The organism is Priestia aryabhattai B8W22, from assembly GCF_000956595.1.
In the GTDB taxonomy this organism is placed as follows: domain Bacteria; phylum Bacillota; class Bacilli; order Bacillales; family Bacillaceae_H; genus Priestia; species Priestia aryabhattai.
The window spans coordinates 1-111,793 of record NZ_JYOO01000018.1 but is presented as its reverse complement, the minus strand read 5'-3'; the positions used below and the strand labels follow the sequence as shown (position 1 = coordinate 111,793).

Annotated in this window: 113 protein-coding genes, 3 pseudogenes and 3 riboswitches; of the genes and pseudogenes, 92 read left to right on the top strand and 24 right to left on the bottom strand. The window is 37.7% G+C overall.

Annotated features, from left to right (window positions below; translation table 11 throughout):
* The 6 genes from N178_RS15390 to N178_RS15365 all read left to right on the top strand — a co-directional run.
* On the top strand, nucleotides 1–711 hold a 711-nt coding region (locus tag N178_RS15390; RefSeq protein WP_045293267.1), incomplete at its 5' end, for a 3D domain-containing protein.
* A 155-nt stretch (nucleotides 712–866) separates the two neighbouring features.
* Nucleotides 867–1,478 (top strand): flavin reductase family protein, encoded by a 612-nt coding sequence (locus N178_RS15385; RefSeq protein WP_045293266.1) that lies wholly within the window; start codon nucleotides 867–869, stop codon nucleotides 1,476–1,478.
* Nucleotides 1,479–1,829: 351 nt separating this feature from the next.
* Nucleotides 1,830–3,107, top strand: a complete 1,278-nt coding sequence (locus N178_RS15380) for an ABC transporter substrate-binding protein (RefSeq protein WP_028412189.1) — start codon at nucleotides 1,830–1,832, stop codon at nucleotides 3,105–3,107.
* A gap of 72 nt (nucleotides 3,108–3,179) precedes the next feature.
* Nucleotides 3,180–4,034, top strand: a complete 855-nt coding sequence (locus tag N178_RS15375; protein ID WP_014461372.1) for a carbohydrate ABC transporter permease — start codon at nucleotides 3,180–3,182, stop codon at nucleotides 4,032–4,034.
* A gap of 68 nt (nucleotides 4,035–4,102) precedes the next feature.
* Nucleotides 4,103–4,909 carry a carbohydrate ABC transporter permease gene (locus N178_RS15370; RefSeq protein ID WP_013055640.1) on the top strand — a complete coding sequence of 269 codons (807 nt, stop codon included), beginning with the start codon at nucleotides 4,103–4,105 and terminating at the stop codon, nucleotides 4,907–4,909.
* A gap of 193 nt (nucleotides 4,910–5,102) precedes the next feature.
* Nucleotides 5,103–5,837 carry a sugar phosphate isomerase/epimerase family protein gene (locus N178_RS15365; RefSeq protein ID WP_045293265.1) on the top strand — a complete coding sequence of 245 codons (735 nt, stop codon included), beginning with the start codon at nucleotides 5,103–5,105 and terminating at the stop codon, nucleotides 5,835–5,837.
* Nucleotides 5,838–5,867: 30 nt separating this feature from the next.
* Here the strand turns inward: N178_RS15365 and N178_RS15360 are convergent, their stop codons facing one another.
* Complete coding sequence (locus tag N178_RS15360; protein ID WP_045293264.1) at nucleotides 5,868–6,383, bottom strand: N-acetyltransferase; 516 nt, start codon at nucleotides 6,381–6,383, stop codon at nucleotides 5,868–5,870.
* Between the two features lie 485 nt (nucleotides 6,384–6,868).
* Here N178_RS15360 and N178_RS15355 point away from each other — a divergent pair, with 485 nt between their 5' ends.
* From N178_RS15355 to N178_RS15310, 10 genes are all read left to right on the top strand, one after another.
* Nucleotides 6,869–8,476 (top strand): GGDEF domain-containing response regulator, encoded by a 1,608-nt coding sequence (locus N178_RS15355; RefSeq protein WP_045293263.1) that lies wholly within the window; start codon nucleotides 6,869–6,871, stop codon nucleotides 8,474–8,476.
* Nucleotides 8,477–9,526: a HEAT repeat domain-containing protein gene (locus N178_RS15350; RefSeq protein ID WP_045293262.1), complete on the top strand. Its 1,050-nt coding sequence runs from the start codon at nucleotides 8,477–8,479 to the stop codon at nucleotides 9,524–9,526.
* Complete coding sequence (locus N178_RS15345) at nucleotides 9,516–10,925, top strand: glycosyltransferase family 2 protein (protein ID WP_043980132.1); 1,410 nt, start codon at nucleotides 9,516–9,518, stop codon at nucleotides 10,923–10,925. Before N178_RS15350 ends, N178_RS15345 begins: the two co-directional genes overlap by 11 nt.
* Nucleotides 10,922–14,170 (top strand): hypothetical protein, encoded by a 3,249-nt coding sequence (locus N178_RS15340; protein ID WP_045293260.1) that lies wholly within the window; start codon nucleotides 10,922–10,924, stop codon nucleotides 14,168–14,170. The genes N178_RS15345 and N178_RS15340 overlap by 4 nt, the downstream gene beginning before the upstream one ends.
* 7 nt (nucleotides 14,171–14,177) lie before the next feature.
* On the top strand, nucleotides 14,178–14,546 hold the full coding sequence (locus N178_RS15335) for a response regulator transcription factor (protein WP_045293258.1): 369 nt from the start codon (nucleotides 14,178–14,180) through the stop codon (nucleotides 14,544–14,546).
* A complete protein-coding gene (locus N178_RS15330; protein ID WP_045293256.1) occupies nucleotides 14,536–17,412 on the top strand; it encodes an ATP-binding protein in 2,877 nt (958 codons plus the stop codon). Before N178_RS15335 ends, N178_RS15330 begins: the two co-directional genes overlap by 11 nt.
* 454 nt (nucleotides 17,413–17,866) lie before the next feature.
* The gene (locus tag N178_RS15325) at nucleotides 17,867–18,241 is read left to right on the top strand and encodes a DnaJ family domain-containing protein (protein ID WP_045293254.1); all 375 of its coding nucleotides are present in this window, start codon (nucleotides 17,867–17,869) and stop codon (nucleotides 18,239–18,241) included.
* Between the two features lie 36 nt (nucleotides 18,242–18,277).
* Nucleotides 18,278–19,084: an alpha/beta fold hydrolase gene (locus N178_RS15320; protein ID WP_045293252.1), complete on the top strand. Its 807-nt coding sequence runs from the start codon at nucleotides 18,278–18,280 to the stop codon at nucleotides 19,082–19,084.
* Between the two features lie 12 nt (nucleotides 19,085–19,096).
* On the top strand, nucleotides 19,097–19,684 hold the full coding sequence (locus tag N178_RS15315) for a histidine phosphatase family protein (protein ID WP_045293250.1): 588 nt from the start codon (nucleotides 19,097–19,099) through the stop codon (nucleotides 19,682–19,684).
* A 360-nt stretch (nucleotides 19,685–20,044) separates the two neighbouring features.
* On the top strand, nucleotides 20,045–21,364 hold the full coding sequence (locus N178_RS15310; protein ID WP_028412199.1) for an aspartate aminotransferase family protein: 1,320 nt from the start codon (nucleotides 20,045–20,047) through the stop codon (nucleotides 21,362–21,364).
* A 169-nt stretch (nucleotides 21,365–21,533) separates the two neighbouring features.
* Nucleotides 21,534–21,633, top strand: a riboswitch (SAM riboswitch).
* 243 nt (nucleotides 21,634–21,876) lie between these two features.
* On the opposite strand, the gene N178_RS15305 is transcribed toward N178_RS15310, so the two are convergent.
* Together N178_RS15305 and N178_RS15300 are read right to left on the bottom strand one after the other, a co-directional pair.
* Nucleotides 21,877–22,506, bottom strand: coding sequence for a hypothetical protein (locus N178_RS15305; protein ID WP_045293248.1), 630 nt, complete (start codon nucleotides 22,504–22,506; stop codon nucleotides 21,877–21,879).
* Nucleotides 22,507–22,559: 53 nt separating this feature from the next.
* Entirely contained in the window at nucleotides 22,560–23,138 is a 579-nt protein-coding gene (locus tag N178_RS15300; protein WP_237758485.1) for a YkoF family thiamine/hydroxymethylpyrimidine-binding protein, read from the bottom strand.
* A gap of 513 nt (nucleotides 23,139–23,651) precedes the next feature.
* Here N178_RS15300 and N178_RS15295 point away from each other — a divergent pair.
* The 3 genes from N178_RS15295 to N178_RS15290 all read left to right on the top strand — a co-directional run bounded on the left by N178_RS15295 (nucleotide 23,652) and on the right by N178_RS15290 (nucleotide 26,930).
* Nucleotides 23,652–24,995, top strand: coding sequence for a 5'-deoxyadenosine deaminase (locus N178_RS15295; protein WP_045293243.1), 1,344 nt, complete (start codon nucleotides 23,652–23,654; stop codon nucleotides 24,993–24,995).
* 143 nt (nucleotides 24,996–25,138) lie between these two features.
* Nucleotides 25,139–25,273 carry a hypothetical protein gene (locus N178_RS27840; protein ID WP_272946335.1) on the top strand — a complete coding sequence of 45 codons (135 nt, stop codon included), beginning with the start codon at nucleotides 25,139–25,141 and terminating at the stop codon, nucleotides 25,271–25,273.
* Between the two features lie 331 nt (nucleotides 25,274–25,604).
* Nucleotides 25,605–26,930 carry an NCS2 family permease gene (locus N178_RS15290; RefSeq protein ID WP_013055656.1) on the top strand — a complete coding sequence of 442 codons (1,326 nt, stop codon included), beginning with the start codon at nucleotides 25,605–25,607 and terminating at the stop codon, nucleotides 26,928–26,930.
* Nucleotides 26,931–27,003: 73 nt separating this feature from the next.
* Here N178_RS15290 and N178_RS15285 read toward each other — a convergent pair whose 3' ends face one another.
* Nucleotides 27,004–27,555 carry a shikimate kinase gene (locus N178_RS15285; RefSeq protein ID WP_033578182.1) on the bottom strand — a complete coding sequence of 184 codons (552 nt, stop codon included), beginning with the start codon at nucleotides 27,553–27,555 and terminating at the stop codon, nucleotides 27,004–27,006.
* A gap of 117 nt (nucleotides 27,556–27,672) precedes the next feature.
* Entirely contained in the window at nucleotides 27,673–27,846 is a 174-nt protein-coding gene (locus tag N178_RS26045; RefSeq protein WP_080781634.1) for a YvzF family protein, read from the bottom strand.
* Between the two features lie 199 nt (nucleotides 27,847–28,045).
* Between N178_RS26045 and treP the strand changes: the two genes are divergently transcribed.
* The 7 genes and pseudogenes from treP to N178_RS15245 all read left to right on the top strand — a co-directional run bounded on the left by treP (nucleotide 28,046) and on the right by N178_RS15245 (nucleotide 36,046).
* Nucleotides 28,046–29,509: a PTS system trehalose-specific EIIBC component gene (gene treP / locus N178_RS15280; RefSeq protein ID WP_045293242.1), complete on the top strand. Its 1,464-nt coding sequence runs from the start codon at nucleotides 28,046–28,048 to the stop codon at nucleotides 29,507–29,509.
* A gap of 15 nt (nucleotides 29,510–29,524) precedes the next feature.
* Nucleotides 29,525–31,210: an alpha,alpha-phosphotrehalase gene (gene treC / locus N178_RS15275; RefSeq protein ID WP_045293241.1), complete on the top strand. Its 1,686-nt coding sequence runs from the start codon at nucleotides 29,525–29,527 to the stop codon at nucleotides 31,208–31,210.
* Nucleotides 31,211–31,298: 88 nt separating this feature from the next.
* Nucleotides 31,299–32,015, top strand: coding sequence for a trehalose operon repressor (treR, locus tag N178_RS15270; protein ID WP_045293239.1), 717 nt, complete (start codon nucleotides 31,299–31,301; stop codon nucleotides 32,013–32,015).
* A gap of 356 nt (nucleotides 32,016–32,371) precedes the next feature.
* The gene (gene pxpB, locus N178_RS15260; RefSeq protein ID WP_045293235.1) at nucleotides 32,372–33,094 is read left to right on the top strand and encodes a 5-oxoprolinase subunit PxpB; all 723 of its coding nucleotides are present in this window, start codon (nucleotides 32,372–32,374) and stop codon (nucleotides 33,092–33,094) included.
* Nucleotides 33,084–34,082: a 5-oxoprolinase subunit C family protein gene (locus N178_RS15255; RefSeq protein WP_045293233.1), complete on the top strand. Its 999-nt coding sequence runs from the start codon at nucleotides 33,084–33,086 to the stop codon at nucleotides 34,080–34,082. The genes pxpB and N178_RS15255 overlap by 11 nt, the downstream gene beginning before the upstream one ends.
* A gap of 12 nt (nucleotides 34,083–34,094) precedes the next feature.
* Nucleotides 34,095–34,756, top strand: a pseudogene (locus tag N178_RS15250) (5-oxoprolinase subunit PxpA); the annotation flags it as partial.
* Between the two features lie 102 nt (nucleotides 34,757–34,858).
* Nucleotides 34,859–36,046, top strand: a complete 1,188-nt coding sequence (locus tag N178_RS15245) for an NRAMP family divalent metal transporter (RefSeq protein WP_045293230.1) — start codon at nucleotides 34,859–34,861, stop codon at nucleotides 36,044–36,046.
* A gap of 42 nt (nucleotides 36,047–36,088) precedes the next feature.
* Here the strand turns inward: N178_RS15245 and trhA are convergent, their stop codons facing one another.
* On the bottom strand, nucleotides 36,089–36,739 hold the full coding sequence (gene trhA / locus N178_RS15240) for a PAQR family membrane homeostasis protein TrhA (RefSeq protein ID WP_013055671.1): 651 nt from the start codon (nucleotides 36,737–36,739) through the stop codon (nucleotides 36,089–36,091).
* Between the two features lie 382 nt (nucleotides 36,740–37,121).
* On the opposite strand from trhA, the gene N178_RS15235 reads away from it, so the two are divergent.
* From N178_RS15235 to N178_RS26040, 5 genes are all read left to right on the top strand, one after another.
* Nucleotides 37,122–37,760: a DUF1643 domain-containing protein gene (locus N178_RS15235; protein WP_217916040.1), complete on the top strand. Its 639-nt coding sequence runs from the start codon at nucleotides 37,122–37,124 to the stop codon at nucleotides 37,758–37,760.
* 101 nt (nucleotides 37,761–37,861) lie between these two features.
* Complete coding sequence (locus tag N178_RS15230) at nucleotides 37,862–38,281, top strand: hypothetical protein (protein WP_016763238.1); 420 nt, start codon at nucleotides 37,862–37,864, stop codon at nucleotides 38,279–38,281.
* A gap of 464 nt (nucleotides 38,282–38,745) precedes the next feature.
* On the top strand, nucleotides 38,746–39,399 hold the full coding sequence (gene bluB / locus N178_RS15225; RefSeq protein WP_013055676.1) for a 5,6-dimethylbenzimidazole synthase: 654 nt from the start codon (nucleotides 38,746–38,748) through the stop codon (nucleotides 39,397–39,399).
* A 168-nt stretch (nucleotides 39,400–39,567) separates the two neighbouring features.
* Entirely contained in the window at nucleotides 39,568–40,602 is a 1,035-nt protein-coding gene (locus N178_RS15220; RefSeq protein ID WP_045293228.1) for an AI-2E family transporter, read from the top strand.
* Between the two features lie 110 nt (nucleotides 40,603–40,712).
* Complete coding sequence (locus N178_RS26040) at nucleotides 40,713–40,952, top strand: hypothetical protein (RefSeq protein WP_237758484.1); 240 nt, start codon at nucleotides 40,713–40,715, stop codon at nucleotides 40,950–40,952.
* On the opposite strand, the gene N178_RS15215 is transcribed toward N178_RS26040, so the two are convergent.
* The gene (locus N178_RS15215) at nucleotides 40,885–41,781 is read right to left on the bottom strand and encodes a LysR family transcriptional regulator (RefSeq protein ID WP_045293226.1); all 897 of its coding nucleotides are present in this window, start codon (nucleotides 41,779–41,781) and stop codon (nucleotides 40,885–40,887) included. The two genes, N178_RS26040 and N178_RS15215, sit on opposite strands and share 68 nt — an antisense overlap.
* A 160-nt stretch (nucleotides 41,782–41,941) precedes the next feature.
* On the opposite strand from N178_RS15215, the gene N178_RS15210 reads away from it, so the two are divergent.
* The 3 genes from N178_RS15210 to N178_RS15200 all read left to right on the top strand — a co-directional run bounded on the left by N178_RS15210 (nucleotide 41,942) and on the right by N178_RS15200 (nucleotide 46,031).
* Nucleotides 41,942–42,922: a zinc-binding dehydrogenase gene (locus tag N178_RS15210; RefSeq protein WP_045293224.1), complete on the top strand. Its 981-nt coding sequence runs from the start codon at nucleotides 41,942–41,944 to the stop codon at nucleotides 42,920–42,922.
* Between the two features lie 235 nt (nucleotides 42,923–43,157).
* Nucleotides 43,158–43,724 carry a DedA family protein gene (locus N178_RS15205; protein ID WP_237758482.1) on the top strand — a complete coding sequence of 189 codons (567 nt, stop codon included), beginning with the start codon at nucleotides 43,158–43,160 and terminating at the stop codon, nucleotides 43,722–43,724.
* A 59-nt stretch (nucleotides 43,725–43,783) separates the two neighbouring features.
* A riboswitch (guanidine-I (ykkC/yxkD leader) is annotated at nucleotides 43,784–43,885 on the bottom strand.
* A gap of 211 nt (nucleotides 43,886–44,096) precedes the next feature.
* A riboswitch (purine riboswitch) is annotated at nucleotides 44,097–44,198 on the top strand.
* Nucleotides 44,199–44,702: 504 nt separating this feature from the next.
* Entirely contained in the window at nucleotides 44,703–46,031 is a 1,329-nt protein-coding gene (locus tag N178_RS15200) for an amidohydrolase family protein (RefSeq protein WP_045293221.1), read from the top strand.
* Between the two features lie 47 nt (nucleotides 46,032–46,078).
* Here the strand turns inward: N178_RS15200 and N178_RS15195 are convergent, their stop codons facing one another.
* Nucleotides 46,079–46,276, bottom strand: a complete 198-nt coding sequence (locus N178_RS15195; protein ID WP_013055689.1) for a cold-shock protein — start codon at nucleotides 46,274–46,276, stop codon at nucleotides 46,079–46,081.
* A 422-nt stretch (nucleotides 46,277–46,698) separates the two neighbouring features.
* Between N178_RS15195 and N178_RS15190 the strand changes: the two genes are divergently transcribed.
* From N178_RS15190 to N178_RS15155, 10 genes and pseudogenes are all read left to right on the top strand, one after another.
* Entirely contained in the window at nucleotides 46,699–47,331 is a 633-nt protein-coding gene (locus N178_RS15190) for an NAD(P)-dependent oxidoreductase (protein WP_045293219.1), read from the top strand.
* A gap of 177 nt (nucleotides 47,332–47,508) precedes the next feature.
* A complete protein-coding gene (locus N178_RS15185) occupies nucleotides 47,509–48,495 on the top strand; it encodes a Gfo/Idh/MocA family protein (RefSeq protein WP_045293217.1) in 987 nt (328 codons plus the stop codon).
* Between the two features lie 486 nt (nucleotides 48,496–48,981).
* Nucleotides 48,982–49,524: a peroxiredoxin gene (locus tag N178_RS15180; RefSeq protein WP_014461319.1), complete on the top strand. Its 543-nt coding sequence runs from the start codon at nucleotides 48,982–48,984 to the stop codon at nucleotides 49,522–49,524.
* 119 nt (nucleotides 49,525–49,643) lie between these two features.
* Nucleotides 49,644–50,087: a TlpA family protein disulfide reductase gene (locus tag N178_RS15175; protein ID WP_013055693.1), complete on the top strand. Its 444-nt coding sequence runs from the start codon at nucleotides 49,644–49,646 to the stop codon at nucleotides 50,085–50,087.
* 143 nt (nucleotides 50,088–50,230) lie between these two features.
* A complete protein-coding gene (locus N178_RS27835; RefSeq protein WP_269201666.1) occupies nucleotides 50,231–50,365 on the top strand; it encodes a hypothetical protein in 135 nt (44 codons plus the stop codon).
* 243 nt (nucleotides 50,366–50,608) lie between these two features.
* Nucleotides 50,609–51,208 (top strand): sigma-70 family RNA polymerase sigma factor, encoded by a 600-nt coding sequence (locus N178_RS15170; protein ID WP_237758481.1) that lies wholly within the window; start codon nucleotides 50,609–50,611, stop codon nucleotides 51,206–51,208.
* A gap of 5 nt (nucleotides 51,209–51,213) precedes the next feature.
* On the top strand, nucleotides 51,214–51,360 hold the full coding sequence (locus N178_RS26035; protein ID WP_013055696.1) for a YvrJ family protein: 147 nt from the start codon (nucleotides 51,214–51,216) through the stop codon (nucleotides 51,358–51,360).
* Nucleotides 51,361–51,364: 4 nt separating this feature from the next.
* Nucleotides 51,365–51,592, top strand: coding sequence for a helix-turn-helix domain-containing protein (locus tag N178_RS15165; RefSeq protein ID WP_013055697.1), 228 nt, complete (start codon nucleotides 51,365–51,367; stop codon nucleotides 51,590–51,592).
* A 376-nt stretch (nucleotides 51,593–51,968) separates the two neighbouring features.
* Complete coding sequence (locus N178_RS15160) at nucleotides 51,969–52,364, top strand: LytS/YhcK type 5TM receptor domain-containing protein (protein ID WP_045293215.1); 396 nt, start codon at nucleotides 51,969–51,971, stop codon at nucleotides 52,362–52,364.
* A 3-nt stretch (nucleotides 52,365–52,367) separates the two neighbouring features.
* Nucleotides 52,368–53,488: pseudogene (locus N178_RS15155) on the top strand (sensor domain-containing diguanylate cyclase).
* 28 nt (nucleotides 53,489–53,516) lie between these two features.
* Here N178_RS15155 and N178_RS15150 read toward each other — a convergent pair.
* From N178_RS15150 to N178_RS15130, 5 genes are all read right to left on the bottom strand, one after another.
* Entirely contained in the window at nucleotides 53,517–53,690 is a 174-nt protein-coding gene (locus N178_RS15150; protein WP_013055701.1) for a twin-arginine translocase TatA/TatE family subunit, read from the bottom strand.
* 73 nt (nucleotides 53,691–53,763) lie between these two features.
* The gene (locus N178_RS15145) at nucleotides 53,764–54,078 is read right to left on the bottom strand and encodes a DMT family transporter (protein ID WP_013055702.1); all 315 of its coding nucleotides are present in this window, start codon (nucleotides 54,076–54,078) and stop codon (nucleotides 53,764–53,766) included.
* Between the two features lies 1 nt (nucleotide 54,079).
* Nucleotides 54,080–54,421 carry a quaternary ammonium compound efflux SMR transporter SugE gene (sugE, locus tag N178_RS15140; protein ID WP_045293214.1) on the bottom strand — a complete coding sequence of 114 codons (342 nt, stop codon included), beginning with the start codon at nucleotides 54,419–54,421 and terminating at the stop codon, nucleotides 54,080–54,082.
* A gap of 42 nt (nucleotides 54,422–54,463) precedes the next feature.
* Nucleotides 54,464–55,054, bottom strand: a complete 591-nt coding sequence (locus N178_RS15135) for a TetR/AcrR family transcriptional regulator (RefSeq protein ID WP_045293212.1) — start codon at nucleotides 55,052–55,054, stop codon at nucleotides 54,464–54,466.
* 84 nt (nucleotides 55,055–55,138) lie between these two features.
* Nucleotides 55,139–55,792, bottom strand: a complete 654-nt coding sequence (locus N178_RS15130) for a hypothetical protein (RefSeq protein ID WP_045293210.1) — start codon at nucleotides 55,790–55,792, stop codon at nucleotides 55,139–55,141.
* A gap of 908 nt (nucleotides 55,793–56,700) precedes the next feature.
* Here N178_RS15130 and pgsB point away from each other — a divergent pair.
* The 6 genes and pseudogenes from pgsB (at nucleotide 56,701) to N178_RS28035 (ending at nucleotide 63,089) form a co-directional block, all read left to right on the top strand.
* A complete protein-coding gene (gene pgsB, locus N178_RS15125) occupies nucleotides 56,701–57,882 on the top strand; it encodes a poly-gamma-glutamate synthase PgsB (RefSeq protein ID WP_014461310.1) in 1,182 nt (393 codons plus the stop codon).
* A gap of 16 nt (nucleotides 57,883–57,898) precedes the next feature.
* Entirely contained in the window at nucleotides 57,899–58,348 is a 450-nt protein-coding gene (gene pgsC, locus N178_RS15120; RefSeq protein ID WP_013055707.1) for a poly-gamma-glutamate biosynthesis protein PgsC, read from the top strand.
* A gap of 40 nt (nucleotides 58,349–58,388) precedes the next feature.
* On the top strand, nucleotides 58,389–59,585 hold the full coding sequence (locus tag N178_RS15115) for a CapA family protein (protein WP_045293209.1): 1,197 nt from the start codon (nucleotides 58,389–58,391) through the stop codon (nucleotides 59,583–59,585).
* A gap of 29 nt (nucleotides 59,586–59,614) precedes the next feature.
* Nucleotides 59,615–61,177: a gamma-glutamyltransferase family protein gene (locus N178_RS15110; protein ID WP_045293208.1), complete on the top strand. Its 1,563-nt coding sequence runs from the start codon at nucleotides 59,615–59,617 to the stop codon at nucleotides 61,175–61,177.
* A 20-nt stretch (nucleotides 61,178–61,197) separates the two neighbouring features.
* Nucleotides 61,198–61,401, top strand: coding sequence for a CapE family protein (locus N178_RS15105; RefSeq protein WP_013082014.1), 204 nt, complete (start codon nucleotides 61,198–61,200; stop codon nucleotides 61,399–61,401).
* Nucleotides 61,402–61,525: 124 nt separating this feature from the next.
* Nucleotides 61,526–63,089: pseudogene (locus N178_RS28035) on the top strand (gamma-glutamyltransferase family protein).
* A gap of 26 nt (nucleotides 63,090–63,115) precedes the next feature.
* Here the strand turns inward: N178_RS28035 and N178_RS15095 are convergent.
* A complete protein-coding gene (locus N178_RS15095; RefSeq protein WP_045293206.1) occupies nucleotides 63,116–63,565 on the bottom strand; it encodes a staygreen family protein in 450 nt (149 codons plus the stop codon).
* Between the two features lie 148 nt (nucleotides 63,566–63,713).
* Here N178_RS15095 and N178_RS27065 point away from each other — a divergent pair, with 148 nt between their 5' ends.
* From N178_RS27065 to N178_RS15085, 3 genes are all read left to right on the top strand, one after another.
* Entirely contained in the window at nucleotides 63,714–63,881 is a 168-nt protein-coding gene (locus N178_RS27065; RefSeq protein ID WP_013055713.1) for a hypothetical protein, read from the top strand.
* Nucleotides 63,882–64,104: 223 nt separating this feature from the next.
* Complete coding sequence (locus tag N178_RS15090; protein ID WP_013055714.1) at nucleotides 64,105–64,578, top strand: hypothetical protein; 474 nt, start codon at nucleotides 64,105–64,107, stop codon at nucleotides 64,576–64,578.
* 129 nt (nucleotides 64,579–64,707) lie between these two features.
* On the top strand, nucleotides 64,708–65,367 hold the full coding sequence (locus N178_RS15085) for a haloacid dehalogenase type II (RefSeq protein ID WP_045293204.1): 660 nt from the start codon (nucleotides 64,708–64,710) through the stop codon (nucleotides 65,365–65,367).
* A 30-nt stretch (nucleotides 65,368–65,397) separates the two neighbouring features.
* On the opposite strand, the gene N178_RS15080 is transcribed toward N178_RS15085, so the two are convergent.
* The 3 genes from N178_RS15080 to N178_RS15070 form a co-directional block, all read right to left on the bottom strand.
* Nucleotides 65,398–65,580 carry a CsbD family protein gene (locus N178_RS15080; protein ID WP_013082019.1) on the bottom strand — a complete coding sequence of 61 codons (183 nt, stop codon included), beginning with the start codon at nucleotides 65,578–65,580 and terminating at the stop codon, nucleotides 65,398–65,400.
* A gap of 143 nt (nucleotides 65,581–65,723) precedes the next feature.
* Nucleotides 65,724–66,218 (bottom strand): NUDIX hydrolase, encoded by a 495-nt coding sequence (locus N178_RS15075; RefSeq protein ID WP_045293202.1) that lies wholly within the window; start codon nucleotides 66,216–66,218, stop codon nucleotides 65,724–65,726.
* Nucleotides 66,219–66,308: 90 nt separating this feature from the next.
* On the bottom strand, nucleotides 66,309–67,859 hold the full coding sequence (locus N178_RS15070; protein WP_045293201.1) for a glycoside hydrolase family 10-like protein: 1,551 nt from the start codon (nucleotides 67,857–67,859) through the stop codon (nucleotides 66,309–66,311).
* A gap of 215 nt (nucleotides 67,860–68,074) precedes the next feature.
* Between N178_RS15070 and N178_RS15065 the strand changes: the two genes are divergently transcribed.
* From N178_RS15065 to rpiA, 16 genes are all read left to right on the top strand, one after another.
* The gene (locus N178_RS15065) at nucleotides 68,075–68,929 is read left to right on the top strand and encodes a MurR/RpiR family transcriptional regulator (RefSeq protein WP_045293199.1); all 855 of its coding nucleotides are present in this window, start codon (nucleotides 68,075–68,077) and stop codon (nucleotides 68,927–68,929) included.
* Nucleotides 68,930–68,943: 14 nt separating this feature from the next.
* On the top strand, nucleotides 68,944–69,249 hold the full coding sequence (locus tag N178_RS15060; RefSeq protein WP_028412249.1) for a PTS sugar transporter subunit IIB: 306 nt from the start codon (nucleotides 68,944–68,946) through the stop codon (nucleotides 69,247–69,249).
* A gap of 80 nt (nucleotides 69,250–69,329) precedes the next feature.
* The gene (locus tag N178_RS15055; RefSeq protein ID WP_013082024.1) at nucleotides 69,330–70,631 is read left to right on the top strand and encodes a PTS sugar transporter subunit IIC; all 1,302 of its coding nucleotides are present in this window, start codon (nucleotides 69,330–69,332) and stop codon (nucleotides 70,629–70,631) included.
* Nucleotides 70,632–70,685: 54 nt separating this feature from the next.
* A complete protein-coding gene (locus N178_RS15050; protein WP_045293197.1) occupies nucleotides 70,686–70,952 on the top strand; it encodes a hypothetical protein in 267 nt (88 codons plus the stop codon).
* 16 nt (nucleotides 70,953–70,968) lie between these two features.
* Entirely contained in the window at nucleotides 70,969–72,285 is a 1,317-nt protein-coding gene (locus tag N178_RS15045; protein WP_045293196.1) for a 6-phospho-beta-glucosidase, read from the top strand.
* 1 nt (nucleotide 72,286) lies between these two features.
* Entirely contained in the window at nucleotides 72,287–73,432 is a 1,146-nt protein-coding gene (gene anmK, locus N178_RS15040) for an anhydro-N-acetylmuramic acid kinase AnmK (protein WP_045293194.1), read from the top strand.
* Nucleotides 73,433–73,449: 17 nt separating this feature from the next.
* Entirely contained in the window at nucleotides 73,450–73,785 is a 336-nt protein-coding gene (locus tag N178_RS15035; RefSeq protein ID WP_045293192.1) for a PTS lactose/cellobiose transporter subunit IIA, read from the top strand.
* Complete coding sequence (locus N178_RS15030; RefSeq protein WP_045293190.1) at nucleotides 73,782–74,870, top strand: DUF871 domain-containing protein; 1,089 nt, start codon at nucleotides 73,782–73,784, stop codon at nucleotides 74,868–74,870. The genes N178_RS15035 and N178_RS15030 overlap by 4 nt, the downstream gene beginning before the upstream one ends.
* The gene (locus tag N178_RS15025) at nucleotides 74,860–75,768 is read left to right on the top strand and encodes a BadF/BadG/BcrA/BcrD ATPase family protein (RefSeq protein WP_237758480.1); all 909 of its coding nucleotides are present in this window, start codon (nucleotides 74,860–74,862) and stop codon (nucleotides 75,766–75,768) included. Before N178_RS15030 ends, N178_RS15025 begins: the two co-directional genes overlap by 11 nt.
* Nucleotides 75,769–75,803: 35 nt before the next feature.
* Nucleotides 75,804–76,718 carry an N-acetylmuramic acid 6-phosphate etherase gene (murQ, locus tag N178_RS15020; protein WP_045293187.1) on the top strand — a complete coding sequence of 305 codons (915 nt, stop codon included), beginning with the start codon at nucleotides 75,804–75,806 and terminating at the stop codon, nucleotides 76,716–76,718.
* A gap of 168 nt (nucleotides 76,719–76,886) precedes the next feature.
* Nucleotides 76,887–78,905 (top strand): BglG family transcription antiterminator, encoded by a 2,019-nt coding sequence (locus N178_RS15015; protein WP_045293185.1) that lies wholly within the window; start codon nucleotides 76,887–76,889, stop codon nucleotides 78,903–78,905.
* A gap of 15 nt (nucleotides 78,906–78,920) precedes the next feature.
* A complete protein-coding gene (locus tag N178_RS15010; protein ID WP_013055730.1) occupies nucleotides 78,921–79,196 on the top strand; it encodes a PTS sugar transporter subunit IIB in 276 nt (91 codons plus the stop codon).
* 3 nt (nucleotides 79,197–79,199) lie between these two features.
* Complete coding sequence (locus N178_RS15005) at nucleotides 79,200–80,462, top strand: PTS ascorbate transporter subunit IIC (protein ID WP_045293183.1); 1,263 nt, start codon at nucleotides 79,200–79,202, stop codon at nucleotides 80,460–80,462.
* Between the two features lie 67 nt (nucleotides 80,463–80,529).
* Complete coding sequence (locus N178_RS15000) at nucleotides 80,530–81,288, top strand: carbon-nitrogen hydrolase family protein (protein ID WP_045293181.1); 759 nt, start codon at nucleotides 80,530–80,532, stop codon at nucleotides 81,286–81,288.
* A 131-nt stretch (nucleotides 81,289–81,419) separates the two neighbouring features.
* Nucleotides 81,420–82,010 (top strand): hypothetical protein, encoded by a 591-nt coding sequence (locus tag N178_RS14995; protein WP_045293178.1) that lies wholly within the window; start codon nucleotides 81,420–81,422, stop codon nucleotides 82,008–82,010.
* A gap of 82 nt (nucleotides 82,011–82,092) precedes the next feature.
* A complete protein-coding gene (rpiA, locus tag N178_RS14990; protein ID WP_045293176.1) occupies nucleotides 82,093–82,761 on the top strand; it encodes a ribose-5-phosphate isomerase RpiA in 669 nt (222 codons plus the stop codon).
* A 32-nt stretch (nucleotides 82,762–82,793) separates the two neighbouring features.
* Here the strand turns inward: rpiA and N178_RS14985 are convergent, their stop codons facing one another.
* Nucleotides 82,794–83,387: a YdbC family protein gene (locus N178_RS14985; RefSeq protein ID WP_045293173.1), complete on the bottom strand. Its 594-nt coding sequence runs from the start codon at nucleotides 83,385–83,387 to the stop codon at nucleotides 82,794–82,796.
* A gap of 136 nt (nucleotides 83,388–83,523) precedes the next feature.
* Here N178_RS14985 and N178_RS14980 point away from each other — a divergent pair, with 136 nt between their 5' ends.
* The gene (locus N178_RS14980) at nucleotides 83,524–85,455 is read left to right on the top strand and encodes a hypothetical protein (RefSeq protein ID WP_045293171.1); all 1,932 of its coding nucleotides are present in this window, start codon (nucleotides 83,524–83,526) and stop codon (nucleotides 85,453–85,455) included.
* 57 nt (nucleotides 85,456–85,512) lie between these two features.
* On the opposite strand, the gene N178_RS14975 is transcribed toward N178_RS14980, so the two are convergent.
* Together N178_RS14975 and N178_RS14970 are read right to left on the bottom strand one after the other, a co-directional pair.
* Nucleotides 85,513–86,604, bottom strand: coding sequence for a L,D-transpeptidase family protein (locus N178_RS14975; RefSeq protein ID WP_052942407.1), 1,092 nt, complete (start codon nucleotides 86,602–86,604; stop codon nucleotides 85,513–85,515).
* 565 nt (nucleotides 86,605–87,169) lie between these two features.
* Entirely contained in the window at nucleotides 87,170–87,844 is a 675-nt protein-coding gene (locus N178_RS14970) for a class I SAM-dependent methyltransferase (RefSeq protein WP_045293169.1), read from the bottom strand.
* Nucleotides 87,845–87,975: 131 nt separating this feature from the next.
* Between N178_RS14970 and N178_RS14965 the strand changes: the two genes are divergently transcribed.
* Together N178_RS14965 and N178_RS14960 are read left to right on the top strand one after the other, a co-directional pair.
* Complete coding sequence (locus N178_RS14965) at nucleotides 87,976–88,845, top strand: LysR family transcriptional regulator (protein WP_045293167.1); 870 nt, start codon at nucleotides 87,976–87,978, stop codon at nucleotides 88,843–88,845.
* Nucleotides 88,846–88,877: 32 nt separating this feature from the next.
* A complete protein-coding gene (locus tag N178_RS14960; RefSeq protein ID WP_045293166.1) occupies nucleotides 88,878–89,231 on the top strand; it encodes a DUF4181 domain-containing protein in 354 nt (117 codons plus the stop codon).
* Nucleotides 89,232–89,394: 163 nt separating this feature from the next.
* Here N178_RS14960 and N178_RS14955 read toward each other — a convergent pair whose 3' ends face one another.
* Nucleotides 89,395–90,327 carry an aldo/keto reductase gene (locus N178_RS14955; protein WP_045293165.1) on the bottom strand — a complete coding sequence of 311 codons (933 nt, stop codon included), beginning with the start codon at nucleotides 90,325–90,327 and terminating at the stop codon, nucleotides 89,395–89,397.
* 184 nt (nucleotides 90,328–90,511) lie between these two features.
* Nucleotides 90,512–91,234 (bottom strand): suppressor of fused domain protein, encoded by a 723-nt coding sequence (locus tag N178_RS14950; protein WP_237758479.1) that lies wholly within the window; start codon nucleotides 91,232–91,234, stop codon nucleotides 90,512–90,514.
* 813 nt (nucleotides 91,235–92,047) lie between these two features.
* Between N178_RS14950 and N178_RS26760 the strand changes: the two genes are divergently transcribed.
* From N178_RS26760 to N178_RS14925, 6 genes are all read left to right on the top strand, one after another.
* Entirely contained in the window at nucleotides 92,048–92,218 is a 171-nt protein-coding gene (locus N178_RS26760; RefSeq protein ID WP_160297360.1) for a hypothetical protein, read from the top strand.
* Nucleotides 92,219–92,371: 153 nt separating this feature from the next.
* Complete coding sequence (locus tag N178_RS14945; protein ID WP_052942406.1) at nucleotides 92,372–93,154, top strand: hypothetical protein; 783 nt, start codon at nucleotides 92,372–92,374, stop codon at nucleotides 93,152–93,154.
* Nucleotides 93,154–93,420, top strand: coding sequence for a PqqD family protein (locus N178_RS14940; protein WP_045293163.1), 267 nt, complete (start codon nucleotides 93,154–93,156; stop codon nucleotides 93,418–93,420). The genes N178_RS14945 and N178_RS14940 overlap by 1 nt, the downstream gene beginning before the upstream one ends.
* Nucleotides 93,410–93,856 (top strand): S24/S26 family peptidase, encoded by a 447-nt coding sequence (locus tag N178_RS14935; protein WP_016763296.1) that lies wholly within the window; start codon nucleotides 93,410–93,412, stop codon nucleotides 93,854–93,856. The genes N178_RS14940 and N178_RS14935 overlap by 11 nt, the downstream gene beginning before the upstream one ends.
* Before the next feature lie 28 nt (nucleotides 93,857–93,884).
* Nucleotides 93,885–95,687, top strand: a complete 1,803-nt coding sequence (locus tag N178_RS14930; RefSeq protein ID WP_045293162.1) for an ABC transporter ATP-binding protein — start codon at nucleotides 93,885–93,887, stop codon at nucleotides 95,685–95,687.
* A gap of 28 nt (nucleotides 95,688–95,715) precedes the next feature.
* Nucleotides 95,716–96,843, top strand: a complete 1,128-nt coding sequence (locus N178_RS14925; protein WP_052942405.1) for a nucleotidyltransferase family protein — start codon at nucleotides 95,716–95,718, stop codon at nucleotides 96,841–96,843.
* A gap of 306 nt (nucleotides 96,844–97,149) precedes the next feature.
* On the opposite strand, the gene N178_RS14920 is transcribed toward N178_RS14925, so the two are convergent.
* A complete protein-coding gene (locus N178_RS14920) occupies nucleotides 97,150–97,860 on the bottom strand; it encodes a M50 family metallopeptidase (protein ID WP_045293161.1) in 711 nt (236 codons plus the stop codon).
* Nucleotides 97,861–98,063: 203 nt separating this feature from the next.
* Here N178_RS14920 and N178_RS14915 point away from each other — a divergent pair, with 203 nt between their 5' ends.
* The 12 genes from N178_RS14915 (at nucleotide 98,064) to N178_RS14865 (ending at nucleotide 109,463) form a co-directional block, all read left to right on the top strand.
* Entirely contained in the window at nucleotides 98,064–99,263 is a 1,200-nt protein-coding gene (locus N178_RS14915) for an amidase (RefSeq protein ID WP_045293160.1), read from the top strand.
* Nucleotides 99,260–100,144, top strand: coding sequence for a fumarylacetoacetate hydrolase family protein (locus tag N178_RS14910; RefSeq protein WP_045293159.1), 885 nt, complete (start codon nucleotides 99,260–99,262; stop codon nucleotides 100,142–100,144). The genes N178_RS14915 and N178_RS14910 overlap by 4 nt, the downstream gene beginning before the upstream one ends.
* Nucleotides 100,145–100,469: 325 nt before the next feature.
* Complete coding sequence (gene galE / locus N178_RS14905; RefSeq protein WP_045293158.1) at nucleotides 100,470–101,450, top strand: UDP-glucose 4-epimerase GalE; 981 nt, start codon at nucleotides 100,470–100,472, stop codon at nucleotides 101,448–101,450.
* A gap of 230 nt (nucleotides 101,451–101,680) precedes the next feature.
* Entirely contained in the window at nucleotides 101,681–101,863 is a 183-nt protein-coding gene (locus N178_RS14900) for a DUF3973 domain-containing protein (RefSeq protein WP_013055747.1), read from the top strand.
* A gap of 205 nt (nucleotides 101,864–102,068) precedes the next feature.
* Entirely contained in the window at nucleotides 102,069–102,458 is a 390-nt protein-coding gene (locus N178_RS14895; protein WP_045293157.1) for a PepSY domain-containing protein, read from the top strand.
* Nucleotides 102,459–102,716: 258 nt separating this feature from the next.
* Entirely contained in the window at nucleotides 102,717–103,397 is a 681-nt protein-coding gene (locus tag N178_RS14890) for a hypothetical protein (protein ID WP_045293156.1), read from the top strand.
* 2 nt (nucleotides 103,398–103,399) lie between these two features.
* Nucleotides 103,400–105,016: a DUF6792 domain-containing protein gene (locus N178_RS14885; RefSeq protein ID WP_045293155.1), complete on the top strand. Its 1,617-nt coding sequence runs from the start codon at nucleotides 103,400–103,402 to the stop codon at nucleotides 105,014–105,016.
* The gene (locus tag N178_RS14880; protein WP_045293154.1) at nucleotides 105,017–105,373 is read left to right on the top strand and encodes a hypothetical protein; all 357 of its coding nucleotides are present in this window, start codon (nucleotides 105,017–105,019) and stop codon (nucleotides 105,371–105,373) included.
* 106 nt (nucleotides 105,374–105,479) lie between these two features.
* Nucleotides 105,480–105,845 carry a hypothetical protein gene (locus N178_RS28030; RefSeq protein WP_420329702.1) on the top strand — a complete coding sequence of 122 codons (366 nt, stop codon included), beginning with the start codon at nucleotides 105,480–105,482 and terminating at the stop codon, nucleotides 105,843–105,845.
* A 581-nt stretch (nucleotides 105,846–106,426) separates the two neighbouring features.
* On the top strand, nucleotides 106,427–106,591 hold the full coding sequence (locus N178_RS27060) for a hypothetical protein (protein ID WP_169746673.1): 165 nt from the start codon (nucleotides 106,427–106,429) through the stop codon (nucleotides 106,589–106,591).
* A 266-nt stretch (nucleotides 106,592–106,857) separates the two neighbouring features.
* Nucleotides 106,858–107,631: an EAL domain-containing protein gene (locus N178_RS14870; protein ID WP_045293153.1), complete on the top strand. Its 774-nt coding sequence runs from the start codon at nucleotides 106,858–106,860 to the stop codon at nucleotides 107,629–107,631.
* Nucleotides 107,632–107,855: 224 nt separating this feature from the next.
* Nucleotides 107,856–109,463 carry a diguanylate cyclase domain-containing protein gene (locus tag N178_RS14865; protein WP_045293152.1) on the top strand — a complete coding sequence of 536 codons (1,608 nt, stop codon included), beginning with the start codon at nucleotides 107,856–107,858 and terminating at the stop codon, nucleotides 109,461–109,463.
* Between the two features lie 23 nt (nucleotides 109,464–109,486).
* On the opposite strand, the gene N178_RS14860 is transcribed toward N178_RS14865, so the two are convergent.
* Complete coding sequence (locus tag N178_RS14860; RefSeq protein WP_014461264.1) at nucleotides 109,487–109,801, bottom strand: winged helix-turn-helix transcriptional regulator; 315 nt, start codon at nucleotides 109,799–109,801, stop codon at nucleotides 109,487–109,489.
* 289 nt (nucleotides 109,802–110,090) lie between these two features.
* Between N178_RS14860 and N178_RS14855 the strand changes: the two genes are divergently transcribed.
* On the top strand, nucleotides 110,091–110,942 hold the full coding sequence (locus N178_RS14855) for a RhaT/GlcU family sugar-proton symporter (RefSeq protein ID WP_025749619.1): 852 nt from the start codon (nucleotides 110,091–110,093) through the stop codon (nucleotides 110,940–110,942).
* A gap of 62 nt (nucleotides 110,943–111,004) precedes the next feature.
* Nucleotides 111,005–111,790 (top strand): glucose 1-dehydrogenase, encoded by a 786-nt coding sequence (gene gdh, locus N178_RS14850; RefSeq protein ID WP_025749618.1) that lies wholly within the window; start codon nucleotides 111,005–111,007, stop codon nucleotides 111,788–111,790.
* Nucleotides 111,791–111,793 lie beyond the last annotated feature (3 nt).

Genomic DNA, 111,793 nt, shown 5'->3' with positions numbered 1-111,793 from the left:
GTATTAGAAGCAGCAAAAAGTAGCTTAGCGGCTAAACAAGCTGAATTAGATAAAAACGTTAGCGAAACAAACAGCAACGTTAACAACTATGCAGAAAAATACAGTACGGTCGTAAATGAAATTGATGCAGCTTCTTCAGAAAAAGCAAATCTTCAGTCTGAACTAACAGGCATTCAAGATAAGATTGCAAAAGAAAAAGAAGCAGCTCAAAAGCAAGCTGAGCAAGTGGCAAAACAGCAGGCGGCTGAAAAGGCTGAGGCTGATGCAGAAGCAAAGCGTCAAGCTGAATTAGCAACAGCTAAGAAAGAAGTAAAAACAGAGCCGAAACAAGAAGTGAAAACAGCTGCGGCTACAGAGAAGAAAGCAGCCGTTTCTTCAGAAGCAAAAGAAACGAAAAAAGAAGAAAGCACACAAAAGCATTCTGGAAAAGAAATGTATGTAGAAGCAACAGCTTATACAGCTAATTGTGCAGGCTGCAGCGGCGTAACAGCGACTGGACAAAATGTAAGTTCAGGCACTCATAAAATTATTGCGGTAGACCCATCCGTTATTCCATTAGGTTCGAAAGTATATGTAGAAGGATACGGAGTGGCAACAGCAGGTGATACGGGCGGTGCGATTAAAGGATATCGAATTGACGTATTAGTACCTTCTGAGTCAGCTGCAAAAGCATTCGGACGTCGTACAGTGAAAATTACGGTGTTAAATTAACGAAATAGGCTGAGACAAAAGCAGTTTAGTTGAAGAAAGATCCGAACGAGCAATCGTTCGGATCTTTTTATTGTGTTGGTGAGCAAGTTGCTAGCTAATCTATGTTCTTTTCGTTACCATACAATAAAGTAAATGGAAGAAAAGGAGTGGGTAAAATGAAGATAGTTAATCCAGTGGTACAAAGTGCAAAAGACAATTATCATTTGCTAACAGGTGTTGTCATTCCTCGGCCAATTGCGTTTATAACAAGTCAAAATGATGACGGTGTAGTGAATGCCGCGCCGTTTAGTTTTTTTAATGTAGTTGCGGCAGAGCCTCCGCTGATTGCCGTTTCGGTTTCGAGAAGTGAAGGTCAAATGACGAAAGATACGGCCAAAAATATTAGTGTATCTAAAGAATTTGTAGTTCATCTTGTAGACGAAAACTTAGTGGAACAGGTGAATCAAGCGGCATCTTCTTACCCTTCTTCCGTGAGTGAAGTCGAGGAAACAGGGTTAACACTAGCACCGAGCAAAAAAGTGCAGGTTCCTGGAATTCAAGAAGCCAGCATTCGAATGGAATGTAAGCTTCACCAAATTGTTCCATTAGGAACGGATGAGGCATACAGCTCAGATTTGTTTATCGGTGAAGTTGTGATGTTTCATATTAGTGAAGAAGTGATAGAAAACGATCGCGTTTCTGCAGAACGTGTGAAGCCAGTGAGCCGGCTTGCGGGTTCTAACTATAGTAAATTGGGGCAATTATTTTCCTTAGAACGTCCCAAATAAGCAAGAAAGTGTTACTTATGTAGCAAAAAAATAGTATACATTGGATTTTTTTTAAGAAGCGATTGTGTTCTGTTTCAACAACGACAGTACATTCGCTTTTTTTCATGAACGAAAAAGTTAATAGAAACCATAATAACAAAATCAATTTAGAAAAAGGCAAAAATGTAAGGTTTTTGCCTTTTATATTTACCATTGAGGAAAAAGGTATTCATTCATATAATTTAGATTAAGTAAATTGTATACGCTTTCAATATACAGAATTATTTTTCAATAATTTTCTTGAGAAAGAGTCATGAGCGTCTACAAAAAAACTTGCCACACTAGGAGAAGAGATTATAGGAGGGGTATTCATTGAAACGTTGGTTTAGTTTAATCAGTTTTGCACTCATTTTAACCCTAGTACTTGCAGGATGCGGAGGAAAGTCTGCTAATGAAACAAGTGGTAGCGGTGGAAAAGAAGTTGTTGCATGGGCTTGGAATATTAACGTACCAGTATTAAAGAAAGCAGCAGCAGAATACCAAAAAGAGAATCCAGGGTTTAAATTAAAAGTAGTGGATATGGGACGTGAAGACGTTTATTCAAAACTAACAACAGGATTGCAAGCTGGCGGAAAAGGTCTTCCTGATATTGTATTAGTAGAAGACGATCGTTTCCAAGGATATTTGGATGCATTTCCAAAAGCATTTTTAAACCTATCTAAAAAAGGATTTGATAAGCAAGAAGATAAATTTCCAGAGTTTAAGAAAGCTCTTTTATCAAAGGATGGGGACATGTACGGCTTCCCGTTTGATGCAGGTCCAACAGGCGTTTTCTACCGCACAGATTACTTTGAAAAAGCAGGCGTAGATCCAAACAGTATCAAAACATGGGATGATTACATTGCGGCTGGTAAGAAAATTAAAGAAAAAGTTGGCGTTGATTTACTAGGTTTAGATTTTAATAATGACGATGGCTTATTCCGAATGGCGCTGACGCAGCAAGGTACGTTCTATTTTAATAACAAAGGTAAGCTCAATTTAACTTCTAAAGAAGCGAAAAAAGCGATGGAGTTAAATAAGAAGTTAAAAGAAGCAGGCATTGTTAAAAATACAGTGGGCTGGGATGCTTCAATCAGTGCTTTAGCAGAAGGTAAAGTAGCAAGTTCACCATCTGGTGCTTGGCTATCTGGTTCTATTACACAGCAGGCTCCAGATTTAAAAGGAAAATGGGGAGTATTTTTATTACCTTCGTTTGAAGAAGGAGGCAACCGTGCTTCTAACTTAGGCGGAAGCAACTATGTGATTTCAGCAAATAGCCAAAAAGCAGATGAAGCGTACAAATTTATGGAATATTTCTCAACAACGGATAAAGTTCAAGAAGAAGCGATGAAGGGCGGATTATTCCCATCATTAAATACCGTATATTCTTCAAAATTATTCACTGCACAAGATGAGTACTTTAACAATCAAACGATTTGGAAAACATTCGCAGATGAAATGAAAGATATTAAGCCGGTTAATTTTACAGGCAATTACTCAGTTGCAAACAGTGAAGCAGTCAAAGCTGTGTCAGAGGTAACAAATGGTAAGGGCGTTACAGACTCGCTTGAAGCAGCTCAAAAACGCTTAGAAAACCGAATTCAAAAATAATCAAGAAGCATAGAAGGTGATTTCTAGAAAATTGCCTTCTATCTCTTCTTCTTGCGGTACTAGGAGGTCATCATGAAGACAAATAAATCATTGCCTTACTTATTTATTGCTCCAGCACTTTTGCTGTTCGCGCTGTTTACCATCTATCCTATTTTTTCATCGTTTATTCTAAGCTTTCAGAGTATGGAAGGCGGAAAGTATGTATTTACCGGGTTATCAAACTATACACGTTTGCTCGGAGATGATATTTTCTGGAAAGCGCTTGGAAATACGGGGATTATTTTAATCGTTCAAGTACCCGTCATGATTTTATTAGCGCTTGTACTAGCTAACGCGTTAAACAGTCAGCTTTTAAGACTAAAAGGTTTTTTCCGAGTTTCATTTTTCTTGCCTGCAGTAACGTCGCTAGTTGCCTATTCTATTTTGTTTTCAATCATTCTTCAAGATGAAGGAATTATGAATACTATTTTAGGGTTTTTCGGTATCGATGCCATTCAGTGGCTGGGAGATCCTTTCTGGGCTAAAGTCTCAATCATCGTTGCGATGACTTGGAGATGGACAGGTTATAATATGGTTATTTTTCTAGCAGCTCTTCAAAGCTTATCTCATGAAGTTTACGAAGCAGCTGATTTAGACGGGGCAAATCGTATTCAAAAGTTTTTCCACGTAACGGTTCCACAATTAAAACCCGTTATCTTGTTTGCTACTATTTTATCAACAATTGGCACGCTTCAATTGTTTGACGAACCTTTTAACTTAACAAAAGGCGGCCCTGCTGATTCCACGATGACGCTAGGCTTATATATTTATCAAAATGGCTTTAAATATTTTGATTTTGGATATGCTTCAGCCATTGCGTACGTTGTTGTATTATTAGTCGGTATTTTAACGTTCTTCCAATTTAAATTTACGGGTGATAAATCATGAGTGTATTAGAGAGAGTAGAAGCAACCGCAGTAGCTACCATGCCTAAGGTTAAAAAGAAAAGCAACATCATGCGTAAAATAGGATTATACAGCATGCTTGGGCTGTTCACGATTATCTCTATTTTTCCGTTTTACTGGATGATTATCGGCGCTACGAATGAATCAGGAAAAATGTTTACAAACCCTCCAACGCTGAAGCCTGGCGATCAATTTATGACAAATCTACAAAATTTAAATGCTTCAATTGATTTAGGGCGCGTCTTTTTTAACTCAGTATTTGTTTCAGTCGTGTATGTGATTGTAGCTTTAATGGTTTGTTCTACAGCTGCATATGCGCTATCTAAATTTGAATTTAAAGGACGAAACGCAATTTTTACAACGCTTTTATTGTCCATGATGATTCCATATCAAGCAACGCTCATTCCGCTTTTTCAGCTGATGTCGAATTTTAATTTGCTTGATACGTATTTTGCTCTTATTGTTCCGCAGCTTTGCTTTCCGTTCGCTATCTTTTTATTACGTCAGAACTTTTTAGCTTTTCCAACGGAACTGATTGAAGCAGCACGTTTGGACGGTGCTGGAGAGATGAGAATCTTTTTAACCATTGTGCTTCCTTCTATGAAGCCTGCGATGGCTGCAGCAGCTATTTTCTTATTTATGACACAGTGGAATAACTTTATGTGGCCTTTAGTTGCGACTACATCAAACGAAATGGCTACATTGCCGGTTGCTCTTTCAAGCTTAATTGGATTATCGATCATTGATTACGGTCAAGTAATGATGGGGGTAACGATTGCCACCATTCCAATTATTGTCTTCTTCCTAGCACTTCAGCGTCATTTTATTTCCGGAATGCTTGGAAGTGCAGTAAAATAAAAAGCAGCAGATGTTGAGAAAAAAGTATGTTAGTTAAAGGAGGATCCGAACGAATCTTATTATTGATCGAGAATCAAATTCGTTCGGATTTTTTCCTTTCTAGGATGAACGTAGATTTGATTGTAGTTAATTGCTTCTAGCTGTTGATTTAGCCATAGTTCAATCACTTTCTTAATGAACAGGGGGAGAGAAGATGGGAGAAATACCTATAGGAGTTCAGCTTTATACGCTACGTGAAGAAACGAAAAAAGACTTTAAAGGAACTCTTCAAAAAGTAGCGGCTTTAGGGTATCAAGGGGTAGAGTTTGCGGGGTACGAAGGATATACAGCGCAAGAAGTAAGAGCATGGTTAACGGATTTACAGCTGAAGGCAGCTTCTAGTCACGTGCCGCTTGAACAATTAGAATCAAATTTAGAGCAAGTGATTCACTTTGAGCAGCAAGTTGGAAATTCACATATTGTTTGTCCTTATTTAATGCCTGAACGACAAACTGAAAAAGGATATTTCGAACTTATTGATTCTTTAAATTACATTGATGCTTATTGTAAAAAAGAAGGCCTGTCGTTTAGCTATCATCATCATGATTTTGAGCTGGAAAAATTGTCAACTGGAAAGTCAGCTCTCCAAACGATTCTAGAAGAAACTGGGGTAAACGTCGAGCTGGACATTTATTGGCTCACTAAAGCAGGCGAAGATCCAGTTGAGTGGATGAAGCACTATCGAAATCGTACGCCTTTTATCCATTTAAAAGATATGACAGCAGACAGTGAGCAATTTTTTGCTCCTCTTGGTACCGGAGGCGTAGATGTAAAGGCTGTCATGCAAGAAGGACATAGAGCAGGAGTAAAATGGTGGATTGTTGAACAAGATCAGTGCAAAGAAAATCCTCTTAGCAGCATAAAAAAAAGCTTAGCATATATCAAATAAAAAAACGAACAGACGCTGTCTGTTCGTTTTTTATTGATAAGCTGGAGTCCATTCAATCTCTCCGCACTTATTTGTATAATCAATATTTACCTCAAAGTTATGTTTTTCATAAAAATGAATCAATCTTTCGAGATGATCCCAGTCGCGCTCAGCAATATCGCCTTTAATAACATGAACATTTTGATCAACCGCTACTTCTTTTAAATAATTCATACATACAGAGCCATATCCCCTATTAGCGGGACCTTTAATGTCACCGATAAAAATCGTGTGATTATCTTCATATACGCCATCGATGGCAAAATCCCAAGCCCCTCTATAGGCTTTTGTACATTCATTTAGCATAATTTTACATGCGCTTCCGTCATTTTGTGCCGATACAATAACTAACTGATTATCTTCAGGCTGATCGACACCAATAACTTCGTACTTTTTAGCAATTTCTTTTAAATTATCCTGCATGCGAAATAGCTGAAACTCTAAATCATCAAGTGTTTCTTTTAGTTCTTCTGCATTCTGGTTTTTTTCTGTAAGCTGAGTAAACATTTTATACTCCTTTCCGTCTGTTTTCGGTCTAAGTGCGCCTATGACAAAGAGGACACGGTGTATAAAGCGAAACTTTATTTAGCAAAGTATCTGCCTTAGTAAAAATATAAAAAGGAAAGAACCTGATTTGATTGATTATTCATCAAAACGGCTGCTTTCCTTAACATTCACTTTTAAATTTTTCACAACGTGTATAAGGGTAACAAAGACTCATTAATTTTGTCAATAAGGTTGTAGATCTATTTATAAAGAAGATAACAGGGCATTTTACTTATTAGAAAGGGAAAATAATGAGTGAAAAAAGAATCATTTTAAAGTAAAATCATTAGAGGAAAAGTATGGTTAAAAAGGAATTGCTTTTCATTTAGAAAAAACATACTTAAAATAAAAGTAAGAAAATATTTCATTTACTTACAAAATATTATAAAAAATGGATGGATTAATATGGGGTAAGTGTTAACTATATCGAACAAAGGGTGTATAAGATGGATAAATATCAAATTGCATTATTAGCTAATGTGCGTAAGCAGCTGCAAGAGTGGACTGATCAAAATGAAGAAATACTTCATGAAGAGGTGTACCGCTTTTTGCATTCAATTTCTGGAACGTCTGCGACTATTGGACTGCATTATTTAGGAGATCGTTCCCGCGAATTAATGGAAGCTGTTGAAAAAAAACAGAAAAAAACCTGGGATTACGCGGAGTTGAATACTTTTTTATTAGATATTATTAAAATTTGTTATCAAGATGAAATTCAATCCGCAGAAGATATAAATAAACTGATAGAAATCAGTGAACAAACAGCTAATATTTTACTTGTTGACGACGACCTTTCAATGCTGATGTATTTAAAAGAACAGTTTGAAAAACAAGGGTGGTACGTATTAGCAACTGCGTCTAAAGAAAAAGCCATTACGGCTTTTTACGAATTAAAGCCGGATTGTTTTGTTGTTGATGTACATATGAAAGACTGTACAGGCTTTGACATTCTTTCATTTTTACGTGATAAAACAAAGCAACTGTTCGTTCCGATTGTCATGATGAGCGTTGATAATCATAGAGAGACGCGTTTGAAGGCTTTTAAATTAGGGGCCGATGACTTCCTTGTTAAACCTCTCGATATGGAAGAAAGTCTGCTTCGAATTGGTCACCATATTGAACGAAAGCAGATGTTTAACTCCTATTTAATGTTTGATGAATTAACAGGAGCCTATAACCGAACGTATTTAAAAGAAATCTACAGTCAGCAGCTATCCAGCTACGACCGCTTAAAAGATCCTTTTTGTTTAGCGATTTTAGATTTAGATTTCTTTAAGAAAATAAATGATCAATATGGACATCTTATGGGAGACCGCGTGCTGCAAGCATTTGTAGAGTATATGAAGCATGAAATTCGTCCAACAGATCACATTTTTAGATATGGAGGCGAAGAATTTATTCTTTTACTGCCAAAAACCAATATAAAAGAGGCAGAAACAGTATTAAATAGATTATTGGAGTTCTTTGTGAAAAAAGTGTTCACACATCAAAGCGATTCGTTTTATTGCAGCTTTTCCGGCGGAGTTGTAGAAGTTCATAACACTGAATGGCCGTTAGAAAAAGCGCTTCATCAAGCTGATGAAGCATTATATATAGCGAAGGAATCAGGACGTCAAAGAATTGTAGCTTCTTCTCAAAGCAAGCTGGTTAAAAAGCGAACGCTTCGTATGGCTATTATTGATGATGATTCTATCATTCGAACGATGCTGAAAGAGCTTTTAAGTAAGATTGATGTAGGAGATCGCTATGAAGTGAAAATAGAAGTGTTTAAAGATGGCATCGAATTTTTTGAGTCTCAATGGATTAACTCTAGCGATCACTACTTTGTTATTTTAGACGGAATGATGCCTAAAATGGATGGCTTAGAGGTGCTGCAAAAATTAAGGCAGCAGAAACGTCACGATCAGTACACGGTTATTATGCTTACATCACGAAACAGCGAACAAGATATTCAAAGAGCATTAGAACTTGGGGCAGACGATTACATGACAAAGCCATTTAAGTTAATGGAGCTTGAAGCGCGCGTACGTCATTTAATGAAGAAGGTGAAATAAATGGCGATGTCTATTCAAGTGGTATATGTCTTATTTGGGGGATTGCTATTGCTTTTAGTCAGTTTTCTAAGTTATTTACTTATTCAAAAGGCACGTTTAAACGCTTTTCGGGCAAAAGTAGAATCCTATAAAGACAGTATGAAAGAATCTCTTTTTATTTATTTATACAGAAAAGATGAAGAACATCGGATAGAACCTAAAAATAAAATAGAGCTGGCGGGTGTAGAGGAACTATTGAGCGGTTTTTCTGCAGCTGTGCAAGGCGATGACATTCTAAATAACATCACGCTCTATGCGGAGAAGGTTTTTACACCCAAATATAAAAAAGAGCTGCATCATTCTAGGTGGAGTGTCAGAATGAATGCCCTTTATGCTATTGAAGACTTTGGTCTCACTACGCTAACAGACCAATTACTAGAAATGTATGAGAAGAAAAATAGTACAGCGGCTGAAAAAAATCAAATCTTAAAGATTTTAGTTAAGCTAAACCGTCCTGAGTTTGTTATGTACATGACGAATACTTCTAAACCGCTGTCTGAATTTATGTACCGCTCTTTGTTTGGAACAATGAACAGTGAGCAGTTTCAGCAATTTATTAATAAATTTGAAGACCTGCAAGAAGAAATTCAGCTGCCACTCATTGATATGATCGGTATCAATCGTAAATTAGAGTATATAGATTTCTTAAAAGTGCACATGAAAAGTTCATCAGAAGAACTGCGAATTCGTTCGTTGAAATCACTTAACGCTTTATCTTTTCCATTAAAAATAGAGGAGCTCACGAAACACCTTCAATCAGATATGTGGCAAGAGAGAATGATGGCTACAAAACTAGTAGGCAAAACGAGAGATGAGAAGGGATTGTCACTTCTCGAGCAGTCGCTAAAAGATTCTCATTTTCTTGTGCGTTCGAATGCTGCTCAGTCAATGATGAAAATCCCAACAGGTACAGAATACTTAGTTCATGTATACGAAACGACTGATGACAAGTTTTCGAAAGATATGGCAGCAGAATGGCTTGAAAAAGGAGGAATTACGGTTGTGGAATAGTGTTTGGCATCTTTTATTGTCCATTTGTGGATGGGCTGTATTTGCTTATATGATTTTTGTGCTTTGTTTTTATTTTATGATGTTTATCATCTCTGCTTTTCAACTGCGAAAGCAATATCAATTAAATGATGAAGAACCTTATGAAGATTTGCTTGCGGTCAGCTATACAACGCCGTTATCTATATTAGTTCCCGCTTATAACGAATCTGTCGGGATTATTGGAAGCGTGCGTTCGCTGCTTGGAATTGAATATCCAGAATATGAAGTAATTGTAGTAAATGACGGATCTTCAGATGATACGCTAGAAAAGCTCATCGAAGAGTTTTCTCTTGTAAAAATGAATCGAGTTGTGAGAAAGCAAGTGGAGACGAAAGAAGTAAAAGCTGTATATCGTTCTAAATTATACGATTATTTATATGTAGTCGATAAACAAAATGGGGGAAAGTCAGATGCATTAAATGCAGGAATTAATTTATCCAACTACCCTTATTTTTGTTCGATCGATGGCGATTCAGTATTAGAAAGAGACGCTTTTTTAAAAGTTATGAAGCCAATTATTGATTCAGACGGAGAAGTAATTGCTTCAGGGGGAAGTATTCGAATTGCAAACGGATGTAAAATCGAAAACGGTGCGGTCGTATCAATTGGACTTGATACGCAGCCGCTTGTTGTGATGCAGATTATTGAATATTTACGTGCCTTTCTTATGGGGCGCATTGGTCTCAGTCGCCATAATTTATTACTTATTGTGTCAGGAGCATTTGGCGTATTTTCTAAACGCTGGGTGATTGAAGCTGGGGGGTATTCTCATACAGTCGGTGAAGACATGGAGCTTGTTGTTCGCCTGCACCGACTGATTAAACAGAAAAAAACCAACAATCAAATTGTTTATATTCCAGATCCAGTATGCTGGACAGAGGCTCCTGATGAAATCAAATATTTGCGAAGACAGCGGAACCGCTGGCACCGGGGTTTATTTGATAGTCTCTGGAAGCATAAAGAGATGCTGTTTAATCCGAAATACGGAAGTATCGGAATGATTTCCATGCCTTATTTTGTGTTTATTGAACTAATCGGGCCGGTCATGGAAATGTTAGGCTATTTGTTTATTGTCATTTCCCTAGTTGTAGGCGGGATTTATGTAGAGTTTGCTTATTTGCTTTTTCTCTTAATGGTTGTATATGGTTCTCTTTATTCGATGGCGGCCGTTTTGCTAGAAGAGTGGAGCCTTCGCAAATATCCAAAAGTATCTGATATCGCTAAGCTGTTTGTCTTTTCCCTGACTGAATCTTTTTGGTATCGCCCTCTAACTGTTATATGGCGCTGTCATGGATTGTTGGATGTTATTCGCAATAAAAAAGGCTGGGGAGACATGCAGCGAAAAGGAGTTTCACAATGAAAAAATGGTTATTAATCGGCGGCATTATTTTGGTTATGGTAGTAACAGCTTCGCCATTTCTTATTTGGCAGCTAAAGAAACCAACTGATTTGAATCTGCTTGTCATTGATAAAACAGTGCCAGATCAAACGTTTCGGGAGCATCAGGGCTTAATGTGGATGCTGAATCAAGCGAAAGTACGCAAAGACGGGAAGCCTTATGAAATCTCAAAAGATTATGCAGGGTTTTATCCGAAGGGAAATAAAACATACAGCATCAAATCTCTGCCAAAAACAAACTCTGCAGATATGATTTATATCACGGACACGTACGGTGTATACAAAGAAGATTTAGGCGTAAAAGCTAAAAGGGGAGATCGCTCTCAGTTGGTGTATGGCGGCATGACTTCTGAAGACGTAAGCTACGTTAAGAAAGCGCTGAATGGACGTACAAAAACGCTGATTGGAGAGTTTAATACATTTGGAAGCCCTACTTCTTTAGACGTTCGTAAAGAACTGTATGAATTGTACAATGTGACGTGGTCCGGCTGGATTGGTCGCTATTTTGAGGAATTCGGCAGTGAAGAAGTTCCTGCTTGGGTGAAAAGTGCTTACAAAAAGCAGTACAACAAAGAGTGGAACCTTACAGGCAAAGGCTTACTGTTTGTTAATGAATCCAATAAGCTCGTTATTATAACGGAAAAAGAATTAAAAGAAAACCCAGTATGGTTTCAATATACAAAACAAGGAAAGAAAACATTGAATTTACAGAATGAATCGGCTTATCAATATTGGTTTGACGTAATTACGCCGCAGCAAAAAAGTGATGTGCAGGCTCAGTTTGTCTTTCACTTGGATTCGGAAGGGAAAAACAAGCTAAAGGAAAATGGTATTCCCTTGTCCATACCAGCAGTCGTTCACCATAATAAAGAGCGATATGATACTTATTACTTTGCAGGAGATTTTGCAGATCAAGGAGAAGTACCTTCCATTTATCAAACCTCTTTTTACCCGGTGTGGAAGAAATGGACAGAGAAAATCGGAAAAGAAGATGAGTCTTCTTTTTACTGGACTGTTTACCTGCCTCTTATGAATAAGATCATAGATCAACAGCAAAATGAATCACAGCCTGCTTCTGTTACTTTTAATAAAAATATGGAAATCTATGAAGATGCTGACCGTAAAGTAGCAGGGAAAGTAGGAAAAGATTATTTGCAAGTTTATCAAAACGGCAAGTGGCAAGATGTGCTGATTAAAGGAGTAAATATGGGCATTAGTAAGCCAGGTCATTTTCCTGGTGAGACTGCTATTTCGAAAGAAGAATATTTGCGCTGGTTTAAAGAAATTGGAAAGATGAATGCAAACTCAATCCGCGTATACACTATTCACCCTCCCGCCTTTTATGAAGCGCTTGCTGAGTATAACCAAAAAGCCAAGAAACCCATTTATCTTTTTCATGGGGTATGGGTGAATGAAGAAGTTTTCTATGATTCACAAGATGCTTTTGCAAAGAAAAATACAAAAGAATTCGAAGCTGAAATGAAAAGGATTGTAAACGTTATTCACGGAAATGCAACGCTGCCAAAGCGTACGGGACATGCTAGCGGAACGTATACAGCAGACGTGTCTCCTTATGTTTTGGGCTGGATTATAGGAGTTGAATGGGATCCAACGGTAGCCCTTTCGACAAATGAAAAACATAAAGGAATGAAAGATTTTAAAGGGGAGTACATCTATACCGAAAAAGGCAACCCTTTTGAAATATGGCTTGCGCAGCTCATGGAAAAGACAATTTCCTATGAGCAGGATAAATATGATTGGCAGCGGCCTATGAGCTTTACGAACTGGGTGACGACGGATTTATTGACGCATCCATATGAGCCTTCTGAAGACGAAGATAAAGTGTCTGTTAATCCTAATTTAATTCACACAACTAAAAAATTTGAGCCGGGCTTATTTGCCTCTTATCATATTTATCCGTACTATCCTGATTTCTTAAATTATGAACCTCGTTATCTCGCTTATAGAGACCATCGAGGAGAGAAAAATAACTACGCAGGCTATTTGCAAAATATGAAAGAAGTTCATCATATGCCCGTTCTTGTTGCTGAATTTGGCATTCCGGCTTCGCGAGGACTTACCCATAGAAACGTATACGGTTGGGATCAAGGCTTTCATACGGAACAAGAACAAGGAAAAATTCTGTCGCGCTTATGCGAAGATATTGTGGAAGAGAAAATGGCTGGCGGTATGGTCTTTACATGGCAAGATGAATGGTTCAAGCGAACGTGGAATACGATGGAGTACGACAATCCGAACCGCAGGCCATTTTGGACGAATTTGCAAACGGGAGAGCAGCATTTTGGCCTGTTGAGTTTTGATCCAGGAACAAAGCTAAAAGTCAAAGTAGACGGCAAATCAGATGATTGGAAAAAGCTGAACAGCAAGTCGGTATATAAGCCCTCTAAGAAGTTAAAAGCATTGAACATTACAAGTGATGAAGGTTATCTATATCTACACGTGAGTGCAAAAGATTTGGAAAACCAAAAGCTTTATTTCTTGTTTAACACGATTAACAATCAGGGACAATCAAAGATTCCTCAAATTCCTTCTTTAAAAACAAAAGGAATTGATTTTGTAGCAGAATTAAACGGGAAAGAAGACAGTCACTTGCGGATAGACAGCTATTACGATACGTATTATTTTTCGTATGCTCATCAGCTTCAAATGATTCCATTGGTAAAAGGAACCGATACAAAAGATAACGGCATGTTTAATCCAATTAGGCTCGCCCTTAACAAAGAATTAGCGATTGGAGAGGGGGAAAATAAGAGAAACATTCCTTTTGAGGCCTATGAAACAGGGGAGCTCCAAGAAGGAAACAGCGACCCTAACTCTTCTTCGTTTGATTCGTTAGCAGATTTTAAAGTGAATGAATCAAATGGAATTGCTGAACTTCGCATCCCTTGGGCGCTTTTAAATGTAAAAGACCCGAGTCAAAAAGAAATAATGGGAGATATTTGGTCTAAAAAAGGATTAGAATCCAGCGAAAAAATAAAAGGAATTCAAGTGGGAGTCGTAGCTGTTAATAGGAAGAACAATGACGTGGTAGATACGTTTCCAACTCAGAAAAAAGGAGAACTTTTATTAAAAGATTTTTACTTATACAAGTGGAAAAATTGGGAGTATCCAACTTTTCACGAACGAATAAAGCCGTCCTACTTCATATTGCAAAAAACGTATGGACGACTACAAGCGGAGGAATAACAAAACAATGGCAAAAATTTTATTAGCGGAAGATGAAGAAGTGCTTCGTATGTTAGTGGTAGATACGCTTGAAGATGAAGGACATGATGTGACGGAAGCAGAAAATGGTGAAGAAGCTTTGAAATTTATTAAAGAACGTGATTTTGACTTAATTATTTTGGATTATATGATGCCCGTGTTCACCGGGCTTGAAGTCATTCAGCAGCTGAAAGAAATGAAAGACAAGCGCCATACAAAAGTATTGATGCTTTCAGCTAAGAATCAAGCTGCTGATCAAAGCAGAGTGTTAGAAGCGGGGGCTGCGTATTTTATGTCTAAGCCGTTTAGTCCCCTATTACTGGCCGAACGTGTCGAGGAAATTTTAGATGAACAATAAACTAAAACGAAAAAGTATCTCAACCCAGTTCATCCTCTTAGCAAGTATCCTTTTACTTGCTTTTGCAGCGGGTTCAACTGTACTTGTCGTACGGCAAAAAGAAATTACAGCTGATTATGCCCAGTACAGGGCACAAGTACGGGAAAAGGCACAGCTGCTATCTACAATTGATAAATCAATGAACAGAGCTTTTTTACAGGCTCGCGGTTTTATTGCGTTTGATTCAGAGGATATGTATAACCAGGCTGCAAGTCAGCAAAAAATTATCGAAGAAAATCTCGATCGACTTTCAGGTCTAGCCGCAGATAGACGTGAGCGTACGTTTGTAAATGAAGCGACGGTGATGCTAAACACGTATTTTAATCAAACGCTTCCTTATTTTAAAAATATTTACGACAAAAAAGGTATTGAAGGAGTCCGCTCTAGTCCTGAGCGGAAGACTGCTTCTAAATCAATAGAACAAATGCAAAAAGAACTTGATGACTACCAAAGTGAATTAACTAAAGACTTAAATACACAGTACGATGCTACGTCGAGTGACATGCAGAAAAGTCAGACGCTCTTTATTTTATTTTTAGCGTTTACAGTGGTCATTTTATTGTTGCTTACAAGGGTACTACTAAATAAGTTTGTAAAGCCGCTGAGTCAGCTAGCATATACGGCAAGCGAAATTGCTGCTGGAAAAGAAATGCCTATAGCTTTTGATGAACAAAGAAAAGATGAAATCGGCATGCTATCTCAGGCTTTTTACAAAATGGTATCGACTTTGCAAAATAATGAACAGGAGTTAACGGCTCAAAACGAGGAGCTGATTGCACAGCAAGATGAGTTGCACAGTCAGCAAGATGAACTTCAGCACGCATTAGAATTGACAAAGGAACGGGAAGGAGAGTTAGAATTGCGCAATTTATTTGTGCATGGACTAACCAATTCTCTTCACAAGCAAGAAGTTCTCACGAGTGCTGTCACAAACATGAGCCGAGTGATGAAAGCTGATCACGGTTTTATTATGCTAACTGATGAAAAGACACATGCTTCATTTGGTCTATCTTCATCAAGTGTTCAACAGATGGTGGCAAATCTTCATAATAATTATGTTGATCATGTGCAAAAGACGAAAAAATGCATGGTAGTAAAAAGAGAGTGTATAGAACATGAGCGCCTATATCATCAGCAAACGTTTTATTTGTATGATGTTATCGTACCGGTGCTGTCTTCAAAAGGAGATATGCTAGCCTATATGTTTTACAGCCGCTACGCGGATGAATACACAGAACATGAATTACAGACATTTGAAATACTGGCCAAACAAATCACGATTGCTCTTGAAAAAATTTATATTTACGAAGAGTCTGAGCATGACCGATTGCTATCTCAAGATATTTTAAATTCGATTCAAGAAGGAATGCAGCTTGTAGATACAAGCGGTACGATTCTACAAGTGAATACGAAGATTAGCGAATTGTTTCAATATGAGCATCAAAGCGGGCTTCTTCAGCTCTCTCGCGATCAATGGCTAGATGCCCTCTCTCAAAGAGTTGAAAATATAGGGGAGCTAAGACAATACGTTGAAGCCATTTGCAAGAGAGAGCAAGTAGAAAAGTCTTTTGTTTATTACCTGCACACGGAAGGTAAGCGAAAGGTTATAAAAGTTTATAGCGAATACGTATATCGAAACCGTCAGATGTTTGGCGTATTGTTCGTTCATCGTGATATTACGAAAGAATTTGAAGTTGATCAGATGAAGTCGGAATTTGTAAGCACTGTGAGTCACGAGCTGCGAACGCCTTTAGCGAGTGTATTAGGGTTCACTGAGATTATGCTAAACAAAACATTAAAAGAAGAAAGACAGAAGAAGTATTTAACTACTATTTATCAGGAAGCACAGCGGTTAACGTCTTTAATCAACGATTTTCTGGACGTCCAAAGAATGGAAGCGGGGAAACAAACCTACGATAAAAAGTATCAAGACATTCTTCCGCTTATTAAGCAGGTGATTGAAGTCCAGAAAATCCAAACAAGTAAGCATGAATTTGATATGATTTCCGATCAAGAGCATTTTACAGTAATGGGAGATAAAGATAAGCTTCTGCAATTGTTTAATAATGTAATTAGCAATGCAGTGAAATATTCGCCGGATGGAGGGAACGTTACAGTTAAAGTGTATCAAAAGGAACACGCTGTTTATATTGATATTCAAGATGAAGGAATTGGTATACCGAGTGAAGCGCTAGGTCAATTGTTTACCAAATTCTACAGGGCAGATAACTCCGATATGCGCAAAATTGGCGGAACGGGTTTAGGGTTAGCAATTGTAAAAGAAATTGTAAAAGTTCATGGTGGAGACATTACTGTACAATCGGAATGGAAAAAAGGAACAACGTTCACGATTGTTCTCCCGCTTCTACATGAAGTTCAGTACGATGAAGAAATGACGATAAGTGCGAATGATAATCGTAAAAGCGTAGTGATTGTAGAAGATGATAAAAGTTTAGCGACGCTTTTACAGGTAGAATTAAAAGAAAGCGGTTTTCACGTTCGGTATTTTAACAACGGAGAAGACGCATTAAACTCTATTCATCAGCAAAAGCCTGAAGTGATTGTTCTAGATATCATGCTAGGAGAAAATAAGTTAGACGGCTGGGATGTTTTAAGACATCTCAAAGAAAATACAGAGACAGAAAAAATTCCTATCTTAATCTCATCTGCTTTAGACGAAAGAAGCAAAGGATTAGAGCTTGGGGTGTGTGAGTTTCTGATTAAACCCTATCAGCCTAGTAAATTATCCAAAACGATTCTCCAGCTGCTTTTGAAAAAACAAGAGCATGAAGGAGAAATTATGATTCCATCAGATAAAGAAGAGTAGAAATTTGGTGAGGCTTCGTTATACGTACGGAGTCTTATTAAACGAAAAGAAAATTAGTAAAGTAATAAAAAAATATTGAAAACGCTATCAAAATGTGGTTCTATAGAAAGTAGGCATAACATGATGACCTTAGAATTACCTTTTTCCACCTCCTTACATGCGTAAGGAGGCTTTTTTGTATAAATATAGTAAGATAAGATAACAAAGCCTGATGCAGAATCGGTTATTGAATTTCAGCTCGTTAAGAAACTGCTCAAGAAAGTTTGATAGTGAAAGGAGTGAAGCTCTGAAAATTATTTCACAAAGGGAGGATAGTCTATCCAAGAAGTGAAGGTAGTTCAATTTTTATAATCATAGTATAATAAAAAATACGGTTATAAAAGCTGTGTTTTTTATACATCTTTTATATAGAAGGTAAGATTGAATTTTATATTTTCTTAAAGGAGGTCTTTCCTTGGATATTGCGTATATAATTGCTGAAGAAAGAATTAGACAAGCAATAAAAGACGGTGACTTTGATAAGCTGCCTGGGGAAGGAAAACCATTAAAGTTAGAAGATTTATCACATATACCTAAAGAACTGCGCCAAGCGTATAGGATGTTAAAAAATGCAAATATGATAAGTGATGAACAAGAGCTAAAACGAGATATGGCTACAATCGAAGAATTGATTTCTATATGCACGGATGCTAATGAAGAACAAAGGCTAACAGAGATGCTTACGGAAAAGCGTTTGCGCTTTGAACAGCTCGTTGACAAGAAAAAGATGACAAGTTCTGCAGCTTACAGGAAGTATCAGAATAAAATTTACTCCAAATTTTTTTATTAATGAGTGTAATGGACGAGACGATCGGAGGGTGAGAACTTGCGGCTGTTAATTTTATTGATTAGTATCATATTATTTATTTCGCTTTGTTTTTATATTTTTGCTCCACAAATAAAACGAGGTGCCCAATCGAAAAATGTGCCGGTTTTATTTATTCATGGCTATTTAGGCAGTCAAAAAAGCTTAGGGAAAATGATTAAACGATTTGAACAAAACGGATGGGGAACTAAAGTAGCTTACTGCGTCGTTCAAAAAGATGGAGCTATTCAGTGGAAGCACATTATGAAAGCAAAAGAGGGAAAACTTCCGCTTATTCATATCGTCTTTAAAAAGCCGGATGCCAGTGTTGCACAGCAGCAAAAATGGATTGAAGCTATTATGCAAGATGTACGTGATACATATAAAGCATCTTCTGTTGATTTAGTTGGACATAGTATGGGAGGAGTAACAGCAGCAGCTGTTAGTTTGGCTAACCCTCAATATATTCAAAAGTTAGTTACGTTAGGCTCGCCAATTCAAGGATTAGATTATCAGGAATTAATGGAGATGTATCCTCATGCACGCAATCATATTGAATCTATGGGTGCTCGTGATTTAGCTTTTCACTCTATAGCGTTAAACAAGCTGTACGAAAGTCGTCAAGATTTCTCAAAAGAAATCGACGTTTTTTCAGGAGCAGGAGATGTAGGAGATAAGACAGATGGAGTGGTAACAGTAGAAAGTGCATACGGACTGCAAGAGTTTACCGAACACATTCATCTCCAAACGTTTCATGAAGCACATTCGGATTTGCATGAAAGCTCAGAGGTTGATAAAGCTGTTTATCAATTCTTAAAACGGGATTAAAGGGGGATTACGATGCTTTACTTAATTAGACACGGCCAAACAGATTGGAATAAAAACAAACTTATTCAAGGGCATGCTGATATTTTGCTCAATGAAACAGGAAGGCAACAAGCCAAACGCGTAGCGGAACGTTTTCGAGATATCCATATTGACGTAGTCTACACAAGCGATTTGCTTCGTGCGCAGGAGACGGCTAGGGAAATTGCCGCAGCGGCTAAAGTAGAGAAAGTCGAGGTTTGTGAGCAGCTGCGTGAGCGCTCTTTTGGAGAACTAGAATCAAAGAACGTAGAAGTGCTTCATGAGCTTGTGCCAAACTATGCGACAAATTGGGGAGAAGAACCTTTATATAGTATTGAAACGCTTGAAGCCGCTCAAGAACGGATGGTTCGGCGGTTAACGGAAATTATGAAGGAGTCTATTGGAAAGAAAGTAGCAGTTGTTAGTCACGGGGCGGCAATTAATACATTCATTCATCATGTAACAAGCGGAGAACAAGGAACAGGGACTACTATTTTACAAAATACATCCATTACAACTTTTGCTTATGAAAGTGGAAAATGGCGTCTTGAAACAATCAATGATGCCAAACATCTTGAATAAATATACTTAAAGAGGCTGTGACAGTAGTATTTTAGTTGAGGGAAGATCCGAACGATTAATCGTTCGGATTTTTTTATGGTGATGGTGATCGTAGGTTTCATATATGTAAGTAATTCTAGCTGTGGATTGAAGGGCAAGGCGAAGACTCCTGCGGGAAAAATGGAAGGGATGAGACCCCGCATATTAATTTTATATATAAATATTTATACAATTGATTTTAATAAAAATGCATAGTAAAATAAGTTTTATTACTATTCTATTAAAGCGTTTAGTATAACTGAATTTCCTAATATTGTTTAATAAGTAACTATATTTCGGAATAAGATTAATTGATTTGTATAATTTCAAGGAGGATGTAGCATGTCAAAAGATTGGAGTCACTTATTTGAAAGAATGCCTGAATTGCTAGCACCGACGATGGCTAAAGACCATCCGAATTTGCCCGTTGTGAAAGAAGAAGGTTGCTATTATTATGGATTGGATGGTAAAGAATATCTCGATTTTACTTCCGGAATCGCTACGACAAATGTAGGACACAGACATCCGAAAGTAGTAAAAGCAATCAAAGACGGAGCAGATCAATTATTGCACGGTCCTTCAGGTGTCATTATGTACGAATCGATATTAAAGTTAGCCGATGAGTTAGGAAAAGTAACGCCGGGCAATTTAGACTGCTTTTTCTTTGGAAATAGTGGCACCGAAGCAATTGAAGGAGCCTTGAAATTAGCGAGACATGTCACAAAGCGTCCATATGTTATTTCTTTTTTAGGGTGTTTTCATGGCCGCTCGATGGGAGCTTTAAGTGTTACAACATCGAAAAGCAAATATAGACAATTTCAGCAGCCTTCGGGACTGACGTATCAAATTCCATATGCCAATCCAAAAGAGTGCCCTGCGGAGCTAGACAGCGATGTATACTTTACTGAAAAGCTTGAAAAAGATTTTGAAATACTCTTTAAGCACCAAGTCACGCCTGAAGAAGTGGCTGCTGTTATTTTGGAACCAGTATTAGGAGAAGGCGGCTATATTATCCCTCCGAAAAGTTGGATGAAGAAGTTAAGAGAGATTTGTGATCGTCACGGAATATTACTTATTTTCGATGAAGTGCAAACAGGGTTTGGCCGTACAGGTGAATGGTTTGCTGGACAAACGTTTGATGTCGTACCAGATATTATGGCTATAGCAAAAGGAATTGCTTCTGGAATTCCCCTTAGTGCAACGGTAGCTTCTCAAGAATTAATGAAGCAGTGGCCTCTTGGCACACATAGTACAACATTTGGAGGAAATCCTATTGGATGTTCAGCAGCTCTTGCAACTCTTGAAGTGATGAAAGAAGAACAGCTGCTGGATAATACGAAAAAAATGGGCGCTTATGCGTTAGAGAAGCTGCATCTTTTAAAGGAAAAACATTCAGTTATTGGGGATATCCGTGGTTTAGGACTTATGATTGGAATTGAAATTGTTAATCCGCATACGGGAGAAGGAGATGGAGATGCCTTATTCGAGATTTTGGACTTAGCTTTAGAAAAAGGCGTGTTATTTTATTTTTGCGGAAATGCAAGTGAAGTTATTCGCATGGTACCTCCGCTTACTGTAACAAAAGAACAGATAGATGACGGCATTCGTATGCTAGATGAGGCTATTACTTCTTTTGAGAAAAAGTCAGCTGTAAAAGCGTAATAAAAAAATATAAAAAAATTATATATTTGTAACCTAGTTGTCATAGTAATGGTAGCGATATCATAGTTTTAGAGGGAAAACAATTTTCTGAAAAGTAGTTGACATCTGTTTGTGCAGCATGTAACATAATATTTATCTTATCAACAATTATCAACAAAATTCGACAAACTTCTTATCAAGAGAGGTGGAGGGATAGGCCCTTTGAAACCTCGGCAACGGACTATATAGAACCGTGCCAACTCCCACAAGCAGTGCTTGAAAGATGAGAAGAGACCAGGTTTACTAACAATTGTGATCCCAACCTCTTCTTACAGGCACTTAGACACTGTAAGTGGAGGTTTTAATTTTATGACAAGAAGATGACATTTAGATAAAAAACAGCAGGCGGAATTACCTGCTGTTTTTATATGCTGTAAAATGATAAATAACCTACCAGAATTCCTAGTAAAAGTACCCCGGCTGTAATACCAACAATCCACCACATCATTTTTTTCATCGTTTATTCCTCATTATCAATTGACTGTAGCTATAGATCCGCCAGAAGCGCCAGAAGCCGTGCCATAAGCGGTTTGTCTTTTGATTCCGGCATTTTTAGCTGCAACTTTCCACTGCCAGTCAATTCGCCCGTAGGCTCGATTATTTTGTACCCAAGATTTTGAGCTCTTTTTTGAAATAGACACAAGGGGGTTTACGTTTTTTGTGACTACACCTCGTACACTTTTGACTGAAGTTACCGAGGAGCTTTTTGTGTAATAATCTACATACACCGTTAGTTTTGTTGTTGTAAATCCAGCCGCTTTATAAGAAGCCGTATAAGCTGCTGTTTTGAATAAAGGTGAAGCCGTTCTTGCTCCGTATGTTGCTGTACTTGCAGCTTCGACCGTGCCGCTGCTCTCTTCAATATCCATTTTTAACAGAGATGGATCTCTTAGTGATTGTACAACTTTTTGTTTTTGTTGACGCGACAGTTTCGAAAATTCATACAGTGAACTTTTATCACTTTGCGCTTTCAAGAACTGCGTGTAAGAAGCAACCGTTAAATGAGCAGGTTTTTCACTAGCCTGAACAGAGTTTGGTACGACTAATAGACATAATAATGCACCTATCAGGGAAAAAGAAAAAAACGTTCTTTTTGTAGCCATATTTATATAAATCCTTTCTAGTACTCTATCTTTATAAATAGATAAGAAGTAATTTATCGTTTTGAAGAAGGGCTGTGTGCTGACATATTAACTGTCATCACGACACGAGCTTGCTGTACAGATTTCATAAAACATTCGTATAAAGAAGCGAATACTTTGTTCACATCTCCTTCTAAAGCTGTTGCAAAAGGCACGGTTTCGGCAAATACTCCCTGTTGTTTAACTGCGCCAATTCCGCTTTTGATGATGTCTACATAATGCGGCGTATCTAATGGATACAAAGAAAATTGAGTGGATACAGGGAACGAAGCACAAAGCTGTTGGTTTGAAGGCACGTTTTCTTTTGGTTTTATTTTTCTTTCTTCGAAATATTCTTCGTGACGCCCTGCTGAAAACGTGGCATTCAGCACAATATGCTTTTCTGATTTTCCAGCACTTTTATAAACGGCTTGAACAACTTCAAATACGTCTTTGGCAGTTCCTTCAATAAACGTACTAACACGGTCCGTTTTTCGCTGTACTTTAGACATATCCACTTCGTTTATTGCGCTTAAAATAATATCGATGAAGTTATCGCTCATAACAGAAAGCGTAAAACGACAGCCAACATTTATTTTTTCCAAGTTAATCACCCCTAAAATATAGATTTATAGTTTTTAATCATACAAATCATAAAATAACTTTTCTGTTTTGTATAGAAACAGAAGATAGATTCTTTATTTTTAGGAAATATTACATAGAAGAAACGAAAATAAATTGCATAACATGAAAATTAAGGGTGTTAAGAAAAGTCACATAATGAAAAAGAATAAAAAAACAATGTTAGAACTTCTGACAAAAAACTGGTATGTAGATTGAAAACACCATATTATATATACAAGATCACATTATTCTCCTGCGATTTCGTATAACCTCTTGAAAAAGGGACTTGGGATTTTATCATAAATCCAACCTCCTAGCTGTATAATCAGCTAGGAATTTTTTTTACCCAAACTCTCTATCGCCCATGAGGTTACCTACACTTATTCAACTCAGAGCATACACCATATTATATATAAGGCTAGTGTAAGAAAGATTGCTTGAAGACGTTAGTGTTCGGCTTGAGCTAGAAAAAGATAGATGTTATGAAAGAGGGGAAAGAAGGTATGACGCACACATTAATTAAAAATGCAGAGATTATTACGATGAATGAGAAGAATGATATTATTTACGGTGACCTTTATATTGTTGGAAATCGTATTGCAGCTATCGGGAAAAACCTGCATCCGGAAAAGGTAGATAAAGTCATTGACGCAGTAAATAAAACGATTGTGCCGGGCTTTATACATACTCATATTCATTTATGTCAAACGCTTTTTAGAGGGCAAGCAGATGATCTAGAGCTGCTAGACTGGCTAAAGAAGAAAATATGGCCGCTTGAAGCTTCGCATGATGAAGAATCTATCTATTATTCAGCACTGTTAGGGATCGGCGAACTCATTCAAAGCGGAACTACAACAATTGTAGATATGGAAACTGTTCATCATACGGACTCTGCTTTTCAAGCTATATCTCAAAGTGGAATCCGGGCTCTTGCAGGAAAAGTAATGATGGATAAAAAAGGCGATGATCTACCAAAAGCTCTGCAGGAGACAACGGCTGACTCGATTAAAGAAAGTGTAGAGCTGCTTGAAAAATGGCATAATTCAAATAATGGTCGTATTCGATACGCATTCTCCCCAAGATTTGTGCTGTCGTGTACGGAAGATTTGCTGCGTGAAGTGAGCCATTTATCAGCTGCCTATAATGTCCATGTACATACTCATGCTTCTGAGAATCAAGAAGAAATTCGCATTGTAGAAGCTGAAACGGGTATGAGAAATATCATGTACTTAGATCATTTAGGATTAGCCAATGAGCGCCTTATTTTAGCGCACTGTGTGTGGCTAAATGATCAAGAAAAGCAAATTATTAAAAATCAAGGAGTAAAAGTTAGTCATTGCCCAGGCTCCAACTTAAAGCTTGCCTCGGGAATCGCAGATGTGCCTAGTTTATTAGAGCAAGGCGTATTTTTAAGTCTTGGCGCTGACGGTGCTCCTTGTAATAATAATTTGGATATGTTCAACGAAATGAGGCTGGCCGCTACGATTCATAAACCCTCGTACGGACCAACGGCGATGAATGCAAAGCACGTGCTAGAAATGGCTACAATCGGCGGAGCTAAAGCAGTTGGGCTTGAAAAAGAAATTGGAAGTTTAGAGGTTGGGAAAAAAGCGGATCTTGCTATTTTAAATTTAAATCAGCTTCATACCTTTCCATCTTACGGCGTAGACCCTATTTCCAGAGTTGTGTATTCAGCAACGCGAGGAGATGTAGAACTAACGATGGTTGATGGAGAAATTGTGATGGAAAATCGCGTGCTAAAAACAATTGACCAGGGAATCGTGCTAAAAGAGGCAAATCGTTCGATTGATCGTCTTTTAAAAAGAATTCCACTTTTGATTTCATAAGATGTAAAACAAAGAAGAGGCTGGAATAAAAGTATTTTAACAAGAGTAAAACTCGAATTATTAATCGGAGTTATTGATTAATAATTCGAGTTTTTTGTTGTCAAGGTGAACGTAGGTTTCATCTGTTTAGTTGCTTCTAGCTGTTGATTGGAGGACAAGGCGTAGACTCCTGCGCGAAAAGCGGAACAGATGAGACCCCGCAGGAGCGCAAGCAACGAGGAGGCTCATCGGCCGCCCGCGGAAAGCGAAGCCTTGTGCGGAAATTAACAGCGGTGTAATAGTAGCCTAGATTGTTTATTCGATTTATTTGTCTTTAGAATGGATTTATTTAATTATGTCTCAATCTCTTTTTTGGATAAATGAGTAAAAAGAGTACTGTCGCACAGACTAAAGGGATAGAAGAAATAAATTTTCAAAATTCCAAACTAACGGAAGATAAAAATTTTTATAATGATAGCGTTTTCCACCTTTGCATATCTACAAATTAAGACTATAATAGGACAAAAGATTTTACTTTGAAACGTAAAATCCTCCTAAATCGTGTCCTTTTTAGGACATTTGAATAGGTAGGATTTTTTATTTTTTTTTAGAAGTAGGGAGGCGCGCGTGTTGGAGCGTAACGGAATATTAGAGCGCTTGTTTAAACTATCAGAGCGCAACACAACACCAAAACAAGAAATACTAGCAGGACTTACAACTTTTATGACGGTCAGTTATATGGTAATCGTCAATCCCATTATCATGTCTGACGCGGGTATTCCCCGAGAAGCGGCTCTTGCAGCTACCATTTACGCCATTGTATTTAGTACGTTACTGATGGCCCTGTGGGCAAATTTTCCGATTGTAACCGGTCCAGGGATGGGTTTAAATGCGTTTTTTACGTATTCAGTAGTATTAGGGCAAGGGTTGTCATGGCAAACGGCACTTGGAGCAGTTTTTATATCCGGGGTCTTATTTTTTGTTTTAACAGTAACAGGAATACGGGGAAAGATTATTGATGCCATTCCGAACGTATTAAAGTCTTCCATAGCAGTTGGAATTGGTCTTTTTGTTGCGTTTATCGGTTTGAAAAACGCTGGATTAGTTGTGGCAAACGAGTCTACTTTTGTAGGGCTTGGAAATGTCATGGATAAAGGCCCCTTACTTGCTATTTTTGGGCTGATATTAGCAGCTGTACTGATGGCTAAAAATGTAAAAGGTGCTCTTATTATAAGTATTTTTGCTACGACAATATTAGCGATGATTGTAGGAGTACAAGCAGTTCCTCATTCGGTGAAAGACGTCTTTTCAGCTACGCCGCCAAGCGTTGGGGAAACATTTTTTCAAATGGATTTAAAAGGTGCAGTTGCCTACGGCATTTTTTCAGTTGTATTTTCTTTCACCATAGTAGAATTATTTGATACGCTAGCGACATTGATTGGACTATCTAAAAAAGCAAACTTAGTAGATAAAAACGGTAAAATTCCAGGTTTAAATCGCGCGCTTGCAGCGGATTCAATCGGTACAATGGCGAGTGCTATTTTTGGAAGCACAGCGCTAAATACGTATATTGAAAATGCAACAGGCATTGCAGAAGGAGGACGTACCGGCTTAAAGGCATTAACGGTTGCCATCTTATTTATATTTACCTTGTTTTTTGCACCGCTCATTCAATTTATCCCAAGCGTTGCTACTGCTCCAGCACTTATTATTATTGGTTCGCTTATGCTAAGTGACATTCGAAACGTTAACTTCGACGATTTTACTGAGGTTGTTCCCGCTTTCTTAACAATTGTCATGATGCCGTTAACCTACAGCATTGCAGAAGGGTTAGCATTCGGCTTCATTTCATACACAGCGATTAAACTGTTTACAGGACGCCATCGCGAAATTCATTGGATGATGTATGTAATCACCATCGCCTTTTTTATCAATTTTTATATGAGTTCCCATTAGGAATGAAAAAAGACGTAGCATTAAGCTACGTCTTTTTTGTAAAGGCTTGTTAAGGGAACAAACCTTTATTTCATTAAGGTTGATAAATATCCCAAGCTGTTTTTAATGAATCAACGATATAGTTAGCTACTTCTTCGATATCTAAATTATCAGTTTCAACTTTCGAATGGTGGTTTGAATAGATAGCTTGACGGTCGTAAAATAGTTTTTCAATATCTTCTAAGCTTCTTCCCTGTAAAACAGGACGGCTATCAATAATCAAACTAATGCGTTCTTTCCAAGAATCCCAAGATAAATCTAAAAAGAATACGATGCAGTTAGATAAACAAATCTCTTGAATTTCTTCTTGTAAAAAAGCGCCTCCCCCTAAAGAAATGATTTTTAAGCGCTGCTGTGAAAGTCGACTTATTACTTCTTTTTCTTTTTGTCTGAAGAAAGTTTCACCGTGCTCTTTAAAAATCTGAGAAGTAGGCATATTAAATTCTTTTTCGATTTCTTGATCTATATCAACAAAATCTCTATACAATTTTTTGGCAACCATTTCTCCAATAGTTGTTTTTCCTACCCCCATAAAGCCGATAAACACAATACTTTTCTCTCTAAGAGATATGTCGTTATATGCCATTTTTAAGCCTCTTTCTGATTTTTAAATACAAATCGGATGTTATAGTAAATACTGAAATTATAATATAAATCCTTTAGTTTGTAAAAGCTACTATTCTTCTCTGAAATAAATCGAAAATTATTTTTTAGGGTGCATTGAAAGGTAAACCCGAGTATCTTTTTTGCGCTCATACTTTGGATTAGCGCTTCGCGTATATTCTTTGGACTGATGTTCTATATGGTAGTTCTGTTCAAACTGTTTGATCGCTTCATTAATTTCTTCCTGTTTTCCCATTAATCTTACTTGCAGCATTGTAATGTCTCCTTCCTCACACTTTGCTTTTTGACTATATCATGAAATGAAAAAGAAGTAATTTTATTTTTGTTGACGAACATGTATATACAGGTTAGAATAAAAACATAAAACTTGTATATACATGTTTGCGGTGAGATTTATATGGGGGATAGGAAATACAGGAATAAAATGAAAACGGAAACAAGGGGGAAAAGACATGAATCGAGAATCTGTGGAGCGCATTGTAGAAGCCGTTGGGGGAAAAGAAAATATCTCTGCTGCAACGCATTGTGTAACGCGTCTTCGACTTGTTTTAAAAGATGAAGGTAAAGTCAATCAACATATGCTAGATGAGCACGAACTAGTAAAAGGATCTTTTTCTACAAACGGCCAGTTTCAAGTTGTTATTGGTCAAGGCACGGTTGATAAAGTATACAAAGAAATGGTGACGCTTACAGGGATAGGCGAACTGTCAAAAGAAGAAGTGAAAAACGAAGCGGCTAAAAACTTAAATCCGCTGCAGCGTGCAATAAAAACATTAGCTGACATTTTTATTCCTATTTTACCGGCCATCGTAACCGCGGGTTTATTGATGGGAATCAATAATGTGCTAACAGGAGCCGGAATTTTTTACGATGATAAATCAATCGTAGATGTTCATACACAGTGGAAAGACTTCGCAAGCATGATTAATTTAATTGCGAATACGGCTTTTGCCTTTTTGCCAGCTCTTATTGGGTGGTCAGCTGTTACGCGTTTTGGAGGAAGTCCTTTATTTGGAATTGTCCTTGGGCTCATGCTTGTACACCCTGATTTGCTAAATGCTTGGTCTTACGGAGAAGCATTAAAAAAAGGAAGTATCGATACGTGGAATTTATTTGGCCTGCACGTTGAGAAAGTCGGCTATCAAGGACAGGTTTTACCTGTATTAGTCGCTTCATTCGTCCTGGCAAAAATCGAATTATTCTTACGAAAACGTATACCGGATGGTTTTCAACTTTTAGTTGTAGCACCTGTTGCTCTTTTAGTCACAGGGTTTCTCGCTTTTATTGTAATTGGTCCGATTACATTCGCAATAGGAAATGTTATTACAGATGCAGTTGTATGGCTATTTAAAACGGCTCCATTTATTGGAGGGCTTGTATACGGAGGCTTATATGCTCCTCTTGTTATTACAGGTATGCACCATACATTTTTGGCCGTAGATTTACAGCTGATTGGAAGCGTAGGAAGTACGTTCTTATGGCCAATGGTAGCATTATCGAATATTGCACAAGGCTCTGCGGCTTTCGCGATAATGGTTCTTTCAAAAGATGATGAGAAATTAAAAGGATTATCTTTAACGTCAGGGGTTTCAGCGTGGCTGGGCATTACGGAACCTGCAATGTTTGGTGTGAATTTGCGCTTTAGATTTGCTTTTATTTCTGCAGTAATTGGTTCAGCTATTGCCGGTGTCGTCATATCTGTAGCCGGAGTGAAAGCAGCGTCGGTAGGAATTGGGGGTATACCAGCTCCATTATCAATTGTTCCACAGAGCTGGCCGCCTTTTATTATTGGAATGGTAATCGTAATCGTTGTGCCGTTTCTTTTAACGTTAACGCTCGGAAAGCTTCAGAAAAAATCAACCGTTACATCAACGGTCGCGGGTACACACTCGCTTCAACACAATTCTAAGAATTAAATGGTGGTGTTAAAAATGCAAGAACCTTGGTGGAAAAAATCTGTTGTTTATCAAATTTATCCAAAAAGTTTTTATGATACGACTGGAAACGGCGTAGGTGATATAGCTGGCATTATTGAAAAGCTAGATTATTTGAAAAAACTCGGGGTAGATGTTGTGTGGCTAACGCCAATTTATAAATCACCGCAGCGGGATAACGGATATGATATAAGTGATTATTTTGTTATTCAAGAAGAATACGGAACAATGGAGGACTTCGACCGTTTAGTAGCAGAAGCGCATAAGCGGGATCTTAAAATCATCATGGATATTGTCGTTAATCATACGTCAACTGAACATGAATGGTTTCAAGAAGCTAAAAAATCGAAAGATAACCCCTACAGAGATTTTTATATTTGGAAAGATCAAAAAGAAGATGGAAGTGCTCCGACAAATTGGGTTTCGAAATTTGGAGGTTCGGCGTGGGAGCATGATAAGCTGACAGAACAATCGTATCTGCATTTGTTTGATGTCACACAAGCGGATTTGAACTGGGAAAATGAGCGTGTACGCCGCAGTGTGTATGATATGATGACGTTTTGGTTTGAAAAAGGAGTAGATGGATTTCGTCTGGACGTTATTAACTTAATTTCAAAAGATCAGCGCTTTTTAGATGATGATGGTTCTATCGCTCCAGGAGATGGCCGGAAATTTTATACCGACGGTCCTCGCGTTCATGAGTATATGCGAGAAATGAATCAAGAAGTTTTTTCAAAATACGATAGCATGACCGTTGGGGAAATGTCGTCAACGACCGTTGACCACTGTATTAAGTACTCTCATCCCGACCGGCACGAGCTTAGCATGACGTTTAATTTTCACCATTTGAAAGTCGATTACCCAAATGGTGAAAAGTGGGCGCTAGCAGATTTTGATTTTATTAAATTAAAAGAGATTCTATCAATTTGGCAAACGGAAATGAATAAAGGAGGGGGATGGAATGCATTATTTTGGTGCAACCATGATCAGCCTCGCGTTGTTTCACGCTATGGAAACGACGAACTCTATCATAATAAATCTGCTAAAATGCTCGCTGCAACGATTCATCTGATGCAGGGAACACCTTATATCTATCAAGGGGAAGAAATAGGGATGACAAATCCGAAATTTTCCTCTATTGATGAATATAGAGATGTGGAGTCACTAAATGTGTATGAGATAAAACGTGCACAAGGAATGGACGAAAATGAAATTTTAGAGATTTTAAAACATAAATCAAGAGATAATTCCCGTACACCGGTGCAATGGAGCGATGAGCCAAATGCAGGTTTTACAAAAGGAAAGCCATGGATTAATTCGGGCGATAACTACCGTGAAATTAATGTAGAAAAAGCGCTAGATGATGAAGGTTCAATTTTTTATTTTTATCAAAAGCTTATTGCACTGCGCAAACAGTACGAGATTATCACCTATGGAAACTATGAATTAATTCTTGGAGAAGACGAGCAGATTTTCGCTTATATCAGAAATGGAGCAGATGAAAAGCTGTTGGTGATAAATAATTTCTACGGCAGCGAAACAGCATTTGAACTGCCGGAAGATATAACTTTTGAAGGATATCATAGTGAAATATTGCTGTCTAACTACGAAGATTCATCGAAGGAATTCAAGCAAGTCTTGCTTCGGCCGTATGAATCAATCGTGTATCATTTAAAAAAATAAAGAAAAAAGTCAAAAGAACGATGGGTGACAATCTATCGTTCTTTTTATACAATTGGGTATATATAGAAAGTAAAATAGGTGATGGCAATTGAAAGAAAATAAATTTATCAGCATTTACGAACAGTTAGTCGATAAAATTAAACGTGGTGACTGGCGTCCTAACACAAAACTTCCTTCTGAAAATGAGCTTGTTGAACAGTATCAAACGTCTCGTGAAACAATACGGAAAGCGTTAAATTTACTTTCACAAAATGGGTACATTCAAAAAATGAAAGGAAAAGGTTCTTTTGTATTAGACGTATCACGCTTTGATTTTCCAGTATCAGGACTTGTTAGCTTCAAAGAAGTGGCGGAAAAGCTAGGACATACATCGACTACTATTGTAAAAGAATTTGAATTAGTCAAAGCCGATCAAGATCTGTGCACACAGCTTGGGGCGACGAAAAAAGATCTCATATGGAAAGTAGTTCGAGCGCGTGAAATCGATGGAGAAAAAATTATTTTAGATAAAGATTTTTTTCATAAAAAGTATGTTCCTCACCTCACAAAAGATATATGCAAAGGCTCTATTTATGAATACTTAGAAAAAGATCTTGGGCTAAAAATAAGCTTTGCTAAAAAAGAAATTTCCGTTGACGAGGTGACGGACGAAGATAAGTGTTACTTAGATTTAAAAGACTATGAGCATATTGTGGTAGTAAGAAACTATGTGTATTTAGAAGATGCTAGCCTTTTTCAATATACGGAATCACGTCATCGTCTTGATAAGTTTCGTTTTGTGGATTTTGCTCGCAGAGGTATATAATGGTTCACTGCCCATGAGTTTTTCCTTTTTTGTAGATGTTTACAAAAAAACTGCTTTGGTATAAAAAACAAAGCAGTTTTTTTATGGGAAAACTGAAAAAACGTGATCCTTTTGGGGATAAAATTTTTAAAGGGTTGAATTTTTCTTTGGAGTTTGTTTTAGTAAAACATAAGATTATTTTATATTTGTATAATATTATCCATACAGGATACAGATTTATTGTCCTTTTTTTTATTTGATATATAAGGATTTGTTATTTAAGAACAGAAATTCCATTAGTAATTCTAATGAATGTATCTAACTACAGCATTAAAGAGAGCTGCTCAAACAATACTAAGGAAAAAGGAGGAGACGGAATGAGTAGCGATTATCGACTTTATCCTCTTGGTGACAGCGGCATTGTCGTTTCATTTGGAGACGAAATTAATTTCGGCATACATAAACGTATTCAGCAATTTACTGAGGTGCTAGAGCAATCATTATGTAAAGGAATGATTGAATATGTGCCGGCTTTTACAACAGTTACAATCTATTATGATCCTTGGACAATGAGTGAAAAAGGAAGAAGAAATCCTTACACAGCAATATCTACATATATTGAAGAACTGCTTTTCCGCCAGGAAGAAAAATCTGAAGCGGTCGCTAGACAAATTGAAATTCCGGTGTGTTATGGAGGAAAGTACGGCCCCGACTTAGAGAGAGTAGCTGCTTTTCATTCATTAACGCCTGATGAAGTTATCTCCATTCATACAAACGGAGAATATTTGGTGTATATGATAGGCTTTGCTCCTGGTTTTCCTTACTTGGGAGGGATGAGCAAAGAAATTGCGACTCCAAGAAAAGAATCACCGAGAAACAGCATCCCAAAAGGGTCAGTTGGCATCGCAGGAATGCAAACAGGCGTGTACCCAATTGAGACACCTGGGGGATGGCAGTTAATCGGGCGCACTCCTCTTACACTATTTAACCCAGAAAAAGACTCGCCAAGCTTGCTTCAAGCAGGTGATCGTGTCCGATTTGTTTCCATTTCTGAAACGGAATATGAAGCACAAAAGGAGGTGGATGAAGATGAGTATTAAAGTGATACGTCCCGGTTTATTAACAACAATTCAAGATATCGGCAGACATGGATATCAAAAGGACGGCATGATTGTCAGCGGGGCAATGGACAAAGTTGCTTTAAGGATTGCCAACTTATTAGTAGGAAATCAAGAAAATCAGCCGGTTATTGAAATTACGTTAATGGGACCAAAAATTGAATTTCAGCAAGATGCTTTGATTGCTCTGACAGGAGGGGATTTATCGCCAACTGTTAATGATGAAGCCGTAAAGATGTGGCGACCTTTATATGTAAAAAAAGGGAGCGTGCTGCAGTTTGGTATTCCGGCTTTAGGGTGCCGTTCTTATTTAGCGGTTTCCGGTGCTTTTAATGTTCCTGCAGTTATGGGAAGTACATCTACTTCACTTCGCGCTCGGATAGGCGGGCTGCATGGTAAAGCATTACAGTCAGGAGATGAAGTATTAAGCCATCCTCCTACAGAAAGAGGGAAAGCAATTATAAAGAAACTGGTGAAAAAGCAAACGGACCGCTCTTTTCAGCAGGCTTTTTGGACAATTCACCCTAAACTTCTTCCTTCATACGAGACGCCTGTTATCCGCACGATGAAAGGTGCGGAATTTGATTGGTTTACGAAAGAAAGTCAACAACATTTCTTTAATCAAGAATTTGACGTTACGCCGCAATCTGACCGAATGGGCTATAGGCTAAAAGGGAAGAAATTAGATCTTGAGAAGGAAAAAGAGCTGCTTTCTAGCGCTGTGACGTTCGGTACAATTCAAGTACCAAAAGAAGGACAGCCCATTGTTTTATTAGCAGATCATCAAACGACAGGAGGATATCCTAGAATCGGGCAGGTAGCAACTGCCGATTTTTCGGCGCTGGCGCAAGTTTCTCCAGGGAAAAAGGTTTCTTTTCAATTCGTTTCACTGGATGAAGCTCAGCATTTATATATGGAGCAGGAAAAGAAAATAAATCATATTAAAAGAGCACTTCGAATGAAAATATAAGGGGGAAGAAAAATGACTACCGTTGATTTGAACTGTGACTTAGGGGAGAGTTTTGGGAACTATAAATTAGGAAATGATAAAGAGATTTTGCGCTATGTAACGTCAGCAAACATTGCTTGTGGCTTCCATGCCGGAGATCCTTCGGTTATGAGAGAAACAGTAAAGCTGGCTTTGAGTGAAAATGTGGCGATTGGCGCGCATCCCGGATTACAAGATTTAGCTGGATTTGGACGTAGATATATGAAAATTACGCCTCGAGAAGCTTATGATTTAATGGTATATCAAATGGGGGCCCTTTCAGCTTTTATACGTGCAGAAGGAGGAATCCTTCATCATGTGAAACCTCATGGTGCTTTATATAATATGGCTGCAGGGGATCGAGACATAGCTAAAGCTGTTGCTGAAGCTGTGTATAATGTCAGTGAGGAAGCTATCCTATATGGTCTGGCTGGAAGTGAATCGATTAAAGCCGGAAACGAAATGGGCTTGCGTACGTCTCAGGAAGTATTTGCAGATCGAACCTATCAACATAACGGTATGCTGACGCCCAGAAACGTTGAAAACGCCGTGATTCAAGATGAAGGAGCGGCTATTTCTCAAGTAATTAAAATGGTCAAAGAAAAAAAGTGCTCACTGTGCAAAATGAAGAGATTCCCATTCAAGCAGATACCGTTTGTATTCATGGAGACGGTGCACATGCTGTTGAATTTGCCAAAGCTATTTGTGACAAGCTAAAAGAAGAACAAATCATTATTCAACCACAATGAGGTGACATCATGAAAAAAGAACGCAACTGGAGCGTGCTGCTCGGAGCAGCATTTTTAATGGCTACTTCAGCAGTGGGCCCAGGGTTTTTAACTCAAACAACGGTCTTTACACAAGCTCTCGCCGCAAGTTTTGGTTTTGTCATTTTACTGTCAATTGTCTTAGACATTGGCGTTCAGCTAAACGTATGGCGTATTATTGCCGTTTCAGAAAAAAGAGCACAGGATATCGCTAACAGTGTTTTGCCAGGTCTCGGCTTATTTATCGCTATTTTAATTGTAATCGGAGGCTTAGCATTTAATATTGGAAACGTAGGAGGGGCGGGTCTTGGCTTCAATGCGCTATTTGGCATTTCTCCTAAAGCGGGTGCAGTCATTACAGCTATCATTTCTATTGCAATCTTTTTAGTCAAAGAAGCCGGAAAATTAATGGATCGCTTTGCTCAATTAATGGGCGGAATATTAATTATTTTAATGGTGTATGTTGCGGTTTCTTCCGCTCCGCCATTAGGAGAAGCGGTATCTAAAACATTTTGGCCGGATAACATTGACGTAATGGCGATTGTTACTCTTGTAGGAGGAACAGTAGGAGGGTATATCACATTTGCAGGAGGTCACCGTTTATTAGATGCAGGAATCAAAGGAAAAGCCTCGATTCCTGAAGTAACCAGAGGAGCAGTATCCGGTATTACGATTGCTTCGATCATTCGAATTTTTCTATTTTTAGCCACGCTAGGTGTGTTGAGTCAAGGACTAAAGCTGAATCCTGATAATCCACCTGCCTCTGTTTTTCAGTTAGCTGCAGGGGATATTGGCTATAAATTATTCGGTATCGTCATGGCGGCGGCGGCTATCACTTCAGTTATTGGTTCGGCATATACATCGGTTTCCTTTATTAAATCCTTCAGTAAAAGGATTGAGAAATATGAAAACTGGATTATCATTGCATTTATTACGATTTCAACTCTGATCTTCTTAACGATTGGTCAGCCGGTCACGCTGCTTATTTTAGCTGGAGCACTAAATGGGTTAATCTTACCTATTACACTCGGAACGATGCTTATAGCGGCGTATAAAAAGAAGATAGTAGGTGATTACAAGCATCCGACTTGGCTTGCCGTTTTTGGCGGTTTTGTGGTCGTTATTATGGCTGTGCTAGGAGTCTATACGCTTGTAACTCAAATGGCAAAACTGTGGTAAGGAATTCGATAACCAACTAAAAAAGAGCCTTCTGGCTCTTTTTTAGTTGGTTATAGGCAATACATATAAAATGATTGCTAAAAAATGGAGTACGGTTCCGCCAAGAACAAACATATGCCAAATCATATGATGAAAACGAAATCCTCGCCATACGTAAAAAACGGCTCCGATTGTATACAGCACGCCTCCAACTACGAGAAGGACAATTCCTTGATGGGCAATGTTTTGAGTTAACGAATCCCACGCAAATACAATCATCCATCCCATAAATACGTAAAGAATGGTGGAAATAAAAAGGAATTTCTTCACAAAAAAAGCTTTGAATACAATTCCTGCAAGAGCGATGCCCCATACAATTCCAAAAAGTGTCCAGCCGGTGGTTCCTTTTACTGCGATAAATAAAAATGGAGTGTAAGTCCCGGCAATAAACAAATAAATAGAAGAGTGGTCGAATATTTCAAAAAGATCTTTTACCTTACCTTCCGGAAAGCTATGGACAAGCGTAGAGGAGACATAGAGAAGCAGCATGGTTACTCCGTAAATAGTAAAACTGATAACATGCCAAGGCGTTCCTTCTAACGAAGAAAGTACGATTAAAAGCGTTAATCCAACAATGCTGAGTACGGCTCCAACGCCGTGTGTAATCGCATTTGCAATTTCTTCTCCTCTTGTAAATGTGTGTGTAGTAGCCATTTACAAAATCCTTTCTTTACACAAATTTATCTTCTGTTTTCTCAGAGGATCAGTTTTGAACATACCTGCTGAGAAAAAATCCGTAACGGTCAAAAACATGAGTGAAAAAGTCATTGGTTATTTCTTTATTATAGACCATTCTTTTGATTTTATCTATTTTGACTGGAGGTCCGAAAAGAGGAAAGATGTATATGTGAATGTTCACTAGCTGTAAAAAGCATGTATAGAAGAAAAAATTGCTTTTTGAAAAAATGGCAGAAAAGTTGTCATGAAGGCATGATTTTGAAATACATATAAAATAAAACTTTTAACAGTCAAGGTTACGATTACTGCTTAGCTCATTTGCAATAGATAAGTAACAAGATTGTAAGAAGGCAGGGGGATGGAAGCAGTGAAAAAAGAAGTTATTTTTGATGAAACAGGCACATACAAATACTCTCTATTATGCAAATGGAGTGAAGTAAACGAACGTAAACTTACGTTTATTTTATCATTTCCAGAAAATACGTATGAATACAGCGACGATACGGCTGTATCCAAATGCATAGAACTGGCGCAAAAGTGGGGATTTGGAGTTTTAGAAATCGTTTATTTATTCAGCTATCAAACCGACCATGTTTCGTTTTTACGCATGCTTTCAAAAGAAGAAGCTGTTGGAACAAGAACAGGTGAATATATTCAAAAGGCAGTGGAAGATGCTGAACTGGTTGTGGTAGCTTGGGGTGATCATGGAAGCATTTATAACCGGCAAGAGGAGGTAGAACGCTTTTTGAAACACAAGCCGGTATATTGTTTTGGAAAAACGAAGCAGCAATTTCCTCGCCATATTTTATCCGTCGTGCACCGTACAGAATTACAGAAATACGAAGTGCCGGCTAATCGTGAAGAGTCGGAAGAAGTTTCTTCGTTTATTGAAGACATAGATCAAAGTTTTGGGGGAGAGGATTATTCTCCAATTAAACAACTAACAGAAGAAGAACCGCTTATGTTTATTGAAGACATTGCTAGTATGTATCGATAAAAAGAAAAAGCGAGGTTTATATTCCTCGCTTTTTCGTTAGTATAAAACACCAAGTTTTGTCATATGGTTGTATCAAGAAGCGTGTGTGAAGGGGGAACTTTATGAAGTTGAATGAAGTACTGCACCGCATCACAACTATTTATAATGAGTTAGAAGAAGAGTGTTTTCAATATATAGGGACTGTGATCAATGAAAATGCAGAGCTGGATATTTCTCGTCTAGAAGAATTAAGTACGCTGTTAAACTTCGTATATGAATGCTCGCAGGATGTATTAGTAGGTTCTATTTTAACAAAATTGGATTATGGACAACCCATTTATCAATTTGCTATGTTAAAGCCTATTTCCCTTGAAGGAAATGAAGATAAGTTAGATATTTTATATGAAGAAAAGGTAAAAGTAGAAAGAGCGATTTTAGATGTGTATACAGCTCAGCGAAAGAAGTTATTGACTCAAGCAGCTGAAGACTTAAAAGAACTGCACTACGAGCTGCAGACCTATGTGTATGCTTGCAACATATAAGTGAATCTGTTGAAATAGCAAGGCATATATACAAATAAAAAGGAACATGTTAGGATAAGTAAAAAGAACTCCTGATCAAAGAGTTCTTTTTATTGTAAAATATATGATTTTGAACTAGTAAAGCATAAAGACGGTGGTAATGGCAGTTACCCTTTTCTTTGTGCTTTTTTTATCCGATTGTGTTGATGATACTGCTTACTGCGTTAAAAAAGTTCATAAGTACCTCGTTAAGCATGGAATATGCCTCCTCTCTCACTAAATATGTACAATCAAATTATCCAATTGTGTTAATGATGCTGCTTACCGCATTAAATAAGTTCATTAAAACGTCGTTGAACATGTTTGCAACCTCCTTTATGATAGATTCATATAGTAATACGAGAAAACAGAAAGTTTGGATCACATTTTTTTAATGTTTTTTTAGAAAAATAGTTAAAAAGAGAGTTTAATGGAGGTTGAAAAAGATGAACTCGTTTACAAACGACGAAAAGCAAGCGGTATACAAAGCGATTTACGGAAGAAGAGATGTACGAACATTTTTGTCTGATGAGATTCCTAATGAAACGGTTTATAACATTTTACAGGCTGCTCACAGCGGGCCTTCCGTCGGGTTTATGCAGCCTTGGAATTTTATATTAGTATCTGATACAGAAGTGAAAAATAAACTTGCCTGGGCAGCGGATAAAGAGAGAAGAGCACTGGCTATTCATTATGAAGGTGAAAAGAAAGAAGATTTTTTAGAGCTAAAGATTCAAGGATTAAAAGAAGCGCCGTTAACTATTTGCGTAACGTGTGATCCAACAAGAGGTGGCTCTCATGTTCTCGGAAGAAACTCAATTCCAGAAACCGATATGATGTCCACTGCATGTGCGATTCAAAATATGTGGCTTGCTTCATATGCAGAAGGACTGGCAATGGGGTGGGTAAGTTTTTATAAGAAAAATGATGTGCGCGACATTTTACATATTCCTCCTCATATTGATCCTGTAGCGCTCATGTCAATTGGCTATACAGATAAATACCCTGAGAAACCAATCTTAGAACAAGCTAACTGGGAAAAAAGAAGGGATTTAGACAAGCTAATTTATCATAACGTATGGGAAAACGAAAAAGAATAGCGAAGAAAAAATAAAGACATACTAAAAAGCGCCGAAATATAGTAAAATTTGAATATTAAATGATACACTATATATAGCGAAAACGGATATGAGCGTCTAGCGTATCCGTTTTATTTATATGTATACAAATGACTTGGGAAAAAGAGAGATAGGAGAATTGAAGGTTTCATGAATATTGCAAGAAGTTGGCTTCACAACAAACTTACTGTTCGCATCATTACGCTTATTATCATTACAGTTTTACTTGTCAGCATTAGAAGTATGCTTCAGCTGCTGTTATTTACGTTTATTTTTACCTTTTTAATTGGTCGTTTTCAACAAACGTTAAGAAGAAAGCTTCCGCTTAATTCAACGCTTATACTCATCGTCATCTATATCGCACTGATTGGGGCCCTCGGTATTGTAGGATATGTATATATCCCGGTTATTATGACGCAAGTTACCGAGCTTGTACAGAAGCTGATGTATTTTTACAAGCATCCCCCTGATAATACATTCGTCACCTATATTATCGATAATCTAAAGAGATTCAAATCACCAGAAAATATTCAGCAGAATATTGATTTAGTATACAGCTATTTATCCAATATTGGAAAAGTAAGTGCACAAGTTTTCTTAGCACTCTTGTTAAGCTTATTCTTTTTACTTGAAAAGTCGCGGATTCACCGATTATTTGTCCAGTTGGAACAATCTAGGCTGGGCTGGTTTTTTCAAGAAGCTGGCTATTTGGGAAGAAAATTTGTTAATTCCTTCGGCAAGGTAATAGAAGTTCAGTTTATTATCGCTTTTGTGAACAGCATTTTATCCGTTATTGCGCTGTGGGTGTTAGGGTTTCCTAATTTGCTTGCACTTGGCGTTATGGTCTTTCTACTAGGGCTAGTGCCGGTTCTTGGAGTATTTGTTTCACTCATTCCGCTTTGTACAATCGCTTACAGTTTAGGAGGCGGTGTAAAAGTACTATCTGTATTAATTATGGTGGTAGTACTTCACGCACTTGAAAGCTATGTATTAAATCCAAAGCTTATGTCATCTAAAACCAATTTGCCAACGTTCATTACGTTTATCATTTTAGTATTTGGTGAACATTTCTTGGGCGTATGGGGGCTGATCCTTGGTATTCCTATTTTTATTTTCTTTTTAGATTTAGTAGGAGTAGATTCAGCACAGAAACTGTCAAAAAAAGAAGAGACTGGAACAAAATGATTTTAGACGAGGTGAAAGACGAACCACTAATCAAGATGTTTGATTAGTGGTTCGTTTTTTTTTTTGCTATGGTGAACGGAGGTTTCATCTGTTTTCGTTCCTTCTAGCAGTTGATTGGAGGGCAAGGCAAAGACTCCTGCGGGAAAAGCGGAACAGGTGAGACCCCGCAGGAGCGTAAGCGACGAGGAGGCTCAGCGGCCGCCCGCGGAAAGCGAAGCCTTGCATGGAAATCAACTGCGGTGTCACAAGCGGTTCCGCTCATGTTATCCTATTTGTTCGTCTTTAGAATGGATTCATGTCGTTATTTCTCAACCTCTTCTTTTTTAACGAGCGTATCGTTTTTTGAATGACTGGATGATCTCGATGCTTAAGTTTATAAGCAAGAAAGATCTGATTTTTTACCGCTAAATGTTCAAGTTCGATTTTCACCTTTTTTTCTCGGAGCGCTTCTTGAATCAAATAGCGGGGAAGCAGGCTGATTCCCATGTGATGCTGAATGGCTTTTAACACCGTTTGAAGATTTGGAAGCACATGATGAGGCTGAATTTCAGGCCGTTTTTTAAAATGCTGCCGCCAAAAACGCCTAATAATAGGAAGTTCAAGGCCATAGCTAATCCACCGCTGATTGTATAAAAAATCCTCTATGTCTTCACTGGGTGTCATTTCAAAAGAAGGAGGGACAGTTAAGACAAACTCTTCTTCTTCAATGACCGTATATTCGACTCCTGGTATTTGCAATCTTTGGGTTGTAATAGCAATATCAATTTCGTCGTTTTGTATCTTTTCCAGTAAAACAGAAGCAATACCAAACTGGCTGTAGCAGCGGATACCTGCATCTTTTATTCTTTCTAAAGCTTGTTCCGTAAAATACTCTACGGGAGAACCAATTTTTACGACTGGCAGCGCGTCGGGAGATGATGCGCTCATTTTTAATTGGAGTGAAGCAGCTTCTAGACTTTCAATTAACGGGACAATACGCGTGTACAGTTCTTTGCCTTTTTCAGTTGGAATCATCTTTCTCGGTGCCCGGATAAATAAATCTTCGCCTATTTCAGCTTCTAAAGCAGCTAAGTGCTGACTCATGGCCGGCTGCGTTAAGATCCTTGCTCTGGCCGCTTCAGAAACAGATCGATATTTGTAAATGCTAATAAAGCTGCGGTACCATTCAAAATCAATCATTCACGCCATCCTTTCTTATAAATTTATTTATGGATGTCTATTTATTTTCTAATTTGTATTATAGACAAGCTCTCTTTAAAATAAAAATAGTAAGCAAATCATTTTTAGATAAAATAATAAAAGCACCGCTAGCCAAGTGATTTAAAAGGAGAGTTAAACTATGAAAGCATTATTATTGCAAGATAAAAATAAATGGACAGAAATGAAAGTAGAAGAAGTGGAAAAACCTCTTCCGAATAAAGGAGAAGTAGTAGTTGAAGTTCACGCAGTGGGGCTTAATCCAGTTGATTATAAAACGGCTATTAACGGAAACCCTCATTGGACATATCCTCACATTCTAGGTTTAGATGTAGCTGGGACAATTGATGAAATTGGAGAAGGAGTAGTTGACTGGAAAAAAGGAGACCGCGTTGTCTATCACGGGGACTTTATGAAAAAAGGCGGATATGCTGAATATGCGGTTACAACTGCTCATTCAATTTCGCGCATTCCTGATGCTGTTACATTTGAAGAAGCTGCTGCTTTACCTACTGCAGGTTACACGGCGTATGAAGCACTATTTCGTAAACTTCCAATGAACCATATTCAAACCATTTTAATTCACGGAGGAGCTGGAGGCGTAGGCGGCTTTGGCGTGCAGCTTGCTAAAAACGCTGGAAAAATCGTTTTCTCAACAGCTTCAGCACATAACCATGAATATGTGAAGTCGTTAGGAGCTGATTATGTAATTGATTATCGCGAGGAAAACGTCGTAGAAAAAGTATTGGAGCTGACAAATGGCCGCGGCGTAGATGCTGTGCTTGACACGGTGAGCGCAAAGAACGCAACTGATTCTTTAGATATGATTGCCTATAGAGGACATTTAGCACATATTGCTGGTGCACCTGATTATACAAAAGTAAAGCCTTTTACAAAGGTGATTTCTTATCATGAAGTAGCTTTAAATGCTGCACACCACATCGATGACATGATTGCACAAGCGGATTTAGCAAAAATGGGCGATGAGCTTTTAGCATTAGTAGCAGAGAAGAAAGTAGCTCCGATGATTGAGCGCATCATCTCGTTAAAAGAAGTGCCAAGTGCATTAGAAGAGCTTTCAAAACGCCATGTGAAAGGGAAAATTATTGCTAAAATTAAATGATAGCAAGACAGAAAAGACTCTTTTATTACAACTAATAAAAGAGTTTTTTTCTGCTATTTTCTTTTTTTGCATTACTTCATTTATGAACTGCATATGATAGAAGATAATCAAATATAGCAAACGGGTGCGTATGAGCTTTTTTTACTAGTAAAATTGCTTTGAAATCGTGAAATTTTGAATAGTTTGAGTTATGATGAAAGAACGTGAAATTTGTATGATTGAAAGGAGAAAAAAGGTGCAAGGGTTTATTGATTTTGTACAAAATTTAGGCATAGTGGGCATCTTTATTGCTACAGCAATCGAAGCTGCGGCAATTCCTTTTCCGTGTACGTTATCGATTTTGCTCATTGGCTCGGTGCTGCAGCTTTCAATATGGAAAATCCTTATTGTTTCAGCTGTCAATACCGTTATTTATATCGCATTCAACTATATTCCGTTCGTTATGGGATACAGGTTTGAATCTATTACCAAGCGCTGGTTTGGTGAAAAAAATATAAAGCGTGCCCAAAAATGGTTTCATAAATATGGAAAATGGAGTATTACGATTTCTCGTCCCATCAGTATCGCAAACTATATAACCTATTTGGCAGGCCTTAGTAAAATCAAATCTAGGGACTTTGTTTTATACAGCACCTTAGGTATTTTTCCGTGGTTTGTTTTTTTGCTCTATGTAGGAGGACTTGGAGATATTGAAAAAATCCAAAAATATTTGCATGATGTTGATCGTTTAATATTTGTTATTCTTATACTGGGAGTAATGGTGGGTGCAGGCTGGTGGATGAAAAAGAGAAAAAGTACATAAAAAAGGACCGGCCTAAATAAGCACTTCCTTAAAAAGAAAAGCCTGAGAGAATGATGTCATTCTCCCAGGCTTTTATCCTTCCGTGTATACGGACCGTTCCGTACGCTCTCTCTCGGACCAGCCTTTAACATGTGTTAAACGGAACCCTAGATCGCTTTTTGTCTTCAACAGAGTGAAGACCTTTATAGATAATGCAAGTAGTTCGAAGTATAAGCAGAATTATAGGAAGATGCAACTACTGTGTTAGATAGTTTAACAAACTTTTTTGAAAAGTAAACTTTTGTAAAAGGCGAACTATATATAATTTTATTGAAAAGATTATTCGTTTATAGTTGACTTGTAGAAAGACCTATAGTATATTTGTAGATAAGAAAAAGCTAAATACGGTTCACTCATATATGTTTGAGAATATGGCTCAGACGTTTCTACCTTATCACCGTAAATGATAGGACTATGAGTAAAAAGTGAATCTAGGTTCCCATTTTTACGTTAGTAGAAAGTTTGGTCCAAGCGATTCACATATTCATTTTTGAAAAGAAGTGGATATGACACCGAAGGGATAAAAGCCCAGGCGGGTAGGTTTTTGCTCATTGTATTTGAGAGACCTGCCTTTGTTTGGGCTTTTTCTTATGTGTCTATTTACAGTATGAGCGAGTGATGGAAGTTTCTTGTTTGTATCTGCATTGCTTTCTGGGGAGAATAGCGATGCAAAGCATGAAATCACTCACTGAAGCTTTATCTGTAAGCCCTCATTTAACCATGGGAAGTACATTCTATCTATTTTCTAGCATTTTTTCTTTGATGAGCAGCGTGGGGACGCTGCTCTTTTTTTGTTCTTGCTTTTTTCTCTGTAAATAAAGGTCTCTAAAGAGAAGGTGATTTGCGAAATTTGGCGAATTAATGCTTTAAACAATAAATGATAGAGAAGATAAAGCGGTCTATGAAAAATGAAGAAGTTGAAAAATTGAGGAGGGAATTATGTTGCTTCACTTAATTAATGTTCGTTTGCCAATTATGCACGATCACGCTCTTTTTGAAGTGAAAATTTCAAATGGAATGTATACTTCTATCGTTTTACAAAACGGTTATCTTGAAGGTGACGAGTTTTTTCCGCTGCACGCGGCCGTGTTAGGAAAAGAAAGCTCACTTGATGCACAGGGTCGTGTGCTATTACCAGGATTTGTAGATATGCATATGCATTTAGACAAAGCTCATTCGCTTCCTCAAGTGCCCAATCTATCTGGAACTCTTCAAGAAGCCATCAAAAACTACAGCAGCAGCCTGCCTGCATTTCCAGAAGAAGAAATTAAGCAGCGAATGTTAAAAACTGCTTTGCAGGCATTAGCTAACGGTACGACTACGATTCGAACGCATATTGATTTTGACTGCAGCATGGAAGAAGATAGTTTATTTCGAAGTTTACAAGCGGCTGTCGAAGTGAGAGATGAATTAAACCCGTATATGGACGTGCAGGTTGTTCCGCTATTCTCTAACCTAGACATTGATGATATGCATAAGATGAATAAAATTGAACGAGCATTCGATCTTGAAATTGATGCGATTGGAGGCTGTCCTCATTTAGCTAGAAATCCAGAAAAAGAGATTGATGCTCTGTTTTCGCTCGCTCAAGCCTATAATAAACCTCTTGACTTACATGTGGATGAAAGCGATGATCCGTCTGTTGATACAATAATTAATATTGCTCATAGAACAATTGAATTGAATATGGAAGGAAAAGTGGTAGTGGGGCATCTTTGTTCGCTTGCAGGAATGAAGGATGCAAAAGTGAAAGAAATCTTAAACCTTTTGAAACAGGCTAAAATTGGAGTTGTCACATTACCTGCTTCTAATTTATATTTACAGGGAAGAGAAGATAAAGGAATTGTAAGACGAGGCGTAACGCGTATTCGCGACATACAAAAAGCAGCGATTCCGATTGCTACTGCATCTGATAACGTGAACGACCCCTTTCATCCGTTTGGAAAAGCAGACTTGCTGCAAGTAGGGTTACTAACTGCCTATGCTGCACATATGGGAAGTCCGGATGATCAGCGGCAGTTGCTCCGAATGATTACAAGTATACCAGCCCGGCTGATTGGAAAAGAAAAGTATGGAGTGGAAGAAGGAAACGAAGCAAACTTTGTTCTATTAAATGTGCAGTCTGTACAGGAAATATGGACTGAACTTCCTGAAACTCGCTTTGTTTTCAACAAGCATCGCTGGCTTAGCGTAAAAGAGACGCATCAGCGGCTTGCTGATACGAACTTGACTAATCTTTGGCAGGAAAATCAAATTTTAATTGGTTAAATAGACATAAAAAGAAGCTGTCACTAAAGTGACAGCTTCTTAATCAATTACTTTTGAACGTTAGCAGCTTGTGGTCCACGAGCTCCATCTTCGATTTCAAATGTAACTTCTTGACCTTCTTCAAGTGATTTGAAACCTTCGCCTTGGATAGCTGAGAAGTGTACGAATACGTCGTCTTGTCCTTCTACTTCGATGAATCCAAAACCTTTTTCTGCATTAAACCATTTTACTTTACCTTGTACCATTGTAGTACCTCCTGTGTGGAAAATCCACGAATATATTACTATCTCTGCTCAATTTCAATAAGAATCACTTTAAAGAAAGTCTTTCTATTTGTTAACACCGAACAAGAAATAATATACCTAGTATAACACTTTTTTATAAAAAAGAAACCTTTTTTCATAAAAAAGTACTCTGAGATAAAAATAAGTTGAAAATATGGATATATTTTGAAATAGTAAATAAGCTATTGTTTTGTGGATTTTTTAGCGATCCCTAAAATCTTTTATCTCGTAAAAAAATGAATAGTGAGGTTGACAAATTGAATAGTGTGTAACTATAATGGTTACAACGAGCCGAAAAGAAATAGCAGTGCTATAAAAGCTCAATTTTTTTGTGCTATGTGTAACTATTGTGGTTACAACTAAAATAAAAGGAGAGAATAAAAATGAAAATTGGCGTTATTGGAGCAACAGGAAAAGCAGGTCAATTAATTATGGAAGAAGCAAAACAGAGAGGACATGAAGTAACAGCCATTGTTCGAAATGCTTCTAAACTAAAAAATCAAACAAACGTAATTGAAAAAGATATTTTTGTCATTACTTCAAAAGACATTGAACAGTTCGATGCTGTGGTAGACGCATTTAATGCACCTCCCGGAAGTGAACAGATGCACGTTGAGTCTATACAATCACTTATTAAAGCATTTCAAGGTGTTCAAACGCGACTCGCAGTAGTGGGCGGAGCAGGAAGTTTATTTGTAGATGCAGAAAAAACAACGCCTTTAATGAGCACAGAAGGTTTTCCAGCAGCTTATTATCCAACGGCTTCAAATATGGGCAAAGGTTTAAAAGAACTAGAAAAATCAACTATAGATTGGACTTATTTAAGCCCAGCCGCTTTTTTTGACCCAGAAGGTGCTCGCACTGGAGCCTATCAATTAGGAAAAGATCACGTGATCACAAATAGTCAAAATGAAAGCTATATTAGCTATGCTGATTATGCGATTGCTTTAATAGATGAGTTAGAGAATAAAAACTATGTAAACGAACGTTTTGCTGTAGTGGGTGAGAAAGCATAAGCTTACGTTTGAGTCATAATAAAAAAACAGCTTACTATTTGTTGTGAGCTGTTTTTTTTTATATAGAACAAAATAGATATAAAGCAATGGAAAATGGTATAGATTTTTTATTATTTCTTCGTTTTTCTTTTTAAAAACGATACAATACAACATAGATGATAAAAAGGAGATGAAAAGATGATTCGTTTTGGCGTAATAGGAACAAACTGGATAACAGATCGACTGTTAGAATCAGCTCAGTATGTAGACGACTTTCAGCTTGCAGCCGTTTATTCTCGAACCATTGAAAAAGCAGAAGAATTTGCAGGTAAATATGATATTCCTCATATATTTACTGATTTAGAGGAAATGGCAGCGAGTGCTGAAATTGATGCAGTGTATATTGCTACTCCAAATGCTTATCATGCGGAACAGGCTATCTTATTTTTGAAAAATAACAAGCATGTACTGTGTGAAAAACCGCTCGCAGCCAATGCAGCAGAAGTAACTCGCATGATTCAAGCAGCCAAGAATCACAATGTATTACTAATGGAAGCGATGAAATCAACACTTCTTCCTAACTTCAACGTGATTCAAGAGAACTTACATAAAATTGGTCCAATTCGGAAATACGTGGCATCTTACTGTCAGTATTCTTCTCGTTACGATAAATACAAAGAAGGTATCGTGCTTAATGCCTTTAAGCCAGAGCTTGCCAACGGTTCACTGATGGATTTAGGTGTATATTGTCTGTATCCTCTGATTACGTTGTTTGGAGCGCCTCATAAAATAAAGGCAACGGCATTTATGCTAGAATCTGGAGTAGATGGAGAAGGATCAGTTGCTTTAGAGTACGAAGATCGCGACGCGGTCATCATGTATTCTAAAATTACAAATTCGCATTTACCAAGTGAAATTCAAGGAGAAAAAGGCAGTATGATTATTGACAAAATACATACCGCTGAAAAGGTAGAAATTCGATACAATGACGGACAGGTAGAAGAGTTAACGGTCGATCAGCCTTATCCTGCTATGTACTATGAAATAAATGAATTCGTAGAGCTGTTAAAGCAAGGAAAGATGGAATCGGACACAAATTCTTATGAAAATTCATATCTAACAATGCACGTGATGGATAAAGTGCGAGAGCAAATCGGTCTTGTATATCCAAATGATAAGAAATAAATAAAAGAGGCTGAGACAAAAATAGTTTAGTTGAAGGAAGATCCGAACGAGCTTGATTCTTGATGGAGAATCAAGCTTGTTCGGATTTTTTTATGGTTACGTCTCATTCTCTTTTATTGTGATTATAAAGAGCATAATTGAGATTCGACATCTTGCTGCAGCATACTTTAAAAGCAAATATGTTGAAATAAGGGAAGTTTTTTAGTATCTTCTATCTTTATTCATCCCTGCATACATAGGATTAATCAAGGAAAAGAATAAAAAAGAGTGGAAAACATTCGATAATTAATCCTAGATTAAAATGATTATAAAAAAGTATTGACTATAATAATAGCTCGTGTATAATAAAGAATGTAATCAATAGTCATTACTAGTTTGTAATAATACTAATAATCGTTATCAAATAGAAGGTGTCATTGATTGCATTAAAAATAATACATACAAGCATAAGCTTGTGAAATACATCGTACAAGGAGAGATTTTGACATGGCAGAACGTATGGTAGGAAAACAAGCACCACGCTTCGAAATGGAAGCTGTACTTGCAAATAAGGAATTTGGAAAAGTAAGTTTAGAAGAAAATATGAAAAACGGTAAATGGACAGTATTGTTCTTCTATCCAATGGATTTTACATTCGTATGTCCGACAGAAATTACAGCGCTATCAGATCACTACGAAGAGTTTGAAGATCTAGATGCTGAAGTGGTAGGTGTTTCTACAGATACAATTCATACTCACTTAGCTTGGATTAACACAGATCGTAAAGATAATGGACTTGGAGATTTGAATTATCCATTAGCTGCAGATCCAACTCATGCAGTAGCACGTGATTACGGCGTGTTAATTGAAGAAGAAGGCGTAGCGCTTCGCGGATTATTTATTATTAATCCAGAAGGTGAATTACAATACGCAGTTGTAAATCATAACAACATCGGCCGCAGCGTAGAAGAAACATTACGTGTACTTCAAGCTCTTCAAACTGGCGGACTTTGCCCAGCTAACTGGAAACCAGGTCAAAAAACACTTTAATAAATAGCGGTGGAGTAGAGGCGAAATTCCTCTACTGCTGCCATTAAAATAGAAAAGATAGTTTTCTAACTATAAAATACAGAATATTCAGTTTAATTAATGTAGAGGAGGATTTTAACATGAAATTACGTGAACAAATGCCTGAATTAACTGGAGCAACATCTTGGATTAACGACGAAGTAACAAAGGAAGATTTAGTAGGTGATAAAGCAACGCTTATTCACTTTTGGTCAGTAAGCTGCCATTTATGTAAAGAAGCAATGCCTGAAGTTAATGATCTTCGTGATGAGTATGATGATCAATTGAATGTTGTAGCGGTTCATATGCCTCGTTCGGAAGATGATTTAGATATGGGTGTTATTGAGGCAATGGCAATGGGACACGATATTACTCAGCCAATTTACGTAGACAGTGAGCATAAGTTAACAGACGCTTTTGAAAATAAATATGTACCAGCATATTATGTATTTGATAAAGAAGGTCAGCTTCGTCATTTTCAAGCGGGTGGAAATGGAATGCCGATGCTTCGCAAACGTATCAACCGCGTTTTAGGAGAAGAATAATCTATACATGAAGAAATAAAAAGGCCCTAGATAAAATATTTTAGCCGAAGTGAAAAACGAACCACTGATCAACATGTTTGATTGGTGGTTCGTTTTTTTGTTATGCAGAACGTAGATTGCATCTGTTTCGTTCCTTCTAGCAGTTGATTGGAGGGCAAGGCGAAGACTCCTGCGGGAAAAGCGGAATAGGCGAGACCCCGCAGGAGCGCCAGCGACGAGGAGGCTCAGCGGCCGCCCGCGGAAAGCGAAGCCTTGCACGGAAATCAACTGCGGTGTAATAAGCAGTCCAGCTCATGTATCCTATTTGTTCGTCTTTAGATTGGATCCATTTCGTTATGTCTCAATCTCTTTTTTTATTTTTACTGAGTCGTTTTAATTATTAATGAGTATTTCATCACATTGACATAAAAAACCTAATATAGTTAAATTTATATAAGAACAAACGTTCGTTTTTGGTGTTGTTATTTTACTCTTTTCTCCCTTTTTAATAAGTATAAGAAAAAAAGGAGGAGATTTGCACAATGACTCAGCTCTATTCGCAGCAAGAAAAGCGGCACGACAAAGAATGCATCTTTCATACATTTCTTACAAACCACAGCGCAACTCTTCAGACTCATATAATGAATACATTTTTGACACCAGAACGCTACGAGCGATTACAAAAAGCGGTCGTTAAAAATGATACAAAAGAACAAAGACTTCTAAACAAAGAATTTCATCAGTTTTATAGCGAAGTTAGATTGCTTCATTATATTAACAAGCTTTGCAGCCATTATTCCAGAGATGTTATGCGTGTAAAAGAAAAAGAGCGTTCGTATATTCCTCTTCGCCTGCAGCAGCCTGCTGCGCTAGATGGAAATCGAACAGTTGAAGATATGCTAGGAGTACAGGACGGAGCTGTATGGGAGCATGAATTTTTAGGAAATCAACTTGAAAATCGTATTCTTCATCATGCATTTCGCCAATTAACGGCCAAGCAGCAGTGTATGCTGCACTTGATTATTGTTGAACGCTGGACTCATAAAGAAATCGCTGCTTATTTTTCTATTTCTCAGCAAGCGGTTTCTAACCATTACCAACGTGCGCTAGGCAAGTTAAAAAAAATTAATGAAGGTGAGTGATAGATATGTTTGATCCTCAGTGGCTTCAACTTGTTGGAAACGTAGGGTTTCCCGCTGTCCTTTCTTTTTATTTATTACTGCGTGTAGAAAACAATATAAAGCGACTTGAAGAAAAAGTGGAAGAATTAACAACTGACTTAAGAAAGAAGTGAAGAAATGGAAACTCTATATGAGCTTGTAAATAAAGTGAAAGCTGGAGATGAAGAGGCGTCAAGGCGTTTACTAAAAAAGCTGGAACCAAAACTAAATAAAGCTGTCCAAAGTTTTTCGCTGCATGAGAGAGAAGACGTAAAGCAGGATTTAAAGATTAAAATTCTTTCCGCTGTTAAAACGTTTGATTTTTCCAAAACGCCAGGGCTTTGGGAATTTTTACGCCATAAATAAAAAAGAGCGCTCGTTGTATCGACGCTCTTTTTTTATTTTTGTTGCAGTTCGACTACTTACCTTTCAGGGGAAAGTACAAAAAATAGAAAATGGATAAATATTTTAAAAAAGGTAAAAGGTGATGTGTACAAATAGAGTTTAGCAGTATACTAACAAGTAGAATTTCTTGTATAAAAGGAAGGTAATCGCTCTTTATATAGTGAGGATTGTCGGCAGCAAACAGAGTATAGAAGAGTTTTACTTAATGAAGGAAAAAATAGTGCTGTTCGATAAATCAAACAATACTACTTATAAAAAAGCGGCCGTAAATAATATGTAAGCTAAGAAGCCTATTGTTTTTTGTTTTAGCTTTTGGAAAGAGGTGAAGAAGAATAGATTGAGTCAACTTCTCTTTAATATCACATTAATTATTTCTTTCATGTTTGCTGCAAGTATAGTTCGAGAGCAAATCATTTATAGAGTAGAAGGAATAAAACGGTATAAAATGTATTGCTTAATTTCTTACGGACTATTAGGCAGCATTTTAATGATATATACAATTCAAATAGATTCTACTATGATTCTGGACCTTCGCTTTTTAGCGGTGACAATTGTTTGTCTTTATGCAGGAATGGTACCGGCTATCATTGCAGCTTGTATTATAGGGATAATGCGTTTGCTTTTGTTTGGAATTACGGCAAGCGGAATAATAGGTGCTGCTACAATTATCGTAATGGCTTTGCTGTCTGGGTGGACGGTTCGCTTACCTTATCGTCCATTTATTCGTTTTTAATTAATGAATTTTATGAGCTGGCTTTGCGTATTTTTCTCATTATCCTTTCTTTTTAAAGATATCAAGCACGCTGCTACAATTATCATCTATTTACTGCCTGCTTCTTGTATAGGTGGGTGTTTAGTATATCTGGTAGGTAGGTATATATATGTATCTCGAGTAACGACAAATCAGCATAAAAACCTGTCTAAAATGTTTTCGGTTATGGTTCAAAATGCAAAGACAGGCACCATGATTGAAACGCCAGAGCGCGAAGTAGCCGTTATTAATCAAACTTTTTGTGACATGTTTGATATACCCGGTTTTCCTAAACAATACGTTGGACTGGAAAGTAATCAGCTGTTTTTACCTCACGCTCCTATGTTGAAAGATCCTGCTAGGTTTTTAAAAACGGTAGAAAGCACCGTCTATTCAAAAGAGTCAATAGTAGATGAAGAAATCACCTTTATCAACGGTAAAATTTATGCGCGTGACTACATTCCAATCTATGAAGGTCATGTGTATATTGGCCACTATTGGGAATATCGAGATATTACGGAGAAAAAGAAGGCTGAGTGTGATCTTCGCAAAGCCAATAAAAAGCTTGAAATGCTGTCCATGAAAGATGGCCTAACAGGTCTGAACAACCGCCGATCTCTTGATAAACAGCTGGAAATGGAGTGGAAATACGCACGGAAAGAAAAAGAGCCTCTTTCTTTTCTTTTATTTGATATTGATTATTTTAAAGCGTATAACGATACCTATGGCCATATTCAAGGAGACGAATGCTTAAAAGAAGTAGCGAAGATCGCTAAAAGCATTGTCTTTGACGAATCGGCTTTTGTCGCAAGATACGGAGGAGAAGAGTTTGGTATATTGCTTCCTCGAGCTAATCAATATGAAGCGATAAAATGGCAGAAGCTATTAGACAGCAAGTGGAGGAGCGTGGAATTGTCCACCAGGCTTCTGAAGTGTTTAAGTGTGTCACAATCAGCGTTGGGATAATGACAGTCGTTCCATCCGAAAACATACAGCCCATTTCAATTGTTCATCAAGCAGATCAGGCTTTATATGAAGCAAAGCGTACGGGTCGAAATCAAATTTCAGTATATTCTCACCACAAAGAAGCTGACTCAAACGTTTGAGTCAGCTTTTAAAAGAGATATAAGCCTCTTATTTAGGAGGGGCTTTTTCTTTTTCGTCTTCTTCCATAATTCCTTTTGTAGCGTTTTTAAACTCTTTTAACGTTTTTCCAGCAGCTTTGCCTAATTCCGGCAGTTTCTTTGGACCAAAAAGCAATAGAGCGACAAATACAATTAAGGCAATTTCTCCAAACCCAAGGTTCATTGTCATCGTCTCCTATTTTTTGAAAGTGTTTACAAGTTTAGTATAGCACGAAAAGAGGGGAAGTAGTACACCCTTATCCGGTGATTTTAAGGCCGATTACACCTGCTACAATACAAAAAATAAATAGAATTCGACGCATATCTTTTGCTTCGCGAAAGAAAAGCATGCCAAGAAGTACGCTTCCGGCAGCTCCTACTCCCGTCCATATACCGTAAGCTGTTCCAAGAGGTATTTCCTTTAACGCTAAGGAGAGAAAATAAAAACTTCCTGCACCGAAAAGGATAAATCCAATCGAAGGAAACAATCGCTTAAATCCATCTGAAAGTTTCAAGAAAATTACAAATCCCACTTCGCAAAAACCGGCAGCTATTAATGCAATCCAAGCCATGTTAAGATTCCTCTCTTTCTGTTCCTTCAGTAGAAATTAACTTTAAACCGATGATTCCAAAGATCATTAATCCTAAAAATAAAATCTTTCCAATATTTGCACCTTCGTCTAAAACGGTCATTCCTAGTATCGCTGTGCCAGCAGCTCCTATACCAGTGAACACTGCATAAGCTGTTCCGACAGCAATTTGTTTTAAGGCATTTGAAAAGAAATAAAAGCTGATGACAATTGTGACGATCGTAATGATTGTTGGAGTTAATTCAGTAAATCCGTGTGAATATTTTAAGCCGATTGCCCATACAATCTCGAGTAAACCAGCGATAATAAGATAAATCCATGCCATTTTAATTCCTCCTTGCATAATAATAAGCCCTTTTTACAGGACCTATTTAGCACGTATGCCTTCCCAAAATATTGTCCAAGCATCGTGGATTTTTTGGTCATAATACTCTGGTTCATAATAAAAGCGCTGAATGAACAGTCCGTCGGTTAAACAATAAAAGCTATTGATATACAAATCAATGGGACGTTCAATTATTTCGCCTTCAGCCATTCCCTGTGTAAAAATAGCATGCAGGATTTGATCAGACAATCGTTCGCTTCTTAAGAAAATAGCTTTTACTTCCGACTGCAAATGTTCAGGCGGAAACAAAATAAGACGACGGTACATCTGGCCAAAAGAATCTTTTTCAATCATCGTGCAGAAATCTACAACAAAGCAGTAAAGCTGTTCTTTAGCAGACTTTGTTTTATGCTGTTCGTATATAACAGATAACTTTGTTAAAAATAAATTCATTAAATCATGCACGGTTAGTAAAAATAAGTCGTCTTTGTTCTTAAAATGAGCGTACAGGGAAGGTTTTTTTATGCCTACTTTTGATGAAATATCAGCAAGCGATGTTTCTGTATAGCCTTTCTTTCCAAAGAGCTCCATTGCTGCAGCTCTAATTTTTTCTACAGTTGATAATTCACTCAAAAAAAGCTCCTCCTCAATCTAACTAACGGTCGTTAGGTAAAAGATATCAAATATAAAAAAAAGAAGCAAGGAAATCGCTTCTTTTTAATGTATTTTCACTAAATGACGCTGAGTTAAAAATAAAGAGAAGATAAAAATAAGCTCAAACGTATTTGTTACGGCTGTGCTTGGTATAGGAATTGACACGGCACTTCCTACAATCATCACGGCTACTCCAATCATCATGCTGCTCCACCTGGTCTTGCGAAATAAGGAAATTCCAACAAAAAGCAAAATAATCGCCACAATGAGAACCATAAGAGGGGGACCGGATGATCCCACTAATGTATAGCGAACAATGCCATATTCACGTATAACTTCCATACGCTGAGTAATCGTCTCGATTATTTCATAGCTAATTAAGGCAAACGTAGTCAGCAAAAAAAGAATGCCGGCAACAGGTTTTTTAGCCCATGTAATCGTCGAGTATTTCGCTACGCCATACGCAAAGAGCACCAAAGTAGGAGTAAATAAAGCGTGAAACCAAAAGCGAAGCATGCTGAGTGAACGTAAAGTATCGCCTTCACCGATAAATGAACCAATCCCAATCATTATATTATCGTAAATTAGTCCAGCTATTACTAAAGGAAGAAAAAGCATGTAAAACGGCGAAGTGTTTTTTCTTACTACATATATGCTAAAGAAAAACAGGACAATATAGCAAAACGAAAATAGAAAATAAAGGATTGTATCAACCATTGTTTTCCTCCTTTTGATGATACTTCTTCTTTTTATGATAACATCATATGCCAAAAAAGTGAGAAATCATGCATTTTTATAGGCAATCTTATCGGACGAAAGCTGCCTTTATCGGTAGAAAGATTCAGAAAATATTGAAATAAAAATAGGAAAAGAGGCCATAGTCAAGCGATTTAGATTTACTGAATTGAATATTAAATAAAGGAAATCTATAAAACAACAACAAAAGAACTAGACGCATATGGAGGCTAAATACTTATATAATTAGAAAAAAATATTTAATGTCCTTTCTATTTAAGTAAGTTAAATGTAAGCATAAAATGGTAAGTAAATGTATTTTTCTTACTTTTATATCTATCTATCATCCTTACAAGTACGGTTGTTAGACAAATACAATTGGTATATCCATAAAAAGGAATTAATGGGATAAAATATTTTTTATTCTACCTTTATATTACAAAACGTTTTCTAAAGTTAAGAAATTTTTAATTACGTAATATTTCCGTGTGTTAATTGTAAGAGTGGTGTATAAAATATTCCTGTTGTTATGGTAAAAAAAGGTATCGATGGGATTTTTCTAGGTAAATAAACTTTAGACCTATTCTGTGAATTTTAAATAAAACGATGAGTTTTTAATTCTGTAAATAGACAATCGGAATTGTAAGAATATATAACATTTGAGCTATTGACCACTAATGAGCGCAGATGATAGTTTTAGAGCTGTTGAAATTGGTACTCGAGTCCATTTTTCAAAGCAGGTGTTTTAGCAGCATGCTAGCGCTGTTAATTGATTAGCTCCCATACATATATAAAGGGAGTGAAACTATGAAATCGTATATCTATCATTATGAATCAAAAGCGTTCATAACGTATCCAACAGGAGAAGTTTGGAAGGAGAAGAATGAAACATGATCTTAATTATCCTATGCTGCCTATTTTTAGTAGGGTATGGCGTTTGGGAGTATCGCAGACATTTACGCAAGCTGCATTCAATTCCTGTACGAGTGAATGTTAATGGTATTCGCGGAAAATCCACTGTTACACGATTGATTACAGGTATTGTAAAAGAAGCAGGTTACAAAACAGTAGGGAAAACGACAGGAACACAAGCGCGTATGATCTACTGGCATACAAGTGAAGAAGAACCAATTATTCGTCGTAAAGAAGGTCCGAACATTGGAGAACAGCGACGAGTGGTAAATGAAGTTGCCGATATTGGCGCGGAAGCTCTTATTTGTGAATGTATGGCGGTACAGCCTGATTATCAAATCACATTCCAAAATCAGCTGATTCAAGCCAAGGTAGGCGTTATTGTAAACGTACTAGAAGATCACATGGATGTAATGGGTCCAACTCTAGATGAAGTTGCTCAAGCGTTCACTGCTACTATTCCTTATGATGGCCACCTTGTTACAATTGAAGGTCCATATTTGGAATACTATAAAAAAATAGCTGCAGAGCGCAACACAAAGGTGATTGTAGCTGACAATGATAAAGTATCTGAAGCGTATTTACGCGAATTTGATTATATGGTTTTCCCTGATAATGCTTCCATCGGTTTAGCAGTAGCAGAAGCACTTGGTATCGATGCTGAAACAGCGATGAGAGGAATGTTAAATGCTCAGCCTGATCCAGGAGCTATGAGAATTACAACGTTTGGCGATGAAAAAAATCCAGCATTTTTAGTAAATGGATTTGCTGCCAACGACGCTTCTTCCACGCTTCGTATTTGGGAACGTGTAGATTCAATGAACTATAGTGAAAAGCTTCCTATTGTCATTATGAACTGCCGTCCGGACCGTGTAGATCGCACGGAGCAATTTGCTGAAGATGTAATGCCATACATTGAAGCGGACGTAATGATTGCAATTGGTCAGACGACCTCACCAATCGCTGCTGCACACCAAAGAGGCGAATTGCCAACAAAAGAATTCTGGGATATGGAAGGCGCTTCTACAGAAGAAATTTTAGAGCGCATGAAGCCTTATTTAAAAGATCGTATTGTATACGGTGTAGGAAATATCCACGGTTCAGCCGAGCCGCTTGTTGAAGCTATTATTGAAATGAAAAAGATGAGAAAAGCAGTTTAATCTAGGAGGCCATTTCATGTTCGGATCAGATTTATATATTGCCCTTGTGTTAGGGGTTACACTAAGCTTAATTTTTACAGAAAAAACGGGCGTATTGCCAGCCGGTCTTATCGTACCAGGGTATTTAGCTCTTGTATTTGATCAGCCAATTACCATTTTAATGATTTTCTTAATTAGTATTTTAACGTACGTTATCGTCGTGTACGGAATCTCAAAAGTAGTTATTTTATATGGACGTCGCAAATTTACAGCGATGTTAATTACGGGTATTGTGATTAAAGTTGCATTTGATTATTTCTTCCCGATCTTGCCGTTTGAAGTGTTTGAATTACGCGGAATTGGTATCATTGTACCGGGCTTAATTGCAAATACAATGCAAAAGCAAGGTCTTCCTTTAACAGTTGGAACAACGGTTTTATTAAGTGGTGTAACATTTGGAATTATGCAAGTTTATTATTTATTTTAATACACAAACAAACCGCAGCTGGTAAAGGAAGGTGAAAGCGTTGAAAGAGAAAAAATTAAACTTTCAAGAAAAAGTATTGATGTTTATAAAGAAAACAAAGCCTACAACAGGCAAGCAAGCTCTTATCTTAACGCCAATTTTAATCGTAATTTTAGCTCTTTCAGGATGGATGGAGCGTTCGGATGCTCTTGAGAACCCTGAGACGGCTAATCCAGAGGCCAATAATGATTTAACGATGACTATGGTCGGAGACATTATGATGGGTCGCCATGTAAGAGAAGTAACTGAACGCTACGGAGAAGATTTTGTATTCCGCAACGTGGAGCCGTTCTTTAAAAATTCGGATTACGTAAGCGGGAACTACGAAACGCCGATTTTAACAAACGACGTAGATTCATATAAAGCAATGGAAAAAGGTATTCATTTATATAGTAAGCCTGCTGATCTAGCGACCGTTAAAAATGCAGGTTTCGACGTATTAAACTTAGCGAACAACCATTCAATGGACTACAGTGCAAAAGGGTTAGAAGATACGATCTCTACTTTTGAAGCAAACAAATTAGATTTTGTTGGTGCTGGCCGTAACTCTGAAGAAGCAAAGCATATTTCGTATAAAGATGCTGACGGCATCCGCATTGCAACCGTAGGCTTTACGGATGTATATTCAGACGGAATGTCGGCTGGAAAAAACAACCCAGGTATTTTAAAAGCAGACCCGGATCTTATTTTCAGCACGATTCAGCAAGCGAAAGCAAATGCTGATTTAGTTGTAGTAAATGCCCACTGGGGTGAGGAATACGATGCACAGCCAAGTCCTCGTCAAGAAGGACTAGCAAAAGCGATGGTAGACGCTGGTGCGGACATTATCATCGGTCACCATCCGCACGTTCTACAGTCATATGACGTATATAAAGGTTCGGTTATTTTCTATAGCTTAGGAAACTTTATTTTTGACCAAGGGTGGTCAAGTACGAAAAATACAGCGATGGTTCAGTATCATTTAAACAAGCAGGGCCAAGCTAAAATTGATGTTATTCCAATGGTTATTAAAGCAGGTACACCAACCCCAACAGATAACCCTTGGCGCATGAAGCGTATTTATAACGATTTAAACAAGTTTTCTTCAAACCCTGAACTGTTAGAAAAAGAACGAAACAAGTTTGAATTAAACTTAGATCATTCTCGCATTATAAAACATGCAGAGGAACGCAAAAAGAAAGAAGCACAAGCTAACTAATAGCCCGTCATACACAGAGGAGGTAAAAGATGATAAATAAACGTAATACGATTATTGTTTCCATTGTCATCTTTTCACTCATAGTAGGTGTATGTGTTTATCAATTTATGTTTCCAAAACAAGAATATGCAGTAAGTACTTCAGATCCTCGCGCCACAAAAGTAGGTATGGAAATTCTTAAACAAGGCGGTACAGCAGTTGATGCAGCTATTGCCATTTCCTACACGCTTGGTGTTGTGGAACCGTACGGATCAGGACTTGGGGGAGGCGGAGGAATGCTGATTGATCCAGCAGATGCCTCTCCAACATTTATTGACTACCGAGAAATTGCACCTAAGAATGATAAAGAAGATGAGATTGGCGTACCAGGGTTCGTCGCTGGTATGGATTATATTCAGCATCACTACGGATCTCTGTCGATGAGCAAACTAATCGACCCGGCCATTAACTATGCCGAAAATGGGTACAAAGTGGACAAAGATTTGCACGATAGGCTGGTTTCATACAAAGGAAATGTGAATGAAGATGAAATTCCTAGCTTTTATCCAGATAAGGACGCCATTAACACAGGTGAAATTGTCAAACAGCATGAATTAGCGAACACGTTGCAAAAGATTAAGGAAGAAGGGCCAAATGCTTTTTATAGAGGGAAAATTGCAGACGATATTACAGAAGAAACGAAAGTAAGTCACAAAGACTTGCGAAAGTATGCGCCTGTTGAGCGCAAACCTCTATCAACTAATTATAAAGGTCATCAAATTATTTCAGCACCTCCTCCTTTTGCTGGTGCTACGCTCATTCAAATGTTAAAAATGACGGATCAAGAAGATATTTGGAAGCTGAAGGAATCGCATCCTAGTCTTTATTATCATTTTCTTGGTCAAATTTCAAAAGTAGCTTATCAAGACCGCTTGAAAAAAATTGCCGATCCGGCTTTTATAAAAGAAACGCCAAATGATTGGATCGACGATCATTACGTGCATTTACTTCGTAATAAATTAAATAATACTGAAACAGATCACACCAAAGTAAGCGACGTCGAAGAACATGAAAGTACCACTCATTTTGTTGTGATGGACGGTGAAGGAACCGTTGTATCAACAACGAATACGCTGAGTAATTTCTTCGGCAGCGGTGAATATGTAGATGGGTTCTTTTTAAATAATACGCTCAATACGTTTGGGGAAGGAATTAATAAGCGTCAACCTGGCAAGCGTCCAAGAACATTTACAGCCCCTACCATTATTCGTGAAGGTGATGAATGGGTAATGTCCATTGGCACACCGGGAGGAAATCGCATTCCTCAAGTGTTAACGCAAGTAATTGGGGATTATTTCGAAAACAAAGACTCCATTAAAAACGCAGTAGAAAACAAGCGTGTCATTTTTGATTCTCATAAGTTTTATTCAGAAGCCAAGCTTAAACAGTCAACGAAGGATGGTTTAAAAACGTACGGCTATGACTTAAAAAACAATGATAACGCGATGTTTTACGGAGGCGTTCAAGCTCTTGTGAAAGACTTAAAGAAAAATAAGATTCAAGGTGACGCTGATCCGCGCCGCCACGGTTTATGGGAAAAAAGTACAGACTAACTTAATTGGAGGAATAGAAAATGATCGCAAAACGTATCGTAGGGATTGTAGGACCAATTGCTATTGTAGCAGGAGTAGTAGCAGGACTTGGAGCTTTGAAGCATCCGGCTACTCTTTCAACAGATGAACAGCAAAAAATTGAAAATAACGTAAAAATGATTGAACAAACAAAATCAGCTGCTACAGATGCAGTAAATGATGCTGCGGCAGCCGCTGGAAAATAAATCTTATGCAGTAACAAAAAAGGCATCGTCTGGGACGATGTCTTTTTTGTGTGCAATTTAATGTATGGATAAAAATGAAAGCGCTTCACAAAATATACAGATAAGTAAAAATGGAGGGTAAGATGTGAATAAGAAATTACTGTTGTTTAATATTATTGCTTTTTTATTATTAATTTGCGTTATAGCCGCTTTTTTTATGAGTCAATCGAGTACAGATCTTAGTCCTAAAAAGCTGCTTAAAAAAAATAATGATCATTCTTATGGTGTGAGTTCGTCTAATTCTCTGGCAGCAAATGTAGGGATGGACGTATTAAAAGAAGGCGGGAATGCAGTAGATGCGGCTATTGCTATTTCGTATGCCCTGAACGTAGTCGAACCTTTTGGATCTGGAATTGGCGGAGGCGGAGGTATGCTGATCGCCAAAAAAGATCAGCCTGCTACCTTTATCGATTACCGGGAAACCGCTCCAACTTCTATGAGCGGTAAAAACGGCGTGCCGGGATTTGTCGCTGGTATGGAATATATTCAGCAGAAGTATGGCACAAAATCAATGAGTGATTTAATTCAGCCGGCTGTTGAATACGCTGAAAAAGGGTTTGAAGTAGACTCTCTTTTATCTTCTCGATTGTATTATTCTCGAGGAAGGATGGATGTGGATGATCTATCCGCATTTTATCCGAAGGGAGAAGCAATTGAAGAAGGAGAAAAGCTGACGCAGCCAGTGTTGGCTAAAACGTTAATTAAGATTCAGCGAGAAGGTGCATCTGCATTTTATAAAGGAGATGTGGCACAAGATCTTGCTGATGCAACGCCTATTTCTAAAAAAGACCTATCTTCCTATCAAGTAACAGAAACTAAGCCTGTCGTGTCTACTTACAATGGAACAGAAGTGATTTCAGCGCCTCCGCCTTTTTCTGGAATTACACTTATTCAAATGTTAAAAATGGCAGAGACAGAAAATCTTGAAACAATGCCTGACAAAGACTATTACGAAACGATGAACAGAATTAAAAAAGACAGCTTACTCAGACCGATTAAAACAAATCGGAGATCCTGACTTTCATCATCAAAACTCAAGTGAGTTAGTTAGTGATGATTATATAACAAACCTGGTCAATCACCCGACACGTTCTTCAGGTGAAGGCGATGAAGAACACGAAAGTACAACACATTTTGTAGTTATTGATTCAGAAGGAACCGTTGTATCAACAACCAATACGTTAAGTAACTTCTTTGGTACAGGTGAACAAGTTGACGGCTTTTTTCTTAATAACAATGCTGATACGTTTGGAAGCAAAGAACCGAATAATCGTGAGCCAGGAAAAAGAGCAAGAACTTTTACGGCTCCAACTATTATAAGAGAAAAAGGCGAGTGGGCGATGGGAATAGGTTCTCCGGGCGGAACACGGATTCCTCAAATTTTAACTCAGGTACTTTCTAAAAACCTTGAAGGGAATGAACCGCTTCAAGAAGCTGTAAATGAACCGAGATTTATTTTTGACGATTCGACTATTTATGTAGAGCCTGATTTAAATACAAAAAATATTCCTTCTGCGTTTCGAATAGAAACAAAGGAAAGCAACGTCTTTTATGGAGGTATCCAAGCATTAACCATTAATTTTCAAGATAAACAAATGGAAGGAGCGGGAGACCCTAGAAGAAATGGAGTTTGGAAAACAGGAGATTAACGGAGCAAAGGCCCCTTCTCATATGCTTAGGCATAGTGAGAAGGCGTTTGAAAATATCGAATGGAATGAAATTCTTTGTCGCTGGAATGAAAATGTACGTAAATGGGGGAACGATCTAAAGCAGGGTGAGCGTTGAAAAACGTGGCATCACCGTAGCGCAATGCTTTTAGCAAGTAAGGCATTTCTTGTTTGAAAATAGCATAACGAATGGCTTGCACAGACTTTTCCGTCTGTTCATTTCCAATAAATACGTATACATACAGCGTATCAACACCGTCTTTGTGGAGCCATTCGGCAAAAAGCTCATTTCGCTGCTCATTTAATTGATCAACAGCAAACTTTTCATCGATCCAAAGAAATAAATCATCTGTTTGTTCAGAATGAGTGAGCGTATAGCGGCGCCCAATAAAAGGGAAAGTGGGCGTGCTTCCTTGCCGGTATGTAACGCTAAATTGCTGAGGATTAAAAGCAGACAAACGGCATCTTCCTTTCGCGCTTTTAAGTAGTTTATGCATAAAAAAGAGAAATTTCACACATTCGTCAAGAATTTTAAGCTGTTTTTCTTACATGCATACTTATGAAAAAGTTGTTACACTGAAGAAAAGAAATAGTGGGTGATAAAAGATGGAGCCGCTGTATATTGTCTTATCGATTTTTTTAGCAGCAATGCTATCGTATGATATTGCTAAATTTGTTCGAGGGGACCGCCCAGATTGGAAAGAGGGTCTCGTGACCGGCCTTGTGTTCGTAGGCTTTTTAGCAGCCATGCAAATGGCTTTTCACATTGTATAGCGACGAAAAAGGCTGAGACAAATGTATTTTAGTTGAAGGAAGATCCGAACGATGAAACGTTCGGATCTTTTATGGTTAAGTGAACGTAGATTTCATGTATGTAGTTATGTCTCAATCTCTTTTTTTTGAGGATATGCCCCATAAGTTTAGTTCAGCAATACTAAAAAGCCTCGATATCGAATAAGCTGTTGTATACTGCATTTTTGATAAAGGGGCTTTTTACTTGTATCGAAAAAAAACACTGCTTTTGAAGCGAAGTTTAGGAGTAGCTGTGTTTCTTTCTGTTATTGCGCTGGGAATTTGGATGTTTCAATTTACATTCTTTTCTCCGAGTCATCAAGCCAAATCTGCCGTAAAAGAATTTTATACGCTAGAACAGGAAGGGAACTTTTCGGAATCATGGAACCTTTTTCATTCATCCATGAAAAAGAAGTGGACAAAAGGTGCATACATACAAGATCGTGCACACGTATTTCTCAATCATTTTGGGGTAGACACCTTTACGTATTCCATTGAAGATGTTGAAAAAAGAAAGAGCTGGAAGATGGAAAATGATCGTAAAGCGTTTCCTGTTGTTTACGAAATGACCGTTATCCAAACGTATAAAGGGAAATATGGAAACTTTGATTTGGTGCAGAAAGTGTATGCTGTTCGTGAAAAAGGAGAATGGAAAGTCGTGTGGGATTATAAACAGTAGGAGAGCCTGCTGTTTTTTTATCTTCATAAGAAATGAGTATACCTCAGCTGGTAATATGCCTCTTTTTTAACAGAAAAAACGTTATGTTTTTTTACGAGTGGGTAAAATGAAAGAAGGAGGCGAACGCAGATGAAATTTAAAACAATTTTGTTTGATGCATATGGAACACTGTTTGATGTACATACCGTTATTGAAACGTGTGATAAGCTGTATCCGGAACGAGGAGAAAGTATTAGCCATTTATGGCGTTTGAAGCAAATTGAATATGCAATGCAATATCAGCTGATGGGAAGATACGTTGACTTTTATACATTAACAAATCAATCCCTGAAATATGCAGCAGAAGCAAATGATATTGATTTGACGGAACACGAAGAAAAAATGCTGATGAGTGCTTATATGAAGCTGAATGTCTACGATGAGGTCAAAGAGGTGCTCGCCTATTTAAAAGAAAAAGGCTATCGTCTGGCTATTTTTACGAATGGTCCTAAGAACATGATTGATCCGCTTGTTTCTTATCACAACATGAATCATTTATTTGAAGACGTTATTTCCGTAGACGAAATCAAACAGTACAAGCCTACGATGGCAAGCTATCACTATGCAAAAAACAAAATGAACGCAAAAAGAGAAGAAGTATTATTTTTGTCATCGAATACATGGGATATTGCCGGTGCTAAAAACTACGGGTTCGCAACGGCTTGGGTCAACCGAAAAGGAAATGTAGCTGAACATAAAGAATTGCAGCCAAACGTAATCATTAAAAGCTTAAATCAGCTTATTAAATAAAAAAAGAACGAGCATAAGCTCGTCCTTTTTTTATTTATTGCTAAATGTATCTTTTGTTTCGCCTACTGCTTTTTGAGCATTTCCTTTTGTTTTCTCAGCTTTTCCTTCACGCTGAAGGTCGCGGTTATTCGTTGCATTTCCAACTTGATCTTTTACTTCACCTTTAGCTTTTGATACGTTTCCTTTAACTTTATCTCCTAAACCTTTACTCATGTTAATCTTCCTTTCTATTAGTGATTAAGTAGTGTTACTTGTCTGTTCCACCATTAGAAAGAAATTAAACATATTTTCTGATTTTGACCTAAACAGAAGCTAAGCCTGCGATATTCAGCAGTAATGTTTAGTCACTATCATCATTATCGTTCGGAGGTTTTAAGTTCCCATTCATCATAAATCTGAGATTCATAAGGCCATGATAATAAGCTTAAAGATTCCACTGCTTTTAGAACAAGAGGAGAAGCATTATTGATGTTAAGATCTTGCGGTGCGACCCACAATGCTTCCAAAGAATCTTGTCCTTCAAACTGGACCGGGTTGGAAAGAAGCTCACCGCCGGCAATGTCTACGTGATAAAAAACGGCAATGTGATGTACATGGGTAAATTCTTTCCACTTACAGGGATACTGAAAATCCGTTGTACCCGCTTGAGAAATAATAGTAATTTTAAAGCCCGTTTCTTCACTAAATTCTCTTTTCATCGCATCTGTTAATGTTTCACCGTGTTCTAGCTGTCCGCCTGGCAAATCAAAGCGATGAATATACGGCCCTCTATTTTTTCTGATAACAAGCAGCTTGTTATCTCGCATACAAATTCCATATACGCCAAAGGCGCGGTCATAGTTTGGTTCCATCTTTTTTTCACTACTTTCTATAACAGAATGGCTTGATAAAGCATCATTTGATTTCTTTATCCTACCATACATTTTGCTATAGAACCTTTTTTAATGAGATGCTTTTACAGTAAGCGTGCGGGAAACAGCACTTTCGTTATGCAAACGGTCAACAGAGGTTACAACATATGTGTATGTTTGATTTTTGAGTGCGCTTTGATCTGCAAACAATTGTGTTTCTCCTGTTTTCCGAACGGTCGTCAGCAAGTTTTCTGCGTTGTGGATTTCGCCTCGTTTATTGCCCTGGAAGCGATAAATGGCATAATATGCGGAATCATTCTGCTGATGATCTCGAATTTCAAACGCCGCTTCTTTTGTATGAGGGCCCGCGTTTTTTAATTTTGGTGCTTTTGGGGCCGTATCATCAAGCCAAGGCATTGACGGAATAAGAGCAGGATGTTTATAAATATCGTTTTGCAGCTTGTCTTTTATTCCTAGTGGGTTTCGGTTCAAATCTTTCAGGCTAAAATGCATGCTCCCGTGTACTTCTGGAAATTGGTGATTCAGGGCAATTTGCCTTGGATACTCATCGGGATCAGACCATGCCTCTACCGCGTTGTTATTAATTTTGTAAGCAGCTTGTCCAATATAAAGGTGGACTGGCTTTCCGTGAACTTCATCTCTCCACCAGTTGAGCAGCGTATCGTAGGCAGCGGGTTCAAATCCGATATTCCAATAAATTTGCGGAGTGATGTAATCAATGTATCCATTTTGAATCCACGTACGCGTATCGGCATACAAATCATCGTAGTTTGTTTGTCCAGCAGTAGTCTTAGAGCCAGTTGGATCATTAGCAATGTTTCTCCATACGCCGAACGGACTGATACCAAATTTTACGTATGATTTTGTTCTTTTAATAGACGTATTTAAATCTCGAACAAGCTGATTAACATTGTCACGTCGCCAGTCTTCAATATTCGAAAATGTTTGAGCACCGTAGGTTTCATATGTTTTTTGGTCTGGGAACGTTTGCCCTGCAATTTTATAAGGATAAAAATAATCGTCCATATGAACAGCATCAATATCATAGTTTCTTACGACTTCGAGCACTTCTTCAATAATAAAATTTTTCACTTCTGGAATACCTGGGTTGTAGTAGAGTTGTTTTCCGTAGGAGACGACCCAATCAGGATGTTGTTTGGCAGGATGATTATCGGCAAGTTTGTTTAAATCAGTATGATTCATGGTAATGCGGTAAGGGTTAAACCATGCGTGGAATTCTAAGTTGCGCTTATGTGCTTCCTCCACCATAAAAGCTAGAGGATCGTAGCCGGGATCTTTTCCTTGTGTACCCGTTAAATATTCTGACCACGGGCCATATTTCGACGGATAAAAGGAATCAGCGGTAGGTTTAATTTGAACGACCACAGCATTCATCCCCATTTTTTTGACTTCATCTAGCAAATAGGCAAACTCTTTTTTCTGCTGCTCAACCGGAAGACCAGGCTGAGAAGGCCAGTCAATATTGTATACGCTTGCAATCCAAGCGGCTCGAAGCTCCCGCTTTTGATACGTGGTAGGTACGTCTGCTTTAGCAGGTAATGCGCTCGAACAAAACAGCAGCAAAAACAGGACGCCTCCAATCCATTTTTTAATATGCATATTCGTTCCTCCTTCTTTTTGGGTTGAGATAAAATTTCTTTCATAATATAGCATGCGGTCGTTATATTCACAATAGATTTTAATAAAATATTCTGAAAAATAAAATAAAGTTTTAAAAATATCAGAAAAATATTGAAATTAAACTTCAGAAAAAATATAATAATGGTAATTTAAAGAATATTTTAGAAATACGTTACTTAACGATGGAGGAATTCATGCGCCAATTTTCCGTACTTACTTTAATCGATGCACAAATGAATCATTACAGTCCTGCTGAAGGAAGAGTAGCTGATTACGTGTTAGAAAATCCTACGACCACGTTGAACTTAACGACCAAACAGCTAGCTAAGCAGTGTCAGTGCAGCGAGGCTACGATTATCCGCTTTTGTCAGCGTGTAGGAATCAATAGTTTTAAAGAATTAAAGATTGAATTAGCAAAAGATGCCCATAAGGTGAATAACGAGCAGCTGCCCAATCTTCCGGTTAATTTCGAAGACGAGACCGAAGCCGTGCTTGAAAAAGTCATGAGCAAAAGTATGAGTGCACTTATGAATACGAGTCGATTAGTGAGTTCTTCTGCAATTGATGCAGCTGCGGAAGCTATTCATGGAGCGAAGCGAGTGTTTTTATACGGAGCAGGGGGATCATCTGTAGTTGCGCTAGATGCGCAGTATAAACTGCTTCGAATTGATATTTCAGCGCTGTTTTCATTAGATAGTCATGTTCAAATGGTGATGGCTACAAACATGACAAAAGAGGATGTGCTGTTTGTAGTATCGACTTCCGGTCAAACAAAAGAAGTAGTGGAGCTGATGCAAATAGCCAAAGATAAAGGAGCAGTCGTTATTTTGCTAACGCAGCACGGGTCATCGCCAGCTTCTAAATTAGCTGATATTCTGCTGACTATTTCAGTAGAAGAACAGCATATCCGAATTGGAACGATGAGCGCTCGTATTGCTCAGTTAGCCGTTGTAGATGCGATGTTTATACGGTTATGTATTCAAAAAGGCAATCAAGTATTTGAACGCATAATCGATACACATAATGTAATTCAAAAAATAAAGAGGTAGGGGGAAACGAGAAAATGAAGGTATTGTTTGTATGTTCTGGAGGAATGTCAAGTGCGATTGTGGTAAAAGCGTTAAAAACGGAAGCACAAAAGCACGGAACGGATATGGAAGTGCTGGCAATTGGGACAAATGAAGTGGCAGAAGAAATTCAAAAAGGCTGGGATGTTGTAATGGTTGCACCGCAGATTCGCCACCGGTTTAACGCAGTGAAAGCGGAAGCGGATAAAGCTTCTGTTCCGTGCGGGCCGATTCCGCCGCAGGCTTATACGCCGCTTGGAGGTCCGACGCTTTATAAAACGGTTCAACAGCTCGTTAGCTGAGGAAAGCAGGTGTATTCCTGCTTTTTAAATAGAAAAGGGGTTTATTACACAAGGGGAGAACATGGAGGGGGAAAGGGTATATGAGCAAATTTGTGTCGTTTTTAGAGAACAATTTATCAGGACCTATGGCCAGGCTATCAGAACAGCGGCATCTTCAAGCCATTCGTGATGGCGTTATTTCCGCTTTGCCGTTTATCATTATCGGAAGTTTTTTCTTGATTCTAGCATTTCCGCCTGTGCCGCAAGACAGCACAATTGCAAAATGGGCAGCTGATAACAGCGCCAATATTTTAATACCGTATCGAGTCACGATGTTTATTATGTCTTTATATATAGCTTTTGGGATAGGGTACAACTTGTCCAAAAGCTATAATCTCGATCCGCTGTCAGGAGCGCAAATTGCAGTAGCTGCACTACTTCTTACGGTGACTCCAAAGCTGATTGAAGAAGAAGGGTTTATGCTTCCAATGACAAACCTTGGAGGTCACGGTTTATTTGTAACGATGATTGTATCGATTTTGTCGGTGGAGATTCTCAGGTTTTGTAAAGCAAAAAATGTCACCATTAAAATGCCGGAACAAGTGCCGCCTTCGGTATCACGGTCTTTTGAAGCGCTCATTCCGGTTGCAATTGTTGTTGTACTTATGACGATTATTACCATTGTTTTAGGTATCGATCTTCACCATTTAGTTGATAAACTAGTTGCTCCGCTTGTAGAAGCTGGAGATAGTTTAGCAGGAGTGTTAATACCGGTTTTCTTAATTACGTTTTTCTGGTCATTTGGAATCCACGGCGTCTCTGTTGTTGGGACAGTGGCACGGCCTGTATGGGAAGTGTATTTAGCGAAAAATGCTGAAGCGGTAGCAGACGGAGCTTCAACGCTTCCATATATTGCACCCGAAACGTTCTTTCAGTGGTTTGTGTGGATCGGAGGATCTGGAGCGACGCTGGGCCTTGCTTTAGCGATGCTGTTTTTCTCAAAATCTAAATATTCGAAAGCGCTTTCTAGAACATCTTTTATTCCAGCGGTTTTTAATATTAACGAGCCAATTATTTTCGGTCTGCCAATTGTCTTAAATCCTATTTTAATTATTCCATTTATCATTATCCCGATTATTACAACAATCATTTCATACGCAGCAACGGCGACAGGCCTTATTACTCCAACCTACGTAATGGTTCCTTGGACGCTTCCAGCGCCAATTGGAGCTTATCTGTCGACAGGGGGGGACTGGCGGGCGGTTGTGCTAGTCGTTATTAATATTGCTATTTCTGTTGTCATTTATCTCCCGTTCTTTAAAATGTACGACCGAAAGATGGTTGAAATGGAAAAAAGCGATGAAGCAACGGTTGCACCATCCGATAGTTCAGTTCAAATGTAAAAAAAGAGAAGCCAACTTGTTTGGCTTCTATCTCTTTAATAGGAGTGGAGATCAATGTTTGTTCGGTTTCGATATAAAACCGTGTTTTTATTTCTGCTAACCATGGTTCTTTGCAACGTTATTTTTACACCTTTGCTGCAGTATGCTGGTTTATCAGCACAGCATAGTTTATTTGTCATTACAAGTCTATCAGCAGCGCTGCTTACAACATTTATTTCCGTTCGGCTTTCAACCGCAGCTTTATCTAAAACTGCCGTTTGTACCCGCTTTGTTTTGCTTGGAGCAGGGTGCACAGCCGTTACATATTTAGCCGTTTTTTAACAAGGAGGGGCAAAAAATGAAAGTGGTGACAATAGGGGGAGGATCAAGCTATACACCTGAATTGGTCGAAGGGTTTATTAAACGATATGATGAGCTTCCGATTCGAGAGCTATGGCTTGTAGATGTTGAAGAAGGAAAAGAGAAGCTTGAAATTGTAGGAGCACTCGCAAGGAGAATGGTCAAAAAAGCAGGTGTTGATATGAAAATTCATTTAACGCTTGATCGAAAAAAGGCATTAATAAATGCTGATTTTGTAACAACACAGCTTAGAGTAGGTCAGCTTGATGCGCGTATTCAAGATGAGCGTATCCCTCTTAAGTACGGAATGATTGGTCAAGAGACAAACGGGGCGGGAGGATTATTCAAGGGCTTGCGAACAATCCCGGTTTTGTTGAAAATTGCCGAGGAAATACACGAAATTTGTCCAAACGCCTGGCTTATTAATTTTACGAACCCTGCAGGTATGGTAACGGAGGCGCTGCTTCGCTACGGAAAGCATTCTAAAATAGTAGGAGTTTGCAACCTGCCTGTACATATGACAAACTCGATTGCCAGCTTGCTTCAAATAGAAAAAGAAGATGTGTACATTGAATTTGCAGGATTAAATCACTTGGTATATGGACTGCATGTGTATGTCAAAGGAAAGAAAGTAACGCAAGAAGTTATTCGCCGATTAAGTGATCCAAAGTCCCAAGTAACAATGAAAAACATAGCTCCTATTCCGTGGCAACCGGATTTTTTGGAAGCTCTCGGCGTGATTTTATGTCCTTATCACCGCTACTACTATAAAACAAAAGAAATATTAGCAGAAGAGCTTCTGGCCTTTCAGTCAGGTGCCACGCGCGCTGAAGTGGTCAAAGTATTAGAAGCAGAGCTTTTCGAACTCTACAAAAATCCAAATCTAGAAATGAAGCCTCCGCAGCTGGAAAAACGAGGAGGAGCCTATTACAGCGATGCCGCATGTAATTTAATTTCATCCATTTACAACGATAAAGGTGATATTCAAACAGTAAATGTAAAAAACAACGGCGCGATTTCTTCACTGCCGAATGAATCAGCGGTTGAATTAAACTGTATCATAACAAAACAAGGACCGGTACCGCTTGCTGTTGGTGAACTTCCTGTAGAAGTGAACGGACTTGTGCAGCAAATTAAATCGTTTGAACGAGTAGGAGCAGAAGCTGCCGTTACAGGATCTTATGAAAAAGCACTTGTTGCCCTGACCATTAATCCGCTTGTTTCAAGTGACGAACTGGCTAAGGCGGTCTTAGATGAACTGCTTCAAGCTCATCGCAAGTATTTACCCGCTTTTTTTAAGGAAGTGAATGCGTAGTATGTATGCTGTGGGACTTATGTCAGGAACGTCACTTGATGGAATTGATGCGGCTCTTGTTCAAATTGAAGGAAGCGGCTATGAAAGTAAAGTTACGCTTCTTCATTTCATTACTATGCCGTTTTCTTCTCAGTTAAAAAAGGAAATTGAACAGGCCATTTCTGTTGAATCTTCAAATGTGCAGCTGATCTGTAGCTTAAATTTTAAACTGGGCTATGCATTTGCAGATGCAGTGAAAAGAGTGTGCCAAGAAGCCGGTTTTTCTCTTGAACATGTAGATGTCATCGGATCGCATGGGCAAACCATTTACCACCAGCCTTATGCTTCAGGAAATACAGCAATGTCTACCCTGCAAATTGGAGAGCCCGCTGTTATTGCCTATGAAACCAAAACGAAGGTAGTGGCAAACTTCAGGGTGATGGACATGGCAGCGGGCGGGCAAGGTGCTCCGTTAGTTCCTCATACGGAACGGATTTTGTATGGCCACAGTGACCGTACAAGGCTGCTTCAAAACATTGGAGGCATTGGGAATGTAACGTTGATTCCGCCAAAACACTCTCCTATACCCGTAGTAGCTTTTGATACGGGGCCGGGAAATATGATGATAGATGAAGCGTGTCAGCAGCTTTTTAATGTTTCATTTGATGGAAATGGGCGTTTAGCAGCTGGCGGAACTATTATTTCAGAGCTTTTAGAAGACTGTATGAATCATGATTACATGAAGCTTTCTCCTCCTAAATCGACGGGAAGAGAACTGTTCGGTACACAGTACACAAGGAGACTGCTAGAGAAATATAGCAAACATAAAAAAGAAGATTTGCTGGCTACGATTACTATGTTCACGGCATCATCCATTGTACATCACTATGAGACATTTATTTTTCCTGCCTATTCTATTGACGAAGTGATTATTGGAGGAGGAGGAAGTTATAACAATACGCTGATGGATATGATTAAAACCAAGCTAGGAAAGCGGTGCCGTGTGTATACCCAAGAAGAAATAGGAATGTCTTCAGAAGCAAAAGAAGCCGTAGCTTTTGCGGTGCTCGCAAATGAAACACTTTTAGGTTATCCAAGCAATGTACCAAGCGCAACCGGCGCCTTGTCTCCTGTAATATTAGGAAACATTACGCCTGTGCCACTATAAAAAAGGGGATGGAAGAAATGACAGAAGCAGCAAATATGGAAAATGAAATTTTTGAACTTATTGCATACGGAGGAAATGCTAGATCACTGGCATACGAAGCGTTAGAAGCAGCTGAAGATTATGATTTTAATAAAGCTGACGAACTTTTAAAGCAGTCTCAAGAAGAGCTCAGTCATGCTCATAAAACGCAAACGACGCTTATTCAACGTGAATTGACCGGAAAAACAATTGAAAAGTCGCTGCTTTTAATTCACGCACAAGATCATTTAATGACGGCTATTTCAGAGCAAAAATTAATTGAACATATGATTAAGCTTATTAAAAAATTTAAAAAAGAAGGCGAAAATCAATGAAAAAGCTAGGTATTGCGATTTACCCGGAACATTCGACTGTGGAAAAAGATAAAGCGTATATAGCACTTGCGCATCAATACGGATTTACCCGCATTTTTACGTGCTTGCTTTCTGTTGAAGGCGATCAGAAAAAAGTAATGGCAAATTTTAAAGAAATCATTGAGTTTGCCAATGAGCTAGAGATGGAAGTAGTAGTGGATATCGCTCCTCGCGTATTTGGAGCGCTTGGCATTTCCTATGATGACTTATCTTTTTTTCACGAACTAGGAGCTTATGCTATTCGTCTTGATTTAGGTTATACGGGAAATGAAGAGTCTATTATGACCTTTAATCCATACGGCTTAAAAATTGAAATTAATATGAGCAATGCAACAAAGTATGTCGATAATATTTTAAGTTACCGGCCAAATCGAAAACAGCTATTGGGATCGCATAATTTCTATCCTCATCGGTACGCAGGATTGTCGTATGATCACTTTAGGAAGTGTTCAGCATTGTTTAAAGAACATAATCTAGAAACCGCTGCTTTTATTAATTCACCAAGCGCTACTTTTGGACCGTGGCCTGTTACTGAAGGGCTTTGTACGCTTGAGATGCACCGCACGCTTCCGATTGATGTGCAGGCTAAGCATCTTTTTAAAACGGAGTTAATTGATTGTGCAATTATCGCCAATGCGTATGCATCGGAAGAAGAAATGAAGTCGCTGCGCGATGTTGTCCAGCAAGAGCGCTTTACCTTTAATGTGACTCTGTATGATACGATTACTGAGCTTGAAAAGAAAATTGTGCTGGAAGAGTTTCATTTTTACCGAGGAGACGTATCCGATTATTTAATTCGCTCTACGCAAAGCCGAGTAAAATATAAAAAAGAAGAATTCAAGCCTACGCATACTCCTTCCATTCGAAGAGGCGATATTTTAATAGAAAATGAGCTCTACGGACAGTACAAAGGGGAGCTGCAAATTGCGCTGTTAGACATGGAAAACTCAGGGAAAACTAACGTAGTAGGGCGCATTGCAGAAGAGGAAATTTTCTTCTTAAATGAACTGCAGCCATGGGATAAATTTGCTTTTTGTGAGCGGTGATGAAATGGACTATATTATCGGTATCGACGGTGGCGGAACAAAAACAGAAGCCGTTGCGTACAGCTTAGACGGTCAAGAGCTTGCTGTTTCAAAAAGCGGTTACGGCAATTTGCTTATTCATTACGATACGGCTATTACTCATATTGATGAATGTATTACGGCGTGCAAAACGACGCTTGCTGGTCATACATGTAAAGGGATTTCACTAGGACTTGCTGGAAGTAAAGCATTATCTAAAGAAGAAATAAAAAAGTATTTTTATAATCGTTATCAGGTAGAAGTAGGGGTATATGATGACGCCATGATTGCACATGAAGCACTTTTAAGTGGAAAAGACGGCATTTTAACCATTGCAGGAACTGGAGCTGTCGGCATTGGAAAAAAAGACGGAGTGTACGAATACGGCGGAGGGTGGGGACATCTTCTTGGAGATGAAGGAAGCGGATATTGGATTGGTCTTCAAGCACTTATATTGCTGACGAAAGAGCATGATCAAAACCGTCCTTACAGCAGCCTTAGTCAGACAATCTTGCAACATGTAAAAGCAGATACCATACACGATATAAAAAAGTTTGTCTATTCATCTCCTAAATCAGAAGTTGCTTCACTCACTCTGCTTGTTGTAAATCAAGCGAGAAATCATAAACAAGAAGCAAGTGACATTCTTCAGCAAGCTGGAAAGAACCTTGCAAACATGACGCTGCGTTTGTATAAGAAACAGCAGTTTGAAGGGAGCTGCTTGCTGGCATGCAAAGGCAGCATTTTAACAGAAGTTCCAGAAGTATTTAATGTTTATAAGGAAGCATGTGAAAAAGAAATAAAGCATATCCAGTGGGCAATGCAGCAAGTATCATCTGCTAAAGGGGCTTATCGTTTGTTCATGAAGAAGTATAAATAGAGAAAAAATGATGGTGGAAAAGGCAGGGGATCACAGTGAACTTGAATCATATCTTAACAGAAAAACGCAATCCGCAAACCTTAAACATTGATGAATTATCAAGCCTGGCAATTGTGAAAAAAATTAATGAAGAAGATCATCAAGTGCCTCATGCAATCAATCAGGTGCTTCCTGTTATTGCCTTGTTAGTAGATGAAATTGTCAGCGCTTTTAAACAAGGCGGCCGTCTTATCTATATCGGAGCAGGTACAAGCGGACGCCTGGGCGTGTTAGATGCATCGGAATGTGTACCAACATTCGGTACACCTGCCGAACAAGTAATTGGTATTATAGCCGGAGGAGACAAAGCGCTTCGGCATGCGTTAGAAGGAGCAGAAGATAACAAAGAACAAGCGATAGAAGATTTGAAAGCGATTAATTTATCAAATAAAGATATTCTTGTAGGTATAGCTGCAAGTGGAAGAACTCCTTATACACTCTCAGCGCTTGCGTATGCAAACAGCCTGGGGACAGTAACGGGCTGCGTTGTAAATTCTCCTCAATCAGCTATGGAACAAGAAGCACAATATGCAATAGTAGCAGAATCAGGGCCGGAAGTTGTAACAGGTTCTACAAGAATGAAAGCCGGAACTGCTCAAAAGCTTGTTCTTAATATGCTGACGACTGCTTCTATGATTCAAATTGGTAAAGTCTACAGCAATCTAATGGTAGACGTACAGCCGACCAATGATAAACTCGTACAGCGTGCTAAAAATATTATTGCAGAACTAACAGGTGTCTCATCAGAAGAGGCAGCGGAAAGTTTACAAACCTACAAAACGCCAAAAGCTGCTATCCTTGCGCTTCTTACTTCTATAGAAGGTGATGAAGTGCACCGGCTGCTTGTTAAACATGACGGACATTTAAAAAAAGCGATTGAAGAAGCTAAGGTACAGCAGACTAAAGATTAACCCCTAAAAGAAGTGCATACAGCACTTCTTTTTTTGTTGAGTACATTTTTTGCACAATGTATGTGGGTGAATTCGGTCTAATCATTTTGCGAGACCCGTAGTATAGTAAAAGCATAAAGCGTAGTAAGTATTTCAATTTGTGCACGAATTGGACTGAAGGTGATTCATGTGTTAGACAAACGCAGTACGGCCGTATTGCAAGTTTTGCTTCAAGCTGCAACATTTATACCAGTACAAGAGTTAATGAAACAGTTTCAAGTGTCAAGACGTACCATCTATTACGATATTGAGAAAATTAACGATTGGCTGTGTCAGCAAGAATTAGAGTTTGTTCAGTACACATATGGAAAAGGTTTTTTTCTAAACGATCAAGCAAAGGATCAAGTTGCTAAACAATTTTCTCATGTTATGCCATCTGCTTATTTATCAGTTGAGGACCGGCAAATATACGTTGCTTTGATGTGTATACTTCGAGGCGGAAAAATCGGAACTCAGCAGCTAATGGAAGAAACAGAAGTTAGCCGTAATACTGTGCTGCAAGACATTAAAGACTTAAAAAACAAGTGGGCGAAGAAAGGCATATCTTTGACGTACAGCTATAAAGATGGGTACGAAGTAAAGGGATCTGAAAGCGACATTCGAAATTTGCTTTATATACACATCACGGAATTAATAAGTCAACACCAAGAAAAATTGCTGAAAAGGGTCATGAAAGCAGATTACGAATATTCAATGATTTATAACTGGCTTGTGGAGTGTGAAGATAAACTGGGGATGGCGTTTACAGACAAGATGCTGACGCAATTAGCGTATATGCTTACATGCTGTATTCAGCGCATTCAAAGCAAGCGCTACGTAGACTCCTTGATTACTAGAAAAGACGAATTAGAAAAAACCAGGCAATATAAAGCGCTGCAAGGAATTGAAAGCGTTTTAGGATTTGGGCTTCCATCACAAGAAAAGCACTATCTTGCCACTGTCTTACTAAGTGCAAAAGTAAATGTAGTAAATCAAGCAGATAGTGAGGATTGGATGAGAAGCATTGTAAAAGAAATGGTATCGCGGTTTCAAGCCTATGCTTGTGTAGTATTTGAAGATCGAAACCGGCTTGAACAAAATTTATATATTCATTTGAAGACGGCTTATTACAGGCTTCTCTATAATATTCATCTTCCTAATCCTATGCTTTCAGCTATTCAAACAAAATATCAGGATATAGTGGAACTGACAAAAAAAGCGTTGTTTTCTTTGGAAAAAAGCCTTCAAACACGTATTAACGAAGACGAAATTTCTTATTTTGCTCTTCATTTTGGAGGATGGATGAAAAAAAGAGCGGGAAGGCAAAAACAAAAGCGTATTGTTATTGTTTGTGCCAATGGAATTGGAACGTCTCGCATGCTTCAGTATCAGCTTGAACAACTGCTAACAGACGCTGAATTGATAGGGCCGATGACGGTAAGGGACTATGAACAATTTAAGGAAAGCTATGATTTAGTTATTACAACTGCGCCGTTAAAAAAGCGAATGAATGTGATGCTTGTGAATCCTATTTTAACAGATGATGAAAAGCGGAGATTAATCGATTTGGTTGAACCAGCTTCCTCTCAGCTAACGACTCAAGCCATCATGGGTATTATCAAGCAGCATGCAAATATACAAGATGAAAAAGCTCTGTTAGCTAATTTAAAACTCGTTATACAGCAATCTAAAAAAATGGTAAGAGAGGATAGAAAGCCAATGTTGCATGAAGTATTGCAGGAGCCATTCTTGCAGCTTACAAATTCAGCAGATGACTGGAAAGCAGCTGTTAGGCTGGCTGCCAAGCCTTTGCTGAACTACGAATATATTGAACCTTCTTATGTAGAGGCAATGATTAAAAGTGTAGAACAGTTAGGCCCTTATATTGTTATTGCGCCAAAAGTTGCGCTTCCTCACGCAAGGCCAGAAGAAGGCGTGAATCGTGTGGGGATGAGCATGCTTCGCTTAAAGGAGCCCGTCTATTTTTCTACTGAAAAGCAGCACGGAGCGCAGCTGATTATTGTACTTGCTGCTACTGATAATGAAACCCACTTAAAAGCACTGTCTCAGCTTTCGATGATGCTATCTGAAAACGATAATATTGACAAGCTTATTGCAATGAAAACAAAACAAGAAATGCTTGCGTTAATTGAAGCTTACTCAAATTAAAAGGAGAGATGAAAAATGAAAAAGATTTTAGTTGTATGCGGAAACGGTTTAGGAAGCAGTTTTATTGTGGAAATGAATGTAAAGAAAATTTTAGTAGAACTTGGTGTTGAAGCACAGGTATCTCATACGGATTTAACAACTAGTAAAACGGAGCAGGCAGATATCTATTTAGGATCTGCAGATATTGTGAATCAATTGGATGATGGTACTCGAACGGTCGTGGCGCTGCAAAACATTTTAAATCAAGCGGAAATTAAAGGAGCACTGCAAAAATACTTCGTGGAGGCGTAAGCCATGTTTGATTTAATTATGAAAGATATATTAGGAACACCTGCTATTCTAGTAGGATTGTTTGCCCTAATCGGTTTGTTGCTTCAAAAGAAAAAAAGTGCAGATATTGTATCCGGCACTTTAAAAACGATTATGGGCTTTCTTATACTAGGAGCAGGAGCTAACATATTAATTGCTTCACTTGAAGCGTTTGGAAAAATGTTTAATAAAGCGTTCTCCGTTGAGGGCATCATTCCTAATAATGAAGCAATTGTAGCTGTAGCTCAACAAACGTTTGGTACAGAAACAGCGATGATTATGCTCTTAGGTATGATTGTAAATATCATTATCGCGCGTATCACGAAATTTAAGTATATCTTTTTAACGGGGCATCATACCATGTTTATGGCTTGTTTGATTGCAGCTATCTTATCTACAGGCGGGTTAACAGGAGCACCTCTGATTTTTATCGGTGCGCTATTATTAGGTATCTTAATGGTTTTATTCCCTGCACTTCTTCAGCCTTATGTGCGTGAAATTACAGGATCAAATGATATTGCCGTTGGTCATTTTGGTTCCCTAGGCTACTTGGTAGCAGGGTTTGTCGGCAAGCGAGTAGGGAATCGGGAAAAAACTACAGAAGAAATTAAAGTTCCTCAGTCCTTAGGATTTCTTCGAGATACGTCCGTTTCTGTCTCGCTCACTATGACCGTTTTATTTATTGTTGTTGCGCTTTTTGCTGGACCTGCATTTATTGAAACAAAATTAAGCGGGGGTCAAAACTTTATTGTGTACTCGCTCATTCAAGCTATCACGTTTGCAGCAGGTGTATATGTCGTGCTGGCGGGTGTTCGTATGCTTTTAGCAGAGATTGTACCCGCATTTAAAGGAATTGCAGACAAAGCGGTACCAAATGCCATTCCAGCTTTAGATTGTCCAACAGTGTTTCCTTTTGCTCCTAATGCAGTGGTGATCGGATTCTTCTCAAGCTTTATCGCAGGCCTTATTTCAATGTTCTTTTTGCCTTTATTTGGGCTAAGTATTATCGTGCCAGGCCTCGTTCCACACTTTTTTACCGGAGCCGCCGCGGGAGTGTTTGGAAATGCAACGGGTGGAAGAAGAGGAGCAGTGGTCGGGTCATTTGCCAATGGAATCTTAATTAGTTTTTTACCGGCTATTTTACTGCCTGTTCTCGCGTCGTTAGGTTTTAAAGGCACAACATTTGGAGATTCGGACTTTAGTGCAGTAGGTATTCTTCTCAGCATGCTAATTAAATTATTTACCTAAAGATAAAAAACTCATGTTACGCTAGTAGCATGAGTTTTTTATGATGTTGGAAGTGGAGGAGCAATGAATGAAAATTGGGTTAGCGCAAGTGAGATTTCCAAAGTCAGCCGCAGAGAGTGTAGAAACGGTAGAAAATTGTATGAAACAAGCAGCAGAAGAAGGATGTAACCTTGTATGTTTTCCAGAATCAATTGTGCCAGGACTTAGAGGAGTGGGTTTTGAAGTTGAGACATACAATCACGAAATTCAACAAAATGCGCTTTATAAAGTTAAGTTGCTTGCCAAACAGTTAAAGCTCAACGTAATTTTACCACTGGAATGGCATGACGAACTTGGTATGCATTTAACTGCTTTTGTAATTGATGAAAATGGAAAAGAATTAGGGTATCAAACTAAAAATCAAATTGATCCAGCAGAAGATCAATTTGGTTATAAGCCTGGAAATGGCCGCCAGTTGTTTGAAATAAACGGCGTGAAATTCGGTATTGTTATTTGCCACGAGGGATGGCGCTATCCTGAAACTGTTCGATGGGCTGCTGTAAGAGGAGCAAGCATTGTGTTTCATCCACAGTTTACTGGTGAAGTACCAGATCCGAAGTTTTATGATTATGCAATGATTGCAAGAAGTACGGAGAATGGTATTTACTTTGCAAGTGTGAATTATGCCTTAGAGAACCAAAAAAGCACGACTTCTCTTCTTTCTCCAAAGGGTGAATGTTTGATAAAAGCGGAAGCTGAAAAGCAGGAATTAATAACGTATACGATAGAGCCGGGCAAAGCAAACCGGCTGTTAGCCCAGCGCTTGTTATCCAATTTACTATTGTAAAAAAGTTTATTTTTCTAGTTAAATTAGCATGTGCGCTCTGATAATCCTTTGGTTATTTCTCCTTATGACGATGTAAACATCAATATGGTATTATCGAAAGTTAAAGGGGTATTAAAAGGTGTGTGGAAACAATGGATCGAAAAAAAGCCGCATCAGTAGCTGGAGCATTGGTCATTGCCGTAGGAATTTGGCTGTTTCAAAGCGGGAAATTTAAAAGTGAAGCGCAGGCAGATAAGTTTACGAGTACGTTTTTGGTCGATCATGAACAAACAGACAATGGATTTGAACTATTTACTTCGGATACCAATCAATATAGGATGTGGTTTCCGCTTCAGTATGTTATTCATAAATCTTCTTATAAAAGCAGTGAAGATGAACGTGAAGTATGGACAGCATCAACGAAGGAAAATGATTCATACAATGCTGGGAAAATAACGGCTTTATTTTCTAAGAAAAAAAGCAAAGAAGCTCAAAAAAAAATGGATGCGTTTCAGCCTGATTACATGTTAAAAGGTAAAAATGCAACGATTTATGTGAAAAAACAAACAAGAGATGGAAAGTATAGCATTTATCATGCTTATGTGAATGATGATTATTCAAGCAGGTATATTTACTATACGTTTGAACTAAAAAGCAATGAACAGACAAACAGTACAAAACAGCAGTATTGGGTAGAAAAAATTCTTCTAAATACACGGTTTCAAAAAAACTCAGCTGAATAGTCAGCTGAGTTTTTTCGTAAGGGTTCATAATGCTTTTGCTTTTTTATGTAAACGGGTACAATATGAGTAAGGAGGCCTTCGTATGATTGAAAAACAAGCAGTTGGTGAAAAAGCAGCACAATTTGTTGAAGATGGAATGATTGTAGGGCTAGGGACAGGTTCAACAGCTTATTATACAATTGTAAAACTAGGTGAACGAGTAAAAAATGGATTAAACATCAAAGCGGTTCCTACTTCTCAAAAAACAGAAGAACTGGCAAGGAAACTAGGAATTCCTATTGTTACCTTAGCGGATGTTGAATATATTGATATAGCAATTGACGGAGCGGATGAAGTGGATAGCGAGCTTTCTTTAATTAAAGGAGGAGGGGGAGCGCTGCTTCGAGAAAAAATGATTGCGTACGCAGCGAAGCGTTTTATCGTGATTGCGGATTCTAAGAAAATAGTGAAGACGCTAGGAGCTTTTCCTCTTCCTGTTGAAGTGATACGTTTTGGCTGGGAAATGACCGCGAAGCATATTCGCAGCGCAGGCTGTGTACCGCAGCTTAGGCTTTTAGATGATCATACGCCGTTTATCACCGATAACGGAAATTACATTCTAGACTGCCATTTTTCAGAAATTGAAAATCCCGCTGTGCTGGAAAAACAGCTTACAATGATTCCAGGCGTAGTGGAAAGCGGTTTGTTTGTAGGAATGACGGAGGAAGTCATTACCGTACGAAATCAAGATGTTCATATCATAAAAAAATAGAAGCTTTGGCGTCTGGCCTAGGCTTCTATTTTTTAATTGGAAAGAAAGTTCCAATTTTTCTCTAATTGATATATGTATTGAGACGCATTCAGTACATTTGGATGAACGAAAGTATCAATCGTTTTTTGCGGACAAGCAGAGCCATATAATGAAAAGATGACAAGCTTGCTATGCTCGATTGGTGATACAACGTGAGATAAACAGCGATAAGAAGGATTTATCAAGCTTTTTACCATCTCATGGATATCTTCTTTGTCGTAAAAATCGACTTCAATTTCCGTCTTTACTAAATAACGGCTTTCAATGGCGCTGCTTCTATAATAATTGTAGCGTGCTCCGATGAAGTAGGACGGATCTGATGTTGAAACGTCCAAATTCGTATATGTTTGATCCTGCTTGCTTTTATAAAAAATAGAATCATGAGTATGCTTCATGAATTCTTGATAAGTTGTTCCATCTTCCCACAGAGCTAGAATACAAGCATCTGTTTCATCTTCCACGTTCCAACCCCCTAATTGGCCAATGAAACCATTCACGTGTGCAAGAGCAGCCCAATGCTGTTGCGTATATGAAAAAGATGCTTTTTTATCAGTCGGTATGCTGCATTTCACAATTTTTGTCAACATTCTCCCATCACCTCAATTAATTACTTCGATAAATGCAGGAAAAATCCTTCTAAAAAGAGGAAAATGATAGACATATCCCCCCTTTAAAAGCCATACATTTCAAATAGGACAATGTTAGGGAAAGAAGGGGAAATGAATGAAAGTTTTTCGTGCAAAAGCCTGTCAGTCTCCTATGCGAAAAGGCTGGTCAATTATGTTTCAGCATCCGTTTAAAAAAGATGAAAGAGGAAGATCGCACCCGTTTGTTAAACGGTTTATGTATACAGAGCAACACGATGAAATTGACATTCTGGTTGAAGAGATGAATGAACTGCTGAGAGTGCAGGATTTTTGGACAAGTACTGCAAAAGGCAGAGCAAAAGCAAGATATGATGAACGAGTAGTGAATGCTTTTTATAACGATATTGAAAAAAGAACGAGCGAACAAATTGACAGCGAGTATGAGTACATTCATGTAATCGGAGAACAAGGAAGCGGCAAAACAGCCTTAATCAGCCAGCTTCTCGGTATAAAAAAAGAATGTGGCTTTCTAGGAATAGGAAGTAAAGGCGCTTATTCTGCTACGTATAAGGTGAAGGATTCCCAACACTATGAAGCTGCTGTCTGTTTTTTTACGCGAAGTGAAGTGCAAAGAAAATTGGAGAATATCCTACTAAGAAGCGCTGAAGTTTATGCTGAAGGAGGCACGGATTATGACTTGGTCTTTGAGTTATTACACGGAGATTCTTCTTTTAATCTGCGCGCTCTTTTAGGGGATATCCCATACAAAGCCCGTTACTTTAATGATGATGTTCCTTTAAGAATGAGCGATGAAAATAGTTCATTCAAACAATTTGTAGATGCAATTAAACGAGAAAGTGAAATAGTAAAAGACGCTGTTGATCAAGAAGGAAGAGATTTTGCAGAGGTATGGCACAAGCGGCTTGAATGTAGAAAAATCATCGAGCAAATGCTTCTAGTAATTGAATCACGGCTGAAAGAATATAAGGAAGGAACGTGGGAAGTAGGAGAAGACGACTGGCCAATATCCTGTCGTCTCACAGCAAAAGAGCTGTCTTCCTTTGGTCCCCTAACAAATGAAGAAGAAGAAAATAACGGACGTCTTATTTATCCATTGTTTCGTAGAATTGAAGTTTGCGGCCCTTTTTCTTTTAAAAAAGGGGTAGCAATTTGCGAGCATCCGTGTTTTGAATATACGAGCACTATCCACGATTCTTTTAAACAAGCAGCTTCTATTTTATACGTACATCATGGGCTTAAAGAATTAGATATTCAATTTCTTCAGCAGCTCATTGTACATGGTCACGGCGTTAAAGTAAACGTTTGTGTTACACACGGAGATTTGCTGACCTCTCCAAGCTGCCGTACGGATTATGCTAAAAAACATGCCATGGCTAAAATGATAGATTATGCGCTTAAAAGCGTTTCACCTCTTATGAAAAAGCAGCTTCACTACTATTTAACAGTAGGCAAAACGTCTATTTGGGAACGTGTACACGAGGAAGCTAAAGAGAGTCAAGTCCTATATAAAGACTTAAGTTCAGCTTTAGTATCAGGAGTGAGAAAAAAACAGCATGAGCTGCATCCTATTTATTTAAATTTGACCGTTTCCCAGGCTTTTTACGAAGCGATGGAGTCGCTGAACATTCCTTATATGGATAGAGAAGCGTGTTTGAAGATTGCTTTAGGAGAGCATGAAGGACCGGTACCAGCTATTGCCTCAGCCGTTATTTCATCTGTGTATGAGCATTTTTTAAGCCAGCCGTCTGGATGGTCAAGTACCTATCATTCTGTCACGGAACGACAGCAGGTTATTCAAGAATTGGCAGGTGAGTTTGCAAGCGTTGTGTATTCATATTTCAACGAACAGCTGCTTGAAAATGCCCGTAAGGACTGGCTCGCTCTTTATAAAGAAAAAGAAGACGATCAACCGTATAAATATAGCAGGGTAATAGAAAGTGTAATCCCTGCCAAAAACGATATCTATCAGCAGCAAATTCTTATGAGAACCGTTTATCAATTAATTAAGTATGTGATAGAAAAGAAAGACGGGGTAATGGTTCATTAAGAAGTTAATGTAAAAAGAAGTTTATAAATAAAAAACAGAGCCTGATTTCAGGCTCTATTAGCGTTTAGAAATAGCAGTTAAAGTATTAGGTCCGGCAACGCCGTCAACTGCTAGCTTATTGTCTTTTTGAAACTGACGCACAGCGGCTTCTGTATTGGCGCCGAAAATACCGTCCGTGCCTTTTGTATCATAGCCAAGCGCCGTTAATTTCTTTTGAAGAGCTTGAACATTGCTGCCTTTGCTTCCTTTTTTTAGCGTTTGTTTTGTGTTAATTGTTGTATCCGCTGGTGGATTTGTTGGCTTTGGATTTGTTGGATTTGTCGGATTTGTTGGATTTGTTGGATTTGTTGGATTTGTTGGTGTCGGGTTGGTTCCAGGGTTTCCTAAAGCTTTATACGTCGCTGGCCCAACAATACCGTCAGCCGTTAAGCCATGGTCTTTTTGGAACTTACGCACAGCTGAATCTGTATTGGCACCGAAAACACCGTCCGTACCTTTTGTGTTATAGCCAAGTGAAGTTAGCTTCTGTTGAAGTTCTTTAACTGCATTTCCTTTACTGCCTTTCTTTAAAACAGTTCCTGTAGAAGGAGCTGGAGTAGAACCTGAGTTTCCAGAAACGTTGTACCCGTTTGCTGCTGCAATGTCATTAAATGATTTAGAAGAAGTTGTAATCACAACCGGTGTACCGACGGTCACTTTACTAAATAACCATGCCACTTCTTCATCGTACATACGAACGCATCCGCTGCTTACATATTTGCCAATGGAAGCAGGATTATTATTTCCATGAATAGCATACGTCGTGCCGTATGTACCTCTCGCATTTAGACCCAGCCAGCGGTTGCCAAGAGGATTTCTAGGGTCTCCACCAGGAATGTTCCCTGAGTAATAAGGGCGATTGACAATTTTATTCACTACTTTAAAATGGCCCTCTGGTGTAAGAGACTGCGTGCGTCCTGTTGCTACTGAAAACGTTCGGACAAGTGAACCATTTTGGTAATAAGCGAGTTTATTTGTTGCTTTGTTAATGATAATTAAATGAGATGGTGTTGAAGCAGCTTCTGTTTTTGGAACTCCTACAAACAAGCAGGCTAGAGCTAAAATAGCCGCTATGAGTACGATTGTTGTTCTTGATATTCTATTTGCCATGTGCTGCGCCTCCTTAGGCTGCATTAATGAAAAACGTATGATGCGGCAGTGCTATAAATTCTTCACTAATAAAATAAAAGACGAATAGCTGAATTTTCTATACCTGTATGTATAAGCTTAATAAGGAAATCATTAAGTAGAAAGACTTTACTAGCGGGAATTTATAATAATAAGAATAACTAAGTTTTTCTTGATACTTTGTACAACTTTAAGAATATAAGTTTACTAATCTAGCGTATTCATATTTACATAAGCAGCACATCCTTTCCAGTTCTTCATTTTCGTGTAAAGAAATGAAAGCGTTATACAGATTGTTTTGTAATCATATTGTAACATATTTGTATTTTTTATACCATAAAAAGACATAAAATAGTATAAAAATACTTTATATGGGTTTTATGTACAAAAAAATTCAAAAGTTCAGGAGAACGAAGCTATTATTAGATATACGAAATTGGAAAAGAAGTATGCGTAGTTTTGTGGAAATAGATAAATATTCTTATTCGAATATAGGGAGGAAAAAAGTAAAAAACTACTTGCAAAGAGACAAGTAGTTTTTAAACCGTTATTTTTGAGCATACATCACAACAAAATTAAAAAATTTATAGATGCAATCCACCGTGCTAAACCCGCTTGCTGTTAGCCAATTTAACTGATCATGTAAAGTTGCCATTTTATCTAACTTCGTACGTTCATGAGCAGCTTCAATTTGCTCATGAGTTAATCCGCTTGCGGCAATTCTTTCACTCCAGTCTTTTTTATATAACTCTTCAATAATAGAAGAATGGCCTAATACTTGATCGGCATTAATAAATATCCCTCCTGTATGCAGCAAATTATAAATTTGCCCATACAGCTTTTGCTTTTGTTCGTCTTCTAAATGATGAATAGCAAGTGAAGAAATCACAATGTCGAATGAGTGCTCAAATTCGTAGCTTGTTATATCTGATACAATAAATTCCATATGCTGTTCATTTTTAAAGCGTTCCTTTGCTTTTTCAAGCATTTGATCTGAGACGTCAATCAACGTGAAATGCGCATCTGGGTATTTTTCTTTAACAAAAGAAGAAAACAACCCTGTACCTGCTCCGATATCAAGTACGCGAAGCGGCTTGTTTGAAAAGTGAAAAAGAGAAACGGGAATGGAATAAAAATCAAAAAAACAAGGAATAAGTTTGCGGCGCTGCTCATCATACTGAGAAGCATGGGCGTTAAATTTTTCTTTCACGTTATTTTTCATTTTTACAGCTCCTTTATTTGGTAATATTGAGATACATATATCGTATAGAATTTTGGTAGAAAAGAAAATAAACAAAAATAAGCAGTATTGATTCCAGTTTGTTATGAATAGAAAGAGATGGAGAGAAGAAAATGGAGATCAAATGGTTAAAAACATTCATCATAGCGGCGTCTTATGAAAATTTCAGGCAAGCGTCTGAAGATTTATTTTTAACGCAGCCTGCTGTATCAAAGCATATTCAGCGACTGCAGCAAGAGCTAGGCGCTGAGCTTTTTGAAAAAAAAGGTAAATATATCGCGCTGACTGAGGCCGGACGCTTTTTTTTGCCTCATGCTCAAAAAATGGTGAGGGCATACGAAGAAGGAGTAGGGAATTTTAAGTTATGGAAGCAAGGATATAACCGAAAACTGACTATATCCGCTGCCCCTCAAATAGCAGCATCTGTTTTACCAAGCCTTATCAAACAATTTGTAGAGAGATATCCCCATATTGAAGTAACGGTTAATATCACAAATTCGTTTCAAGTGGGAAAAGACATCAGCGACAGAAGGTCAGATATTGGATTAACAAGGATGCTTCCAGGTCAGGCAGACGTTTTATATGAATTAATTCATAAAGAAAAAGCAGTCTTAGTTGCACCATTTTCTGCAGAGGCACGTACGGAACAGGAGCTGTTATCTTCCTACCGGCTGCTTACGAATAATCATCCTGTTTATTGGGAAGATTTACTCCTTCAAATCAAGGCTTGTTATCCTCATATTCAGCTGCTTCCTGTGACGCAAGTAGAAATTACAAAGCGCTTTATTGAAGAAGGTCTAGGCGTATCTTATTTGCCATTTTCTATGGTGAAAAAGGAAATTGACAATCAAACGTTAAGCGTGATTTCACAGCAAAAAATTATCCGGCCTTCTTCACATACGTATATCGTAACAAAAGGTGAAACGGAAGAAACAAAGCAGTTTAAGCACTTTGTAGCTGAGACCTTAACAGAAACGAGCTGAAATGATACCATAAAAAGGAAGGGAGAGTGGCGATGTATATATTAATAATACTTGTAGCAGCAGCGGTATTAGCAGACTTTATCGTAAGAAAAGTGCTTGATATCCCTCGCAGCAAATTTTGGGGCAAATATGAGTATGCAAGTCTAGCTTTAGACCGGTGGGATAAATATGTGACGATAGCTTTTGTTCTTTGTCTGTTACTCGATATGATCTTTATGTTTGTCGAGCCTTATATCATATCGTTCCTATTTTTAGTCGTGAATATTTTATTGAAAAGTATAGATGAATGGACATATAAACAAGAAACGAAAGAGTACATAACAAGCTTTGTACAGCTGGGATTCTTCTTTACAGCTTTTGTTCTATTAGCCAGCGGAATTGTATAGGAAAAAGAGATAAGACATAACTACATTAATCCAATCAACAGCTAGAAGCAGCTAAACATATGAAACTTACGTTCACCATAACAATAAAAAAACCGAACAATCAATCGTTTCGATTGATTGTTCGGATTTCCCTTCAGCTATTTTGTCCGAGCCTCTTTTTATATTATTTAAAAATATGATCAATGTCTTTAATTTCAGAAGAAGTAAGCTGAACATCTAATGTTTTTAAGTTATCAAGTACTTGCTCAGCGCGTTTTGCTCCTGGAATTAATACATCAATTGAATCGCGCGTTAAGTACCAAGCCAGAACAAGATGGGCTACTTCTACACCTTTTGCGCTAGAGATTTGACGAAGACGCTCTACTTTTTCTAGGTTTTGCTGAAATGCTTCGCCGATAAAATGAGGCATATCTTCGCGCAGGTCATTAAACTTTGTATTTTTATCGTATTTCCCAGCAAGTAAACCAGCAGCTAGCGGGAAGTATGGAATAAATGAAATGCGGTTTGCAGCCGTATAAGGTAAAATATCGTTTTCTGCTTCTCGCTGAATTAAGTTATATTGCCCTTGTACTACGTCTACATAACCATCTTTATTTGCTTCTTTTAACTGATCTAATGTGAAGTTTGATACCCCAATAGAACGGATCTTTCCTTCATCTTTTAATTCTTTTAACGCACCGACCGCTTCGTCTTTAGGTGTGTTTTTATCTGGAAAGTGAATATAATATAAATCGATATAATCTGTTTGAAGGCGTTTTAAGCTATCTTCAACCGACTGTTTTAAAAACGCAGGAGAATTGTCTAGCAGTACCTCATCTCCAACAATTTTATGTGCCCCTTTTGTAGCGATAACCGCTTCTTCACGATTTCCGCGTTCTTTTAGTACTTCACCAATTAATTCTTCAGAACGTTTAGGACCATAAATGAACGCTGTATCAAGTAGGTTTATGCCATTATCTAGCGCCTTATGAACAAGGTCTTTGCCGACTTCTTCGTTTAGGTTAGGATATAAGTTGTGTCCTCCTACAGCGTTTGTTCCAAGTCCAATAGGATTAACATATAATTCGGATTTTCCAATCTGCACTTTTTCTGCCATGTCTAACGTCCATCTCCTTTTTTATATCTTCTTTTTTACTATAGCAAAATATACCATGAATCAAAAATAGTACGCTCATATGAAAAGCAGCTTTAACAAAGTATGTGAACTTGAGTTGCATGTAAATAAGGATTATATGCTACAGGGCTCTATTTCAATAGCAGAAATCAAAAAAGAACCTCTTTTAAATAAGAGACTCTCTTTTAGTCATGGTAATATGATAGCTTTTTGACAGCTGAAATGTTTCAGCGAGCTGCCTGCGACCTTGCGCTCCTTGTTCGCGCACATATTCTAATTCGTTTGGTGTAAGAAGCTTCATGCTAATCAGTTTAATAGATTCGTAAGGTAAAGAGAGGCTAGCTGAAACAGAAGGAGACTGAACTCCTAGCAATACACCAATATCTCCATTTTTATTTACAAAATGAGGCGGTACGTCCAAATCCGTAAATTCAATTGAAAGAACATCATGTTTCATGAATAGTTCTAGCATATTAGGATGAGCGGCGGCATTTTGACTCATTTGATAAAGAAGGTCAAATGCCCAGTGATCCTGGATATCCGATAAAGGTCCACGCAGAGATTCATCATCGCATTCGATATAGAATTCTAATCCTTTTCCTTGTCTTTGGCTCTTTTCTTCAGGGAGTTGAAACGGATCGGACAAGCCGTCGCTTGCTAAAATAACCGTCTCTGTTTTTTGAACACGAATAAATGTTTGACGTCCAGATGGCCAAGCAGGCCCGCCAAAAAACATGGGATTTAACAAATGAGTTAATACGTCTCCGTCTATATGTCCAATTGTGTTCCAGTAGTCTTTTCTTTTTGAGATTGATTCCTCAAGAACACGCTCTGCTTCTTTTTCCTGCTTCTTTTGCTTCCACTTTAAAAATAATGACAAGTATCCCACACCTCTTTACGACTTCATAGTACCCAATATATACCTCATTTAGGGAACTCGTAAACCACTATTTAACAATAGTGTATAAATTATTATATATTTGCTTTCAACTAACCAGCTTAGAACCTTTTAACCCCTAATTGTTTTAAGTGTACTTATGTCTACGAGAAGGGGTGTTTGTTATACATGATAAGCGTAACCAACTAGGTTGAAAATTTATATATTTATAGTTGCTAGATACATATACGACCGTTTACTACTTTTACTCATCTACCACATAAATTTGATTCTATTCCAATAATAAGCAAAGATAAATAAAAAAGTGATGTTCTTAATAAAGGTACGAATTTTGTAAAAATTTATATCTTTTTGTTCTTAATAAAGGTTTACTATTTGTGTTTTGTTCTTTATAATAGAAAACAACTAGTTATTAAGTATTATGAGCCTGGTTTTAATAGGTTTAAATGACTAGTAAGGGATATCTTTCGTAATTTTGTTCTTTATAATGAACGTTATTGCGAATTATTAAAGGAAAGCGAGTAGTGTCACAACTGTCTTTGATCCCCTTGTCTAAAGGACATATGAAAATTTAAAAAAGAATATGTAGAAGCGTGAAATTCATGTGAAACAAATTACTTTTTGTGAAGTGTTTTTCTAGTTACTTGGGTAATAGTTGAGGGGAAACCTTATCACTTTGCTTCTGGGAGTTGAAATATAGTAACATCTTTAATTCTCGAGATCAAGGAGTTAAAAAAGAACCCTCAAATTATTATATATAATCTGAATAATATGACGAATTGAAAGGAGGACTACACTATGAAAATGACAAAAAAACAACCAGGCGTATCATCTAAGCGCCCAATGGTTATGGATCATCAGCCTATTAGATTTGAAACTGCTCAAAGCTGGAATCCTGGACAAGGTAACCAGGACCACCCTGGACATGGTAATGGAGGTGTTAATTTCCCACCAAACAATCCAAATAGACCATAAAAAAGGATATACAAAGAGGTTCTAAACCCACTTGTTAGGCATCTTAACAAAATCTATTATTTTTAAATCAATGTTGAATGCTACATATAGATGATTGAAGAGATGCCTAACATTTACTTGTTTTTCTCTATTTAAAAATTGAAGGAGCATATTATGGAAAAAGTTACAATGAAAATTGGAGAGCATCAAGCTTTAATTGTGTGTCATTCATTTCAGATTTTGAATTTAATTCAAAAAAACTACGAGCCTTTTTTTTCTAAAATTGAATGCCCAGATATGGTTATACACATAGAAAGTGGATATGGAATTCCTTTTGTAGACTATCAAGTAGAAGTCGAACAAGAGGCAGATACTATATCTTTTCAAAGAGCTGATTATAGAATTCAAGCAAATTTGAGCGAGGGAAAGGCTCAAATTCAAATTTATGATGAATTAGCTTTAAAGCATGCGCTTATGAATTTTTATAGTTCTTATATTGTTTATCACAACTGGGGGCTGCTTATTCATTCCTCATGTGCTACTGAAAAAGGAAAGGCTCATTTATTTGCTGGCCAATCCGGAGCAGGAAAATCAACTTGTGCACAATTGTCCGCTCCAAGACCCATTCTTTCTGATGAAGCAACTCTTGTAAAGGTAGAAGAAAATCAAATTACTGTGTTTAATTCTCCGTTTCGGAGTGAGCTCTCAGCTCCATCTATTAAAGGAACTATTCCATTAGCAAGTATTCAGCTGCTGCATCAAGCTTTAAACAATGAGAGAACAAAGTTGGGAAAAGCAAGTGCTTTACTTCAAATAATGGATAAAGTCTTTTATTGGAATAAAGACCGCGAAGAAACAAAAAAAATTGTTCAAATGATAAAAGAGGTATTAGATTATGTACCTGTATATGATCTTTATTTTCAAAAAAATAATACGTTTTGGGAGTTGATATCCTAATGAAGCAGTTTATTCGAAATCAAGATATGGAGGCCGTTCAACTTGACAGTGAATGGGTAATTTTAAACACGGAAGCATATACGGTAACAAAAATTAACGAATTGGGAGGTTGCTGCTGGTCTTTACTCGAAAACCCTTGTACCATTCCTTCACTTATCAAATCTTTGCAAACGGATTATCAAGTAGAAGACGAGCTTTCGTTTGAAGATATGGAAAGCTTTCTCTCTGAGTTGATAAAATATGGATTGATTGATTATGCCAATTAACCAAGAAAGCGTAGTATTGTTGAAGAATGTTATAGAAAAAAAAGGGTATGTCCATTTTCCTTCTGAGGGGTTCAGCATGTACCCTTGCATTCGCCAAAATGACCTTTGCACCTTTGAAAAAGCACCTGTTTTAAAAAAAGGTGATATTGGTCTCTTTCATACGAAAAGCGGGCAATTGATTGCTCATCGATTAATTAAAACAAGATACAAGAACGAGCAGCTGCACTATATATTTAAAGGAGATACTAATCTTTGCTGTGATGAGCCTGTAACGAGAGAACAAGTTATTGGGAAATTGACGGCAATCTCCCGAAAAAAACAAAAAAAAGTTTATATGGCTGCTCCTTTTGACTATATATGGTGCTGGTTAATGCTTTTTTTTCCTTTTAGCTCCCGTTTCTTAAAAAAATATATTAATCAAAAAATAGTTAATTAAGCTAATCGCTTATTTTTGGAGTGTTATGATGAAATTAAATCGAGCTGATATAAAGCGGTATTTTGACAAAGAGGAAATGATAAGCGCTTTTTCAATTGTATACCCTTTGCTTAGAAAACATTGGAAAGCTTACGCAGGGCTAATGCTTTTTTTATTGACGGACATTTTAATTACTCTTGCCTCCGCATGGTTTCTTGGACATCTATCAGATGCTGCCGTTCAAGGAGACTTTACCCGCGTTAAGCACTTGCTGCCACTTGCTTTTGGTCTAATACTTATAAGCTTTCTTACAATCTATTACGATACATATATTGAAGCGGTTGCAACATCTTCTATTAAACGAGATTTAAAAGAGCAGCTGCTAAGGCAACTGTTACTTTCTCCCGTTCATAAAATTCATACAACCCACTCTGGAGAATTTATTTCTCATTTTACCAATGATATTAACAGCATAGATGGAATGATTGGGCGAAATCTTATCAACCTTATAAAGTTGCCGTTATTATTTATTGCGATCTTTCTTTATCTAGCCCATATTAGTCTATTGCTTTCATTTGTGGGTTTATTTATTATACCTATTGCTGTGATTGCAGGTGGTGTTTTTGGCTTTTTATTACGCAACAGCAGCAGGGAAATTTTGAAGCTAAACAGTGAAATGACCAGTAGTTTATCTGAAATCTTTCAAGGGTTTATTGTCATTCGATCTTTTTTATTAGAACGATCTTTCTTTAGTAAATACCGTCAGCAAAATCAGCAAGCTTTAGCATTGGATTTGTATAATGGAAAAATGAAGGGGTTATTTTATGCAGGAGGCGAAGCTATTGCATTAATAGCCTTTCTAGTCACTCTATGCTTCGGGGCTTTAATCGTTTCAAAAGGGATGTTAACAGTGGGTTCCCTTCTAGCGTTTGTAAGTCTTAGCAACCGTCTAATTTATCCATTGAATGGACTCGCAGGGCAGTGGGCTGCATTTCAACGGTCTATATCAGCAGTTGAAAGAATAGCTCATATACTAAAAGCACAATATGAAACTACTGATTTTCCTGAGTTTTCTCAAAAGAAGCCAAAGCAAAAAGCTATTTGTTTTCAGAATATGACCTTTAGCTATGACGGAGAAAGGTATATCTTTGAAAATTTTAATCTACAAATACCTGCAGGAAAAAGCATAGCGATCGTAGGAGCGAGCGGTGCAGGGAAATCTACTCTATTTAACTTGTTACAAGGTTTTTATAAACCTCAAGCAGGAAAAATTTATGTGGATCAAACGCCGATTGGTACTCTTAATGCATCCGAACTGCAGAATTTAATTGCATATGTCCCACAAGAAACTTTTCTGTTTACTGGTACTATAAGAGAAAATCTGCTTTTAGCTAACCCTCAGACAACTGAAGAAGAGCTAGTCACAGCTGCAAGAGCTGCTCATATTCATGACTTCATTCTATCACTTCCTCATGGATATGAGACCAAAATAGGTGAAAAAGGGGTAACGTTATCGGGAGGGCAAAAGCAAAGGATTGCAATCGCTCGCGCTATTTTAAAGAATGCACCTATTTTGCTGCTTGATGAAGCAACATCTGCACTAGACAATGAAACAGAATACTTGGTTAAAGAAGCGCTCCAAGGAATTATGAAAAATAGGACAACTATCGTAATTGCTCATCGTTTATCTACTATTCAAAATGTTGATTCTATTATTGTCATTGATAATGGAAAACTGATTCAATCAGGAAAGCATGAAGAGCTGATTCATCAGCCAGGCTTATACCGAGACCTTGCTAATGTCAACACATCACAGCTTTCTAATAACGAAGAAAGAGCCATCATGCTGTAAAGACAAATAAATTAGGAGGACTTCCCTAATGTTCATTGAGTTTATTCAATCATTATATGATCAAAGCCGTCCATTGCCAGAAAATCCGGATGATTATAGCGCTATATTAGAAGATATCGAATACTTTCACTTATCAGCAACGATATATTCTTTGTTAAAACAGCAAGGGAGAATGGAGCAAACGCCGATATACTTTCAAAGCCAGCTGCAGAAAGAGTACCAAACTATTTTATACAATAATCTTTATATTAAAAATCAGCTAAAGCTTGTTTTAGATACGTTCGAAGCTAATGGTATCTCTGCCATTCCATTAAAAGGAATTCTGTTTGCTGAAACATATTTTGGTCATTTCAGTGCAAGAAGGACGACAGATATTGATATATTAATTCGCAAAGAGGATATGGAAAAAGCGAAAATGTGTATTCAGAAGTTAGAGTATAATGTTGAGGGGGATTGGCCATCTTATCACTTCCATCGTACTTTCAGTAAAATGATGCCTCATTCACCTGTTCCATTGACTATTGAGCTTCACAGGGACATTCTCAGAGAAAATAGTTCCTCATTAGAAATTGAGCAATTTTGGAAGCACTCTGCTCCTTTAGAAGGTTACAAACATATAAAACAACTGTCTGAAGTACATACCTTTTATATGATTTGTCTTCACGGCTGGAAGCATGGAATGGATTCTTTAAAATATTTTATCGATATTATACAAACTATACATGTCTTAAATCATAAAATTGATTACAATGCATTATTTAAAATAGCAAAAAACGATCAAACTCTAAAACGATTAACAAGTACATTAACGGTTGTTTATAATCAATTTCCACATCTCGATCAAATTAATAACCTTCCTTTTAATAAAAAATCAAAAATATGGTGGGATTATCAAGAAATACGTTATGGAGACAGACAAAGCGTAAAAGGATTTAAAAATCTTATTCGGGTACATTTGTCTGAGTATGACCGGTTTGAGCATTCTATGATCTTTTTTAAGAGATTGCTTTTTCCAAATAAATCGGAGATAACTAATCTTTATCCACCTTCAATAAAGCATAAAAAATATAGTATCTTTAAAGGGTATATTAAATTTTATCAAAAAAAGTTTCATACATTATTTCGTGCTTTATTTTATTCAAAAGTTAAAAGTTAGCAAAAATATTGAAAGAGTAATATAATTAAACGTGTTTTTTGGTAATCTTACAAGACATTCAATGATCGTTGATTAAAACTTTAAAAAGGTAGCTATAATAAAGCGTCTTTCTACTTAGAAGGTGCTTTTTTGTTTTAGACAAAAACATTAAAAAGTCAGGTTACTGTTATGAAGGTGCTTTTAGATAGAAATTCGTTACAAGAAAAACGTAAACAAAGAATGCTATCTCATAAAACGAGAAGCATTCTTTGTTTAAATATACAAGGTTGTGGAGGATTGATTATATTGTTTCCACTGCGTCTTTCTCTAATAAATCAGGTGAAAAATCAAATAAGCCACATACACGGCCTGTAGGAAAAATAAAAAACCCCAAAAGCGTGCTGAAAGATGGGTAAGTTGCTTTAAACTCGTAGCGTCACCCGCATCGTGTGGATATTTGATGCTTAACACAAAAATACTAAAGGCGGAAAATAGAGATTCTACAAGTAACAGTGCACCAACAAACATCATGCTGTAACGTATAAGCTGTGGATCTTGCAGATAATAGATGCCTCCGAGGATCAAAACGATAGAAAATAGCCATACAATTCCGTAACCGTTACGTACCCAAAGCAGCAAATTAATAACAACAACACTTCCTAACCCGTAAAAAAGCCAGTCGTAGTGGTTGTGAACGAGCAGGTAGAAAAACAAATAAGCCATTGCTGAGCTGAACGGGTAGCCGGCTAAGGCAATAATGACGCGCGGCAGCCATCCACGGGATCCCGCGTAGGTGGCAGTCACAGCTACACCTTCATTATTGGTGTAAAGCTCAATGCGATTGACGCCTTTTCCGACAATAAGCCCCATTAACGCATGGCCATCTTCATGAAACATCGTATTTAAATTTGAAAAATAACGTCCAATATGCCGAAGCAGCTGATTAATGCTAGGAGCAAATGAACCTATAAATGGAATGCCTCTTGTTAGCACAAAAGCTAATAAAATAAATAAGAAAAGCGTAGTAGATTGTTCCATCGCGATAGTCCTTTTCGTAAAATGATATGTTTCTACTTTACTCGCAAACGTGCTAAAAGGGAAATGAAACGGCTAGTTTCTCTAGGAAAAGAGAAGCTGGGGGATTTATGTAATATTAGTGTTAACAGACCTGACACATTCATTGACCAGCTTATTCCAAATTTTATATTCTAAACAGATATAAGAAATGAGGAGATGGTTGAATGAAAGATACGTGGAATGCATTTGTAGACAGTGATCTTTACGTACCTCCAACGGGAACGGGAATGTTAAATAACTTGAGTTTTGCGTTAAAAGACGTATTTGATGTACAAGGACATATATCAAGTGCAGGAAATCCAGATTGGCTCGCCACGCATCAGCCTGCAAGCGAACATGCAGATGTAGTAGCTGCTCTTTTAAAAGAAGGAGCGGCACTGAAGGGAGTTACGCACACGGACGAGCTTATGTACGGATTAAATGGAGAAAACGCGCATTACGGAACGCCGGTAAACCCAAAAAGCGCAGATCGAATTCCGGGAGGATCTTCGAGCGGATCAGCGGTTGCAGTGGCAGCGGAAATAACTGATTTTGCAATTGGAACAGACACGGGAGGATCGATTCGAATTCCTTCAAGCTACTGCGGTATTTTCGGGTATCGTCCTTCTCACGGACGCATTTCTACAAACGGTCTAGTTCCACTTGCTCCAAGCTTTGATACAGTTGGTGTAATGGCTAGAGACGGCCACACCCTGCAAAGAGTTGGAGCGGTTTTATTGAACTCAACGTCGCGTGCTAGCGGTTTTACAAGACTTTATGTAGCAACAGACGTGATGGAACTCGTGGATGAACAAAGCATGCGAGCTCTTGCGCCGTCTATCAACCACGTAATGGAGTCTTTCTCTACTATAGAAGAGATAGCGATTGCCCCTCAGGGTTTTTCTACATATATGGAAACCTTCCGTTTGCTGCAAGGAAAAGAAATTTGGCAAACGCACGGAGAATGGATTCAAAAAGAAAATCCAACGTTTGGAGAAGATATCGGAAGCCGCTTTCAATGGGCCAGCACTCTTACCTTATTAAATATGAATTATATAGAAGAAAAGCGTCGTGAACTTCGCTATTTTATGTACTCACAGCTTGGAGAAGACGGAATATTAGTCCTTCCTACTGCTCCAGGACCCGCGCCTGTAAAAGATGCAAAAGGACCGGAGTTAGAAAACAGAAGATTGCGAACACTTCAAATGACGTGTATTGCCGGCCTAAGCGGTCTTCCCCAAGTTACGATACCTGCAGGAGAACTAGATGGTTTGCCAATCGGCTTATCTTTTATTGCAGGATACAACCAAGATGAAAAATTATTAAATTGGGTAAAAGAAAACAGCGATCGTATCATTCAAGCATCGGTAAGGAGCGTATCATGAAGTTAGTGAATATAATAGAGCAAGGGAAAGAACAAGCAGCTATTTTAGACAATGACAGCATTCTGCTTATAGAAGATATCAATACTAAATATTTAACAAACTGGTCTACAACAATTTGGGATCTTATTCAATATAAAGAACTTCGCCACCTTGAAACATGGTATGCCCATAATAAATTTGGTATGAACAGCTCTTTTCCCGCACTGCACTTGCAGGGCAGAAAAACAGCTCCTATCATTAGTAATCCGTCGAAATTAGTAGGCATTGGATTTAATTATGCGGCTTCTGAAGAAAAACTAAAAGACTACGACCGTGCCATTGATCCAGTTAGTTTTTTAAAACCCGCAACCGCCATTATTGGGCCAGACGACAGCATTCGTATTCCAAAGCAGTCCTACAAAACAACGGCTGAAGCAGAACTAGCGGTGGTAATCGGCGAAACGTGTAAGGATATAGATCCAGATGAAGCCATAAACGTAATTGCAGGTTATACGTCAGCCATTGACGTAACCGCAGCTGATATTCACGCGGCGAATCATCGCTACTTAATGCGAGCGAAAAGCTTTGATACATTTTGCAGTATAGGCTCAGAATTTATCACAAAAGAAAGCATATCAAACGTGAAATCACTTCAAGTGCGCACATTGCTAAACGGAGACGTACATCATGAAAATACAGTGTCTAATATGATTTACGACATCGCATACTGTGTTTCATTTTTCTCAAAAGTCATGACGCTGCATCCAGGTGATATCATTCTAACAGGAACGCCGGGACCCGCTGTTATTGAAGACGGGGACTGTATTGAATGCCATATTGAAGGCATGCTTCCATTAAAAAATAAAGTAAAAGATATGAAGAAAGTGCCTCAGCAAATATAAAAAAAGAGGCTGTGACAAAAGTATGTTATTTGAAGTAATATCCAAACCGTTAATCCAAATTATTAATTAATAGTTTGGATTTTTTCACTGTCATGGTGAAAGCAGATTTCAACTGCTTAGTTGCTTCTAGCGGTTGATCTAGTTATTTCTTAATTGCTTTGTAGCGGAAATAAGTATCTTCACACTCAGTTCATAATTAGTAGATATACTAATTAAAAGATAACAGTTGCGTTATCATATACTGAAAAATGAAATATTTACAAATGGAAAAGAAACGGGTACGATATCTGTAGCGACACTTAATAAAAAGGAGCTGACTGACAGTATGATTTTAGTCATCGGAGGAGCAGGCTATATCGGAAGCCACCTAGTAAAAGAATTAGTGAAAACAAATGAAGTTGTGGTACTTGATAATCTATCAACGGGTCATCGCTGGGCAATCGATGAGAAAGCGGTATTCGTAGAAGGAAATCTAGGTAATGAGAAAGATTTAGAAAGCGTATTCACAAATCATAAAATTGATGCTGTCATGCATTTTGCTGCTAATAGTTTAGTAGGGGAGTCAGTAACAGATCCTCTTAAATATTATCAAAACAACGTAGCTGCGACGTTAACACTTTTACAAACGATGATGAAGCACAATGTGAAAAAGTTTATTTTTTCATCTACTGCTGCTACATATGGGATTCCTTCTGTAGATATCATCACAGAAGATACGGCAACAAACCCAATTAATCCGTACGGACGTTCAAAGTTAATGATCGAACAGATTCTAGCTGACTTTGCAAGTGCTTACGATATGGAATATGTTGTACTTCGTTATTTCAACGCAGCTGGTGCTTACGAAACAGCGGAAATTGGTGAGTGCCATGATCCTGAAACGCACTTAATTCCAATCATTCTTCAGCACCTTCTTGGTGAACGTGAAAACATCTCTGTATTCGGCTCAGACTACGATACTGCAGACGGAACGTGCATCCGTGACTACATTCACGTAACGGACCTAGCGAATGCTCATATTTCAGCGCTTCAAGCACTGTTAGACGGTTCAAAGAAAACAGCAACGTACAATCTTGGAAACGGCCTTGGCTACTCTGTAAAAGAAGTGATCGAAACGTGTGAAAAAGTAACGGGTAAAAAAGCGAATGTTGTGATGTCAGACCGTCGCGCTGGAGATCCGGCACGCCTAGTTGCATCTTCTGATAAAATTCATGCAGAATTAGGCTGGAAAGCGCAAATTTCATTAGAAAAAATAATCGCATCAGCTTGGAACTGGCATCAAAACAGCGCAAAAGTAACAAATTAATAAAAAAAGCCTCTTTTCTTTTTGAAAGAGGCTTTTTTATTACGATTAAACTGATTTATGTTCTAAATAATCCTTTTGAAAAGCCAGCGGTTTAGCCCATGGATAAGCCTTCCTCTTTTCGGACATTTTCGCTAAACAAGCACGACTTTTATTCTTTTCCATATGCTATAGGTAAATATACTACTCACAACTATCCCCGTTTATAAAATAGTCCGCAAGGAGGTTATGATATGTATTACTGTGTAAGATGCTCCAAATTTCATGACGAACAGGAAAAAGAAAACATCTTTCAAAATGGTTTTTACATTGATCCCTATTTGCTTCAAAAAGTCCATCTAGGCATGTGCGTCCACAAATCCCCATCAATCAAACAAATGAGAGCCGTAGAACGATTCGAAACGAAAAAAATGTAGAATTCACATTCATCAATAAGAAGCTAGATCTAACCAGGTCTAGTTTTTTCAGTGAATAACAGCTTTCTTCAGCTATCTTTCATGTAATATTAAGAGAAATTTAAGACAAGCCCGCTATACTAGTTAGTAGACGTATACATAGGATATAGTACGTTAAGAAATTGAAAAAGCAGTCCGTTTTATAAACTAGAAAGGATGGCGTCAAATGATTTCTGAAAAACGATCACTTTTGTTGAAAGAACAAGCAAAGCTTCTCGCATTAAAAGAATATAAAGGCATTGTCAAATCCATATCGCTGAGTAAAATACTCACTCTTCCTATTTATATAGTAGACATCCTTACGTTAAACGGAGAAGAGCACAAAGTAAAAATTAACGCCCAAACCGGCAGTATTTTGAAAGAAAAAACGATTCCTTTAACTAAAAGCCGTGCAAAAGCATATGCATTAAGACAGCATAAAGGTATTATCGAATCGGTTGTTCTCACTAACAAGCAATATGAAATTGTCATCCTTGGACTTGATGGAAAAACCCACAGCGTAAAGATTGATGCTGAAATTGATGTGCTGGCACAAGAAGAGCGAAACGTTCAGTGAATGGCCTATATTATGTAATCAACCTCACTTTTTTGAAAGTGGGGTTTTCTTTATTGAGAGAAATCATTAATAAAGGTAACAATGATAAAGAAAGAAGTGATTATTTCTTTAATACAAAGGGTAAGTGATAGTAAAAAATAACCAATTCCTAATTATGGTTCTTTGATTCGTTCTGCTTATGACTCTCCCATTATAAGTATGATAGTATCGAACATGTATAAAACATAGGTTATAACATAACTAAAAGGGTGTGCGACAATGAAAAAACGTACGAAGACCATTATTGCAGTCATTGCAGGAGCTGCTATTTTAATAGGAGGAATATGGATGATAAACGAAAGCCGATACCCAAACGTCCCTGCTTTTGATGATCACTTTACGCGTGAATTCTTAAACAAAGATAAAAAAGTGGATGATGGGTTTTATGAATTTAAGTCGAAGACCGGGCAGTATACGATGTGGTTTCCGGAGGAATATCAGTTGATTCATGAAAATAAAGAAGATTATTCTATCAACGGAAAGGATTATGAGCGATGGGTAGCTTCTTCGGAAAATTTCTTTAATAATAAAAACGAGATTTCATATATTAACGTGGAACTGGCAGATAAAGTGAAAAAAAATGAGGACATAAATGTAGAGAGTTTGTTTGAAAAAAATTTACACGTTAATATGCCAAAAAAGATAGAAACAGCTAATGCCAGTATATATTACGATTCAGCATATACATATTTTAAAGGAACTGAGGAAAAAGTTGTAAAGAACAATATTAAATATGTTCCAAATACATATGTAGCATATATAGCAGATAAAGATACGGATAGAGTAATCGAGCTCTACTACAAATATACAGGAGAAGAGTTAACAGAAAAACAAGGGGAGAAACAAGAAAAATTAATTGTGAAAATACTGCAAAGCGTAAATTTTCATGAGGAGAAATGATTATGAGTGAAAAGGCATTGCTAAATAATAAACTACGAAATAGAATAACTCAGCTGGAGTATAAGGGGTTATCTGGAAGAGAAGATGAGATAAAGAAGATCTATAAAGAAGTTAAAGGAAAAAATCCTCCTAATTTTGAAATTTACACGAGCAAAGACATGGGGATAGGAAAAAAATCGGGGTTTGATGGTGCTGCTATCCATTTTTATGACAAAGAGAAGAAAGTAAATCAGGTTTATTATTTCATGAGAGGAACGGAACCAACCAAGGATTTTCCTGATGTTGTTTATGATGGTTTAGGTATTGGTGCTGGAAGCAACGATAATCAAATTGAAGATGCTCAAGAAATGTATAACAAGGTTGAGAAACATATTAATAAGAAACAGAATAAAAACTTAAACGTGAAAATTCAACACTATGGTGATGGTCATTCTTTAGGAGGAAACCTAATAGTTACATTAGGTTTAATCACGAAAGATTTTACAAATATTAGAGGGTTAAATGATGCTCCTGTAAATATTAAACAATTGAAAAGGGTAGATAAACAATTCTCTAACTATATAACGCAAATAAAAGGAAAGACTGAGGATATATCTACAAAAGAATTGTTAAAGTTAGCAAATACCTATTATGAAAAACAAAAAGCCACAATTAGCCATCCTTGGGTAAAAGGTGAACCTATGCATGCGCAATCTTTCCCTGGCAGTTGGTATGCAGGTAATAAAGTAACCATGCTTGGAGATATGGATACAGAAGAAATGATTAATATTGGAGAATATCCTCTAAAAAGGTTAGCCAAATGGAACTTATTTTTAAAACTTGACGAAGTCAGATATAACTCTGGAGTATCCAATATAATTGGAGGATTATCTTTGGCAAACGCCCATGTAGACGACAGTGTTCTTCTCAATATTCCATCATATGTTGATGATGTGAAGGAAAAGCCGCTTAAGCATCTTCCTGGGATTGTACTAGGAACAGAAGGCGCATTTTTCTTGACGAAACAGGCGATAAAAAGTCCTGGAGTTTTAGTACAAGGGATTAAAGGAATATCTCAAAGAAATCAAGCAAAACTCCACGGAATTAATTACGTTGTCAAATACACAGAAGCTAATGCTATGAAGACGTATTATCAGGTTTTTGATTCAGGATCTCAGGAAGAAATCTTGCTAGATTATGAACAAATGAAGAAGTTTGTTTATTACTGTGCTAATGCTATTAAAGACAAAGAAGCAAACTTAAATACACTAAAGCAGTATTTACATAGTGAAATTAACGAAGTCTTCGAAGCTAAGAAGAAAAAGTTAAAAATGAAAATATCCAGAGAAGAAGCTTCTCCCCAGTCATTTATGGAAAAGGCAGATAAAGACGGCGCTACCCTCGCATGGTTTGGACAAAAGCGTGTGGCTGAAAAAGTGACGTTTGACAAAACGTTTGATCCGCTAGACGATAGTGTATTTACTCCTGTTGAAGAGATCATTTCTTCTATTCAAGAGGAAGTTACATACTATCAAAAGTTTCTTGAAGCGTTCTTTCAAAATTTCGAGAAGATGATGGAAGCAGACGAATCGGTAGCTTCAGATATTAAAAGCACGAAAGAAGTAGTAGGGGGGATTTAATTGTTTGATTTTACACACACAGGAACAACGAGCGGTAAATACACGTTTGAATTTGATGGTGATGACTTCAAAGGCGAGCAGGCAAAAAGGGTTAAAGAGTTAATCAAAAAGGATCAAGAAGTAAATGAAAAGCTTTGGCATGCTAAAAGCTATTTAGAAAACCAAACGGGTGAGTTTGCGGATGCGGTTAAAAGTAAATTAGAAGCAGCAGAGCGGGGATATACGCTAAGGGCTCAGCAGTATGATACTGGAGCATTTCAGCATATTATGAGTTTTATGCATTCTGTTAAAGATATGCATAAGAGAGAGTACGAAATTCGATATAGAGAATCAATGGATGAAAGTGAATTAACATAAGGGATACTTCTATTCCTCAGACAGTGGTCTGAGGGATTTTTATATGTTGAACAATTTACATTAAGTCCTATTTATTTCAAAAGAGTAATAAAGGGAGTGTAGGACAATGAAAAAACGTACGAAGACCCTTTCCGCAATCATTACAGGAGTTGCTATTTTAATAGGAGGAATATGGCTGATAAACGAAAGCCGCTACCCAAACGTCCCTGCTTTTGATAATCACTTTACACGTAAGTTCTTGAACAAAGATAAAAAAGTGAACGACGGGTTTTATGAGTTTAAGTCAAAGACAGGGCAGTATACGATGTGGTTTCCAGAAGAGTATCAAGTTTCACATAAATACCGCGAGGATTATACTAGAAATGGCGAATCATATGAAAATTGGTCAGCTGCTTATATTAAACCCTACGAAAGTGATCAACAAACGTACGCTATCAAGGCTGAATTTTCCGAGAACGATACAAAATCATAATCAATTTATGTAGAGAGTTTATTTAAAGAACAATTAGGCAGTAAAAAACCTAAACAGTTAGAAACCTCTAATACAAGAATTTATTATGATTCTGCCTATACATATTTTCACGGTACTAACCAACATATAGTGCATGACAGTAAAGAAAATCTACCCAACCTTTATGTAGCATATGTAGCAGATAAAAGCTCTGATAAGGTAATCAAATTAATATATGATAGTGTAGGGGAAAATACAGAAACAAATAAAATGGATAGAAAGAAATGGTTTTTAAAAATGCTAAAAAATATTCATTTTAACGAGGGGAAATAGTAGAGAATTTATAGAGAAGAAGAGGTAACAAGTTAAACGAAGAAAGTTATAAGATTTGTTTTAGCTGTTAGTATATTAGCTGTAGGTATGTAGGTATGTAGGTATAATGTTTTTTGGTAATGCTGTATATAGGCTATTATCGTTAATTTTTCAACGAGCGTCTATTTATCAGTACGAGCAATTTGTCTATGATTACAAACTAACGATAAGAGGTTATTGCGCTAAGTATCTGGTAAACGTAAGTTTCACATATTAGATGCTTCTAGCGTTTGATTGGAGGGCAAGGCGAAGACTCCTGCGGGAAAAGCGGAACAGGTGAGACCCCGCAGGAGCGCAAGCGACGAGGAGGCTCAGCGGCCGCCCGCGGAAAGCGAAGCCTTGCACGGAAATCAAACGCGGTCTCACAAGCAATCTATACTAGTCCCTTTATTTAATTTGCTCATCTTTACATGGGTTGAGTTACTTATGTCTCAATCTCTTTTTTGAAACATCCTTTACAGCTTATCTATCAAAAGTATAAAAGTCTCTAAAACACTTCTTTGTTGCTATCATAAGCCCTCAGTAAGTCTCAAAATACCTAAATTACTTAATGGAATCTCTTCCTTTTAATGGACAATTAGCTTTTTTTAGGATATATTTTTATAAGTTTAGGTTATGGAAGAAATAGTATATTGAAAACGAAAGGTGATTAAACGAAAGAATGGATGCTCATGTTTTAAAGGAACTGACGTATGAAGACCTTCAGTTTGTATATCAGCCTATTTATGCGTTGAATTCGTGGGAGACGCTGGGTTTTGAGGCTTTGCTGCGCACAGCTTTCGCAAAAGGGCAGATTGAAGAGTTGTTTTCACTGGCAAGACGCCATAATTATTTATACAAGCTTGATACGATGGCAATTGAAGGAGCGATTAAGCACTTTCCGTTTGAGGTGTTGAAATCAGAGGATGTATTTATCAATGTGTTTCCATCTACTCTTCTCCATCCACATTTTCAACTGTTTTTAACGTATCTGCTGAACACTTATAAAAATGCGAAGCATCGCATTGTATGGGAGTTAAATGAAACGCTTCATGAAAAGATTTTATGGGAATCACCTGCTCTTTTTGCCCGAGTAATGAGTTTGAAAGAGGCCGGTTTCAAAATTGCGATTGATGATTTTGGAGCAGGAGCCGCAGCGATGAGACAGGTAAGCATGTATGAGCCTCACTATATGAAATTGGACCGAAGCTATGCTGAAGGGCTAGCTGACTGCAAACAAAAGAAAGATCTGATTGATTTGCTTGTTAACTATTATCCGCATACGAATCTCATTTTAGAAGGCGTGGAACGAGATAAGGATTTAGCCGCAGCAATTTCGTTAAATCTACATGCTGCTCAAGGCTATTTGCTGGGCATGCCGCAGTCGATCTCTTCCTACTTAACTTATAATAAGTACCGCGGTTTATTCAGACGAGAACGGCTGCTGAACTCTTAACCCATACGCTTCACTAAATAGATAATTTATCGTAATATAGGAATGGGTAATTAGACTTATATGCAGCATAGATATCTTGAATTTTTATAAAATTATGTGATTTTGTGCGATTTTTAAAATATTTTAAGAGATACAGAAGACGTGTTGTTTTGGGATAATGAGTGAATTGCATATCAAAACAAGACGTTGAGTGAAATTCCAAAGGCAGATGGAGGATATGTAGTATGTATAGTGAAGGGATATTCCAATTTTATTTTATGAATATGCCGCAGCCCGTTATTGTAATTCAGCAAAAAAGACATCAGCTGTACTATAAAGAATGTAATAAAGCCGCTCAGCAATTCTTTGACAAAATGAAAGACAAGATAATCAATAAAGAAGAAAATCTGCTTTTTTACACACTTTGTGAAAAAGCCATTGCCACGAAAGAACCGATTCAATATCAATACATACAGCTTTTTCATCCCGAACGGCATGCATATGAAGTAACATTTACCCCTCTCTTTAATCAAGCGACAACCCCTTCACATGTCCTTGTCATGGCTCAAGAAATTCATTATAAAAAAACGCAGGAAGAGAGCACGCGCTTACTCGATGCGTTTCTAGAAAACACGGTAGATGCCATTCTAATTGCTGATTGTAATGAGAAGGTCTTAACAGTCAATGGAGCATTTGAAAAGCTATTTCAGTGGAGAAAAGAAGAAGTTATAGGAAAAAGCCGTCAAGAGATGGACATCGTATCAAAAGAAGAGGGAAAAGAAAACCTTAAATTAATCAAAGAATTAAAAAATGGTAAGACGCTCCCTCCTTATGAAACAGTCAGGTACACCAAAAGTGGCGAAAGCGTGTGTGTATCTGTCAGCTGTTCACCGATTTATGATGATCAAAATCAACTGGTCGCCTATTCGGTGATTTACCGAGATATTACGCCTCAAAAAGAAGCAGAAGAACAGCTGGCTTATACAATGAAAGAACTTGAAAATATAAAATATGCGCTTGATGAATCAGCTAGCGTTATGATTCTAGATGCAAATGGAACTATCACTTATATAAACGATATGTATATACGTTATTCAGATTATCAAAAAGAAGATTTATTGGGGAAGTATTATCGAGATGCAGGGCTTCGTCATGACCTTTCTGAGCTGCGTGAGACAATCAAAAGCGGAAAAGTATGGCGAGGGGAGCTTGAAATGTGGACGAAGCATAATCAGTTATACTGGGTATCGAACACAATTGTGCCATTAAAAGATATAGACGGAAATATTACTTATTATGTCTCGATTCATAATGATATTACAGAACAAAAAGCGCTAGAAAATAAACTTCATTTTGAAGCCACTCACGATAGTTTAACAGGTCTTCCCAACCGGGCGATGTTATTAAAAGAGTTAAACAAAGTAATTGAAAAAGGGCAGAGAAAAAGCGATGAGTTTTTTGCGCTTTTGTTTCTCGACTGTGATAATTTTAAGCAGATTAACGATGAATATGGCCATCATATAGGCGACGAATTTCTAAAAGCATACACGAAGAGGTTAAAAAGCTGTGTGAGGAAAGGCGATCGCATTTATCGTTTGGGCGGAGATGAGTTTATCATTATTTTAAACGTAACAAATGGACGAGAAATTGAACAAATTGCTAGGCGAATTCACGTATCTCTTCAGCAAAGCTGGAATGTACGGGGCTATTGTTTGCGCACAACAACTACCATCGGCGTCTCTATTTATCCAGAAGACGGAGAATCGGCTGCTTCATTATTAAAAAATGCAGATGATGCGTTATATAAAGGAAAAAGAGAAGGGAAAAATAATTATATCCTCTACCAAACGTAAAAAAAGCCTCCAAAGAGGCTTTTTTATTTTATCCATGTTTTTGCCCACTTGCTGACGGGCCCTAAGATCATACCAAGCTCTGATCCTTTTTTAGTTAAGATATATTCAATACGAACCGGACGTTCAGGAATAACGTGCCGGATTACAATGCCTTCTTCTTCTAACTCTTTCATTCGTTCGGTTAACATTCGTTTACTCAAAGAGGGAATGCTGGTGTGAATTTCACTAAAGCGTTTAGGACCGCTCATCAGGACATAAATAATTAGTCCATTCCATCTTTTTCCTATTATATCAAACGTTTTCCACACTTTTGGACATAACTCATCAAATTCATTCATTCATGCCACCTACTTTATCGTATATAGGATATTAAAAGTAACTACTATAATGTTATTATATACTAGCATTTGGATAATGAAAAGGCTATCTTTTTTTATTTTCAAAACTTTCAGTAGCTTGGAAACGCTGTATTGTAAAGTTTTTAAAAAAAGTCACAAAATCGACATATTATTATTGACGTATCAAGAAAAAAGGTCTAAGATTGGTTACATAAAGTTACCTAGTTAAATAAAAGGTACTTTAAATTTACAATTACATCAAGAGTTTGAGAAAGAAGGTTAGTATCAAATGGATATCCTTTTGGCTATTCTTCCTGCGATTTTCTGGGGAAGTATTGTCCTGTTCAACGTTAAATTGGGCGGAGGTCCTTACAGTCAAACGCTTGGGACTACAATTGGTGCGCTGATCTTTTCAGCCGTTATTTATTTCGTAGTTCATCCAGTGTTGACACCGCTTATTTTTATTGTCGGAATCGTTTCGGGATTATTTTGGGCAGTTGGGCAAAGTAATCAGTTGAAAACGATTGATTATATTGGTGTTTCAAAAACCATGCCAATTTCAACTGGTATGCAGCTTGTGACGACATCACTGTTCGGTGTTATCGTATTTCACGAGTGGTCAACAACAACAACCGTTATTTTAGGCGTGTTAGCTCTTATCTTTATTGTTATTGGTATTGTGTTAACATCACTAGAAAGCGAAAAAAATGCAGAGCAATCTGGACAATTCAAAAAAGGGATCATTACCCTTATTATTTCAACAATTGGATACTTAGTGTATGTAGTTGTCGCTCGTTTATTTAATGTAGACGGATGGTCGGCGCTATTCCCACAAGCTATTGGTATGTTGATTGGTGGACTTATACTTACTTATAAACACAAACCGTTTAATAAATACGCAATTCGCAACATTATTCCAGGCCTCATTTGGGCAGCTGGTAACATGTTCTTATTTATTTCTCAACCTAAAGTAGGGGTTGCAACAAGCTTCTCATTATCACAAATGGGAATCGTTATTTCAACGCTTGGCGGTATCTTCTTACTTGGAGAAAAGAAAACAAAGCGTCAGCTTATTTCAATTACGATTGGTATTGTGCTCATCATTTTAGGTGGCGTATTCCTCGGAATGGCTAAAAGTTAACGTTTACGTAAAAGTTAATGATAGTATGTATGAATAAATGAAAACACTAGGAGGATTTTATTATGTATACAGATTTAAAAGATAAAGTAGTTGTAATTACAGGTGGATCAACAGGTTTAGGACGCGCAATGGCTGTTCGTTTCGGTCAAGAAGAAGCAAAAGTTGTTATTAACTATTACAACAATGAAGAAGAAGCTTTAGATGCGAAAAAAGAAGTAGAAGAAGCAGGCGGACAAGCAATCATCGTTCAAGGCGACGTAACAAAAGAAGAAGACGTTGTAAATCTTGTTCAAACAGCTATTAAAGAATTCGGTACATTAGACGTTATGATTAACAACGCTGGTGTTGAAAACCCGGTTCCTTCTCATGAGCTATCTCTAGACAATTGGAACAAAGTTATTGATACAAACTTAACAGGTGCATTCTTAGGAAGCCGTGAAGCAATTAAATATTTCGTTGAAAACGACATTAAAGGAAACGTTATTAACATGTCTAGTGTTCACGAAATGATTCCTTGGCCATTATTTGTTCACTACGCAGCAAGTAAAGGCGGTATGAAACTAATGACGGAAACATTGGCTCTTGAATATGCGCCAAAAGGTATCCGCGTAAATAACATTGGACCAGGTGCGATGAACACACCAATTAACGCAGAGAAATTTGCAGATCCAGAACAACGTGCAGACGTAGAAAGCATGATTCCAATGGGTTACATCGGTAAACCAGAAGAAGTAGCAGCAGTTGCAGCATTCTTAGCATCATCACAAGCAAGCTATGTAACAGGTATTACATTATTTGCTGATGGCGGTATGACGAAATATCCTTCTTTCCAAGCAGGAAGAGGCTAATAG

Bases quoted from the DNA above. Each gene is read 5' to 3' on its own strand.
- N178_RS14910 (WP_045293159.1), top strand. From the start codon at position 99,260: ATGAAGTTAGTGAATATAATAGAGCAAGGGAAAGAACAAGCAGCTATT.
- N178_RS14985 (WP_045293173.1), bottom strand. From the start codon at position 83,387: ATGTTGACAAAAATTGTGAAATGCAGCATACCGACTGATAAAAAAGCA.
- galE (WP_045293158.1), top strand. From the start codon at position 100,470: ATGATTTTAGTCATCGGAGGAGCAGGCTATATCGGAAGCCACCTAGTA.
- N178_RS15130 (WP_045293210.1), bottom strand. From the start codon at position 55,792: ATGGTTGATACAATCCTTTATTTTCTATTTTCGTTTTGCTATATTGTC.
- N178_RS15185 (WP_045293217.1), top strand. From the start codon at position 47,509: ATGATTCGTTTTGGCGTAATAGGAACAAACTGGATAACAGATCGACTG.
- N178_RS15200 (WP_045293221.1), top strand. From the start codon at position 44,703: ATGTTGCTTCACTTAATTAATGTTCGTTTGCCAATTATGCACGATCAC.
- N178_RS15330 (WP_045293256.1), top strand. From the start codon at position 14,536: ATGAACAATAAACTAAAACGAAAAAGTATCTCAACCCAGTTCATCCTC.
- N178_RS15295 (WP_045293243.1), top strand. From the start codon at position 23,652: ATGACGCACACATTAATTAAAAATGCAGAGATTATTACGATGAATGAG.
- N178_RS15080 (WP_013082019.1), bottom strand. From the start codon at position 65,580: ATGAGTAAAGGTTTAGGAGATAAAGTTAAAGGAAACGTATCAAAAGCT.
- N178_RS15000 (WP_045293181.1), top strand. From the start codon at position 80,530: ATGAAAATTGGGTTAGCGCAAGTGAGATTTCCAAAGTCAGCCGCAGAG.
- N178_RS15195 (WP_013055689.1), bottom strand. From the start codon at position 46,276: ATGGTACAAGGTAAAGTAAAATGGTTTAATGCAGAAAAAGGTTTTGGA.
- treC (WP_045293241.1), top strand. From the start codon at position 29,525: ATGCAAGAACCTTGGTGGAAAAAATCTGTTGTTTATCAAATTTATCCA.
- N178_RS15145 (WP_013055702.1), bottom strand. From the start codon at position 54,078: ATGGCTTGGATTGCATTAATAGCTGCCGGTTTTTGCGAAGTGGGATTT.
- N178_RS15170 (WP_237758481.1), top strand. From the start codon at position 50,609: ATGACTCAGCTCTATTCGCAGCAAGAAAAGCGGCACGACAAAGAATGC.
- N178_RS14925 (WP_052942405.1), top strand. From the start codon at position 95,716: ATGTTCATTGAGTTTATTCAATCATTATATGATCAAAGCCGTCCATTG.
- pgsB (WP_014461310.1), top strand. From the start codon at position 56,701: ATGATCTTAATTATCCTATGCTGCCTATTTTTAGTAGGGTATGGCGTT.
- N178_RS14975 (WP_052942407.1), bottom strand. From the start codon at position 86,604: ATGGCAAATAGAATATCAAGAACAACAATCGTACTCATAGCGGCTATT.
- N178_RS15215 (WP_045293226.1), bottom strand. From the start codon at position 41,781: ATGATTGATTTTGAATGGTACCGCAGCTTTATTAGCATTTACAAATAT.
- trhA (WP_013055671.1), bottom strand. From the start codon at position 36,739: ATGGCTACTACACACACATTTACAAGAGGAGAAGAAATTGCAAATGCG.
- N178_RS14885 (WP_045293155.1), top strand. From the start codon at position 103,400: ATGAGTGAAAAGGCATTGCTAAATAATAAACTACGAAATAGAATAACT.
- N178_RS27065 (WP_013055713.1), top strand. From the start codon at position 63,714: ATGGAGCCGCTGTATATTGTCTTATCGATTTTTTTAGCAGCAATGCTA.
- N178_RS15310 (WP_028412199.1), top strand. From the start codon at position 20,045: ATGTCAAAAGATTGGAGTCACTTATTTGAAAGAATGCCTGAATTGCTA.
- N178_RS28030 (WP_420329702.1), top strand. From the start codon at position 105,480: ATGAAAAAACGTACGAAGACCCTTTCCGCAATCATTACAGGAGTTGCT.
- N178_RS15105 (WP_013082014.1), top strand. From the start codon at position 61,198: ATGATCGCAAAACGTATCGTAGGGATTGTAGGACCAATTGCTATTGTA.
- N178_RS15245 (WP_045293230.1), top strand. From the start codon at position 34,859: ATGAAAAAAGAACGCAACTGGAGCGTGCTGCTCGGAGCAGCATTTTTA.
- N178_RS14915 (WP_045293160.1), top strand. From the start codon at position 98,064: ATGAAAGATACGTGGAATGCATTTGTAGACAGTGATCTTTACGTACCT.
- N178_RS14860 (WP_014461264.1), bottom strand. From the start codon at position 109,801: ATGAATGAATTTGATGAGTTATGTCCAAAAGTGTGGAAAACGTTTGAT.
- N178_RS15385 (WP_045293266.1), top strand. From the start codon at position 867: ATGAAGATAGTTAATCCAGTGGTACAAAGTGCAAAAGACAATTATCAT.
- N178_RS15030 (WP_045293190.1), top strand. From the start codon at position 73,782: ATGAAAAAGCTAGGTATTGCGATTTACCCGGAACATTCGACTGTGGAA.
- N178_RS15305 (WP_045293248.1), bottom strand. From the start codon at position 22,506: ATGGCTACAAAAAGAACGTTTTTTTCTTTTTCCCTGATAGGTGCATTA.
- N178_RS14920 (WP_045293161.1), bottom strand. From the start codon at position 97,860: ATGGAACAATCTACTACGCTTTTCTTATTTATTTTATTAGCTTTTGTG.
- treP (WP_045293242.1), top strand. From the start codon at position 28,046: ATGAATCGAGAATCTGTGGAGCGCATTGTAGAAGCCGTTGGGGGAAAA.
- N178_RS15180 (WP_014461319.1), top strand. From the start codon at position 48,982: ATGGCAGAACGTATGGTAGGAAAACAAGCACCACGCTTCGAAATGGAA.
- sugE (WP_045293214.1), bottom strand. From the start codon at position 54,421: ATGGCATGGATTTATCTTATTATCGCTGGTTTACTCGAGATTGTATGG.
- N178_RS14870 (WP_045293153.1), top strand. From the start codon at position 106,858: ATGGATGCTCATGTTTTAAAGGAACTGACGTATGAAGACCTTCAGTTT.
- N178_RS14855 (WP_025749619.1), top strand. From the start codon at position 110,091: ATGGATATCCTTTTGGCTATTCTTCCTGCGATTTTCTGGGGAAGTATT.
- rpiA (WP_045293176.1), top strand. From the start codon at position 82,093: ATGATTGAAAAACAAGCAGTTGGTGAAAAAGCAGCACAATTTGTTGAA.
- N178_RS14890 (WP_045293156.1), top strand. From the start codon at position 102,717: ATGAAAAAACGTACGAAGACCATTATTGCAGTCATTGCAGGAGCTGCT.
- N178_RS15035 (WP_045293192.1), top strand. From the start codon at position 73,450: ATGACAGAAGCAGCAAATATGGAAAATGAAATTTTTGAACTTATTGCA.
- N178_RS14930 (WP_045293162.1), top strand. From the start codon at position 93,885: ATGAAATTAAATCGAGCTGATATAAAGCGGTATTTTGACAAAGAGGAA.
- N178_RS14970 (WP_045293169.1), bottom strand. From the start codon at position 87,844: ATGAAAAATAACGTGAAAGAAAAATTTAACGCCCATGCTTCTCAGTAT.
- anmK (WP_045293194.1), top strand. From the start codon at position 72,287: ATGTATGCTGTGGGACTTATGTCAGGAACGTCACTTGATGGAATTGAT.
- N178_RS15235 (WP_217916040.1), top strand. From the start codon at position 37,122: ATGGAAGCAGTGAAAAAAGAAGTTATTTTTGATGAAACAGGCACATAC.
- N178_RS15255 (WP_045293233.1), top strand. From the start codon at position 33,084: ATGAGTATTAAAGTGATACGTCCCGGTTTATTAACAACAATTCAAGAT.
- N178_RS15050 (WP_045293197.1), top strand. From the start codon at position 70,686: ATGTTTGTTCGGTTTCGATATAAAACCGTGTTTTTATTTCTGCTAACC.
- N178_RS14865 (WP_045293152.1), top strand. From the start codon at position 107,856: ATGTATAGTGAAGGGATATTCCAATTTTATTTTATGAATATGCCGCAG.
- N178_RS15110 (WP_045293208.1), top strand. From the start codon at position 59,615: ATGATAAATAAACGTAATACGATTATTGTTTCCATTGTCATCTTTTCA.
- N178_RS14940 (WP_045293163.1), top strand. From the start codon at position 93,154: ATGAAGCAGTTTATTCGAAATCAAGATATGGAGGCCGTTCAACTTGAC.
- bluB (WP_013055676.1), top strand. From the start codon at position 38,746: ATGAACTCGTTTACAAACGACGAAAAGCAAGCGGTATACAAAGCGATT.
- N178_RS15210 (WP_045293224.1), top strand. From the start codon at position 41,942: ATGAAAGCATTATTATTGCAAGATAAAAATAAATGGACAGAAATGAAA.
- N178_RS15365 (WP_045293265.1), top strand. From the start codon at position 5,103: ATGGGAGAAATACCTATAGGAGTTCAGCTTTATACGCTACGTGAAGAA.
- N178_RS15350 (WP_045293262.1), top strand. From the start codon at position 8,477: ATGGCGATGTCTATTCAAGTGGTATATGTCTTATTTGGGGGATTGCTA.
- N178_RS15220 (WP_045293228.1), top strand. From the start codon at position 39,568: ATGAATATTGCAAGAAGTTGGCTTCACAACAAACTTACTGTTCGCATC.
- N178_RS15060 (WP_028412249.1), top strand. From the start codon at position 68,944: ATGAAGGTATTGTTTGTATGTTCTGGAGGAATGTCAAGTGCGATTGTG.
- N178_RS15285 (WP_033578182.1), bottom strand. From the start codon at position 27,555: ATGGCATATAACGACATATCTCTTAGAGAGAAAAGTATTGTGTTTATC.
- N178_RS15065 (WP_045293199.1), top strand. From the start codon at position 68,075: ATGCGCCAATTTTCCGTACTTACTTTAATCGATGCACAAATGAATCAT.
- N178_RS14955 (WP_045293165.1), bottom strand. From the start codon at position 90,327: ATGGCAGAAAAAGTGCAGATTGGAAAATCCGAATTATATGTTAATCCT.
- N178_RS14980 (WP_045293171.1), top strand. From the start codon at position 83,524: ATGAAAGTTTTTCGTGCAAAAGCCTGTCAGTCTCCTATGCGAAAAGGC.
- N178_RS14900 (WP_013055747.1), top strand. From the start codon at position 101,681: ATGTATTACTGTGTAAGATGCTCCAAATTTCATGACGAACAGGAAAAA.
- N178_RS15315 (WP_045293250.1), top strand. From the start codon at position 19,097: ATGCTTTACTTAATTAGACACGGCCAAACAGATTGGAATAAAAACAAA.
- N178_RS15070 (WP_045293201.1), bottom strand. From the start codon at position 67,859: ATGCATATTAAAAAATGGATTGGAGGCGTCCTGTTTTTGCTGCTGTTT.
- N178_RS14960 (WP_045293166.1), top strand. From the start codon at position 88,878: ATGTATATATTAATAATACTTGTAGCAGCAGCGGTATTAGCAGACTTT.
- N178_RS14935 (WP_016763296.1), top strand. From the start codon at position 93,410: ATGCCAATTAACCAAGAAAGCGTAGTATTGTTGAAGAATGTTATAGAA.
- N178_RS15360 (WP_045293264.1), bottom strand. From the start codon at position 6,383: ATGTTTACTCAGCTTACAGAAAAAAACCAGAATGCAGAAGAACTAAAA.
- N178_RS26045 (WP_080781634.1), bottom strand. From the start codon at position 27,846: ATGCTGCAAGTAAGATTAATGGGAAAACAGGAAGAAATTAATGAAGCG.
- pxpB (WP_045293235.1), top strand. From the start codon at position 32,372: ATGAGTAGCGATTATCGACTTTATCCTCTTGGTGACAGCGGCATTGTC.
- N178_RS15370 (WP_013055640.1), top strand. From the start codon at position 4,103: ATGCGTAAAATAGGATTATACAGCATGCTTGGGCTGTTCACGATTATC.
- N178_RS15375 (WP_014461372.1), top strand. From the start codon at position 3,180: ATGAAGACAAATAAATCATTGCCTTACTTATTTATTGCTCCAGCACTT.
- N178_RS15010 (WP_013055730.1), top strand. From the start codon at position 78,921: ATGAAAAAGATTTTAGTTGTATGCGGAAACGGTTTAGGAAGCAGTTTT.
- N178_RS15335 (WP_045293258.1), top strand. From the start codon at position 14,178: ATGGCAAAAATTTTATTAGCGGAAGATGAAGAAGTGCTTCGTATGTTA.
- pgsC (WP_013055707.1), top strand. From the start codon at position 57,899: ATGTTCGGATCAGATTTATATATTGCCCTTGTGTTAGGGGTTACACTA.
- N178_RS14965 (WP_045293167.1), top strand. From the start codon at position 87,976: ATGGAGATCAAATGGTTAAAAACATTCATCATAGCGGCGTCTTATGAA.
- N178_RS15355 (WP_045293263.1), top strand. From the start codon at position 6,869: ATGGATAAATATCAAATTGCATTATTAGCTAATGTGCGTAAGCAGCTG.
- N178_RS15005 (WP_045293183.1), top strand. From the start codon at position 79,200: ATGTTTGATTTAATTATGAAAGATATATTAGGAACACCTGCTATTCTA.
- N178_RS26760 (WP_160297360.1), top strand. From the start codon at position 92,048: ATGACAAAAAAACAACCAGGCGTATCATCTAAGCGCCCAATGGTTATG.
- N178_RS15150 (WP_013055701.1), bottom strand. From the start codon at position 53,690: ATGAACCTTGGGTTTGGAGAAATTGCCTTAATTGTATTTGTCGCTCTA.
- N178_RS14895 (WP_045293157.1), top strand. From the start codon at position 102,069: ATGATTTCTGAAAAACGATCACTTTTGTTGAAAGAACAAGCAAAGCTT.
- N178_RS15075 (WP_045293202.1), bottom strand. From the start codon at position 66,218: ATGGAACCAAACTATGACCGCGCCTTTGGCGTATATGGAATTTGTATG.
- N178_RS15175 (WP_013055693.1), top strand. From the start codon at position 49,644: ATGAAATTACGTGAACAAATGCCTGAATTAACTGGAGCAACATCTTGG.
- N178_RS15230 (WP_016763238.1), top strand. From the start codon at position 37,862: ATGAAGTTGAATGAAGTACTGCACCGCATCACAACTATTTATAATGAG.
- N178_RS14995 (WP_045293178.1), top strand. From the start codon at position 81,420: ATGGATCGAAAAAAAGCCGCATCAGTAGCTGGAGCATTGGTCATTGCC.
- N178_RS14945 (WP_052942406.1), top strand. From the start codon at position 92,372: ATGGAAAAAGTTACAATGAAAATTGGAGAGCATCAAGCTTTAATTGTG.
- N178_RS26035 (WP_013055696.1), top strand. From the start codon at position 51,214: ATGTTTGATCCTCAGTGGCTTCAACTTGTTGGAAACGTAGGGTTTCCC.
- N178_RS15190 (WP_045293219.1), top strand. From the start codon at position 46,699: ATGAAAATTGGCGTTATTGGAGCAACAGGAAAAGCAGGTCAATTAATT.
- N178_RS15045 (WP_045293196.1), top strand. From the start codon at position 70,969: ATGAAAGTGGTGACAATAGGGGGAGGATCAAGCTATACACCTGAATTG.
- N178_RS15085 (WP_045293204.1), top strand. From the start codon at position 64,708: ATGAAATTTAAAACAATTTTGTTTGATGCATATGGAACACTGTTTGAT.
- N178_RS15340 (WP_045293260.1), top strand. From the start codon at position 10,922: ATGAAAAAATGGTTATTAATCGGCGGCATTATTTTGGTTATGGTAGTA.
- N178_RS15165 (WP_013055697.1), top strand. From the start codon at position 51,365: ATGGAAACTCTATATGAGCTTGTAAATAAAGTGAAAGCTGGAGATGAA.
- gdh (WP_025749618.1), top strand. From the start codon at position 111,005: ATGTATACAGATTTAAAAGATAAAGTAGTTGTAATTACAGGTGGATCA.
- N178_RS15055 (WP_013082024.1), top strand. From the start codon at position 69,330: ATGAGCAAATTTGTGTCGTTTTTAGAGAACAATTTATCAGGACCTATG.